Origin of the sequence: Allonocardiopsis opalescens, from assembly GCF_003002095.1 — a bacterium.
Taxonomy (GTDB): domain Bacteria; phylum Actinomycetota; class Actinomycetes; order Streptosporangiales; family Streptosporangiaceae; genus Allonocardiopsis; species Allonocardiopsis opalescens.
Genome location: NZ_PVZC01000009.1, coordinates 278910 through 388305 on the forward strand (window position 1 = coordinate 278910; position 109396 = coordinate 388305).

A 109396-nucleotide genomic window follows, 5' to 3' on the forward strand; every position below is an offset into this window, starting at 1 on the left:
ACCGGCGCACGTGACCTGCGTCCCGTCACCCTCCGGTTACCGGACGGTGACCCGCGGCGCGGGTGGCGCCGCGGGCGCCCGGCCCCGCGCCGGGTGCGGCCCGCGCCGCGCGGCCTGACCCGCGGGCGCGGGCTTCGCCCCGCTGCCCCGCCTCAGTCCGCCAGCCGGTACTGCACCGCCGACCGGCTCGCCATGATCGGGTGGATCACCTCGTCGATGATCCGCCGGTGCTCGGCGTTGTCGCGGTAGGCCAGGTAGTCGGATTCGTCGGCGAAGTCCGCCACCACCGCGAAGTCGCCGCCGCCCGCGTTGATCCCGAGATCGGGGCCGAAGGCGTAGGCCCGGATCTCGGGCACCGCCGCGGGCAGCGTGGACAGCGCCTCGACCACCCGCGCCCGCTGCTCCTCCGTCGCCTCCGCGGTCCAGTTGAAGACCACCACGTGCCGCACGCCAGCCATCGAAAATCCCCTCTTCGCTCGGTAGCCGAACCATCGTTCGGCAGCCGAACCATTGTGGCGCACCCGCGGTCCGGCGGTCCGCACCCCCCGGAACTGCGCGCCGGGCCCGCCGATCCGCCGAACGGCGCGGCCGGGACGGCGCCCGTGAGCGCGGCCCGCTAGCGTGGGAGGCGTCCGCGCGGCGGCCGCGGGCCTCGGAAGGGCGGACGCGCATGCGCACCTCGGAGCGGTTCCCGTGGAACTGGGGAGCGACCGCGTCCGAACTGGCCGCGGAGTACGCCTGCGACCGCTACCTGCCGGGCGGCGGTACGGCGGCGATGCGGGCGGTCGATGTCGACGCTCCGGCGGACATCGCCTTCCGGTGGCTGTGCCAGCTCAAGGTGGCGCCCTACTCCTACGACCTGCTCGACAACTGGGGGCGGCGCAGCCCTCGGACGCTCACCCCCGGCGCGGAGCGGCTCGCCGCCGGCGACACGGTGATGACGATCTTCCGGCTGGCCGAGTTCGAGCCGGACCGCGAGCTGGCCTTGGTACCGCTGCCGACCGGCGAGCGGCTGTTCGGGCCGATGGCCGTCGGCTACCGGGCCGTGCCGGCGGGCGAGGGAGGCAGCCGGCTGATCGGGCGGCTCTGCCTTCCGCCCGGCCCGCGCACCTACCTGCTGGCCTGCGGCGATCTGCTGATGATGCGCAAGCAGCTGCTGACGTTGGCCGCCTGCGCCGCCCGCACGTACCGCGAAGCGCGGCCGGCCTGACCGGGGCCCGCCCCCTCAGGGCCGCTCGGACCCGTCCGGCCGCGGCGGGCCGGTGGGGTCGGGCGCGCCGGGCTCGGGGGTGTTGAGGGCGGCGTGGACGCGGGTGGCGATGCGCTCGATGGTCTCGACGCCGTGGGCCATGCCGTCGTTGCCGTCGGTGAGGACGACGATGTGGTAGGTGCCGACCGGGGTGCCGGTGAAGGTGGCGATGCTGTTGACGCGCCAGATCTGGGTGTCCGGGTAGGGCAGCCAGCCGTTCTTCAGGTGGGCGGCGGCGCCCTCGGGGGCGCCGGCGGTGACGCCCCAGCGCTGGTCGGGTACGACGGAGCCCATCAGGTCGAGGGCGTAGCCGCGCTGGGCGTCGCCGAGGACGGCGTTCGGGCTGACGAGGAGGTCGAGCAGCCGCAGTTCGTCGCGGGCGTTGATCTTGGTGAGGCCGATGTGGCGGTCCTCGTTGAGGCGGGTGCGGGTCATGCCGGCGGCGTCCAGGAACTCCTGGAGCCGGGCCGGGCCGAGCAGGTCGCGCAGCCGCCGCGTGGCCTCGTTGTCGGAGACGGTGATCATCTCGGTGGCGAGCGTCTGCTCCTCGGCGGTCAGCCCCCGCCCGGCGAGCTGCGCGGTGCGCAGCAGGGTGGTGAGCACCAGCACCTTGCCGACGCTGGCCGCGTCGTAGCCGCGTTCGGCCTGGTAGCCGCAGGTCAGCTCGCCGCCGAAGGCGGACACGCCCACGGCGATGTCGCCGGAGCGCTCCGTGACGACCTCCTGGATGCCGGCCCAGACGCCGGCGGCGGCGACGGGATGCCGGGCGGAGGCGCACTCCGGCACCGGCCGCGCGGGGTCGGCGGCGTGCGCGGCCCCGGTCAGCGCGAGCACGACCGCGACGCCGGTGCCCAGCGCGGCCGCGCGCAGCGGCGGCACGGCGCGTGCGGTGTCCGGCGCACAGGGCCGGTGGTCTTCGGACATCGGCATGTCGTCCCCCTCCGAGCGGCGTACCGATGCCCGGGCCACTACCCCGGAACGCGGCTCAGCGGCCGTGCGAGGCGCCGGTGGCGTTCAGCATGGCGTGCTGGACCAGCTCCATCAGCACCCCGGCCACGGACTTACGGTCGCGTGCGTCGCAGGTGACGATCGGGATGTCGGCGCCGATGGCGAGCGCGGTGCGGATGTCGTCGACGGAGTGCTCCAGGTGGCCGTCGAAGGTGTTGAAGGCGATGATGTAGGGGACCGTGTGGTACTTCTCGAAGTAGTCGATGGCCGGGAAGCAGTCGTCGAGCCGGCGGATGTCGGCCAGCACGATCGCGCCCAGGGCGCCCTTGACGAGGTCGTCCCACATGAACCAGAAGCGGGACTGCCCCGGGGTGCCGAACAGGTACAGCACCAGGTTGTCGTCGAGGGTGATGCGGCCGAAGTCCATGGCCACGGTGGTCGACGCCTTGTCGGGGATCTGCGAGACGTCGTCACCGCCGAGCGCCAGGGGGGTCATGGCCGCCTCGGTGGTGACCGGCGGGATCTCGGAGACGGCCCCGACGAGGGTGGTCTTGCCGACGCCGAATCCACCGGCGATGACGATCTTCGTAGAAATCATTGCGGGCTTTCCAGCAGGTGGGGGACTCCGGCCGGCGGGCAGGGCACCGAAGGGTGGACAGGGCAGGGGCGGTCACGGGCGCGCGGTCGGGCCGGCGCCAGGCCAGCATCGCACACCGTAACCGCCGGTCACCCTATTCTGCCGAAATGCTAGCCGAATCGCCCCCATAGCGGCCCGCACGAGACGGAACCGGAATAGTCGCGCGTCCGGAGTGCGGCTGGGTGCGGTGCCGGTTCAGGACCCGGGAGCGGGCGGCGCCTCCATCGCGTTGACGGCCTCCACGTACCTCATGGTGGCGATCCTGGCCAGGGTGGGGTGGCCGCCCAGCGGCTCGGCCGCGGTGGCGCCGATGCCGCGGGCCAGCTCGGGCAGCCCGGCGAGGTGGGTCTCGGGGCCGACGGCGTAGGGGGCGAGCGCGAGCCGGGTGGCGCCGGAGCCGCGCAGTTGCTCGGCGGCGGACCGCACCGCGCCGGGGTCGTCCATGGCGGCCGGGACGACGTGCACGCCGAGGCGGGCGGCGAGCAGCACCGCGACCACGCCGGCCGGCGGCACCGCCTCCGCGCCGCCGGGCACCGCGAGCACGACGCCGTCGGCGGCGGTGATGACGCTGAGCATCCGCATCCGGTCCGGGCGGGCCTGGCCCGCCTCGGCGAGCCGCTGGTGCAGCGCCTCGGCCAGGGAGGGGTGCGGGCCGAGCGGGGCGGTGACGGTGCCGGGCAGGCCGGACCGCTCCAGCGCGGCGCGGATGTCGCGCTCGACGGCGGGGACGGGCGCGAGGGTGAGCGGGACGACCACGGCGCCGCGCCGCGGGCCGGCGTCGGCCGAGGCGACGCGGGCGAGCGCATCGGCCAGGGCGGTGGCGGCGCCGGCGGAGTAGCCGAGGTCGACGGAGATGTCGGGGTTGTCGGCCCGGACGAGGTGGGCGATGGCGTCGGCGGGGTGGCCCTCGGCGGCGGGCCCGGGCCCGGCCAGCACCAGCACGGGGGCGTCGGAGGATCGCTCGGTGGACAGCGGGTTGCGGTGCCTGCCGCCCGGCAGCAGCGGGCGGTTGCGCATCGGCAGGGGATGAGGGACGTTGCCTTGGGAGCTCACGCGCACAAATGGTAAACCTTCGGGGCATCGGCGAAGTCCGGTAACGCTGAGTTGTTACGGGCCGGACCTGTCGGAAGGGGCGGCGCGCCGGAACGTGTGCGGGCGGCCGCGCCCCGCTCAGCCCCGTGCCCGCGGCGCGGGGACCTCCGCGCCCGAGGCCGCCTCGATGACGCCGTCCAGGACCTCGCGGGAGCGCACCAGTTCGGCGACCATGCGGTCGAGGCGGTCGCGCTGGGCAGTCAGCTCGGCGACCAGCAGCGGGGTGGCGCTCTCGGAGGGTCCGCCGTCGGCGTCGCGCATGCACGGGAGCAGTTCGGCGATCTTCTCGCTGCACAGGCCGGCCGCGAACAGCTCCTGGATGCGGATGACGCGGTCGACGGCGGTCTCGGGGTAGTCGCGGTGGCCGCCGGGGGTGCGCTCGGCGGCCAGCAGGCCGCGCTGCTCGTAGTAGCGCAGCGAGCGCTCGCTCACCGCCGTGCGCCGTGCCAGTTCACCGATGCGCATGGCCGCCTCCGCACAGTGACTTGAATCTGACATGGGTGTCAGGTTCTACCGTACCGGCATGAACGCGACACCGCTGCTCGAACCGTACCGCCTGGGGCCGCTCGCACTGCGGAACCGGATGGTGATGGCACCGATGACCAGGTACCGCGCCGAGGAGGACGGTACCCCGGGACCGCTCGTGGCCGAGTACTACGCCCAGCGCGCGGGCGCGGGGCTGATCGTCACCGAGGGGATCTGGCCGAGCCGGGCCGGGCAGTCCGGCTGGAGGATCCCCGGCCTGGAGACCGACGGCCACGTCCGCGGCTGGCGGGCGGTGACGGCGGCCGTGCACGCGTCGGGCGGCCGCGTCTTCGCCCAGCTGATGCACGGCGGGCGCAACGGGCACCCGCTGGCGCGGCTGGCGGGCGACCTCCCCGCGGGCCCCTCCGCCGTGCCCGGCGTCGAGCCGGTGCACGTGCCGGGCGGCAAGGTGCCGCCGCCGCTGCCGCGAGCGATGAGCCGGGCGGAGGTGCGCGCCGCGGTGCGCGACCACGCGGCCGCGGCCCGCAGGGCGGTCGCGGCGGGCTTCGACGGCGTGGAGCTGCACGGCGCCAACAGCTACCTGATCCACCAGTTCCTCGCCGACAACACCAACCTGCGCACCGACGAGTACGGGCCGGCCACCCTCGGCGGGCGGCTGCGCTTCGCCGTGGAGACGGTGGCGGCGGTGGCCGAGGCGATCGGTCCCGAGCGGACCGCGCTGCGGCTGTCCCCCGGCAATCCGCAGTTCGGCATGGTGGAGGCCGACCCCGCCCCGGTGTACCGGGCGCTGCTGGCCGAGCTGGAAGGCCTGGGCCTGGCCTACCTGCACCTGACCGACGACGACCGCTACCCGGCCCTCGCGGACCTGCGGCCGCGCTGGAGCGGGCCGCTGATCGCCAATGTCGGCGAGAACCGCGCCCCGACGACGCGGGAGGCCGGCGAGGCCGTGCTCGCGGACGGCCTCGCCGACCTGGTGTCCTACGGGCGGGCCTTCATCTCCAACCCCGACCTGCCCGAGCGCTTCGCCCGCCGCGCGCCGCTCGCGCCCGTGGACCAGGCCCACCTGTACACGCCGGGCGCTCGCGGGTACACCGACTATCCGGCGCTGGAACCGGCGCGCGGTCCGGCGTCCGTGAGCGCCTGACCCGGGGCGTCAGGGGCGGGCCGGGCCACCGCCGACCCCGAGGCGGTCGATGGCGGCGGCGATCTCGTCCAGGTCGGCGCCGGTGAGGTCCAGCGACGCGGCCGGGAGCCAGCCGTCGACCTGCTCGGGGCGGCGGGCGCCGACGATCGCGCCGGTCACCCCCGGCCAGCACAGCGTCCACGCCACGGCGACGGACGCCACCGGGACGGCGTGGCGCTCGGCGACCGGGCGCAGCGCGTCGGCCAAACCGAGGTTGGCGGCCAGGCCCTCGCCGTGGAAGTCCGGGTCGCCCGAGCGCCAGTCGTTGGCGGGCAGCGCCGCGGCCCGCTCGGCGGTGAAGCCGCCGCTGAGCAGGCCGTTGGCCATCGGGCTGTAGACGATGACCCCGGTGCCGTGCTCGGCGCACCACGGGATCACGTCGGCCGCCGCGTCCCGCCTGATCGCCGACAGCGGCGGCTGGAGGCTGCCGACGGGTCCGGCCTTCTCGCTGGCCTCCAACTGCGCGACACCGTAGTTGGAGACGCCGGCGGCGCGGATCTTGCCCTCGGCGACCAGGTCGAGCATGGCCGCCCAGGTCTCTTCGAAGGGCGTGCCGTCGGTGGTCGGCCAGTGCACCTGGTAGAGGTCGATGCGCTCCACGCCGAGCCGCCGCAGCGAGTCCTCCACCTCCCGGCGCAGGCTGCCCGGGTTGGACACCTGCGCGGTGGCGGTGCTGCCGGGGCCGCCGGTGTAGAGCACGCCGCCCTTGGTGAACACGTAGGGCCGGTCGGCGTCGGGGATGTCCCGCAGGGCCGCGCCGACCACCTCCTCAGAGTGGCCCCGCCCGTAGACGGCGGCGGTGTCGACCCAGTTCACGCCCTGGTCGACGGCGTAGCGGATGGTGGCGACGGAGTCGCGGTCGTCCTGGTCGCCCCAGCCGAAGGCGGCGTCGCCGCCGCCGATGGCCCAGGCGCCGAGTCCGACGCGGGTGATGTCCATACCGGTCGCGCCGAGCGTACGTGTGGGCAGCATGAGCGATTTCCTTCTGGTCGGGTTCGGTGACAGCCGTACGGTGCGCGGACGCGACGCCCGCTCAGCCGAGCCGGGCCAGTTCCTCCTCGGGCAGGCTCAGGTCGGCGGCCCTGGCGCTGTCGCGCGCCGTCTCGGGGCGCGAGGAGCCGGGAATCGGGATGACGACCGGCGACTTGGCCAGCATCCAGGCGAGGCAGACCTGCTGCGGGCTGACGCCGCGCTCGCGGGCGATCGCGGCGAACTCGGCGTGCTGGTCGCCGAGGCCGCCGGCCCGGGTGATGCCGCCGAGCGGGCTCCACGGCAGGAAGGCGATGCCCAGCTGGTCGCAGAGTTCGAGTTCGGGCTCGCTGGAGCGGAAGCGCGGCGAGTACTGGTTCTGCACCGAGGCCAGCCGCCCGCCCAGCACCTCGTTGGCGGTGCGGATCTGCTCCGGGTCGGCGTTGGAGATGCCGGCCATCAGGATCTTGCCCTCGTCCAGCAGCTCGCGCAGCGCGCCGACGGAGTCGGCGTAGGGCACGCCGGGGTCGGGGCGGTGGAACTGGTAGAGGCCGATCGCCTCCACGCCGAGCCGGCGCAGCGACGCCTCGCACGCCCTCTTGAGGTAAGCGGGGTCGCCGTTGAGGGTCCAGGAGCCGTCGCCGGGGCGCAGGTGGCCGCCCTTGGTGGCGACCAGCACGTCGGAGGTGCCGCCGGAGTGGCCGCGCAGCGCCTCCGCGATCAGGCTCTCGTTGTGGCCGACCTCGTTGGCTTCGAGGTGGTAGGCGTCGGCGGTGTCGATCAGGGTGACGCCCTCGTCCAGGGCGGCGTGGATGGCCGCCACGCTGCGGGCGCGGTCCGGCCGCCCCTCGATCGACATGGGCATGCCGCCCAGTCCGATCGCGCCGACCTTGCGCTCGCCGATGTGACGCGTCTGCATGCGGGATTCCCCCGGAATCGTCGGTGGTGATGTGTTCGGGCGGAGGCTCCGCCACCGGACCCATTTCCCGGGCGGCCGCCTCCGACGCACGGAGTCCAGCTTGGTCCCCGCCCGGCTAAGCTGTCCAACAGCAGAAACCGATCCCATTCATCGGCCAGGGTGATGATTCGTGGAGATCCGCCAGCTGGAGTACTTCGTCGCCGTCGCCGAGGAGCGCCACTTCACCCGCGCCGCCCAGCGGATGCTGGTCGCCCAGTCGGGGCTGTCGGCCTCGATCCGCTCGCTGGAGCGCGAACTCGGCGCGGCGCTGTTCATCCGCAGCACCCGCCGGGTGGAGCTGACCGACGCCGGGCGGGCGCTGCTGACCGAGGCCCGCCACGCCCTGGCCAAGGTGGCCGCGGCGCGCGACGCCGTCGCCGCGGTGCAGGGGCTGCTGCGCGGCAGCCTGGCCGTCGGCAGCCTCCAGTGCCTGGGCGCGATCGACGTGCCGGGCCTGCTGGCGGAGTTCCACGGCCGGCACCCGCAGGTCGAACTGCGGCTGTGGCAGGACGGATCGGCCGAACTGGCCGAGGCGGTGCGCACGGGCGCGCTCGACGTCGCCTTCGTCTGCGCCCGCCCCGACCTGCCGCCCGACCTGGACGCGGCGCCGCTGGCGGTCGAGCCGCTGGTGCTGGCGTGCGCTCCCTCCCACCCGCTGGCCGGCCGCGCGGCGGTGGGCCTGGCCGAGCTGCGCGGCGAGTCCTTCGTGGACTTCAACGCCACCTGGGGCACCCGCGAGACCGTGGACCGGGCGCTGGCCGAGGCGGGCGTGCCGCGCAGGGTGACCCTCGCCGTCAACGACGTGCACTCCCTGCTCGACCTGGTCGCCCACGGCCTGGGCATCGCGATCGTGCCCCGGCACTTCTCGGCCAAGACGACCCGGGCGCGCTTCGTACCGCTGCGCGACGCGCCGTCGTGGGAGACGGTCGCCGTCACGGCGGCCGGGGGCGCGGGCGGCGCCGCCGCCCGCACCCTGCTGGAGATGGCCACCAAGCAGGCGGCCGGCTGAGCTCAGCCCTCGTGCAGCTCCAGGCTGTGGAAGCGCACCGGGAAGCCCTGCCCGGTGGGCGCGCAGCACATCACGCCGCTGAGCGCGGCTGGCTCGGGCGGGAAGTACGCCTGGCGCAGCATGGTGGCCGGCTCCGCGCCGTCGACGCCGTAGCGGACCTCGACCGCGTCGCCGGAGCGGCGCAGCTCGACCGTGACGCGCTCGGGCGCCTCGGCCAGCGGCACGACCGACCAGTCGGAGTAGCCCCGGGTGACGACGGCGCTGATGTAGTGCCGGCCGTCGACGTACTCGATGCCGGCCTTGACCCAGTTCGCGGCGTCGATGCGCAGGGCCGGGCCGGCCTGGTCGTACTGCTCGGCGTAGTCGGCGCTGAAGGTGGTGGCCAGCCGCAGCGGCCCGCGCGTCCAGCGGCCGAGGACATGGCCGTCGTCGCGGGCGTAGCCGTGCTCGGTGATCTGCCAGAAGTCGGTGCGCGGGTCGGGGGTGACGGCCAGGCCCTCCCCGGTCGCCTCCCAGCGCGCGGGCGGATTGAACCACTCCCAGCCGTCGGCTCCGAACGCCTGCACCGTCGTGGACGCGGCCATGCCCCTCCTCGGATCGTGGGGGTCCGGCGGACCCCGCGGCTCCGGCCGCGGCGGACGCCGCCCGGACGGCGGGACCGCGCCGTGCCGCGCCGGCTCTAGGCATTTGTAGCGCTTTTCAGCGCGCCTGTATCGCTTTTGGCCGTCCGACGCGGCCGCCCGACGGCGCTTGCGAAATCAGTACGGGCGTACTACTTTTTCTGTACGACCGTACCAGTTTTCTCGCTCTCCCCTAGGAGGACACATGTCGTGGGTGGTCCTGATCGCGTCCGGGCTGCTGGAAGCGGTGTGGGCGGTGGCCCTGAAGCTGTCGAACGGCTTCACCCGCATGGGCTGGACCGCGGTCTTCGCCGTGACGATCGTGATCAGCTTCGCCGGGCTGGCCTACGCGCTGAAGCACCTGGAGGTGGGCACCGCCTACGCGGTGTGGACCGGGATCGGGGCCGCGACCACGGCCGTCATCGGCATGCTGTGGCTGGGCGACTCGGTGTCCACCGTCAAGATCGTCTCGCTGGTGCTGATCGTGGCCGGGATCGTCGGCCTGAACCTCGCCGGCACCGCCCACTAGCGGCCCGGCCGCACGGCGCCGCGCCGCCCCGGCAGGCGGTAGCGTCGCGTACCCGGGAGGCACGAAACAGGGCGGAAGGGGGTGGCATGAGCCGTCGACCGCGCTCGGCCGGGCAGCCGGAGCCCCGCCAGGAGCGCAGCCAGCAGCGCAGGGCCGCCATCGTGGCGGCGGCCGAGGAACTGCTGCGCCGCGACGGGTTCGAGGCGGTCAGCCACCGCACGGTGGCGCAGCTGGTGGGCGTCTCCCCCGGCTCGGTCACCTACTACTTCACCAGCCTCGACGCCCTGCTCGGCGAGGCGGCCGCGCTGCTGACCCGGCGCTGGATCCGGCACGCCCGCGAGGTCACCGCGGGCCTCGGCCCCGGTCCGCTGGCCCTGCCGGCCACCGCCCGCGCGCTGGCCGCCGCGATCCTGCCCGACGAGCGCGACATGGCGGTGCTGTGCCACTACGAGACGCTGCTCGGCGCGGCCCGGCACCCCGGAGTGGCCAAGGCGTACGGCGATGTGCGGCCCGAACTGGAAGGGTGCGTCGCCGAACTGCTCGCGGCCGCCGGGCACCCCGGCCTGGTGACGCCGTCGGCCGCGATCGCCGCCGTCGACGGCGCCGCCCTGGGCGCGCTGGCCGAGGGCGACCCCCGGGTGAGCGAGCGCGCCGAGCAGGTGCTGGCGGAGCTGCTCGCGGCGCCGGAGCGCCGACGCGGCGGCTAGCACGGCGGAGAGCGGCGGAGCGCGGCAGAGCGCGGACGTGGGAACGACCGGTCGCTGCCCCACGCGGCGACCGGCCGTCCCCAAGACACGCGGACCCGTTACGTTGCCCCACGACCAGGGCCCGCGCTACCCCTTACCGCCAGTCGTTTCCCGTCCCCATCGGCGTAAGGGAGTTGTCGCCGCCCCCGGGTCGGTCCGCCTGGCCGGCGGCTCTGTCCTGAGCGGCTGGGCTCCAGCCTGCCGCCCGCCGCTTGCGTTTCACTTGCGGTGGGCTTTCGGTGGCGCGGTGCGTAGAGTGCGGGCATGTCAGCGCGCGAGCCCGGCCGGGCGCCGGGCCCCGGCGGGGACCCTACGGGCCCCGTCGTGGTGGGTGTGGACGCGGGCGGTACCACCACCCGCTGCGTGGCCGTCGGCCTCGACGGCGTGGTCGTCGGCGCGGCCCGCGCGGCCGGCGCCAACCAGAACTCCAGCGCCGACCCCTCGACCGCGATCTCCCAGGCGCTGCTGGGCGCACTCGGCGGGATCACCGCGCGGCGGGTGGTCGGGGGCGTGGTCGGCATGGCCGGGGCCGGGGCGGGCGGGCGGGCCCGCGCCGAGGAGATCGTCGGCCGGGCCTGGTCCGGCGCCGGGCTGCGCGGCGCGCCGCGCGTCGGCGACGACATCGTGGTGGCCTTCGCGGCCGGCACCACCGCGCCGCACGGCACCGTCATGATCGCCGGCACCGGCGCGGTGACCGCCGCCCTGCGCGACGGCGAGGTGGTGCGCCGCTGCGACGGCTACGGCTGGCTGCTGGGCGACGAGGGCTCGGCGGTCTGGCTGGGCCGCGAGGCGGTGCGCGCCGCGCTGGCCAGCTGGGACGGCCGGGGCCCCGCCACCACGCTGAGCACCCAGGTGCCCGTGGTGCTCGGCACCCCGGTCGGCGACCCCCAGCCGCTGATCCGCGCCGTCTACGACGCCGCCCCGGCGGACCTCGGCGCGGTCGCCCCGGTGGTGTCGGCCGCCGCCGCGGCCGGCGACCCCGTGGCCTGCGAGATCGTCGACTACGCCGCGCACCGCCTGGTCGCCGCCTACGCCGCCGTGCGCGCCGACCCCGGCGCCCCCACCGTGCTGGCCGGCTCGGTGCTGCGGGCCGGGCCGGTCGCCACCGTCGTGCGCCGCCGGCTGCGGGAGGAGTTCGGCGCGCAGACCCACGACGCCGCCGACGGCGCCCTCGGCGCGGCCGCCCTCGCCCTGCGCGCCGCGGGCGCCGACCCCCGGGCGCACGCCCGCCTGCTGGACGAGGGCTGACGCCCGCCGCCCTGTTGACTCGGCGATCACAAAGAAGGAAACTTTCCTTCGTGACGAAAACGTCGAAGCTGACGCGCGGCGGCCCGCTTGATCCACCGGTCGGACCCACCGTGGTGCGGATCCGCTCGCTGCTGCCGTCGCTCGCCCCCGCCGAGCAGCGTGTGGCGCAGCGCATCATCGACGACCCGGAGAGAGTGGCCGCGTCGTCCATCACCGAACTGGCGAAGGACTGCGAGACCTCCGAGGCGACGGTCATCCGCTTCTGCCACACCATCGACTTCTCCGGCTACCGGGAGCTGCGCCTCACCCTGGCCAGCGAGGCCGGGCGGGCCAGGGGCGCGGGCGAGAACAACCGGGCGGTCGCCGCCGACATCTCCCCCGACGACACCCTGGCCCGGGTGGTCGAGAAGATCGCCTTCGCCGACGCCCGCGCCGTCGAGGAGACCGCCGCCCAGCTCGACGTCGCCGTCCTGGAGCGGGTGGTCGAGCTGATCACCGCGGCCGGGCGGGTCGACCTCTACGGGGTGGGCGCCAGCGCCTTCGTGGCCGCCGACTTCCAGCAGAAGCTGCACCGCATCGGCTGCACCTCCTTCGCCTGGTCCGACGCGCACATCATGCTGACCAGCGCGGCCGTGCTCTCCCCCGCCGACGTCGCGGTCGGCATCTCCCACACCGGCGCCACGGTGGAGACCATCGACGCCCTCGCCGAGGCGCGCCGCCAGGGCGCCACCACCGTCGCGATCACCAACTTCCCCCGCTCCCCCATCGCCGAGGCGGCGGACCTGGTGCTGACCACCGCCGCCCGCGAGACCACCTTCCGCTCGGGCGCCACCTCCAGCAGGCTCGCCCAGCTCACCGTCATCGACTGCGTGTTCGTCGGGGTGGCGCAGCGCCGCTACACCGACGCGCGGCTGGCCCTGGAGACCACCCGCGAGGCGGTCCGGGGCCGCCGCGTCGGCCAGGAGCCCAGGAGGCGCAAGTGACGCCGTTCCAGGCCGGCGGGGCCGGTTCGGACGCACGCGAGGGCGGGACCCGCCATGCGGCCTCGGGGGGCCGCATGGCGTTCGTCGAGTCGCCGACCGAGGCGCGCAACCCGCGCACCCTGGACATCGACACCCTGTCCACCGCCGAGGTGCTGCGCCGGATCGCCGACGAGGACGCCCTCGTCCCGGCCGCCGTCGCCGCCGCCGTGCCGGAGCTGGCCAGGGCCGTCGACCTCGCGGTCGGGGCGCTGCGCGGCGGCGGGCGGCTGCACTACTTCGGCTCGGGCACCTCCGGCCGGATCGCCGCCCAGGACGCCGCCGAGCTGCCGCCCACCTTCGGCGTCGAGCCCGAACTGGTGGTGGCGCACCACGCGGGCGGGGTCGGCGCGCTGCTGCGCGCCACCGAGGGCGTCGAGGACGACGAGGCGCAGGGCGCCCGCGACGCCGCCGAGGTCACCGGCGCCGACCTGGCGGTGGGGCTGGCCGCCAGCGGCCGCACCCCGTACGTGGCCGGGGCGCTGCGCACCGCCGCGCGGGCCGGCGCGCCGACCGTGCTGCTCACCGCCAACCCCGCGGCCGAGTTGGGCCGCAGCGTGGACGTGCTGGTGGCGCTGGACACCGGCCCCGAGGTTCTGGCCGGGTCCACCCGGATGAAGGCGGGCTCGGCGCAGAAGATGGCGCTGAACGCCTTCTCCACCGCGGTGATGATCCGCCTGGGCCGCACCTACTCCAATCTGATGGTCGCGATGAACGCGACCAACGCCAAGCTGCGCGGCCGTGCCGTGACGATGCTCGCCCAGGCCAGCGGCGCGGGGCTGGACGCCTGCGCCGACGTACTGGAGCGTTCGGGGGGAGACACCCGGGTGGCGCTGGTGTCGCTGCTCGCCGAGGTGCCGGTGGAGGCGGCCGCCGAAGCGGTCGGCGCGGCCGGCGGCTCGGTGCGCGCGGCGCTGCGCCGGCTGGTGGAGCCGTAGTGACGGATCCGGCGGCCCGCCTCCACGGGCCGGCCGGGGCACAACCCAGTTGGGAAATCGGAAAGGGGTCTCACATGCGAACCCGTGGACCTGCGCGCGCACGCTCCCGCGGCGCCCGGACGGCGCTGCGACTCGCCGCCGCGGCGGCCGCCCTCCCCCTGCTCGCCGCCACCGCCTGCGCCCCCGGAACCGGGGGCGGCGAGGAGGGCGGTGACGGCGACGTCACTCTCACCGTGTGGTCGTGGCGGCCCGAGGACGCCGCCGGCTACGAGCGGATCTTCGACGTGTACGAGGAGCAGCACCCCGGTGTCACGGTGGAGTTCGAGGGCCACCAGAACACCGAGTACCCCGCGATCCTGCAGACCGGGCTGACCCGGTCCAGCGGCGGGCCCGACGTGGTGCAGCTCAAGCCCTACGGCCCCATCCAGGCCTTCATCGGCGCCGGCCAGCTGGTCCCGCTGGACGACCACGTCGACCTGTCCGACTGGGCGCCCGAGGTGGTGGACTCCGCACGCGGGCGCGAGGACGGCGGCCTGTACGGCGTCCCGTTCGCGGTGCAGACCCTGCACGTGCTGTACAACCCGGCGATCTTCGCCGAGCACGACCTGGCGCCGCCCGAGACCTGGGAGGACATGGTCGCCGCCGCCGAGACGCTGCAGGAGGCGGGGGTCATCCCCTTCGCCACCAGCGCGCAGGAGCCGTGGGTGCTGGCTATCCTGCGCGAGGTCTTCGGCGCCACCCGCACCGGCGGCGAGGAGTTCGCTCAGCGGGTGCTGACCGGCGAGACCGACTTCACCGACCCCGACTACGTCGGGGCGCTGGAGGTCACCGCCGGCCTTGAGCCCTTCTTCCCCGAGGACTCCACCGCCGTCAGCTACACCGACGCGCAGACCCTGTTCACCAGCGGTGAGGCGGCGATGTACCCGGGCGGCGCCTATGAGCTGGCGCCGTTCCAGCAGGCCAACCCGGAGCTGGAGATCGCCTTCTTCGACGCGCCGCCCGCCCCGGACGCCGCGGTGGACCACGCGCTGACGCCCGGCTTCTCCGACGGCTCCTACGGGGTGAACGCCGCCTCGGCCAACCAGGAGGCCGCCATCGAGCTGGTGCAGTGGATGGCCACCGAGGAGTTCGGCCAGCTCTTCTCCGACGAGCTGCGGCAGATCTCGACCGTGCCCGGGGTGACGCCCGCGGACCCGCTGCTGGCGGATATGTCGGCCGCCTACGCCGACCACGGCACCCCGTACATGATGTCGGTGCACTTCGGCTACGGCGACCCGCTGGGCCGCGACGCCGAGGGCCAGGCGCTGGCGGACATGATCCTCGGCAACGCCACCGGCGAGGAGGCCGGCGAGCGCGTCCAGGAGGAGATCTCGGCGTGGTTCGAGCCGAGCAGGTAGTCGCCGAGGAGCGGGCGGCCGCCGGACCCAGGTCCGGCGGCCGGGCCCGCGCGTCCGGGGGCGGGCGTGCGAAGGGCCGCCCGCCGGGCCGGCGGCCGCCGGTGGCGCTGCTGGCCGCGTTCATCCTGCCCGCGCTGGCGCTCTACACCGTCTTCATCATCTACCCGCTGTTCAGCGCGCTCCAGTACAGCCTGTTCACCTGGGAGGGCACCCGCCAGGCCGGCTTCGCCGGGCTGGACAACTTCACCCGGCTGTTCAGCGGCGTCTACGCGGAGCGGTTCTGGCGGGCCTTCGGCCACAACGGCCTGTTCTTCCTCGGCACGATGGCGGTGCAGACCACCCTGGGGCTGGCCTTCGCGGTGCTGCTGCACCGCTCCCGCTTCGGCAAGCGCTTCCTGCAGACCGCCTACACCCTGCCCTACCTGGTCAGCCCGATCGTGGTCGGCTACCTGTGGAGCCTGATGCTCAGCCCGCAGTTCGGCGCGGTGAACGAGGCGCTGCGCGCGGTGGGCCTCGACGCGCTGGCGCAGCCGTGGACAGGCGATCCGCAGCTGGCGCTGCCGACGCTGATCCTGGTGAACACCTGGCAGTGGATCGGCTTCCCGATGCTGCTGTTCTCGGCCGCGCTGGCCGGCATCCCCGAGGAGTACGCCGAGGCGGCCCGAACCGACGGCGCCTCGGGCGCGCGGGTGTTCTGGCACGTCACCCTGCCGCTGCTGCTCCCGGCGATCGGGATCGTCAGCGTGCTCACCTTCATCGGGAACATGAACGTGCTGGACCTGGTGTACGCGATGCAGGGCTCGCAGGGCGCCCCGGCCGGGGCCACCGACGTGCTCGGGCTGCTGTTCTACCGGACCGCGTTCCAGAACCCCGACCTCAACGCGATCGGCCAGTCCTCGGCGCTGGCCGTGGTGATGTTCGTCTTCATCTTCGGGGTGTCCATCGTGGCCACCCGGGTGCTGCGCAGGGCGGAGGAGCGGCTGCGATGACGACCACGCTGGAGTCCCCTGCGCCCCCTCCGGCCGCGGCGTCCGCGCCGCCCCGCCCGCGCCGGGCCCGGCGCGGCGCCCGCGAGCTGCTGGGCGGCGCGGCCGTCCAGCTGCTGCTGTGGGGCTACGCGGCGGTGGCGCTCGCGCCGCTGCTGCTGATGCTGATCAGCTCGCTGCGCCCCGAGGCGGAGCTGCGGCAGGACCCGCTGGGCCTGCCGGTCCGCCCGGCGCTGGAGAACTACACGACGGCCTGGACGCAGGCCAATTTCAGCGGCTACTTCATGAACTCGGTCGTCGTCACCGTGTCGTCGATCCTGCTCGGCACCTCGGTGTCGGTGCTGGCCGCCTACGCGCTGGCCCGCTTCCGCTTCTTCGGCGACGCCCTGCTGACCGCCTTCTTCATGGCCGGGCTGATGATCCCGATCCGGCTGGGCGTGGTGCCGGTCTTCTACCTGCTGGACAACCTCGGCCTGCTCGACTCCCAGCTCGGCCTGATCTGCGTGTACGCGGCCAGCGGGGTGCCCTTCTCGGTCTTCGTGCTCACCGCCTTCTTCCGGCAGCTGCCGGTGGAGCTGGAGGAGGCGGCCCGCATCGACGGCGCCGGGGAGTTCCGGGTCTTCGGCCGGATCATGCTCCCGCTGGTGCGCCCGGCGCTGGCCACCGTGATGCTGTTCCAGTTCATCGACCTGTGGAACGACTTCTTCTTCCCGCTGGTCCTGGTGGACCGCGAGCACTACACCCTGCCGGTGGGCCTGACCACTTTCTTCACCGAGTACGGGCTCAACCAGTCCCTGCTGTACGCGGGCCTGGTGATCACCACGGCGCCGCTGGTCGTGCTCTTCCTGATCGCGACCCGGCAGATCATGACGGGACTGACGGCGGGGATCGGGCGCTGAGGCCCCGGGGGCGAGGGCGTTCCGCGGCGCCCGCCAAACCAGAATGGCCTGATTACGCCAAAAAAGAAGACTGGAAGGAAAAGTAAACGAACGCGGTTTACGGTCGAGGCATTCCGAGGTGAGGAGTGCTTCATGCCGTTGAACGCCGTGGACATCACCAACCTGGGCAACGCCCACGCCGCCACGCTCGGCCCTCTGGTGGCGGCCGCGCCGAACGCTCCCGTCGCCTACAACTCCGGGGCGGCCACCACCGCCACGGGCTTCGCCGCCGACCTCGCGAACGCCTTCGCCGCGGCGGCCCCGGCGCAGAGCACCGTGGCGGTGGACACCCTGATCCGCGACATCACCAAGCCGAGCTTCCCGTTCAGGCCGTGGCTGCTCACCCTGATCGACGCGCTGGACGCGCTGAACGCCACCCAGGTGCCGGTGAACAACGGCCTGCCCATCCCGGCGAACATCTTCAAGCCCGCGGAACTGGCCTCCTTCGCCGACATCGCCCTGTTCGCGTGCGGGGACGCGGCGAGCTTCCCGGGCAATATCGCCGACGACCAGGACTACTACTACGAGTCGCAGGTCATCAACCGCGCCTACCGGGCGCACACCGACAGCCGCCGGAACGAGCAGGACCTGGCGGCGCAGCGCAGCGGCCCCTCGGAGCTGTCGCCGCCGCACGCGCCCGAGGCCTTCGCCGATATCGGGCGGTCGATCCGCACCTCGCTGCTGGCGGCGCGGATGGGCGTCTGCTTCACCTTCGCCTGGGGCGGCGTCGCCCCGCTGCTGGACCGGATGCACCGGGGCCAGAGCGGCACGGCCGCCGCCGCTCCGACCTTGAACCGCCTGGAGATCGTCGCCGTCCGCAACCACGTGTTCGTGCTGATCAACCGGGCCGGTCCCGCCGTCGCCCCGGGCCAGGTCCTGCCTGCCCCCGCCGGCTGGGGCGGCGCGGCGGTGATCACCCTCGACCTCTGGCTCGGTTCGCTCGGCCACGGCTACGTGTTCACCGGCATCAACGGCCCGAACATGAACTTCCTGCACCGCACGCTGAAGTCGCACTTCGACAGCGCCCACCACAACTGGCGCGGGGTCTGACGGCCGGCGCCCGTCCGGCACCTCGGGGGCGCCGGACGGGCGGACCGCTGCCCGCCTCAGCTCGCGCCGTACTCCGCGCGGATGCGGTCGGCGAAGCCGGCGAAGGAGGCGGCGTGGGTGAAGGCCGAGCGCATGGTGCCGGCGTCGGCGACGCCCTTGCCGGCGATGTCGAAGGCGGTGCCGTGGTCGACGGAAGTGCGCAGGATGGGCAGGCCCACCGTCACCGAGATGGTGCCGTCGAAGTCCAGGGTCTTGGCCGGGATGTGGCCCTGGTCGTGGTACTGCGAGAGGACACCGTCGTAGCGGCCCTGGACCAGCTGGTGGAAGACGGAGTCGGCCGGGACGGGGCCGCGCACGTCGGCGCCGGCCTCGCGGGCGCGGCGCACCGCCGGGCCGATGTGCACGATCTCCTCGTCGCCGAAGGCGCCGTTCTCGCCGCCGTGCGGGTTGATCGCGGCCACGGCCAGCACCGGCTCGTCGTGGCCGAAGACGCGCAGCGCGGTCAGCGCCTCCTGGATGCCGGCGTGCACCCGCTCCTCGGTGATCTGCTCGATCGCCTTGCGCAGCGAGACGTGCCGGGTGGTGAAGAAGATCTTCTTGCCGCGCACCACGAACATGGTGTTGTGGCGGGTGCTGCCGGTCAGCGCGCCCAGCATCTCGGTGTGGCCCAGGTGCTCGGAGCCGGCCGCCCAGATCGCCTCCTTGTTGATCGGCGCGGTCACGATCCCGGCGGCGCGGCCCTCCATAGCGGCGGCCGTCGCCACCTCGATGGCGCGCACGGCGGCGCGGCCGGCGGTCGCCGAGACCTCCCCCCAAGGCAGCTCGGCCTCACCGACCACGTCGATGTCGAAGCAGTCGACGACGCCGGCCTCGGCCGGGGGCAGCTCCCAGGAGGTGACGGCGCGCACCTCGGCGTCCAGGCCGCACACGCGCATCGCGCGGCGGAGCACGCCGGGGTCGCCCACCGCCACGCCCCGCGCCGGGTCGCCGGGCGCGGCCTCGGCCAGGGTGCGCACGGTGATCTCCGGGCCGATGCCGACCGGGTCGCCGACGGTGACGGCAAGGATCGGACGCTCGCTCATGTTCTCTCTCGCCCCTCGTGTCGGGTTCGTATGGTCCAGTGTCGGCTACGCCGCCGCCGGGCTACTCCGCGAGGTCGGCGCGGAGCCCCCGCGCCCGCTCGCGGGCGGCGCGGCGCAGCGCGGACACGCACTCCGCGGCGGCGTCCGCCCCGCCCACCAGGCCGCCCTTGGTGACGGCCGGGGTGCCGTCCAGGCCGCCGCCGACCAGCGCGCCGGACACGGCCAGCGGCAGCACCTCGCCGCGCACCTCGAAGGCGCGGGCGCCGACCGCGTCGAGCAGGGCGGCGGTCATCTCGCCGCCCACGACGAACAGCCCGCTGGGCGGGCGCGCGCCGGGCGCGGCGAGCGCGTCGGCCACCACCCGCGCCAGCCGGCGCGGCACCTCGCGGCGCCGCTCCGGCGGCAGTTCGACCACGTCGGCGCCGCGGGCGGCGGTGCGCACCGCGACGGTGCCGGCGCCGGCCAGCAGCGCGGCGAGTTCGCGGGCGCGTTCGGCGGCGTAGCCGGGCTCGGCCAGCCGCCGCACGTCGGCGTCGAGGAAGCGCAGGTCCTCCTCGCGCTCGGCCAGCACCTCGAACTGGCGGCGGACCAGGTCGGTGGCGCTGCCGGAGACGGCGAGCAGCGGGCCGGGCGGGTGCGCGCCGCTGATGCCCAGCTCGGCGGCGAGCAGCGCCCCGAAGGGGCCGGGGTCCACCGCCAGCCAGACGGTGCCGTCGGCGCGGTGGTTGTCGGCGGCGGCGCCCGCCAGTTCGGCCAGGTGCTCGTCGGTGAGGGCGTCGCACAGCACCAGCGGCTCGTCGCCGGCCGCCAGCGCCGCCGCGATCGCGGCGCGGCCCTGGCTGACGCAGCGGATCGGCAGGTGCCGCAGCGGCAGCGGCGTCTGCTCGGCCACGATGTCGGCGACCACGCTGGTGCGCAGCGGGCTGAGCGGGTCCAGCGCCAGCTCGGTGCGCTCCAGCGGCACCCCGTCGAGCAGCTGCACGCCGTCGACGGTGACCCGGCCCGAGGCCGGGAAGGCCGGGGCGAGCAGCGCCCGCACCCGGGTCCCGGCCGGGGCCGCGCCGGCCAGCGCGCGGTAGGCCGCCTCGATCTCGGCGCCGACATTGCCGCGCAGGGTGGTGTCGGTGCGCTTGACGGCCAGCCGCACCGGCCCGACCGCGCGCAGCGCGCCCGCCACCAGCCCGGCCGCCCGCTCCGACGGCAGGTGCCTGCTGTCGGTGTTGACCACCACCACGTCGTAGTCCGGCGCCACCTCGGCGGCGCGCTCGGGCGCGACGGTGACCGCGCGCAGCCCGGCGCGGGCGAAGCGCGCTCCGGTGGCATTGGCCCCGGTGAGATCGTCGGCGAGGACGAGGACCTCGGCCACGGTCAGCCCAGCACCAGCGCGGTGACGGCGAGCAGCGGCAGGCTGCACGCCCACAGCACGGTGGTCATCCCGCTCCACATCTTCATGGCCGCCGCTCCGGACAGCCCGGTGAAGCGGGTGACCACCCAGAAGTAGGAGTCGTTGAAGTAGGAGAAGACGAAGGAGCCCGCGCAGGCCGACAGGGCGGCGACCAGCGGGTTCAGCGCGGACACCTCCACGATCGGCGCGGCCAGGGTGGCGGCGGTGATGATCGCGACGGTGCCCGAGCCCTGGGCGAGGCGGACGAAGGTGGCGATCAGGAAGGGCAACAGGAACAGCGGCAGCGGCCAGGCCGAGACCGCACCCGCCAGCGCGTCGCCGACGCCGGAGTCGCGCAGCACCTGGCCGAAGGCGCCGCCCGCGCCGGTGATGAAGACGATCATGCCGGCGGAGGCCGCGGCGGCGGTGAGCCAGCCGGTGACGGTGGACCGCTTGGTGCCGGCCGGGGGCAGCAGGTAGACCGCGACGAGCAGGCCGATCAGCAGCGCCACCGTCGGCGAGCCGATGAACGCGGCGAACTGCGCGAAGGTGCTCTCGGGGGCGACGGCCTCGCCGATGGTGTTGAGGATGATCAGCACCAGCGGGAGCAGCAGCGGCAGGCCGGCCCGGCCCGCGCCCATGGTGGGGGCGGCCTCGGCCGCCGCCTCGGTGCGCAGCGCGGGGCCGCCCGGCTCGGTGCGGGCCGCGCCCTCGGCGCCGCCGTCCGCCGCGCCGCCGGCGCCCGGCCCGTCCTCGGCGCCGCCGGGGACCAGGCTCGGATCGACCTGGGATTCCAGTCTCGGCCCCATGTAGCGGGCGTAGAGGACCACCACGGGCAGCAGCGGCAGCGAGAAGAGCAGGCCGGCGATGATCATCTGGCCGAGGTCCACGCCGAGCAGGCCGGCCGCGGCCAGCGGGCCCGGGGTGGGCGGCACCAGGTGGTGGGTGACCGACAGGCCGCCGGCCAGCGCCAGCGAGACGAGCACCAGCGGCCGCCCGTACCTGCGGGCCAGCGAGCGGGCCAGCGGGTGCAGGATCACGAAGCCGGAGTCGCAGAAGACCGGCACCGAGACGGCGGCGCCGGTGGCGGTGAGCGCGACGTCCTCGCGCCCCTTGCCGGCCAGCCGGATGAAGAAGCGGGCGAGCGCGTCGGCGGCGCCGGTCTGCTCCATGATCTTGCCGATCATGACGCCGAGGCCGATCACGATGCCGATGCCGCCGAGGGTGTTGCCGAAGCCGGTGCCGATCTGCTCGATCAGCTCGGCGACGGGCACGCCGGCCACCAGGCCGGTCACCACGGCGCCGATCAGCAGCGCGGCGAAGGCGTCCAGCCGCGACCACATGATCAGCACGATCACGGCGGCGACGCCGAGCAGCAGCGCCGCGAGGAGTTGGATATCCATCGTCATCCTTCTGTGCCGCCGCTGCCGGCCCGCACCGTGCCGCCGTCCGCGGGGACGGTGACCAGGGTGCATCGGGGGTCGGAGCGGACCGCCGCGCGGCGGTCCTCGGGCAGCGCGTCGTCGGTGATGAGGGTGTAGGGGACGGGGATGGGCGCCCAGTGGTCGAACGGCGCCGAGGCGCCGCCGGGGGAGCCGCCGACCTTGCTGGAGTCGGCGACGACGACCACGTGCCGGGCGCAGCGGAACTTGGCCTCCTTCAGCGCGGCCAGGTCCGCGCCGGCTGCGTTGACGCCGCGGTCGGGCTCGAAGCCGTCGGCGCCGACGAAGGCGATGTCGACGGTCATCCGGCGCAGCGCCTCGCGGGCGGCCTCGCCCACCACCGCGCCGGTGCGCGGCCGCACCAGCCCGCCGAGCAGCACCAGTTCGACCTCGGGGTCCTCGCGCAGCGCGTCCAGCGCCCCCAGGCCGTTGGTGACGACGGTGAGGCCGGTGCGGCCGCGCAGCCGCTCGGCGATGAGGGTGCTGGTGGAGCCGGCGCCGAGCAGCACCGAGCGGTGCGGAGCGGCGAGTTCGGCCGCCCGGGCCGCGATGGCGCGCTTGGCGGGGGCGTGCCGGCTCCGCTTGTCCTCCCAGGAGCGCTCCGCCGCACTGGCCGGGACCGCGCCGCCGTGGGTGCGCAGCACCCTGCCGTCGCGCTCCAGGTCGGTGAGGTCGCGCCGGACCGTGGACGGGCTGACGTCGAGGGCGGCGGCGAGCTCGGGGACCCGCTGGATCCCCGCCTCGATCGCCTCGATGAGCCGGGCACGGCGCTCTGACATACAGTATCCACCTGGTAGCCGCTCGAAATGAGCATGAAATATGCCGAAGTGCGCTCATTTTGCGCACAGGAGACCGGACATTTCAAGATCGCCGCTTGTTTCGATCAGATCGCGACGGCCGGGCGGGGCAGTGCGGGTCCGGGAGCAGGCGCTAGACCCGCTGCTGCGCAGCCGCCGGACGGCCGCGCAGCGCGAGGCTGGCCACCGCGGCGGCCGCGACCAGCGCGAGCACGTAGCCGACCGTCCCCGGCCAGCCGGCGTGCTGGTAGACGATGCCGCCGATCCAGCCGAACAGGCTCGACCCCAGGTAGTAGCCGAGGGTGTACAGGGCGGCGGCCTGCGCCCGCCAGCGGGCGCGGTGGCCGACCCAGCCCGAGGCGGTGGCGTGCGCGGTGAAGAAGGCGAAGGTGAGCAGCACCAGTCCTGCCACGATCCCGGCGAGCCACGGGAGCAGCAGCAGCGCGGCGCCCGCCGCGACGCCCAGCGCGGCCAGCAGCAGGGCCCGGTGCCGCCCGGTCCATCCGTTGAGCCGCGCGGCCAGCGCGGAGCCCGCGGTGCCGGCCAGGTAGGCGGCGAACAGGAAGGAGACCGCCGTCTGCGAGAGGCCGAAGGGCGGGCCGAGCAGTTCGAAGGAGAGGTAGTTGTAGACGGTCACGAAGCCGCCCATCAGGAACAGGCCCTGCGCGTAGAGGGCCAGCAGGCCCCGGTCGGCCAGGCTCGCGGCCAGCCGCCGGCCCAGCCCCGGGCCCCCGCCGCCCCGCCGCCGGGGCACGAAGCCGCGCGGGCGCGGCAGCAGCACCGCGAAGAGGACCAGCGCCACCAGTCCGAGCAGGCCGTCGGCGGCCACCCCCCACCGCCAGCCGCCCAGGTCGGCGGCTGTCCCGGCCACCAGGCGGCCGAGCATGCCGCCCACCGTGGTGCCGGCGATGTACAGGCCGGCCGCGCGGGGGAAATCGGCCGGGCGCAGCTCCTCGGCCAGGTAGGCGACGGCGACCGCGGGCAGCCCGCCCAGCGCCATGCCCTGCACGGCGCGCAGCGCCAGCAGCTGCCACAGCTCCCCCGCGAAGGGCACCGCCAGCCCCAGCAGGGTGGAGGCGGCGAGCGCGGCGGTCATCACCCGGGCCCGCCCGATCCAGTCGGCCGCCCCGCTCCACGGCACCAGCAGCGCCGACAGGCCGGCGGTGGCGAGGGAGAGCGCGAGCGCGGCGCGGTCGGGCGAGACGGTGTACTCCGCCGCGAGCTGCGGCATCAGCGGCTGCACCGCGTACAGCTGGGCGAAGGTCGCGATCCCGCCGGTCACCAGGGCGGCCACCACGCGCCGGTAGCCCGCACTGCCCCTGGGATGCCCCGACCAGGTCGCCGAGGGTGAGGTCGCCGTCACGATGCGAGCGTAGGAAGCCGGCACCCATACGTCCAATACATGGCAGGGCGTTGACCCATACTGTTCGGTATGGACGAGCTGTCGACCGCTGACGGACTGGACGCGCTGGCGCCGCTGCTGCGGCTGTTCGCGTCGGCCGCCGCGCACGAGCACGTCACCCGGGCCGCCGCCGAACTGGGCCTGCCGCAGCCCACCGTCAGCCGCCGGCTGGAGCGGATGCAGCGCGAACTGGGCGCCACGCTGCTGGAGCGGACCGGCCGGGGCGTGCGGTTGACCCGGGCGGGCGCGCTGCTGCTGCCCCGAGTGCGCCGCGCGCTGGACGAGCTTGAGCTGGGGCTGGCCGAGATCGCGGCGGCCGGCTCGCCCGAGCACGGCCGGGTGGCGCTCGCCTTCCTGCCGACCCTGGGCGCCCAGGTGGTCCCGGCGCTGATCCGCGGCTTCCGGGCCGACCACCCGCGGGTGCGCTTCACCCTGATGCAGGACCCCTCAGCGGTGGTGCTGAGCCGGCTGCGCGAGGGCGCCGTCGACCTGGCGCTCACCTCGCCGCTGCCGTCGGGGCCCGGGCTGCGCTCCCAGGTGCTGCACGTCCAGCCGCTGGTGCTGCTGGTGCCCGAGGACCACCCGCTGGCCGGGCGGCGCTCGGTGGCGCTGGCCGAGGCGGCGGGCGAGTCCTTCGTCGGCTTCAAGCACGGCATCGGCCTGCGCCAGATCACCGACGAGCTGTGCCGCGCGGCCGGCTTCGAACCCGAGCTGGCCTTCGAGGGCGAGGACGCCGACACCGTGCGCGGCCTGGTGGCCGTCGGGCTGGGGGTGGCGGTGCTGCCCCGGCAGCGCCGCCGCCGGCCCGGCACCGCGGCGCTGGCCATCACCGACCCGCCGGCCGCGCGCACGCTCGGCCTGGTGTGGCGGTCCTCGGCGCTCGAACCGGCGGTGGTGGCCGCCTTCCGCGATTTCGTGCTGGCCGAGGGCGCCCGGCTCACCGCCGGGCTGACCTGAGCGGACTCAGCCCGCGCGGCCGGCCGCCTCGGCGGCGCCCGGCGCCACCGCACGGCCCAGCTCGGCGCTGCGCCGGGCCGCCTCGATGACCTCCAGGCCCTGCACCACGTCCCACAGGTCGACCGGGGCGGGCTCGCCCTCGGCGACCGCGTCGCGCACGGCCGCGTAGAAGTGCGGGTAGTCGCCGCGCTCGCTGGGTACCGGGCGCAGCGCTCCGTCGGCGCCGATCCGGCCCCACCTCTCCTCGGGCTCCACCCCCCAGTCGGGCCCGCCGGGCCGCTCCCCCGCCGTCAGCCGGGCCTCCTGGCCGTCCAGGCCGTCGACGGTGTAGGCGGCTCGGTCGCCCAGCACCCGGAAGCGGGGGCCGCCCTGCGCGGCCAGCATGCTCATGGACAGGTGCGAGCGGACGCCGCCGCGGTGGCGCAGCGCCACGAAGGCGTCGTCCTCCACGGCCATGCCCGGGCGGCGGCGGTCCAGCTCGGCGTAGACCGACTCCACCGGGCCGAAGAGGTTCAGCGCCTGGTCGATCAGGTGCGAGCCGAGGTCGAACAGGATGCCGGCGCCGTCGTCCTCGCCGCCGCGCTCGCGCCAGCTGGGGCCCGGCTCGGGGCGCCAGCGCTCGAAGCGCGACTCGAAGCGGACCACCCGCCCCAGTTCGCCCTCGTCGACCAGCCGCCACACGGTGAGGTAGTCGCTGTCCCAGCGGCGGTTCTGGTACGCGGTCAGCATCAGGCCGAGCCGCTGCGCGGTGTCGCGCAGCTCGCGGGCGGCCGCGGCGCTGGTGGCGAAGGGCTTGTCCACCACGGCGGGCAGCCCGGCCGCCAGCGCGGCCGCCGCCAGCGGCGCGTGGGTGCGGTTCGGGGTGGTGATCACCACCAGGTCCACCTCGGCGGCGCGCCGCCACAGCTCCTCCGCGCTCGGCACCACCTCGACGCCCGGGTGGTCGGCGCGGGCGCGGGCCGCGCGGCCCGGATCGCCGGTGACCACGGCGGCCAGCCGCAGCCCCGGGGTGGTGGCGATCAGCGGGGCGTGGAAGACCGAGCCGCCCTTGCCGTACCCGACCAGGGCGACCCGCAGGGCGGCAGCGTCGTCAGAGGAGGTCATGCGCCCATTGTCTCGCGCGGGCCCTCTGCTGCGCCCGGGGGCGCGCGGCGCGGCCCGGTTCCGCTCGGCCGGTCACCGGATGCGACGGTTGGGACACGTTCGGGGAGAGTCGGATGGATCGCGCCCCCCGCACGGTGTTGAATGCCGCCATGGCCACCACCTCACCCTCCCGCCCCGCCAGAGCCGCGGGCCGGCGCCGCTCCACCGCCGCGGCCGCCGCGCTGCTGGTCCTCGCCGGCACGGTCGGCCTGGCCGGCTCCGCCACCGCGACCGCCGACCCGGCCGAGGCCGGCACCGCCGACCTGCGCGCCGACCTCGCCGCCATCCTCGCCGACCCCGCCCTGGCCGCCGCCCGCGCCGGGGTGCTGGTGCGCAGCGCCGAGACCGGCGAGGTGCTGTACGACAACGACGCGTCCAGCGGCTACGTGCCCGCCTCCAACGAGAAGCTGCTGATCGCGGCCGCCGCGCTCGACGTGCTCGGCCCCGACCACACCTTCACCACCTCCGCGCTGGCCGAGTCGGCGCCCCGGCGGGGCCGGGTCGAGGACCTCTACCTGGTCGGCACCGGCGACCCCAGCACCGACGCCGCTGCCTACGGCGAACTGGCCGCGCAGGTGGCCGAGGCCGGGGTGCGGCGGGTGACCGGCGACGTGGTCGCCGACGACAGCTGGTTCGACTCCGTGCGGCTGGGCACCGACTGGGCCTGGGACGACGAGCCGTACTACTACAGCGCGCAGATCTCGGCGCTGACCGTCGCCGCCAACGACGACCTCGACACCGGCGCGATCACCGTGGTGGCCGAGCCGGGCGCGGCCGCCGGCGAACCCGCCCGGGTCGGTACCGACCCGGCGACCGACTACGTCACCGTCACCGGCGAGGTCGCCACCGGCGCGCCCGGCTCCGCGCCCTCCCTGTCCGTCACCCGCGAGCACGGCACCAACACGGTGTCGGTCAGCGGCTCCGTCCCGGCCGGCGGCTCGGCCGCCACCGGCCTGGCCAGCGTCTGGGAGCCCACCGGCTACGCCGCCGAGCTGTTCGCGGACGCGCTGGCCGAGCACGGCGTGCGGGTGGACGGCGAGGTGCGCCGCGGCACCGCCCCCGAGGGCACCGCCGAGCTGGCCGTGCGCGAGTCGGCGCCGCTGTCGGAGCTGCTGCCGTACTTCATGAAGCTGAGCAACAACGGCCACGCCGAGATCCTGGTCAAGGCCATGGGCCGCGAGGTCTCCGGCGAGGGCAGCTGGCCCGCCGGGCTGGCCGCCACCCGCGCCGCCCTGGAGCGCATCGGCATGCCGGTCACCCCGCTCCAGCTCCGCGACGGCTCCGGCCTGTCCCGCGCCAACCTGGTCAGCCCCGAGCAGATCACCGAACTGCTCATCGCCATCGACGCCCAGCCCTGGGCCGAGCACCTGCACGCCTCCCTGCCGGTGGCCGGCGAGGCCGACCGGATGGTCGGCGGCACCCTGCGCAACCGGATGCGCGGCACCGCCGCCGCCGGCAACGTCACCGCCAAGACCGGCACCCTCACCTCGGTCAGCGCCCTGTCCGGCTACGTCACCAGCGCCGACGGCGAGCGCCTGGTCTTCTCCGTGCTGAACAACAACCACATCGGGTTCACCCCCACCGCGATCCAGGACGCCATCGCGGTCCGCCTGGCCGAGTTCTCCCGCACCGAGCCCACCGCCGGCCGCCCGTCCGTCGCCGAACCGTCCCCGCTCCGCGCCACCCGCCCGCTGCCCGGCGTGGACGCCGACTCCGTGGAGTGCAGCTGGATCGGGGCCTGCTGAGCCCGCCCGCACACCGAACGGGCCCGGCGCATCGCGCGCCGGGCCCGTCGTGCTTATGCCAGGCCGCCGCCAATCGCCGAATCCGATTCTGTACGTACTAATTTTGCCGACTGCCGTACAGGTATCACTCCAGTCGCTAAGCTCATCACGTTCCGTTACAGCGATGAGGAGAAACGAGGCTGATGGCTGTAGTTCTGGAGCCGCCGACTTCCGGCTACCGTGAGGACATGGACAAGCGCATCGGGTTCGGCGGCCCTGCCTCTGGCTACGCACTTACAGTGCCGCAGGAGGCGCGTGGGAGGCACTGGGACTCGACAATCCGGACACGGTGGTCGAGTACGTGAACCGGGATGGCGAGATCGTCCTGCGCCCCCGTGTCGCCGTCCATCCCGATGACGCGTGGTTCTGGAGTCCGGAGAGCCAAGCCGCCGAGCAGGCCGCTGAAGAGGACCTTGCCGCCGGTCGATACACGATGTTCGACAACGAGCAGGCCTTCTTCGCCCACCTCAGCAAGCTGGCCAGCGAGAAGCCTGGTGACACCGGGTGAAGTTCGGAACGACGACCATCTTCGACCGGCAGTTCTTTTGACTCACGGACGAACACCGAACCCTGTTCCTGCGTGCCGTTCACGAACACTTTCTCCCCGCACTGAACGCAGGAGCGCTGACGGGTTATCCGCCATGGCCGACGCGGCTTCGCATCCACCGGCTCCACCAACGCGATATCTACACGTTGACGTGGAGCTTCAGCCGCCCTGACGGCAGGGGCCACCTTCCACTTCGAGAAGAGCGAGGAAGGCGAAACCGCCCTGGTCTGGCGTCGGATCGGCGATCACTCGATCTACAGAGACCCCTGACAAGCGCCGGCGGGGACGCCCACCGCCTGGTGACGGCGGGCGTCCCCGTTCCGCGTCCCTATCTCAGGCCGCCGCGGCCGCCGGGGCGGTGGCGCTCTCCAGGGCCACTTCCAGCACCTCTCGGACGTCGCTGACCGGGCGGACGTCGAGTTCGCGCAGGACCTCGGCGGGGACGTCGTCCAGGTCCGGCTCGTTGCGGGCCGGGATGAGGACGGTGGTGATGCCCGCGCGGTGGGCGGCCAGCAGCTTCTGCTTGACGCCGCCGATGGGGAGCACCCGGCCGGTGAGGGAGACCTCGCCGGTCATGGCCACGTCGCCGCGGACCGGGCGGCCCGACAGCAGCGAGGCCAGCGCGGTGGTCATGGTGACGCCGGCGCTCGGGCCGTCCTTGGGCACGGCCCCGGCGGGGACGTGCACGTGGACGCCGCGGTCCTTGAGGTCGGCGACCGGCAGCTCCAGTTCCGCGCCGCGCGAGCGCAGGTAGGAGAGGGCGATGTGCGCCGACTCCTTCATCACGTCGCCCAGCTGGCCGGTGAGGGCGACCCCGGTGGAGCCGGTCTCGGCGTCGGCCAGCGACGCCTCGACGTAGAGGACGTCGCCGCCCGCGCCGGTGACCGCCAGGCCGGTGGCCACGCCCGGGACGGCGGTGCGCTGGCGCGCCTCGGGAAGCGCGGACTCCGGGGTGAACCGGGGGCGGCCGATGTAGTCGCGCAGGTTGCCCGCGTCGACGGTGAGCGGCAGGGTCCGCTCGCCGAGGCCCACGCCCGCCGCGACCTTGCGCAGCACCCGGGCGATCGAGCGCTCCAGCGAGCGCACGCCCGCCTCGCGGGTGTACTCGGCCGCGATCAGCCGCAGCGCGGCGTCGGTGAAGGCGACCTCGTCGGCGCCCAGCCCCGCGGCGTCCAGCTGCCGGGGCAGCAGGTGGTCGCGGGCGATGACGACCTTCTCGTCCTCGGTGTAGCCGTCCAGCTCCACCAGCTCCATCCGGTCCAGCAGCGGTCCCGGGATGGTCTCCAGGGCGTTGGCGGTGGCGAGGAAGACCACGTCGGAGAGGTCGAGTTCGACCTCCAGGTAGTGGTCGCGGAAGGTGTGGTTCTGCGCCGGGTCCAGCACCTCCAGGAGTGCGGCGGTGGGGTCGCCGCGGAAGTCGGCGCCGACCTTGTCGATCTCGTCCAGCAGCACCACCGGGTTCATGGTGCCCGCCTCGCGGATGGCCCGGACGATCCGGCCGGGCTGCGCGCCGACGTAGGTGCGGCGGTGGCCCCGGATCTCGGCCTCGTCGCGGACGCCGCCCAGCGCCACCCGGACGAAGCTGCGGCCCATGGCCCGCGCCACCGACTCGCCCAGCGAGGTCTTGCCCACGCCGGGCGGGCCGACCAGGGCGAGTACGGCGCCGCTGCGGCGGCCGCCGATCACGCCCAGGCCGCGCTCGTTGCGGCGGCGGCGCACCGCCAGGTACTCGACGATGCGCTCCTTGACGTCGTCGAGCCCGGCGTGGTCGGCGTCCAGGACGGCGCGGGCGTCGGCGATGGTGCCGGTGCCGGTGCCGTCGTCGTCGCTGCGCTCGTTCCACGGCATGTCCAGGACGGTGTCCAGCCAGGTGCGGATCCAGCCGGCCTCGGGGCCGTCGGCGTTGCGCTCCAGCTTCTCCGCCTCCTTGACGGCGGCGGCGCGCACCTTCTCGGGCAGATCGGCGGCCTCGATGCGGGCCGCGTAGTCGTCCTCCTCGGCCTCGGGCGTGCCGTCGAGGTCGGCCAGCTCCTTGCGGATCGCGGCCAGCTGGCGGCGGAGCAGGAACTCGCGCTGCTGCCGCTCCACGCCGTCCTGGACGTCCTTGTCGATGGACTCGCTCACGTCCAGCTCGGCGAGGTGCTCCTTGATCCAGCCGACCACCAGCTCCAGCCGCTCGGCGGGGTCCAGCGTCTCCAGCACCCGGATCTTCTGCTCGAAGCTCAGGTAGGGGGCGTAACCGGCATTGTCGGCCAGCAGCGAGGGGTCGTTCTGCTGCGCGACGACGTCGACGATCTGCCAGGCACCGCGCTTGTGCAGGTAGGTGGTGAGCAGGCCCTTGTACTCCCTGGCCAGCTCCTGGGCGTGCTCGCCGGGCGCGGCGGCCGGCGGGACGGTCTCGGCCTCGACCCACAGCGCGGAGCCGGGGCCGGTGGTGCCGCGGCCGATGCGGGCGCGCGCAGTGCCGCGCACCACGACGGCGGGCTCACCGCTCGGGGTGCGGCCGACCTGCTCGATGGTGGCGATCACGCCGGTGCCGATGTAGCTGCCGTCCTTCCGGGGGACCAGCAGCACCTGCGGCTTGCCGGTCGAGCGGATTCCGGGAGCCTTGCTCTGGGGTGCGGCGGCGCGGGCACCGTCGACGGCGGCGCGCACTTCGCCCTCGGAAAGGTCGAGCGGCACGACCATCCCGGGCAGCACCACCGCGTCGTCCAGCGGCAGCACCGGCAGGGTCTGTGTAGACGGGCTCTGGCTCATGGACCCTCCTTGTTGAGTCACTACCACTCAATAAAGGGGAGCCCGGTTTTCTTCCCGGCCAGGTGTTCGCCGGGAGCGTACGCGTGCGGCGCCGCCTCAGGCGTCCTCGCGCGGGCGCAGGGTGCCGATGATGTCCTCGATGACGCCCGGGTCGAGCGCGTCGTCGACGCCGGTGTCGGCGTAGAGGACGAAGTTGTAGACGTCGTCCTCGTTGTCGGGGGCGATGAAGGACACGACGTGCACGACCCCGGTCGGCGGGTCGCAGTCGGTGCCCTCCTGCACCGTGGCCTCGGCGGTGACGTAGTGGCCGGTCAGGCCGTGCTGCTCGAAGGGCTGCGGCTCGCCGACGGTGACCTGCGCCTCGGCGGTGTCGGAGTCGTAGCGGGAGTGCGCCCACAGTTCGGCCACCTGCGGGGCGAACTCGGCGGTGTCGACGGGCTCGCCCGCGCCCTGGGTGCCGGTGGCGGCGCGCTCGCTGCCCTGGCCGCAGAACTCGTAGGCGTAGGCCGCCGTGCCGCTGAAGGCCACCAGCGGCTGGCCGTTCTCGTCCTCGAAGCCGCTGATCAGCGTCGGGGAGTGCACGGTCCAGTGGTGCGACTCCTGGGCCGGCACCTCGTAGACGACCCCGCGCTCCTGGTGGCCCACCACCTGCCAGCCGTTGATCAGCGGGTCGACGCCGGTCTGCGGGGCGGACGACGAGGGCTCGGCCGTCGGCTCGGAGGGCCCGGCGCTCGGCTGCGTGGGCTGCGGGACGGGCGATTCCGAGCCGGCCGGGGGCGCGGCGGAGGAGCCGCCGGCCCGGAAGGCGAAGAAGGCCATGATGAGCGCGATGACCAGCACGCCGATCATGATCGTGAGCAGCAGGGTGGCGCCCGAGACGGTCCGGCGCGGGGGCGGCGGGCCGGGCGGTCCCACCGGGCCCCAGCCGCCTGGTCCGGCCGGCTGCACGCCCCAGCCGCCGCCCTGCGGGGGCGGTGCGTTGTTCCAGGGTTGCTGGGGCCCTGCCCCCTCCGGCCATGTCACGGCCCCGAGCCTAGATGATCTGCGCCGCCACCCCCGGCCGTGCGGCGGGTGCTGGCCCGAAACGGCCATACCCGCCCAAGTCCGGCCGTGTCCGTACCGCCCTGCGCACGGGCGGCGCGACCCGCTACCGCACCAAGCCTGACTGGTAGGCGAAGACCACCAGCTGCGCGCGGTCGCGGGCGTGCAGCTTGACCATGGCGCGGCTCACGTGGGTGCGCGCGGTGGCCGGGCTGAGCACCAGCCGCTCGGCGATCTCGTCATTGGACAGCCCTTCGCCGACCAGGGCCAGCACCTCGCGCTCGCGCTCGGTGAGCCGTCCCAGCTCGGGGTGGGGACGGCTGCGGCGGGCGCGGTCGGCGGTGAAGGAGGCGACCACCCGGCGGGTCACGCTCGGCGACAGCAGCGACTGCCCCTCGGCCACCACCCGGACGGCCTGCAGCACCTCGGCCGGCTCGCTGTCCTTGACCAGGAAGCCCGCCGCGCCGAAGCGCAGCGCGTCGAAGACGTACTCGTCCAGCTCGAAGGTGGTCACCACGATGACGCGGGTGCCGGCCGCCTCGGGGTCGGCGGCGATCTCGCGCAGCGCGGTCAGGCCGTCCTTGCCCGGCATGCGGACGTCCATCAGCACCACGTCGGGCCGCTCGGCGCGCACCAGCGCCACCGCCTCGTCGCCGTCGGCCGCCTCGCCGACCAGCTCGATGTCGTCCTCGCTGTCCAGCAGCACCCGCAGGCCCATCCGGACCAGGCTCTGGTCGTCGGCGATCGCCACCCGGATCATGCGCCGTCCTCAGTGTCGTAGGGGTCGCCCCCGAAGGGCAGCCGGACCGAGACGGCGAAGCCGCCGCCGGGCCGCGGACCGGCCTCGAACCTACCCCCGAGGGACTCGGCCCGCTCGCGCATCCCCAGCAGTCCGTGGCCGCCGGGTGCCGGCGCCTCCCCGGGGCCGGCGTCGCCGGCGGCCGCGCCGGTGTCGGCCACCTCGATCTCGACGGCGCCCGCGTGGTAGGCGACGCGCACCCGCGCGGTGGCCGGGCCGGCGTGCCGCAGCGCGTTGGTCAGCGACTCCTGGACGATGCGGTAGCCGGCGTGGTCGACCATCGCGGGCACCGCGCCGCGCTCGCCCTCGACCTCCAGCCGCACCGCGAGCCCGGCGGCGACGGTGGCGGTGACCAGTTCGGGCAGCCGGTCCAGGCCCGGCAGCGGCCGCCGGTCGTCGTCGGAGGGGTCGGCCGGGCCGCCCCCTCCGGCGCCCTCGACCGGCCGCTCGGGGTCGCGGAAGACGGCGAGGGTGCCGCGCAGCTCCTCCAGCGCCGACTTGCTGGTCGCCTTGATCGCCTCCAGCGCGGGCGCGGCCTGCTCCGGGCGCTTGCCGAGCACGTGCAGGGCGACGCCCGCCTGCATGTTGATGACCGACAGGCTGTGCCCGACCACGTCGTGCACCTCGCGGGCGATCCGCAGCCGCTCCTCGAAGGCGTGCCGCCGCAGCTCGTCGTCGCGCTCCCGGCGGACGGAGTCGCGCCGCATCCGCAGCAGCCGCCCCAGCGACCAGGGCACCAGCAGCCAGGCCACACCCATGGGCAGCGCGAACGGGGCGGCCTCCAGCGCCGCGTCCACGCTCGGGGCGCCCAGCGCGAGCGCGGTCAGCACGGCGGTGACGGCGAGCGCGCACCAGCCGAAGGACTCGCGGGCGGGCAGCCACAGCGCCGTGCTGAACAGGGAGAACAGCAGGAAGAACATGACCGGCCCGAAGGGCAGCACGCCCAGGACGTACACGCCGAGGACCGAGGCGACCGCGATCAGCGAGGCCGTCGGCCAGATCCGGCGCACAGCGAGCGCGGCCGCGGCCAGCACGACCAGGGTGACGGCGAAGCCGACCGGGGCGCCCGCCGGGTGCCACGACAGCATCCCGGCGGTGGCCGCCGAGCCGACCAGGCCGAGCACGGCGGCCAGGCCGAGATCGGCGGGGAGGGCCTGGGACCAGGGCGGGCGTCGCATGGCACCGACCTTAGGCGGCACCGCCGGGCCGCGGCGTCCGACGGGCGGCGTATCCGCCGCTACGCGGCGGCGCGTAGCCGCTGCGACGGAGTGCGGCGAGGCGAAGCCGCCGCTCGGCGGATGTGCGGCCGGGCCGCGCCGAGCAGCATGGACGGCATGGACATCACGACGCTGGCCCAGCCCGCACTCGACACCGCCGACCACTTCGGACCGCCCTGGGGCGGCCCCGGACCCGGGTTCCTGCTCTTCCCGCTGACGCTCGCGCTGATCGCGCTGGCCGTGTGGCTCTTCCGCCGCCGCGGCGGCGGCTTCCGCCCGGCCGGGGCGGCCGCCGAGAACCGGCCCGCCGACCCGGTGTTCAGCGCCCGGCAGATCCTCGCCGAGCGCTACGCCAGGGGCGAGATCGACGACGAGGAGTACCTGACCCGACTCAGCCACCTCGGCGGCTGAGTCCGCCGCGCCGGGGCGCGGCCGAACCGCCACGACCGCACGAGATCCAGGAGCGCAACGACCATGGCCGTGAAGACCCTCCCGACCACCGCCGCGCCGGCGGCGTCCCGCGCGCCGCGGTTCCGGCTGCCGCGCCCGGCGCGGCGCCTGCTCCTCACCCTGCACGTCGGCATCGGCGTCGGCTGGATCGGCCTGGAGGCCGGAGTGCTGACGCTGCTGCTGACCGCGCTGAACACCGGCGACACCGAACTGGCGCGAGCCGCGATGCTCGCGGTCGGCGCGGTCGCCGACCCACTGCTGGTCCCGACGGCGGTGCTCACCTTCGCCACCGGGGTCGTGCTCAGCCTCGGCACCCAGTGGGGGCTGGTCCGCTACTACTGGGTCGCCGTCAAGCTGGTGCTGTCGACCGCCCTGCTGTTCGGCAGCTCGCTGGCGATCAACCCGCGCATCCAGCGGGTCGCGGCCGAGGTGGCGGCGGCCGGGCCGGAGGTGATGCCGGTGTCCGACGCCGTCCTGGTGTCGATGGCGGGCGCCACCGTGGTGCCGGGCCTGCTGGTGATCGCGGCGACGGCGCTGTCGGTGTACAAGCCGTGGGGGCGCACGCCCCTGGGGCGGCGCTGACGCCGGCCGCTCCGGGCCCCCGCCGCCCTCGGGCGGCGGGGCGCTCCCGGTCCAGGACGCGGACGCGTCCGCACCCACCGGTCCCCCGACGCGGGTGGGGTCGTGCGAATCCCGTCAACGTGTTGGCAACAGCGCGCGGCGCGCCCGGATTCCGGCCGGCGGCTGTGCGGTGCGGCACACGGCAGGGCCCGCACGGCGGGCGGTGCGGTGCGCGCGGGTCAGGCGTGGCCGGTGCGCGGCAGCTTCACCACGGTCACGAAGAAGTCGTCGATCTGGCGGACCACCCGGATGAACTGGTCGAAGTCGACCGGCTTGGTGATGTAGGCGCTGGCGTGCAGCCGGTAGCTGCGCAGCACGTCCTCCTCGGCCTCCGAGGTGGTCAGCACCACCACCGGGATGTGCGCCAGGGACTCGTCCGCCTTCACCTCGGCCAGCACCTCCCTGCCGTCCTTCCTGGGCAGGTTGAGGTCGAGCAGGATGAGGTGCGGCCGCGGGGCCTCGGCGTACTCGCCCTGCCTGCGCAGGAAGCGGAGCGCCTCGACGCCGTCGGAGACGGTGTGCAGCCGGTTCCTGACCTTGTGCTCCTCGAAGGCCTCCTTGGTCATCAGGACGTCGCCGGGATCGTCCTCGACGAGCAGTACCTCGATCGGGGTCGCCATGGTCAGCTCACTCACGTGGGATGTCCGCCTCGTCGTCCGGGCCCCGGGCCTTCCCGGCCGGGCCGGCCGGGTCCGCCTGCTCGGCGGCGTCGGCCGACCCTAGCGCGCGGCCTCGGGCGGCGGTGACGGCGGGGTCCCCCGGCCCGGTGGCGGCCGGCAGCGTCCAGCTGATCCGGGTGCCGCCGCCCTCGGGCGGCTCGGCCAGCCAGATGCGGCCGCCGTGGAACTCCACGATCTTCTTGCACAGCGCCAGGCCGATGCCGGTGCCCTCGTAGCGCTCGCGGGTGTGCAGCCGCTGGAAGACGACGAAGATCCGCTCGGCGTACTCGGGCTCGATACCGATTCCGTTGTCCTCGCAGGTCAGCAGCCATTCGTCCCCGCTGCGCCGCGCGGTGACCCGAACCCGCAGCGGTTCCTCGCCGCGGAACTTGACCGCGTTGCCGATGAGGTTGAACAGCAGCTGGGTGAGCAGCCCCGGGTCGCCGTGCACCCGGGGCAGCCCGGTGGCGGTGATCTCGGCGCCCGCCTCCTCGATGGCGGTCTCCAGGCTGCGCACCGCGCCCCGCACGACCGCGTCCAGCTCGACGTCCACGAAGTTCTTGGTGCGTCCGACGCGGGAGAAGGCGAGCAGGTCGTTGATCAGCTTCTGCATCCGCTTGGCGCCCTCGACGGCGAAGGCGATGTAGGAGTCGGCCCGCTCGTCCAGCCGCCCCTCGTAGCGGCGCTGCAGCAGCTGGCAGAAGCTGGCGATCTTGCGCAGCGGCTCCTGCAGGTCGTGCGAGGCGACGTAGGCGAACTGCTCCAGCTCCTCGTTGGAGCGGCGCAGCTCCTCGGCCTGCTCGGCCAGCTTCTTGGACTGCTCCTGGAGCTGGCGGCGGGCGGTGGCGACCGCTTCCAGCTCCGAGACGATCCGCTCGCGCATCGCGTCGACGTCCCGGCCGAGCTGGATGGTCTCGACCGGACCGGTGACGATGATGGTGTGCCCGAAGTCCCCGCCGGCGACCTGCCGGGTCTGCCGGCTCAGCAGCTCGACGGGGTGCAGGATCCAGCGCTGCGCCTGCACCCAGATCAGCAGGGAGAGCACCACGATGCCGATGCCCACGCCGACCAGCAGCGTGATCAGGGTCTGGATCGTGTTCCCGACGGTGGTGGTGGCGTGCCGCTCGGCGTCGTTGAGCGCGAGGCGCAGTTCGGCGATCGCGCCGCGCAGGTCGTCGAAGAGGAAGCGGCCGCGGGCGTCGATGGCCGGGCTGACGGTGCCGGCGCCGAAGCGGTCGACGTGCTCGATGACGACCTGGGCGTAGTCGGCGTGCCAGCGGGCGCTGGAGCGCCGCACCTCGGCGACCAGTTCGGACAGGTGGGGCTCGTCGGCGACGTTGGTCTCCAGGTCGGCGAGGGCGGCCGTCGCCCAGGAGCGGCCCTCGTAGTAGGAGTCGAGGTAGTCGTCGTCCCCGGTGCGGGCGTAGCCCTCGATCCCGGTCGTCTCGGTGAGGAACTGGATCTGCAGCGACTCGGTGCGCACCTGGGCCGGCCCCAGGTCCTCGACCTGGTACAGCACGGCGTCCCTGGCCATCAGGGTGTTGATCGTGATCGCCACGACCGCGCCGACCAGCAGCAGGGCGACGACGATCAGCAGGGCGAGCACCCGGATCCGCAGCGGCCACGGGCGGCGGGCCTTGACGCCGCGCACCACCTGGCGGGCCCGCACGGTGTGCATTACACGGTCCCGCCGAAGGCGATGAGCAGCATCGCGACGTCGTCCTGGAGCGGGCCGCCGTTGTAACGCTCGGCGTCCTCGATGAGCAGGCCGGGCAGTTCGTCCCAGCTGCCGCGCCGCTCGATGGCGCGCTCCAGCAGGCGGTGCAGCCCCGCCACGCCCAGGCGCTCGTTGGCGGCGCCGTCGCGGGCGTCGATCAGGCCGTCGGTGTACAGGAGCAGCAGCGAGCCGGGCGCGAGTTCGGTCTCCAGCACGGCGGTCTCCTCGCCGGGCGCCACGCCCAGCGGCGGTCTGGCCTCGCAGGCCAGTTCGCGGGTGCGGTCGGTGATCACGATCGGCGGCGGATGGCCGAGCAGGCGCAGCCGCAGCCGCCCGGTGGCGATCTCCAGGCTGAGCGCGCACAGGGTGGCGTAGGCCTCGTCCTGGCTGCGCTCGCTGACCAGCACCTTCTCCAGGGTGGTCAGGATCTCCTCCTCGGGCACCCCGGTCATCACCAGTGCCCGCCAGGCGATGCGCAGGCAGACGCCGAGCGCCGCCTCGTCGGGGCCGTGGCCGGAGACGTCGCCGATGATCATGTGGGCGGTGCCGTCGATCTCGACCGCGTCGAAGAAGTCGCCGCCGACCAGGGCGCGCTTGCGGCCGGGCCGGTAGAAGGACTTGTGCCACAGCGCGGAGTTGGCCAGCAGCGGCTGCGGCAGCAGGCCGCGTTCCAGGCGCAGGTTCTCCTGTGCGCGCAGGTCGGCCTCGCGCAGCCGCCGCATGTTCTCGTCGGCGCGCTTGCGCTCCAGGGAGTAGCGCAGGCTGCGCGCGAGGAGGCCGCCGTCGACCTGGCCCTTGACCAGGTAGTCCTGCGCGCCCGCCGCCACCGCCGCCGCGCCCTGGTGCTCGTCGGCGATACCGGTGAAGACGAGGACGGCGGCGTCCCTGCCCTGGTCGAGCACCTGGTCGAGCACTGCCGAGCCGCTGGCGTCGGGCAGGTTGAGGTCGAGCAGCACGCAGCCGCGGAAGCCGCTGAGGTACTCCCGGGCGGCGTGCAGGGTGCGCACCCAGTTGATGCGGACCGGCAGGCCGGTCTCCTTCAGCAGCTCCTCGACGATGACGGCGTCGCCCTCGTCATCCTCGATCAGCAGCAGGTCGATGGTGTCGGAAGCACCCTGGGGCCGCGCGGCGTCCGACGGCCGGGCCGGGTGCGGCCCGCCGTCCGATCGGGAAACTCCGGGAAGGTCGCCGGGCGTCTCTTCGAATTCCACAGATCGCCTTCGTGATGGCCGCCTAATATTTGACTTCGCGCAAATATAGGGGGATTGATCAACATTCCGCCAGTCGGTACGGCTTGTTACCGGCGGGTCGGGTCGTCGGGCCCTCGCGGCGATCGCCGATCGCGCCGCGAGGCGGAGAGGGCGCCGCTCAGGCACCGGTGGCTGGGCTCCTGACCACAGGGTACGCAATACACCGCCGCAAACGGCGCAGGCGCCGGGCGGGCCGCCGGAATCCGGCGCGCCGCCCGGACGCGGGCGCGCGGTGGCCCGGAGCCGCCGGGCGTCCCGGCCCGGCGCGGCCGGAGCGCCGCCCGCGGTGCCCGCGAAGCGCACCCGGCGGCCGTACGGCCCGACGCGCAACGGGGGTCCGGCGTTGTCGCGGTCAGCGGATCCGTTGATCGTCTTCCGGAGTTTTCGGCCGTATTCACCATTGCCTCCCGTCCCGACCGGCGGGGAAATCGGGACGCCGGGGACGCAATCAACAAAGGCGTGCGCGGTAGGAGCGTATTTCCCCTTCTTTACCACGGCCCGGCCGCCCCGCCCGGCCGCGCCGGTGTCCCGTTCCGGCCGTCCGGCGCGGACTTTCACGACGAATCGTCACCAAAGCCTTGACGTGCCGCCGCCCTGATCACGACACTATGTCAGCAAGAGCCGTCCGTACGGAGGGGACCCATGGACACCTCGCGTGAGCAGCACCGCCCCGACGGCGCCGGCGGCAGCGCGGCCGAGCCCTTCTCGGCGCGGCTGCGCGCCGCCACCTGGGACCGCCACGCCGAGGCCGAGCGCGACGGCTACCTCACCGCGCTGATGGCCGGCCGGGTGTCGCGCGGCGGCTACGCCGAGATGGTCGCCCAGCACTACTTCGCCTACGCCGAACTGGAGCGGGTCGGCCGCTTGCTGGCCGCCCACCCGGTGGCCGCCCCGTTCGTCCGGCCCGAGCTGGAACGGGTGCCCGCCCTCGAACGCGACCTGGAGTTCCTGTACGGCCCCGGCTGGCGGGCGCGCGTCGCCCCCTCGGCGGCGACCGGGCGCTACGTGCGGCGGCTGGGCGAGATGGCCGACTGGCCGGCCGGCTTCGTCGCCCACCACTACACCCGCTACATCGGCGACCTCTCCGGCGGCCAGTTCATCCGCCGCTTCGTCTCCCGCCACTACGGCTTCCCCGGCGACGACGGCACCGCCTTCTACGTCTTCGACGCGCTGGGCAGCCTGCCCCGCTTCAAGGACCGCTACCGCGCCGCCCTGGACGGCCTCGCCGTCGGCGAGGAGGAGCGCGCCCGTGTCGTCGCCGAGACGGTTACCGCCTACCGGCTCAACATCGAGGTGCTGGCCGAACTGGGCCGCAGCCGCGAGATCGACCGGGTGGCGTGACCCCCGTCCGGCCGTGGGCGCCGCCGCCGGCCGCCGCGCGAAGCGCCCCGGCGGGCCGCCCCTCCGTGCGACCATAGGGCCATGCCCAAGATCTCGGCCGCCACCATCGCCGAACACCGCGCCCAGACCCGCGACCGCATCCTCGACGCGGTCGCGGAGCTGACGCGGCGGCAGGGCATCGACGAGATCTCCATGACCGATGTCGCGGCCACCGCCGGCATCACCCGCACCGCGCTGTACAACTACTTCCCGGACAAGGCGGCGCTGCTGCTCGCCTTCACCGAGCAGGTCACCCGAATCTTCCTCAGCCGCTACCGCGAGGAGCTGCCCGAGGGGGCGTCGGCCGCCCGGCGGCTGGCGGTCTTCGTCCGGCTCCAGCTGGAAGGGCTGCTGGCCCATCCGCACCCCGGGGCGGCCGAACTCGGCGCCTCGCTGGGTCCCGACGCCTACCAGCGGCTGGCCGAGCACGTCGCGCCGATGCAGCGGCTGCTCGGCGGCATCCTGGCCGACGGCATCGCGGCCGGCGAGTTCCAGCCCGCGGACGGCGCCGGCACCGCCGACACGGCCGCCACCGCCCGGCTGGTGCTGGCCGCCATCGGCGCGCAGCGCTCGCCGCTGCTGCGCGGCGAACTCGACCTCGACGCGGCCGCCCGCCCGGTCACCTCCTTCGTGCTCCGCGGCCTCGGCGTGCCCGCCGAGGAACTGGCGCGGCTGGACGCCTGAGCCGCCGACCGCACGCCGCAATGGCCTGATCCGGCCAGCCGCGCGCCGCCGTGCGTGCCGCCCCGGTGGCGAGGAACAATCGGCGCTGGCGCCCTCCCCCGTGCGCCCCGAGCCCGCCCCCGAAGGGACCGCGAACATGTGGTCGCTGCTCTTGCTGCTGTCCGGGACCGCCTGCGTCTGGTACGGCTGGAGCCGTCCGCGCCCAAGCGGCGCCAGACCGCGCCCCCGCCCGGCCGGCCCCGGCCGGGTCGCGACACCCCCGGTCCGACTGACCGAGGCCGGACGCGCCACCCTGGTCACCGTCGGCGGCAGCTTCCTGATCATCGCGGTGTTCACCGCCCTGTCGGGCGTGTGAGCCGGCCGCCGCGCGGGTGCGGCGGCCGGGCGGTGGCTGGTGCTGCGTGGCGGCGGGCCACCACGGACGTCCGGGCGTGCCCGGTGGACGCGCCGGGGCGGTGGCGGTGGGACCACCGCGGCGCTGCGGCGGCGCGGGTACGTGCGGATCCGGCGGACCGGGTGGCCGCTAGGTCGCCGCGCCGCCCGTGGCCGGGGCGCGCAGCGCGCGCACCGCGGCCCAGCCCACCGCGCCGCCGCCCAGGGCGAGCACCGCGGCGGCGGCGAGGCCGGTGAGCCGGCGGCGGCGGTGCCGCAGTTCGGCCATCTCGACGGCCACGGCCCGCTCGGCCGGGGTGAACGGCCCGCCGCAGTAGCTCGGGTCGAGTTCGAGCGCCCGCCAGCGCGGCGTCCAGTGCCGCAGCGCCGGCCGGCCGTCGAGCACGCGCGGATGGGAGCCGTCCAGCTCCTGCTCGGCACCGCGGCCCCGCCAGGCGGCCGACAGCGGCCCGCGCTCCTTGACGCGCCCGCTCGGCGGCGGGCCGGTCAGCTGCCGGGGCGTCGGCCCGGCGTAGTGCAGGCTGCGCGGGGCGTTGCCGATCAGCTCGGCGAGCAGCTGCGCGCAGGCGCGCGCGTCGCCGAGGGCGGTGTGCTGGCCGGTGGGCCAGTGCGCGGTGAGCGCGTGGGTGGCCTGCGCCAGGGAGTAACGCGGCAGGTCCAGCTGGGAGCGGACCGCGCGCAGTGTGCACAGCCCCGGCAGCTCGCCCGGCAGGCCCTCGGGGGCGAACTGCGCCGCCAGGAAGCTCTCCTCGAACTCCAGCTTGTGCCCCACCAGCACGGCGCCCGACAGCAGCTCGGTGAGGTCGCCGGCGATGTCTCGCACGCTCGGCGCGGCGGCGACGTCGCCGTCGGTGATGCCGTGGAACGCGGTGCCCAGCACCGGGACGCCCGGGTCGACCAGAGTGGCGTACTCGCGCTGGACGGTGCCGTCGCCGTGCATCCGGACCACCGCGATCTCGCAGACCCGCGCGCCTTCGGCCGGATCGAGGCCGGTCGTCTCGACGTCGATCACGGCGTAGTCCAGCCGGCGAGGGTCGGCACCGCCGCGCGCCCGGGTGAGGCGCCCGTAGTTGATCAAGTTCGTCCTCGGTCTCAAGTTCGCTGGCCCGTGGCGGAGCGCCGCCGCACGGCGGCCGTTCCAGCCTACGGGCCGCGGCACGCGCGAGCGGACCCGACGCCACTGACCGAGGCGGTGGGCCTTCGACCGGATCGCCTTCTGCGCCTCAGCCGCGCCCCGCGGTCCACCGCCCGGCTCCGTCACTCCATGCGGCCCGGCGCGCTACACCAGCTCACAAGGCGGCTCGGCGGCTACACTTTCCCCGCCCATCGATGGAACCCGGGGAGTCCACTTGCCCAGCACCCTCGTCTCGCAGCTTCCGCACGCCCCCCTGGCGGAGGTCGTCCGCGACGGCTTCGTGGAGAGCATCCACTACGGTTCGCTGATCGCGCTCGCCCCTGACGGTTCGGTCGCCCGCAGCAGAGGGCCGGTGGACGCCCCGATGCTGCCGCGCTCCTCCGTCAAGCCGGTGCAGGCGCTCGCGTCGCTGCGCGCAGGGGCGCGGCTGGACGGGCCGGCGCTGGCGATCGCCACCGGCAGCCACCGCGGCGAGGACTTCCATGTGCAGATGGCCGAGGAGGTGCTGGCCTCGGCCAAGCTGGACGCGGGCGCGCTGCAGTGCCCGCCGAGCTGGCCCGGCGACCCCGACACCCGCACCGCCCTGCTGCGGTCGGGCGCGGGACCGGCCCGGATCCGGATGAACTGCTCGGGCAAGCACGCCGGGATGCTGGCGGCGTGCGTGGCGGCCGGCTGGCCCACCGAGAGCTACCGCGAGCCCGGCCACCCGCTGCAGCGGCTGGTCCGCGCCACCCTGGAGGAGTTCGCCGGTGAGCGGGTCGCGCACACCACCGTCGACGGCTGCGGCGCGCCGCTGTTCGGCATCAGCCTGGCCGGGCTGGCGCGCTCGGTGCAGGCGCTGGTGCTGGCCGCGCCGGGCAGCCTGGAGAACCGCGTGGTGAGCGCGATGCGCGCGCACCCGGAGTACGTCGGCGGCAGCCGCGACCCCAACACCGCGCTGATGCGGGCGCTGCCCGGTGTGGTGGCCAAGGGCGGCGCCGAGGGCGTGCTGGTGGTGGCCACCGCGCAGGGCCACACCGTGGCGGTCAAGGCCATCGACGGCCAGCACCGCGGCAATGCGGTGGCGGCACTGGCCGCGCTGGCGCGGCTCGGCGTCGACGTGGCGCCCGCGGCCGAGGTGGCGCGGGTGCCGGTGCTGGGCGGCGGGGAGCCGGTGGGCGCGGTCCGCCCGGTGCTCGACTGACCGGGGCGGCCGCCCCGGCGGAGGCGGTGCGGACCGCCCGGCCGGTCCGCACCGTGGGAATCAGTCCTCGACCGTGATGGCGGTCCGGGGGCACGACCTGGCCGCCTCCTCGACGAGCGTCCGCATCTCCTCCGGCGGCTCCTCGTCGAGTACGTACAGGAAGTCGTCGTCCCGGACCTCGAACACCTTGGGCGCGATGCCCATGCACACCGCGTTGCTCTCACACAGGTCGAAGTCCACGCTCACGCGCATGCCATGCCTCCTGGCCTCCAGTCCGCTCGGCGCCGGACCACCGTCGGCCCGGCACACCGCCGTCGCAGAACGTGTTCAGCCTAGTAAGCCGGGTGCGGGCGCGTGGGAGGACGACGGGTTCCGGCCACGGCGTCGCTACCGGCGCCCGGCACACTGTTTGGTTACAGTAAGGAATCATGCAATCACTTAACGTGACTGAACAGGTGTAGCCCCGCCCCGAGCGGGAACCCACAGGGAGGACGGCCGTACGGACCGCACATCCGTACGGCCGCCACCACCGCCGGCCGGCCGCGCACCGGCCGTATGTCAACCGCACACGTCACCCCCAGTCGCGACGACCGGGACCTTGCACATCGGGGGGTCCTGCGTCCGCCGCGCCCCCGTGGCCGTCCAGGCCGCCCGTGTGGTCACGCCCCACGCAGCAGCGGAGCCGCCTGGACGCGCGCTCGGGGCGCGCGGCCGGTCCGGTCCGATCGCGGCGCGTGCCGGCCGCGGCGCCCCGGCCAACCCCGGAGCGCCGCGGCCCGGCCGCAGTCGGCGCCGCCTCAGCGCGCGAAGGTATCGGTGGCGGTGACCAGCCGGTCCAGAATGCCCGGCTCGCTGAAGGCGTGGCCGGCGTCGTCCACCAGGTGGAACTCGGCCTGCGGCCAGGCGCGGTGCAGGTCCCAGGCCGTCTGCGGCGGGGTGCACACGTCGTAGCGGCCCTGCACGATGACGCCGGGGATGTCCTGGAGCTTGGCGGCGTCGCGGATCAACTGCTCCTCGGTGAAGAAGCCGCCATTGGCGAAGTAGTGGTTCTCGATCCGGGCGAAGGCCAGCGCGTAGCCCGGCTCGGCGTGCTGGGCCCGGATGTCGGCGTCGGGCAGCAGGGTGATCGTCGAACCCTCCCACACGCTCCAGGCCGTCGCCGCCTCCAGCCGCACGGCCGGGTCGGCGGAGTTCAGCCGCCGGTAGTAGGCGCCGATCAGGTCGTCGCGCTCGCTCTCGGGGATCGGGGCCAGGTAGTGCTCCCACAGGTCGGGGAACAGGTAGGACGCGCCCGACTGGTAGAACCAGCGCAGCTCCTGCTGGCGCAGGGTGAAGATGCCGCGCAGCACCAGCTCGCTCACCCGCTCCGGGTGCGTCTCGGCGTAGGCGAGCGCCAGCGCGCTCCCCCACGAGCCGCCGAAGACCAGCCACCGGTCGACCCCGGCCATCCGGCGCAGCCGCTCGATGTCGGCCACCAGGTGCCAGGTCGTGTTGGTAGTCAGGTCGGCGTCCGGACGGCTGGCGTGCGGAGTGCTGCGCCCGCAGCCGCGCTGGTCGAACAGCAGCACCCGGTAGCGCTCGGGGTCGAAGAGCCTGCGGTGCGCCGGGGAGCATCCGGCGCCCGGACCGCCGTGCAGGAAGACCGCGGGCTTGCCCGCGGGGTTGCCGCACAGCTCCCAATGGATCCGGTGGCCGTCACCCACGTCGAGGACACCCTGGTCGTAGGGCTGGATCGGCGGATAGAGAGAGCGCATTGACGGAACTTTCCAACATGGGGGCATCAGGGGACGACGATCGGCGGGGGCGTGTGATCGACTCCGCCAGCTTAGATAGTCCGAGGCCGAGGGTCAGCGCGGCACACGGTCCGCACCGGACGTGCCCCAATCGATGCGAAGTTCACCTCCGATGCGGAAGCCTTGCTGAGGCGTTACCGAACGGCGCCCGGGCGGGGCCGCGAGGCGCCGTCGGACGGCGTCTGGGCGGGCGCGGCGACGGCGATCGGGCGGCGCGGGGCGGACGGACGGGCGCCGGGTAACGTGGCGGTGTCCGGTCGGTGCCCCGACCCGGGTCCGGACCGCCATCGGGAGGTCGCGCGTGAGCCGTAGCTATGTGGTGACCGGCGGAGGCCGCGGGGTGGGCCGCGCGGTGGTGGAGCGGTTGCTCGCCGACGGCGGCGCCGTAGTCGCCATCGAGGCCGACCCGGCCGCGCTCACCTGGACCGCGGGCCACCCGGCCGGCGAGCGCGTCCTGCCCGTGGTCGGCGACGCCGCCGACGAGGCGACCGCCGCACGCGCCGCCGACCTGGCCGAGCGCGCCGCCCCGCTGGCGGGCTGGGTGAACAACGCGGCGGTGTTCCGCGACGCCTCCGTCCACACCGACCCCTCCGGCCTGGTGCTCGACCTGATCGGCCGCAACCTCGCCCCCGCCGTGGTGGGCTGCACCGTCGCCGTCCGGCGCTTCCTGGCCTCGGGCGCGGGCGGCGCGATCGTGAACGTCTCCTCCCACCAGGCCGCCCGCGCGGTGCCCGGCTGCCTGCCCTACGTCACCGCCAAGGCCGCCATCGAGGGCCTGACCCGCGCCCTCGCCGTCGAGTACGGCGCCAGGGGTGTCCGGGTGAACACGGTCGCCCTCGGCTCGATCCGCACCGAGCGCTACGAAGCCTTCCTGGTGGAGCAGGGCCCGGCCACGGCGGCCCGCATCGAGCGCCAGATGCGCGACCTCCACCCCGTCGGCCGGGTCGGCCGCACCGGCGAGGTCGCCGACGCCATCGCCTACCTGCTCTCCGACCGCGCCTCCTTCATCAGCGGCGCCACCGTCCCCGTCGACGGCGGCCGCTCCATCCTCGCCCGCGACCCCGAGGCCCACGAACCGGCGTAGCGGCCACCCGGCCGCTTCAGGCCGAGGGCCACTCGATGCCGGAGTCGTCGGCCTGTGCGGCATCCCCGGCCTGCTCGGCCTCACGGGCGGCGCGCTCGCGTTCGCAGATCCGCCGGTAATGGGCGGCCGACTCTCTGACCTCGGGATGGAGCGAAGTGTCGTCAGCCAGGGCGGTGAAGTACTCAAGTTCGCGGTCGTGACCGAAGGCCCAGATAGCGATGAGAGCTTGCTCCGTCTCACGCCATGGCAACCAAGGGATGAACGACCTGAGCAGCGCTACGAAACGCTTCTGATCCGGCACCAGCGCGGAGTCCATTGACGGGCCGCCCTCATCACGAAAGGCGGCCTTAAGCCAGCGTATGGCATCTCTGTTCATGCCGACCACCGTGCCGTAGACCCAGAACCGACTCAGGTCGTCCACGACGGCGTCAGGAGGTTCGGTCCACCGCTCACCGAACAGGAATTCCAAGTCGACTTCGCTCGACAGCCACTCCAGCACCGTCGCCCTATCCGCATCACGGAATGTCGGCATTCGCAGATCCAGGGCTTTGCGGAAAAAGAACCACGCCTCATAGAAATGATCGTTGAGCGCCGGATAGGGGCTGCCCTCATCATCGTCATCCCGGTCCTTCAGAGCGACCACATAAGCCAGGCCGTTCTCCAAGGCCACAAGGGCCATAGCACGCTGACTCGGCACGGCGGGAAGCCGCTGCAACTCCTCGCGCCGCCGATCTCCGTCCGACAGACACCATGGCGCGGGAAGTCGTCGCAGCACCTCTGAGAGAAGAAATCGGTTCACAGAAAATCCAGTCCATAGGGCCGCAGGAAATCGCGGGCGGCGTCCAAGGTCGGGAGATGCCTCGCGAACCATTCCCGAGGCGATTTCGCCTTGTGGTCAGATTCAAAGGCGCGAAGCGTCGCATCACGCAGGGCAGACAACCGGTCTGGCGAAAGCTCAATCTCATTGATTCTCATCGGAATGCTCTCAGCTATCAATCCGTTGACCGCAAAACTTTCCCAATCACTTCTATTCAACAGGCTGAACATTCCTGTCCACCCCGCATCAGTGGAGATGTGCATCTCTACCCGCCGCGCCGCAGGTTCGGCATCCCGCCACTCGACCATCCGCTCCAGTTGCTTCGGATCCTTCCGCAACTTGTCCGCAAGCGTCTGCGCCGTCGCCTTGACCTCGGCCAGGTTGATCACGCCGTCGGTGGTCACGTAGACCAGGTCGGCCTGGGGAACCGGCGCGATATCACCGAGGACCACGCCTCCGCCGAGGTCGATGCGCTCGCCTTCCCGGGCGTCCAGCGCGATTCTGCTGTCCTCGGCCAAGGTCTCACCTCCCAGTACGCGTGCCGCGGCGCGGAGTTCGGCTGCGGCGCCGATGGCGTGTGCGGGGTCGGTGCCGGCGAGTTGGCGCAGTATGCCGGTGAGGACGTCGTCGCGGCGGCGGGGCGATCCGGCCAGGCGGTCCGAGCGTTCCAGGTCGGCGAGGTCGCGGGCGGCCTGGTGGACGGGGATGTCGGTCCGGCGGCAGAGGGCGGCCGCGTCCGGGAGGGCGTTGAGGCGGTGCGCGGTGCGCGCGAGTACGGCCAGGTCCTCGCGGGTGCGGTGGTCCGGGGTGTCCGCTGGGCCGATGGTCGCGGCCCAGGTGTCCACCACGGTGTCGAGGTCGGTGCGGTCCGGGGCCAGGGGGTCGAGGGCGCTCGGGTCGTGTGCGGCGGCGTCGGCCTGGTCGGCGAGCCGGCGGAGCACGGTGCGGGCGTCGTCGGGCAGCCGGTCCCCGGGCGCTTCGCGCCGGGCGTCCCGGGTCTCGGCGGGGCGGTCGCCGCTCCCGGCCGTCCAGCGGTCCATCGCGCCCACGCGGCCCTCCAGACGCGCTCGCCGACGGCTCAGCGTACGTCGACGGACACGGGACGTGCACGCGCTTTCCGGCCGCGGTGCCGGGCGGTCGTTCGCCGGCCGCCGACCCTCACAAGCGGTCCAGCAGCTCCTTCTTCTTGCCCTCGAACTCCGTCTCGGTGATCAGGCCCTCGTCGCGGAGGCGGCCCAGTTCGCGGATGCGGGCGAAGGTGCGCTGGTCGTCGTCGGCGGTGGGCGGGTCGGCGACGCCGGCCGGGGCCGGCGTGGCGGCCGGCAGGGCCGCCGGGGCGGGCTCCGACTCGGCGGCGGGCAGGGCGCGCGGCTCCAAGTCGAGGCGGGCGGCGATGGCGGCGGCGACCAGCAGCAGGGACGCCTCCTGCTTCTTGCCCCAGCACAGCAGGGTGGTGAAGTCCTTGGCCTGCTTGACCGGGCCGCTCGGCGCCCCCTTGGGCACCAGGCGCAGGTAGCCGTAGTCGCCGCTGACGCCCGGCGCCCACACCACCCGGCTGAGGCCGGCGAGCGGGTACTCCTTGGAGCGCTGCCGCGCCTTGGCGCCGCTGGCGTGGGATCCGTTCCATTCCAGGGTGACGGCCGCGCCGTCGAAGGCCGCCACGCCCTCGGCCACCTGGACGTGCACCGGCACGGCCGGGGCGAGCAGTTCGCGCAGCCGCGCGGGCGACTCGGCGTCGGGGGTGAGTTCGGCGGCCGTTCTGACCTGGTCGGCGAAGTACTCGGCCGTCAGCTGCGAACCTGCGGTGCCCGACAGCAGGTAGGGGTCGGTGTCGGGGCGCAGCGCGCCGCCGGCCAGGGCGTAGGGGTCGAGGCCGGGCCGCAGCCGGAGCCGCAGCCGCCAGGCCCGGCGGCCGGAGGTGCGGAACTCCACCGCGCCGATGGCCTCGGCCGGTACCCGGGTCTGGCCGAGCGCGCGGTGCAGCGGGTTGGCCCGCCAGCCGGTGTCGTAGGTGATGTCCACCGACGCCCCGTCAAAGCGCCACGTGGCGTGGTTTCCGCGCAACTCGTCCATAGTGCCGACCAGTGTAGGCAGCGGCGCGCCGTGGACGGAGGTTCGGTTCCGCGCTGCCGGGGGAGGTCATCTAGGGCCGACCGCGGCGACGGCGTGCGCGGGCCGACGACCGTGCGCGCCTTGGGCGCACATCTTCGGAGGTAGGCCATGTCGAGCAGCACCGCATCCGCCGGCCGCGAGGCCACCGAGGCGTTCCGGACCGCCCGGGACCTGCTGCTGACGCACCGGGAGGATCCCGAGGGGGCGCGCCGCGCCTTCCACTGGCCGGTGCTGGACCGCTTCAACTGGGCGCTGGACTGGTTCGACGTGATCGCCGCCGAGCACCCCGACCGCCCGGCGCTGCGGGTGGTCGCGCTCGACGGCGCCGAGACCTCGCTGACGTACGGGGAGCTGTCGCGGCGGTCCTCGCAGGTGGCGAACTGGCTGCGCGCCCAGGGGGTGGACCGGGGCGAGCACATCCTGCTGCTGCTCGGCAACCAGGTGGAGCTGTGGGAGACCCTGCTGGCCGCCATCAAGCTGGGCGCCGTCGTCATCCCCGCCACCCCGCTGCTCACCGCCGACGACATCGCCGACCGGATCGAGCGCGGCAAGGTCGCCCACGTGGTGGCGGACGCCGCCGACACCGGCCGCTTCGACGGGATCGGCGGGCACTGGACCCGCGTCTCGGTCGGCCCCGCCGAGGGCTGGCTGTCCTACACCGACGCCTACCAGGTCGAGGAGCACTTCGAGCCGAGCGGGCCGACCCGCGCCACCGACCCGCTGCTGCTCTACTTCACCTCCGGCACCACCGCCGCGCCCAAGCTGGTCGAGCACACCCACGCCTCCTACCCCGTCGGGCACCTGTCCACGATGTACTGGATCGGGCTGCGCCCCGGCGACGTGCACCTCAACGTCTCCTCGCCCGGCTGGGCCAAGCATGCCTGGAGCAGCGTGTTCGCCCCCTGGAACGCGCAGGCGACGGTGCTGGTGGTCGACTACGGGCGCTTCTCTGCCGACGCCCTGCTCGACCGGGTCGTCTCGTGCGGCGCCGACACGCTGTGCGCGCCGCCGACCGTGTGGCGGATGCTGATCCAGGCCGACCTGTCGCGGTGGCGGGTGCCGCTGCGCGAGGCCGTGGCCGCGGGCGAGCCGCTGAACCCCGAGGTGATCGAGCAGGTCCGGCGCGCCTGGGGGCTGACCGTGCGCGACGGCTTCGGCCAGACCGAGACGACCGCCCAGATCGGCAACCCGCCGGGGCAGCCGGTGCGGCCCGGTTCGATGGGGCGCCCGCTGCCCGGCTACGAGGTCGCGCTGATCGACCCGGTCACCGGCGCGCAGGCGGACGAGGGCGAGATCTGCCTGCCGCTGGACCCGCGCCCGCTCGGCCTGACCACCGGCTACCGCGACAGCGCCGAGCGCACCGCCGCCGCGATGCGCGACGGCTTCTACCACACCGGCGACGTGGCGGTCCGCGACGCCGACGGCTACATCACCTACGTGGGCCGCACCGACGACGTGTTCAAGGCGTCGGACTACCGCATCTCGCCCTTCGAACTGGAGAGCGTGCTCATCCAGCACGAGGCGGTGGCCGAGGCGGCGGTGGTGCCCTCGCCCGACCCGCTGCGGCTGGCCGTGCCCAAGGCCTACGTCACGCTGGCGGCCGGGGTGGAGCCGGGCCACCGGGTGGCGCTGTCGATCCTGCGGCACGCCCGAGAGCGGCTGGCGCCCTACAAGCGGGTCCGGCGGGTCGAGTTCGCCGAGCTGCCCAAGACGGTCTCCGGCAAGATCCGCCGCGTGGAACTGCGCGGCCGCGAGCAGCACCGGCCGCCGGAGGCGACCGGCGAGGGCGCTCGCCTGCCGGGCGAGTTCTGGGAGGAGGACTTCCCCGACCTCAAGGGCTGAGCGCCGGGCACGGGGCGCCTCCCCGCCCTGGACCGGGCGCGGGGGCGCCGTCCGCGATGCGGCGTCGGAGCGGGCCGTGTCCGTTCTCCCCCGGTCGAACGCCGTTCCGGCCGTTCCCCGGCGAGCAGCGCCCCCGGGTCAGGTGAAGGATCCGACGGACGGATCCGGGCGGATCCGCGCCGATCGGTCGAGACGGATACCGATTCGAACGGACGGCGCCGGATCCGGTGCGGGCGAGGCGGTCCAGCCGCTGTGACCAGGGCTTAAGCGCCGCATGCCGTGCTCGTTCACCCCGCCGCCCTCGTTACGATGATTCCGGTGCCCCCTCCTGGGAACGTCGGGACGGGGACATCACGGACGGGTACGCCGCGCGGACCCGTCCGGCGATCGCAGAGGGGGAAGGCGCACCATGACGTCCGTGCGTCCGGTCATCGGCATCTCCAGCTACCTGGAGCGCGCACGCTGGTCGGACTGGGAGTACTCCGCCGCGCTGCTGCCGAGCGGCTACGTCGACGGAGTCGCCGCGGCGGGCGGTGTGCCGGTGCTGCTGCCCCCGGTGCCCGGCATGGGCGCGGCCGTGGAGCGACTGGACGGCCTGCTGCTGGCCGGCGGCGGTGACGTCGACCCCGCCCGCTACGGCGCCGAGCCCCATCCCGAGACCGACCGGGTGCAGCCCGAGCGCGACGACGCCGAACTGGCGCTGCTCGGCTCGGCACTGCGCGCCGGCCTGCCCGTACTCGGCGTCTGCCGGGGGATGCAGCTGCTCAACGTCGCCTTCGGCGGCACCCTGCACCAGCACCTGCCCGACCTCCTGTCCGCCGCGGCGGCCGCCGCCGACGGCCCCGGCGACGGCGCGGGCGCCGGCCTCGCCGAACTCGCCGACTCCCCCGGCGCGCCGCCCGCCGCCGTGTGCCACCGCGGCGAGCGGGGCGAGTTCAGCGAGCACCCCGTGCTGGTCGAGCCGGCCAGCCGGCTCGCCGCGGCGCTCGGCCGCACCGAGCTGGACGTACCCACCTACCACCACCAGGCCGTCGACCGCCTCGGCTCCGGGCTCGCCGCCGTCGCCTGGACGGCCGACGGGGTGGTCGAGGCGCTGGAGGCGGCCGCGTACCCGCGGCTGCTGGCCGTGCAGTGGCACCCGGAGCAGGGCGAGGACCCCAGCCTGTTCGCCTGGCTGGTGCAGGCCGCCGCCGATGCCCGGCTGGCCGGCGCGGCCCGCTCGGTGACCGCCGTCGCCTGAGGCGGCGCCGCGCTCACCCGGCCGCGCCCCGGCCCCCGCCGTCGCGGTCGGCCGGGCGGTCGTCGAGGTTCCAGCCGTAGCGGGCCAGCACGTGCGCCCGGATGGCGGGATCGTCGCGCGGCACCGGTTCCAGGAAGACCTCGTCCACCTCGGGGTGCTCGCGGCCCAGTTCCTCGGCGATGCGCACGCAGGCGCGCTCCAGCTCGGCCGAGCTCAGCGTGTCGCGGAAGTCCAGCCGGGCGCAGACCAGCACCTTGTCATGGCCGGTGGTCATGGTCACCAGGTCCACCAGCGCCTCCACCTCGGGCGCGTCCCGCAGCCGCCCGCCGATCGCCCGCACCAGCCGCGGATCGGCCTGGCTGCCGATCAGCAGGTTCCGGTTGATCCGCCCCAGCGCGAGCGCGACTAGGGTGAGCACCACCCCGATCAGCAGCGACGCGATCCCGTCCCAGACGGCCGAGCCGGTGAGCTGGTGCAGGCCGATCCCGCCGAGCGCCAGCAGCAGGCCCACCAGCGCCGCGGAGTCCTCCAGCAGCACCACCACGGACGGCGGGTCGTCGGTGTGCCGCACGTAGTCCAGCAGCCGCTGCCGGTGCTCGCGGGCGGCGCGGCCCGCGTCGCGCAGCGCCCGCACCCACGACACCGTCTCCAGCGCCATCGCCACCAGCAGCACCACATAGGCGACCAGCGGGTCCTCCTGCTCGCCCCGGCCGCCGGTCAGCGCCTCGAAACCCTGCAGGAACGCGAACAGCGCGCCCATGCCGAAGATCGTCACCGCCACCAGCAGCGACCAGAAGTACCGCTCCTTGCCGTAGCCGAAGGGGTGCCGCCGGTCGGCCGGGCGCGCGCTCAGCCGCAGCCCTTGCAGCAGCAGCACCTCGTTGCAGCTGTCGGCCACCGAGTGCGCCGCCTCGGCCGCCATCGCGGCCGAGCCGGTGATCACGGCCGCGACCGCCTTGGCCACCGCGATCCCCAGATTGGCCAGCAGCGCGACGATGACCGTCAGCCTGCTCTCGCCATCACCGCCGGACGCCTCTTCCCCTCGCGGCGGGACCGGCGCCGTCCCGCCCTCGGAACGCGTGTCCATGCCGCGCCCGCTGCCCCGCCGATCTGCGGGCACGCGCCCTCGGGGCCCGGTTGCGGGCCCCACTGACCGACCCGGCTACCGTTGGCGCGCATGAGCCCGCAGCCCTTTGACGTCGACGCCTTCCTCGCACGGCCGCTGACCGCCCGGGTCGCCACCGACGGACCCACCGTGCGCCCGGACTCCCTGCGCGCCAAGGACCTCGGTTACCGGTGTGACGGGAACCGACGCGGTCGGCGATGCCGTCCGACTCGACTCGATTCTCTGTACAGAAATCACGCCAGTATCGCCGTGCCTCCGCTAGCACTAGGGCATGACGACGATGCCGCTGACCGACGTGCGTAACCATCTGTCCGAACTGATCGACGAGGTCGCCCGCACGCACGAGAGAGTCACGATCACTCGGCATGGAGAACCGGCGGCCATCCTGGTCTCCCCAGACGACTTGGCCGCGCTGGAAGAGACCCTCGACGTACTGGCCGAGCCTGACCTGCTGCGGCAACTCGCCGAGTCGCGTTCCGCCATCGCCGCGGGAGACGTACTCGACGCTGGCGACCTGGCCGCCCTCATGGCCAAACGGAAGCGGTCGGGGTGAACTCAGCCGACAGGTACCGGCTCATCGTCACCGGCCCGGCCGCTCGCATGCTCGCAGCACGCCTTCCCGAGAAAGTGGCGTCCGCCGTCTACGAGTTCATTACGACCACGCTGCTGGACAGTCCGCACCGTGTGGGCAAGCGGCTGATGCTCTGCCTCCGTACGCGGGCACCCGGTCGGCACGCCGAGGCGCCTACCGCGTCTTGTATGAAATCGATGACGAGCAGATGACCGTCACCGCGATCGAGCACCGCGCCGACGTGTACCGCTCACGCTGACCGACGAGCGCCCTCGTGACCCGGGTCGGGGACCGCGCCCGCTCTCAGCACTCGATCACGTTCACCGCCAGGCCGCCCCGGCTGGTCTCCTTGTACTTGTCGAGCATGTCGCGGCCGGTCTCGCGCATGGTGGCGATGGCCTGGTCGAGGGAGACGAGGTGGCTGCCGTCGCCGCGCAGGGCGATGCGGGCGGCGCTGATGGCCTTGATCGAGGCGACGGCGTTGCGCTCGATGCACGGGACCTGGACGAGGCCGCCGACCGGGTCGCAGGTGAGGCCGAGGTTGTGCTCCATGGCGATCTCGGCGGCGTTCTCGACCCTGGCGGGGTCGCCGCCCAGTACCTCGGCCAGGCCGGCGGCGGCCATGGCCGAGGCGGAGCCCACCTCGCCCTGGCAGCCGACCTCCGCGCCGGAGATGGAGGCGTTGGTCTTGCACAGGATGCCGACGGCGGTCGCGGTGAGCAGGAAGCGCACCACGCCGTCGTCGCCGGCGCCCGGCACGAAGCGGGTGTAGTAGTGCAGGACGGCCGGGATGATGCCGGCCGCGCCGTTGGTGGGCGCGGTCACCACCCGGCCGCCCGCCGCGTTCTCCTCGTTGACGGCGAGCGCGTACAGGGTGACCCAGTCCATCACCCGAAGCGGGTCGTCGTGCCCGGCCATCAGGCCCGGGTCGGCGGTGGACAGCTGGCGGTGCAGGCCGGGCGCCCGGCGCGGTACGGCCAGGCCGCCGGGAAGGGTGCCCTCGGTCGCGCAGCCGCGCCGCACGCAGCCGCGCATCACCGCCCAGATCCGCAGCAGCCCGGCGCGGACCTCCGCCGCGCTCCGCCCGAGCGCCCGCTCGTTCGCCAGGACCACCCCGCTGATCGGCAGGCCCGACTGCCGGCACCGCTCCAGCAGCTCCGCGCCGCTGGCGAACGGGTACGGGAGCACCGGCGCGGACCGGCCGCCGGGGACGGGCGCGCCCGACGACCGCCCGGACGCCTCCTCCGGCCCGGCGCCGGCCGCCGCGTCCCCGGCCGCCCCGGGCTCCACATCCGCCGGGACGACGAAGCCGCCGCCCACGGAGTGGTAGGCGCGCACGGCGAGTTCGGTGCCGTCGGCGGCGGTGGCGGTGAAGCGGAGGCCGTTGGGGTGGCCGGGCAGCGGGCGGCCGCGGCGGAAGACGATGTGCTCGCGGGCGTCGAAGGCGACCGGTTGCCGGCCGAGCAGCGGCAGTACGCCTTCGGCGTGCACCCGCTCGACCAGGGCGGGCACCGCGTCGGGGTCGACATCCTCGGGTGTCTCACCGAGCAGGCCGAGCAGGACGGCGCGGTCGGTGCCGTGGCCGCGGCCGGTGTGCGCGAGGGAGCCGAACAGCTCGGCCCGCACGCCCGCGGTGCGCTCCAGCAGGTCGGAGTCGAGCAGCAGCCGCGCGAAGGTGCGCGCGGCCCGCATCGGGCCGACCGTGTGCGAGCTGGAGGGTCCGATGCCGACGGTGAACAGGTCGAAGGCGCTCAGCGGGGCCGCGGCGGGTACCGCCGCGGTCTGCGGGACGGGTGCGGGCGTCGGCACGGTGGGCCTCCGGTGGGCGTTCGCGGTGCCGCTCGGCGGCGGCCGGGGGTCTCCCGGCGCCGCCGGGGGCCGCGCACCCGCCCGGTGGTGCGGGCGGGTGCGCGCGGGCTCAGGGGCCGGTCACAGCCCCGGGTACAGCGGGTGCTTGGCGGTCAGCGCCGCCACCCGGCCGCGCAGCGCGGCGGCGTCGAACTCGGGCAGCAGCGCGGCGGCGACGATGTCGGACACCTCGGCGAAGTCGGCCTCGGTGAAGCCGCGGGTGGCCAGCGCCGGGGTGCCGATCCGCAGCCCCGAGGTGACCATCGGCGGACGCGGGTCGTTGGGGACCGCGTTGCGGTTCACCGTGATGCCGACCTCGTGCAGCCGGTCCTCGGCCTGGCGGCCGTCGAGCTGCGAGCCGACCAGGTCGACCAGGACGAGGTGCACGTCCGTGCCGCCGGTGAGGACCTTGACGCCCGCCTCGGCCATGTCGGCGCGGCCCAGCCGCTCGGCCAGGATGCGGGCGCCCGCCACGGTGCGCTGCTGGCGCTCGCGGAAGGCCGGCTCGCCGGCCTGCTTGAGCGCGACGGCCTTGGCCGCGATGACGTGCTCCAGCGGACCGCCCTGGAGACCGGGGAAGACCGCGGAGTTGATCTTTTTGCCGTACTCCTCGCGGGCCAGGATCAGCCCGCCGCGCGGCCCGCACAGCGTCTTGTGGGTGGTGGTGGTGACCACGTCGGCGAAGGGCACCGGGTTGGGGTGCAGCCCGGCCGCGACCAGGCCGGCGAAGTGCGCCATGTCCACCAGCAGCAGCGCGCCGACCTCGTCGGCGACGGCGCGGAAGGCGGCGAAGTCCAGCTGCCTGGGGTAGGCCGACCAGCCCGCCACGATCATCTTCGGCCGGTGCTCCTTGGCGAGTGCCGCCACCTCGTCCATGTCGACCAGGCCGTCGCTGTCGCGGACGTGGTAGGCGACCGCGTTGAGGACCTTGCCGGAGTAGTTCAGCCGCATGCCGTGGGTGAGGTGGCCGCCGTGCGCGAGGTCCAGGCCGAGGATGGTGTCGCCCGGCGACAGCAGCGCGAAGTACACGGCCGTGTTGGCCTGCGCGCCCGCGTGCGGCTGCACATTGGCGTGCTCGGCGCCGAACAGCGCCTTGGCGCGGTCGATGGCCAGCTGCTCGACCACGTCGACGTACTCGCAGCCGCCGTAGTAGCGGCGGCCCGGGTAGCCCTCGGCGTACTTGTTCGTCAGGACCGAGCCCTGCGCCTCCAGCACCGCCCGCGAGGTGAAGTTCTCGGAGGCGATCATCTCCAGCGTGTCGCGCTGCCGGCCCAGCTCGGCCGCGACGGCCGCCGCCACGTCCGGGTCCACCTCCGACAGTGTCGCGTCGTGGCCGCCGCCCAGCGGGTCGGTCATGGTGTCGCTCCCTCTCACTCGGAGTCCCCGCCGGTGATCTCGGCGTACTGCTCGGCCGTGAGCAGGTCGTCGGGGGCGGCGCTGAGGGAGACCTTGAACAGCCAGCCCTGGCCGTAGGGGTCGGAGCCGACCAGCTCGGGGTCGTCGACCGCGTTCTGGTTGATCTCGGCGACCTCGCCGCTGACCGGCGCGTAGACGTCGCTCACCGATTTGGTGGACTCCACCTCACCGCAGGTCTCGCCCGCCGTCACGGTGCTGCCCACCGCCGGCGGTTCGACGTAGACGATGTCGCCCAGCTGCTCGGCGGCGTAGGCGGTGATGCCCACGGTCGCCGTGTCGCCGGAGACCGCCACCCACTCGTGCTCGCTGGTGTAGCCCAGCTCGGCGGGGATCTTGGTATCCATGATGTGCTCCCGGTAAGTCTGGCACGGCGCCCGGCTGCCCGGGGCCGCTCCGCGGACGGTTCTGTTCGGGTCGGGGTCAGCGCTCGCGCCGGTAGAAGGGCAGCGGCACCAGGTCGACGGGCTCGGCGCGGCCGCGCACGTCGACGGCGAGGCCGTCGGCGCCCGGCTCCACGGGCAGGTCGGCCGCGATGTAGGCCATCGCGATCGGCCGGCCCAGGCTCGGCGAGGGGGCGCCGCTGGTGACCTCGCCGACCCGCCGGCCTTCGTACAGCACCGGGTGGCCGTGCCGGGGCGTGCGGCGGCCGCGCCCCGCCAGCCCGACCAGCCGGGCGGCCGGGCCGGACTCGGCGCGCAGCGCCAGGGCGTCGCGGCCGACGAAGTCGCCGGGCTTGTCCAGCCGGACGACCCGGCCCAGGCCCGCCTCGTACGGGGTGACCTCGCGGGTCAGCTCGTTGCCGTACAGCGGCATCCCGGCCTCCAGCCGCAGGGTGTCGCGGGCGGACAGCCCCGCGGGCACCAGCCCCTCGCCCGCGCCGGCCCGCGTCAGCGCCTCCCACAGCGGTTCGGCGTCGGCGGGGGCGCAGAACAGCTCGAAGCCGTCCTCGCCGGTGTAGCCGGTGCGGGCCAGCAGCACCGGGCGGCCGTCGACCTCGGCGCGGTGGCCCGCGTAGTAGCCGACGCCGTCCAGGTCGGTGGCGGTGAGCCCGGCCAGGATCGCCGCGGCCCTCGGGCCCTGCACGGCGAGCAGCGCGTGCTCGTCGGAGCGGTCGGCGACCTCGGCGGCGAAGCCGGCGGCGCGGTGCGCCAGCTCCTCGCGGACGGTCGCGGCATTGGCGGCGTTGGCCACCACCAGGTAGTCGTCCTCGGCGAGCCGGTAGACGATCAGGTCGTCGATGACGCCGCCGTCGGCGGCGGTGATCATCGTGTAGCGGGCCTTGCCCGGCTTCAGCGCGGACAGGTGGCCGACCAGCGCGTAGTCGAGCAGCTCGGCGGCCTGGGCGCCGGTGACGGCGATCTCGCCCATGTGGGAGAGGTCGAAGAGCCCGGCCGCCTCTCGGACGGCGCGGTGCTCGGCGGTCTCGCTGCCGTAGCGCAGCGGCATCGACCAGCCGGCGAAGTCGACCAGCTGGGCGCCCAGCCGCCGGTGCACGGCGTGCAGCGGAGTGGCCCGGGGGGACGGAGCGTCCGATGGCGTCGGGGTCATGGGAAGCGGCTCCTGGAGGACTCGGCGCGCGGTGCTGACGCCGCCATCCTCCCCCTCTGTCATCGGAGCCTGAGAGCTTCACGCGCGTCCCGGCGTGGCGGGACGGCGCTTGCACCTTCGGCGAGGGGCGTCGGACCCCTGCTTTCCAGAGCTGCCTCGTCCGCGCGGTCCAGCGGCCTGAGAGGTTCCGGGGAGGATTTGCTCCTTCGGCGGTCCGGGCTGGCGGCCCGGACACTCTCCCGCACGGGGTCGTCGGCTGCCCGCCAGCGTAGCAGCGCCGCCCGCCCGCTCCCAGGGGGTGCGCCCGTCCGGGTCCGGGGCGGCGCGCCCTACAGCATCACGCCGAGCAGCAGGGCGCCGATGGCGCTCAGGCCGCTGAGCGCGCCCCAGATCGCCTTGCCGCGGCGCGAGGAGACGTACATGTGCAGGAGTGCGGCGACACCTGAGAGCAGCACCACGGCGATCTTGATCTCCAGGATGCGGCGGTAGCCCTCGGCCACGTCGAAGCCGCCGACGGCCAGCAGGTTCCACACCCCGGTGACCAGCAGCACGGCGAAGGCCGTCCACGCCACGACGTTGAAGCGGCGGGCCGCCTCGCGCGGCGCGCCCTCGTGGCGGCGCAGCACCGGGAGCAGGAAGACGAGGGTCAGCTGGCCGCCGACCCAGACCGTGGCGGCCAGGACGTGCAGGAAGACGCGGATGATGTCCAGAGCGTGCATGCGCCCATTGTCCCGGCCCGCTCGCGCCGCCCGTCCCGGGGTGGGCGGCGGCGGGCGGCCGGGCTCAGCTCCGGTTCATCGGGAAGGTGACGGTGCCGTCGGAGTCCGGGCCGTGCCAGATGATGACCAGGCGGCCGCCGGTGAGGACGAGGTCGGCGCCGGTGTGGGTGGCGCAGGGCGGGTCGGTGTGGCCGGCTGTGGTGCTGTAGCCGTCGCCGGAGTCCCCGGAGAGGGTCAGCGTGATGGTGCACGAGCCGTCGGTGGCGGCCAGGGTGGCGGAGGTGGCGCCCTCGGCCAGCTCCATCGTGAAGTCGCGGGCCCCGGCCGCGGTCTGGCCGGCGCCCACCCAGGTGCCGACGTAGTCGCCGTCGAAGCCCCGGGAGGCCGTGCCGCTGCCCGCGCCCCTGGAGTCCTCTTCCTCTTCTTCCTCGACCTCGACGACGCTGGAGCCGGACACACTGGTCCCGCCGCCCAGGTCGGGGGCGGGGCTCCGCGAGGCCCCGCCGGTCGGCTCGCCGCCCGAGGCGGCGGCGGGCGAGGCGGGCGGCAGCTCCTGCCCGGCCTGCACCACCGGGCTGCCGCCCTCGGCGCCGCCCCCGGCGCCGAGGTAGTAGGCGCCGCCTCCGACGGCGGCGGCCAGCAGCAGCGTGCCGAGCACACCGGCCGCCACCGCCGCCGGCCGGCGCCGCCGGCGTCCGCCCGGCCCGTCGCTGGGCAGCGTGTCGGCCTCGCGGCCGGCGGGCTCGGGCTGCGCGGACGGGCCGGTGGGCGCGGCCGCCCCGGTGCCGCGGCCGGGCGGCAGCGGCGCGGGGCCGCCCGCGTCGGCGCGGGCCGGGGCGGCGGGCGGGAAGGCGGGGGGCGGAGCGGTCGGCGCCTCGGCGGCGACCGGCGCCGCGAGCACGGGCGTGGCGCCGCGGCGGCCGCGCAGCAGGGACATCAGCACGTCGTGCGAACTGGGCCGGGCGGCGGGGTCCTTGCTCAGGCAGGACGCCACCAGGGCGCGCAGCGGGCCGTCCAGTTCACCGAGGTCGGGCGCGGAGTGCATCACGTGGTGCATGACCGCGGGCAGGGAGTCGCCGGCGAAGGGGGCGCGGCCGGTGGCGGCGAAGACCATCACCGCGCCCCAGGAGTAGACGTCGGCGGCCGCTCCGACTGCGGCGTGCGGGGCCATCTGCTCGGGCGCCATGAAGGCCGGGGTGCCCACGATCGAGCCGGTGAAGGTGCCGCTGTCGGCGATCCTGGCGATTCCGAAGTCGATCACGCGCGGGCCGTCGGCGGCGATCAGCACATTGGCCGGCTTGAGGTCGCGGTGCACGATCCCGGCCTCGTGGATGGCGACCAGTGCGGTCGCCGTCGCCACCGCGAGCCGGTTCAGCGCCGCGCCCCGGCGCGGCCCGTCGGTCCGCACGGACTCGCTCAGCGAGGGGCCCGAGACGTACTCGCTGGCGATGTAGGGCGGGTCGTGGTCGAAGTCCGCCCGCACCACCTGCGCGGTGCAGAAGGACGCCACCCGCTGCGCCGCGGCCGCCTCGCGCACGAAGCGCTCGCGGTGACCGGGGTCGCGCATGCCCAGCGCGGACAGCACCTTGACCGCGACCTGCTCTCCGTCCGGGGCCTCGCCGAGGTAGGCCACGCCCTGGCCGCCCTGCCCGAGCCGGGCCAGGATGCGGAAGCCGCCCACCTCGCGCGGGTCTCCAACGAGCAGCGGCTGGCCGACAGACATGCGGAGGCTCCCGGGGGGATGGTGGGTGGTCAACGCGCATCGAGCCCTCCGGCCGGCGCGCCTACCAAACGAACCTACCGAAACCGGACGGTGGCCCGGTGGCCGGTCCGGAGAGTTCCCGGTGTCCGGAACAGGCCGAACAGCAGGTCGGCCGCCCGGCTCCCCGCCGCGGCGGCACCGCGGTCCTGCCACACTGACCGCATGAGCGCTGATGCCCGGGCGCGCCTCGACGCCCTCGACGAGAAGATCATCGCGCTGCTGGTGCGCGACGGCCGGGCCGGCTACGCCGCGATCGGCGCCCGGGTCGGCCTGTCGGCGCCCGCCGCCAAGCGGCGGGTCGACCGCCTGGTCGGCACCGGCGCCATCACCGGCTTCACCGCCGTGATCGACCAGGCCGTGCTCGGCTGGAGCACCGAGGCCTACGTGGAGCTGTACTGCTCGGGGCAGCCGGCGCCCTCCCTGCTGGCCCGCAGCCTGGCCGCCATCCCCGAGGTCGTGTCGGCCAGCACCGTCACCGGCGACGCCGACACCCTGCTGCGGGTACGCGCCGCCGACGTGCGCCACTTCGAACGGGTCCTGGAACGGCTGACCGCGCTGCCGTACGTCGAGCGCACCCGCACCACCCTGGTGCTCTCCCCCCTGTTCGAGCGCCCCGCCCCGGCCGCCGAGCCGCCGACGGGGTAGCCGCGGTCAGCCGGACGGCGGCTCGGCGCCGTTTTCTTCGGCTTCACGGGTGGCGCGCTCGTCTTGGCAGATCCGCCGATAGTGCTCAACCGACTCACGTACCTTGGAGTGGAGTGCCGGATCAGCCGCCAAGGCGGCGTGATGACAGCCACGCCACCACCGACACACGATCAGCATCCCGGAACGTCGGCATCCGCGTGGTCAGGTCCTTGCCGAAAAAGATCCACGCCTCGTCGAAAGGGTCATTGAGCGCAGGATAGGGATTCGGCTCGTCGTCGTCCTCATCAGGGCCGAGCGCCGCCATGAACGCCAGGGAGTGCTCCAAGGCGGCAAGCGCCACGCTCCGCTGGTCCGCCGTGGCCGACAAAGCCGTCAGCGCATCCCGCCGCTGGATCGAGTCCGACAGACTCCATGGCACCGGAAGCCCACGAAACACCTCAGGCAAGAGCGATCGGTTCACTCGATACCGCCCTCCTGGGCTTCACGGGCGGCGCGCTCGTCCTCGCAGATTTCGCGGTAGTGGGCGGCCTCCGCGCGGGTCTTGGGATGGAGAGCCGGGTCGTCGGCCAGCGCGGCGAAGTACTCCAGTTCGCGATCGTGACCGAGAGACCAGATGACGCCGATGGGTTGCATCGCCTCACGCCAGGGCAATCTAGGAATCGCCGACTTCAGCAGCGCCACGAAGCGCTCCCGGTCCCGCACCAGCGCTGGATCCTCCGATGGATCACCATCGCGGAAGGCGGCTTGGAGCCAGCGCACGGCGCTTGCACTCAACCCGATGGCTTTGCCATTGGCCCAGAGGCGGCTCAGGTCGTCCACGACGGCGTCAGGAGGCTCGGCCCACCGCTCACCGAACAGCAGCTCGGTGTCGATCGACGACAGCCACGCCACCACCGTCGCACGATCAGCATCACGAAACGTCGGCATCCGCGCCGTCAAGTCCCTGCCGAAGAAGACCCATGCCTCATCGAAATGATCATTGAGCGCGGGATACGAATTCATATCGTCATCCTCCGCATACGGGCCGAGCTGCACCGTATACGCCAAACCGCGTTCCAGAGCAGAAAGAGCCACAGCACGCTGATCCGGAGTGGCAGGCAGCCGTTCCAGTGCATCGCGCCGCTGAACCGGATCGGACAGACACCATGGCACTGGAAGCTCGCGCAGCACCTCAGGCAGAAGCATTCCATTCACAAGAAATCAACTCCATAAGGTCGCAGGAACTCACGCGCAGCACTCAATGTTGGCAAATTCTGCGCGAACCAGCCACCAGGTCCACCAGGAAATTCTCGTCCGTTGTCAACGTATGCACGGAAGGTGGCGTCGAAGATCACCTGCAACTCATCCGGCATGAGAACGCGCTCTTCGATGCACACCGGAATACCGTTGACGATCAACCTTTCGATCGCATATCTTTCCTCGCTCTCCGGACGCATCCGACTGAATACCCCGGTCCAACCATTTTCAGTGGCAATGTGAACCTCCACCCGTCTCATGTCCGGATCGGCCCCCCGCCACTCCAGCATCCGGTCCAACTGATCGGGATCCTTCCGCATCTTGTCCGCGAGCGTCTGAGCCGTCGCCTTGACCTCGGCCAGGTTGACGACGCGGTCAGCGGTGACGTACACGAGGTCGGCCTGGGGGACCGGGGCGATGTCGCCCAGGACCACTCCGTTGCCGAGGTCGATGCGCTCGCCCCTGCGGGCGTCCAGGGCGATCCTGCCGCCCTCGGCGAGTCTCGCGTCGCCCAGCAGGCGCCCGGCGGCGCGCAGTTCCGCCGCGGCGCCCACCGCGTGGGCGGTCTCGCCGCCGGCGAACTGCCGCAGCAGGCCGGTGAAGATGTCGTCGCGGCGGCGGGGGGAGCCGGCCAGGCGGTCCGAGCGCTCCAGGTTCGCGAGGTCGCGGGCCACCTGGTGGGCCGGGACATCGGACCTGCCGAACAGCGCGGCCGCATCGGGAAGGGCGCCCAGGCGGTGCGCGGTCCGCGCGACGACCGTCCAGTCCCCGCGGCTCTCGCAGTCAGGCGCTTCCGCTCCGTCGAGGCGCGCCGACCAGACGTCCACCACTGCGGCGAGGTCCGGGCCCTCCCCCACCGGACCACCGAAACTGCTCTGGTCGTCGGCCGACTCGACCTCGGCCGCGAGCCGACGGAACACCGCGCGGTCGTCGTCGGTCAACCGGGGTCCGGCCCCAATGCCGCTCCGGGGTTCCCCGGACTCAGCCGGATGATCACCGACAGGGAGGGTGTCCGCCGGATCTCCCGGACGGGCGCCGCCGCGCCGCGCGTCCGGAGCCGCCGCCGGACCGCCGCCGGCAGGCCCCCGGTCCGGCGCGTCGTCCGGACGGTCGCCGCCCTCACCCGTCCAGCGGTCCATCCCGCCCACGCGACCCTCCACCCACGCACACCGGCGAAGCTGAGCGTACAACCACGGCCACCCGGCGTATACGCGTTTTCGCCGTCCCGCGAGGCAGCCCGGGCGCCCGGCACGCACCCGCCGGAGGCCATGGGCACCGGCGGCCGTGGCACCCCCGCGGACGGGCGCAGGAGCCGCCGACTCGCGGCACGCATGCCGCCCGGCCGACGCGGTGGCGGCGCACTCCCCCACGGCCGCGGGTGCTGTCATGAGCCGACGCAAGGATCAGCCGCGAGATCAGTCAAAGACACAAGAAAAGAACGTGATCACGCAGGTATACGTGCTTGGTCAGCTGGACCTCGCGCTCATATCTTTCAGTTGTGACCACTCCTTCCGCGCCGGCCACCGCGCCGCCGGCCACCGCCCCGGCGCCCGCCGCTCCGGCGAGCGTCCGCCGTGCCCGCACGCGGCACTTCCTGATGTGCCCGCCGACCCACTTCCGGGTCGACTACGCCATCAACCCGTGGATGTCCACCGGCAGCCCCGTGGACGCTGCGCTGGCGCTGCGGCAGTGGGAGGGACTGCGCGCCGTCTACCAGGAGCTGGGTCACCGGGTCAGCGAACTGGTCCCCGACCCGGCGCTGCCCGACATGGTGTTCACCGCCAACGGCGCCGTCGTCCTGGACGGCGTCGCCTACCGGGCCCGGTTCCGGCACGCCGAGCGGGCCGCCGAGGCCGACGCGCACGCCGCCTGGCTGACCGCGTCGGGCTTCGAGGTGCGCGGCGGCGAGCGGATCAGCGAGGGCGAGGGCGACTTCGCGGTCACCGAGGGCGCCATCCTGGCGGGCACCGGTTTCCGCACCGAGCCCGGCGCGGCGCTGGAGGCCCAGGAGGTCTTCGGCCGCCCGGTGATCGGGCTGCGCCTGGTCGACCCGCGCTACTACCACCTCGACACGGCGCTGTTCGTGCTGGACGACGGCGCGGACGGCGGCCCGGCCGACATCGCCTACTACCCCGGTGCCTTCTCCGACGCCAGCCTGCGGGTGCTGCGCCGCCTCTTCCCCGACGCCCTGCTGGCCACCGAGGACGACGCGGCCGTGTTCGGCCTGAACGCCGTCAGCGACGGCCGCAACGTGGTGCTGCCCGCGCCGGCCGTGCGGCTCGCGGCGCGGCTGGCCGAGCGCGGCTACCACCCGGTCCCGGTCGACATGGGCGAGTTCGTGAAGGCGGGCGGCAGCGTCAAGTGCTGCACGCTGGAGGTGCGCGGCTGACGGGCCGCGCTCAGACCACCCTGCGGCGCGCCTCGGCGCGGGGCTCGGCCAGCCGGATGCGCACCTGTGCGGGCAGCCTGCGCAGCTCCATCGCGCCGCGCAGCCGCGCCAGGCCGTCATCGCGCAGCCGCTGCCAGACCTCGGCCACGTCGGCGTCCTCGTCCACCACCAGGTCCATCCGCACCCGGGGCGCCCGCTCGGCACCGATGAGCCGGGCGCGGGCCCGTTGGACCCCCGGGTAGCCGTCCGCCTCGCGCTCGACGGCATCGGTCGCCGCCGAGGACGGCAGCACGGTGCGGCCGCCGCCGGCGTCCGGCTCGACCTCGATCCGGCGCACCGACTCGGTGCGCGCCTGCACCAGCAGCCAGCGCAGCCCGAGCAGCGCCAGCACGACGCAGACCGCCGCAACCGCGTACCAGAACCAGGGCTGCGCGGCCAGCGCCCGCGCCTGCGGGCCGAGCACCGGGCGCGCGGCCCGCTCCGGGCCGAAGACGCCCAGGCCCAGCGCCAGGCCGGCGCCGCCCGCCGCGAGCAGCACCGCCCCGCCGAGTGCGAGACCCCACCTGTTCCCCCGTGCCGACCTGCGCAGCCTGCTCATCGAACGCTCTCCCTCGCCCGGCCCCGGCGGCTCAGCCCGACAGGGTCACTCTGCGTCACCAGGCTCCCACCTGGCGGTGCGCCGGGTACGCACTTTGACCGAGACGTGCAGCGGCCGGGCCGGCGCGAGCGCGGTCACCCGGCCGCGCACCGCCTCGCGGACCTGGCTGCGCAGCCGGTCGGGGGTGCGCAGGTCCGTCGAGACGACGACCAGGGCGCGCGTGCCGGCCAGCCGGACCTTGGCGGAGCGCACGCCCCACACGCTCTCGGCCGCGGCGGCGAGCGCGCGGCGCACCGCGCCCGGCGACAGGCCCACGACCAGGTCGGGATCGGCCGTCTCGACCGCCACCCAGCGCGGGCGCCCCGGGACGAGGGCCAGCAGGATCAGACCCAGGCCCACCAGCATCAGCACCACGCAGGCCGCCAGCACGGGCGGATCGCGCCAGGTCGCGGTGCGCAGGTAGCCGTCGGCCGCCTGGTAGGGCAGCGCGTGCAGCGGCCGGCCCACCAGCGCGGAGATGACCTCGGCGGCGGCCAGTACCGCGATGGCCGTCAGCACGATCGCCGCCACCGTGGCCGGAACGGTGCGGTGCGGCCGGAAGGCGTGCCGGGCCGCGCGCCGCGCGGAGCGCACCCGGGCCGGGGAGACCACGCCCGAGCCGCCGGGGCGCGGCGACGGCAGCGGCCAGCGCGCGGTGTCGCGTTCGGTCGCGGTCATCGCGCCCCACCCCCTCTGCGCTCGGGCGGGCCCGGCAGGTACCGGTCCACCCGGATGTCGACGTGGCGCACCTTCATCCCGGTCAGCGTGGACAGCCGGTCGGCGACGCGCTCGCGCACCCGCCGGCTGACCTCGCGCACCGGCTGCGGATAGACCAGCGAGACGCCGAGCCGGACCGACACCGCGCGCCCCCGCACGGTCGCCGTCGCCTTGGCTCGGCCGCCGCGGCGCGGCGCGCGGGCGGTGCCGTCGACCTCCGTCACGGCCTGCGCCGCGATCTTCTCCACCACCCGCGGGGCGATCACCGTCACCCCCCGGTCGGCGGCGCGCCGCACGGCGGTCCGCGGAGCGGTGCCGGGGCGGCGGGCCGGCGCGGTGGCGGTACCGATCGAGCTCACCGCCGCCTCACCCCCGCCGCCCGAACAGCTGGGCCACGTCCAGTTCCCCCTGGACGATCCGGCCGGCCAGGAAGCCGACCACGCCGAGCGCCAGCACGACCAGGAAGCCGGTGAAGCCGCCCAGGATCCCGGCGAAGCCCAGGGCCGTGCCGTAGGCCAGTCCGATGACCGGCCAGGACAGTGTGCCGTTCAAGGTTCACTCCTCACTGCTCGTCGGTCGGGGGCGGCGGGTGGAGCGCCGCCGCGGGCTGCGTGCCCGTGCCTGTCGGTACCGCGTTGTTCTCCTGGTGCGCGCGTCCGCACGGCGGCGCCTGTCGGACGCGGCCCCGCGCACCTCGGCGCGGCCCGCGCTGCTCGTGCGCCCACCCCGACGGCGCTCCACCGCCGGTGCGCACGTACCCGCACGGCGGCACCCGTCGGACGCGGCCCCGCACTCCAGCGCAGCCGCGCGCCGAGGCGTCCGGACCGCCGCCGCGGCCGGGCTGCCCGTGCGGCGCGGGTGCGCGGCTCACTGCGGGCTCCGCGGCGCCGGGGTCGCCGGGGCGGCGACGATGTCGCCGATGCCGACGTCCACCCGGCGTCCGGGGACCTCGGCGGCCACCGCGGCCCGGACCTGCTCGGCGATCTCCGGCAGCGGGCGGCCGTAGCGGGCCACCACCCACACCTCGACCGCGTCCGCGCGCACGGCGACCCCGGTCAGCCGCTCCCCCGGCAGGTAGGTGGCGACGGCGCCGTACGGCCCGCCCGAGAGCCGGGCCACGTCGGGGCACGAGCGCGCCCGCGCGCCGATCCGGGCCGCCAGGCCCTCGTCCTGCTCCGCCATACGCCCGGCCCGCTACTGGACCCGCGAGGAGCGCGCGTCGTCGTCGGACTCGGAGTCGTCGCCGGGCAGGTGGATGTCGTCAACCGTGACGTTGACCTCGGCGACCTCCAGTCCGGTCATCCGCTCCACGGCGGCGATGACATTGCGCCGCACTCCGGCCGCCAGGTCGGGGATGGCCACGCCGTACTCGACCACCAGGTCGATGTCGACGGCCGCCTGCCGCTCCCCCACCTCTACCGAGACGCCCTGGTTGACGCCGGTGCCGCCGGTGCCTGGCAACCGGTCGCGGACGGCGCCGAGCGCCCGGGCGGCGCCGCCGCCCATCTTGTACACGCCGCCGACCTCGCGCGCCGCCATCCCGGCGATCTTGGCGACGACGTTGTCGGCGATGGAGGTGCGGCCCTGTGTGGCGGCCGACGACTGATCGCCGCGGGCGGTGCCCGCACGCTGCGTGCCGCTCTCCGTCTTGGTGTCGGTCATCGCTGTCCCCCGGTCGCTGCTCGGCCTTGAAGTTTTCGGCGGTCTCGCCCGTCGACCGTCCGCGCGCGGGCGCCGCCGCGATCCGGACCGGACGTGGCGAGAGCACTCATCCCACCGATGCACACTCTAAGCACCGAATCGGTCACAGAACGTAGGACTCGCTGCTCATGGTGGAGATTCGGCCCGGCATTGAGCGCGCCGGGGCGTGCCCGTGGCGCGTCGCGCCCTCCCGGGGAACGAGGGGCGGCCGATGCCTAGGGCGTTCGGGCGCGCGGACGGCCGGGCCCGGCGGCCGGGCCCGTGGCGGCGGCCCGGCCGGCGCGTCGGCGTCGGCTCAGCGGAAGACCACCGTCTTCGCGCCGTTCAGCAGCACCCGGCGCTCGACGTGCCAGTTCACCGCGCGGGCCAGTGCCAGGCACTCCAGGTCGCGGCCGAGCGCGGCGAGCTGGTCGGGGGTGTGGGTGTGGTCGACCCGCGCCACCTCCTGCTCGATGATCGGCCCCTCGTCGAGGTCGGCGGTGACGTAGTGCGCGGTGGCGCCGATCAGCTTCACGCCGCGAGCGTGCGCCTGGTGGTAGGGGCGCGCCCCCTTGAAGCTCGGCAGGAAGGAGTGGTGGATGTTGATGATCCGTCCCGAGAGCTTGGCGCAGAGGTCGGAGGAGAGCACCTGCATGTAGCGGGCCAGCACCACCAGGTCGACGCCGTAGCTGTCGGCCAGTTCGAGCAGCCGCGCCTCGGCGTCGGGCTTGGTCTCGGGGGTGACCGGGACGTGGTGGAAGTTCACCTGGTACGAGGCGGCCAGCGGCTGGAGATCGCGGTGGTTGCTGACCACGGCGGCGATCTCGATGTCCAGCATCCCGCTCGACTGCCGGTACAGCAGGTCGTTCAGGCAGTGCCCGAGCTTGGAGACCATCACCAGCACCCGGGGCCGCGAGGTGCGCGCCCGCAGCTCGCCGTCCATGCCGAACTCGGCCGCCAGCGCCGCGAAGTCGGCCCGCAAGGCGTCCTCGCTCACGGCGGGGTCCTCGGCGATCAGCTGCACCCGCAGGAAGAACCGCCCGGCGATGCGGTCGCCGTACTGCTGGCTCTCGGTGATGTTGCATCCGTGGTCGGCGAGGAATCCGGAGACGGCGGCCACGATGCCCCGGCGGTCCGGGCAGGACAGGGTCAGCACGTACTCACGGTCACTCATCACGGCTCCTGGGGGGATTGACCAGCGATTTCGCATTCTAGTTCGCCGACGCGCCCGGAGTGGCCGGATCGCGCGGCCAGCGACGGGACCCCAGGTGACGGCAGGCCGACGGCCCCCGCGCCGAAGGGCGCGGGGGCTGGTGGGCGGGGGTGGTCAGTTCGGGGTGTCGTCGGTGAGGCGTGGGAGGGCGAGGGTGAATCCGTGGAGTTGGTGGGTGTCGGGCTGGTGGGTGGGGGTGAGGTGGCGCAGGGTGATCCAGGCGGGTTCGGTGGGGTGGGCGGTGCTGTGGGCCAGCAGCCAGGTGCGGAATTCGTTGCCGAGGGCCTGGACCATCAGATCGGTGATCGTGGCCAGATAGTGGGGGTCGGCGGTGGGCTCCACAGGGATGGCGTCGGAGCCGGGCGGTGTGGTGGTCACCCACAACACGAAGCACTGCTCGGGTGGTGCGGGCAGCACGGGCGACAGCATCGGGTCGGGATAGGTGGCCGGGCCGATGTGGGGCGGGGTGGGTGGGGTCATGATTGGTCGTCCTTGTGTGTGTCGGGGTCGGATCGGTCGGGGTCGGCTTGCTGGTCGAGCAGGGCCCGGACGTCCTCAGCGGTGTAGCGGCGGTGCCCGCCCAGCGTGCGGATGTAGGTCAGGCGCCCCTGACGGGCCCAACTGGACACCGTCTTGGGATGCACGCGGAACAGATGTGCCACCTCTTGGGCGGTCATGAGTTCGGGCAGCTCGCCCTGAAGCTCTTCGGGCAGCGGCGGACGTTCGGGAAGCCGTGCGGGATCGAAGTAGTAATGGCCGCTGACGAACACCGCGTAGACCTGCTCGGCCTCGGCCATCTCCTTCAAGGTCTCCGGATGCCGCCCTGACAGGCGGGCGGCCTCTCCCAGCGGCACCAGAGCGGGAACGGGCATACAGCGGTCCTCGGGAACGGGGCATGCGGGAGCATGGCCACGGTGAGCGGGGTGGATGGTGGTCCCGGCCGCGGGGGGAGCCTCCCCATCGGGCCGCCGCCCCATCGGGGCAGGTCGGGGTCTGACGGCCGCTCGACCCTCGCGGCCGGGACGATCAGGGGGCGCCGCGCCGGGTGGGCGGCGACGGCGAACGGTGCAGTTCGAAGAAGACGGTGCGCCCGGTGGCATCGGCCCGGTCCCCGAAGGCGTCGGCCAGCTCCGCGACCAGGGCCAGGCCCCGGCCTCTGGTGTCCTCGGGGCCGCTCATCGCGTAGCGAGGGCGCGCCCCGGTGCGGTTGCCCGCGTCCTCGCACTCGACCCGCACCCGCTGCGGACCGCACCGGACCCGCAGCCGGAACCAGCCACCGGCCTCGCCCGAGGCGGTGTGCGCGAGTGAGTTCGTGGCCAGCTCCGACACCAGCAGCACCGCCGTATCGGCCGGCTCGCCGGTGAGGTCCGCAAGCGCCAGCACTCCCCGGACCCAACGCCGCGCGGCGCCAACCGACGCGGGCACCCCCGGGAACGCGTGCACGGCCGCGCCCAAGGCCGGGGACATCACACCGCCGATGGTGATCACCGCACGGCCGTCCCGGCCAAGGCGTCGACGCGCTCGCGCGGCGCCTGCGCGGACGCGCGCTCGTGGGCGAGCAGGTAGGGGCGGACCATCGCCGGACGTCCCTGCGGAACGTGCTGGTCGAGCGGGAGCCATTCGGTCGTCTCGCCGATGGAGGCGCAGCGCGCGACCGGCGGCCAGGCGGGCGCCCGGTCCGGCATCGGGTGCCGGGCGGAGCGCACCGCTCGCGCAGTTCGCCGAATATGCCGCATACCGGACAACAGTCCGCTGCACACGCGGATGAATCGGTCAATCGAATTCATCTGGCGCCACTCCTTTTGGCCGATTTGATGATCACACCCCCGATCCTCGGCCATCACGGGGGATTCGCGTGTCCGAAGCATTGCACGGTGTCCGGCACCACTCCTAGCGTCCGTGATCATCTGGCGGACTATTGAGGATGCCATGAGTCTAATTGTGAATTCCACTTGTGATCTTCGCACCCTCATGGTGCCATGAGGCATGGCTACAGACCGGAACCCCAACGCGGTCAAGTGGGGACGTGAATTGAAGCGCGTGCGTCGTCGCGCCGGGCAGTCTCAACACCAGGTGGCACGGGCTGTCGGATGTACAACGAGCCATATTTCGAACCTTGAGATCGGCCACCGGAGCCCGCCCCCGGAACTGCTGCAAGCTCTGGACGAAACACTAGGATCAAACGGACAACTCATCGAATACTGGGAGCAGTTGACTCGCGACGCGCGGCCCGCTTGGCTCGAGGAGTTGGGAGTCGAGATCGAGCAGTCCGACGCGGTGTACGACTACTGCGTTATCACATGGCCGGGATACATGCAGACGCCCGATTATGCCCGCGTACTGGTCGAACAGGCGGTTCCGTGGCTGGCCCCGGAGGAGGCTGAGCGGAGGATCGCGGAGCGAGTCTCTCAGACCCAGCGCATGACGGAGGCCAACCGTCCTATGCTCTGGGTCGTTGCGGATGAGAGCATCCTGTGGAGGCGCTTTGGCGGTGCCTCCGTAACGCGTGATCAACTCGACCACGTCATGCGTCTGGTCGAAGCAGGGCGGGTGCACCTACAGTTCATGCAGGCGGACGCGGAGCACCATCCGGGCAACTCAGGACCGTTCAAACTGCTGAGCAGCACGCGGCGGCCGGACGTGCTGTACACCGAGAGCACTCGTGAAGGGCAACTGGTGACGGATACGGATGACGTTGTGCACTACCGGATGTTGTTCGCCCAGCTGCAAGGCGCGGCGATGCCCGTAGCGGATACCCTTGATCGTCTACGGAACACAGTAGAGAGGCTGAAATGATCACCGAGTGGCACAAGAGCAGCTACAGCAGCGGCGGGTCCAACTGCGTGGAGTTCCGGGAGTCCGAGAACTGCGCCGACGTGCGCGACTCGAAGCACCCCGAGCAGCCCCACCTCTCCTTCTCCCCCGACGCCTGGACCACCTTCACCCAGGCCGTCAAGGACGACCGACTGTAGAACGAACCTCCAACGAAAGAAAGCCTCCGGCCCTCGGCCGGAGGCTTTTTGTACTGTCGTAGCCCTGTGACTCTTTGTCGGCCGCGAATACACTTAACCAACGACGAGCCCAGTAGCGAGGTCGGAATGATCACGGAGTGGCACAAGAGCAGCTACAGCGGCGGCTCAGGAAGCTGTGTCGAAGTCCGCGAGCACACCGACCGCGCCGACATCCGCGACACCAAGAACCCGCAGGCCGGACACATCACCGTCGGCGCCCGGGAATGGAACGCCTTCGTCCGCGCCATCCGCGACGACGCACTCTAGCCCACCCCAGCGGCAGCCGGAATCTGATCAGATGCTCCGCGACGCCGAAGTCGTCTTCCGGTCGGCCCGGGCCTGCCGAATCAACCGTCCCGCTACTATCGGTCACACTGGGGGCGAGGGTGGCTGACGACTTCGGAACGCGGTTGGCTGCGCACATGGATATGCGCGGAATGTCGCTGCTAGTGCTGGCCAAACTGATCCATTTCAATCACGGCTACCTGTCGCGCGCGCAGCGGGAAGTCGAGACCTTCGCGCGAGCTGGCGGAAGCCCTGGATAGCGAACTCGGCGCAGACGGTGCGCTGTTCGAACTGGCCGACACCTGGTCGCAGCTGAACGCCGACGACCGCGACCGGCTGGCGCACGCGATCGACAACCCCACCCGGGTCGATCAGGCGACGGCCGACGCCCTGGCCGGGGTGCTGGCGCACCAGCGGCGGCTGGACGATACCCTCGACCCGGCCGCAATGCTGGCCTCCATCGAATCCCATCTGGCCGTGGCTGACCGCCTAGCTCGCCCGCCAGCAGGGCCGCCACCTGGCCGTCGCCCGCTACTTCCTCGCCGCTTTCCACACTCCCGGAGCGCACCCCGCCCAGCAGGTCGGCGACGGAATCCAAGCCGCCCAAGGGCTGGCCAAACTGGGAGAACGCGCACAAGCCCTGAAACTGCTCGACCTGGTCGACCGCAAAATGCCCAAAGCCGCCCGGCACCCACCCCCCGAAACCGCCTACTGGCTGCTGCCGAACTTCCACGGCCTCAACATCGGCCTCGCCCTCATCGCCCTGGACGAACACACCGACGGCGCCGCCCGGATCAGGCATTCGCTTGCCAATCTCCCCGAAGACCAACAAGGCGCCAACTGGACCATCGAGTACCGCCGAGCGGCCGAACAAGCCGAAGCCGCATGAGGCTATGTGAGGGAGTCGGCATGACACAGGGGGTGGAATCATCGTCCGGCACGGCATGATGCGGCTGCGGCGGCCGCGCGGGAATCTGGTGAAGCGCAATCTCGCCGCTGACGGGCCCGGCTACTCCTTCCCCTCGGCGTCCAGCCAAGAGGTGTGGACGCACCACGTCACCCCCGAGGCGTCGCACCAACCGCTGACGGACCCGCGCATCGCCAAACTTTTGGGCGTTCCGGTCGGCACGTCGGTGCTGCGACGGTTCCGGGTGACCGGGCCCGTGTCCGAGCCGCCGTTCCAGATCAACGTGTCGTGGATCCATCCGCGCGGTGTGGCCGACGCACCCGAGGTCGCCTCGCAGGGCCGGGGCCCAGGTGACTGGCTGTACCGCTTGGAGCGGGCCGGGCACTGGCCGATCAGCTGGGTGGAGTTCCACAGAGCCCGCATGCCTACCAAGGACGAGGCCGGGCTCCTGGAGATCCCGACCAGCCTGCCCGTGCTGGAGATCGTGCGCGTGGGAACCTCAGGCCGCGACGAACAACCCATCGAGGTCACCGAGTACGTCGTGGCCGGCGACCGCGTCGAGACCGTGCACGTCCTGCACCGCGACGAGTCCGCGCAAGCACCATGGCCCGACGTCCCTCGGGAAAGCCGAGACGACAGGAGCCGGTGAGCGTGGCCTTGACCGTTGCAGCCGCCGCCCGCACCCACACCGGCCTGGTCCGCGCCCGCAACGAGGACAGCTGCTACCCGGGCCGCCACCTCTTCGCCGTCGCGGACGGCCTCGGCGGCCACGTCGCCGGAGACGCCGCCAGCGCCGCCGTGATCGCGGCACTGCAACCGTACGACCGTGCGGCGGACCCGTCCGAACTGCCCCTCATCCTCGGAACGGCCGTGCACGCGGCCAACGACGCCCTGCGCGACCGGATCGACGCGGAGCCGGACCTGGCCGGGATGGGCACCACCCTGGTCGCGCTGCTGTGGGCGGAGACGACCTGCGTTCTCGCCAACGTCGGCGACTGCCGCGCCTACCGGCTGCGGCCTGCCGACGACGGCCCCGCGCAGCTGACCCGCCTCACCGAGGACCACACCTACGGCACGCTGCTGGCCGACGCCGCCACCGTGCCAAGACTCCCCGAACGCATCTCCCGCTTCCTCGACGGCCGCCCCGATGGCCGCTCCCCCGACATCACCACCCGCGAGCTGCGCCCCGGCGACCGCTATCTGCTCTGCTCAGACGGCCTCAGCGCAGTCGTGCCCCACACGCTCATCAGCGAAGCGCTCACCGCACCCACCGGCCCCGTCGAAACAACCGACCGCCTCATCGAACTGGCCCTCGACCACGGCGGCCCGGACAACATCACCGCACTCGTCTTCGACGCACACCAAGCGCTTCCTGACTGAACGCGCAACGCCGCTGACCCGACGATCGATGAAAGCCTCTCGCGGCCGGGTGAGGCCGGACCGCATCGTGGCGGTTGACCGCGGTCCGGTCTCGTCCGCTCCCCCATCGGCGTGCCCCGGCCGCAGGCGGGCGAGGGCCGGATGGGCGGCCAGAGAACATGAATGCCATTCACAGCCCGCTGTGGCAAGCTGCCGGGATGGAGCCGCTGCGGGACCGCTATGACCGGGCGACGGCCGGGATCGAGCCGCCGTTCGCCGCCGTCGATCTGGCCGCCTTCCGGGCCAACGCCGCCGACCTGGTGCGGCGCGCGGCCGGGAAACCCGTGCGGGTGGCGAGCAAGTCGGTGCGCTGCCGCGCGCTGCTGACCGACGTGCTGGCCATGGACGGCTTCGCCGGAGTGCTCGCGTTCACGCTGCCCGAGGCGCTGTGGCTGGTGGCCGAGGGCGTCACCGACGACGTGCTGCTCGCCTACCCGACCGCCGACGCCACCGCGCTGCGCACGCTGGCCGACGACCCCCGCGCCGCCGCCGCGATCACCGTCACGGTCGACTGCACCGACCACCTCGACCTGCTGGAGCGCGCCGCCGCGGGCTCGGCGCACACCGCGCCGCTGCGGGTCTGCCTGGACGTCGACACCGGCTGGCTGCCGCTGGGCGGCCGGGTACGCGTGGGCGCGCTACGCTCGCCGGTGCGCACCCCCGCGCAGGCGGTGCGGCTGGCCCAAGAGGTGGTGCGGCGGCCCCGGCTGCGCCTGGTCGGCCTGCTCGCCTACGAGGCGCAGATCGCGGGCGTGCCCGACCGGCCGCCCGGCCGTCCGCTGTACGGCGGCCTGGTCCGCTTCGCCCAGCACCGCTCCCGCGTCGAACTCGCCAGACGCCGCGCCGAGATCGTCCGCGCGGTGGGCAAGGTCGCCGAGTTGGAGTACGTCAACGGCGGCGGCACCGGCAACCTCGGCACCGCCGCCCGCGAACGCGCCCTCACCGAAGTCGCCGCGGGCTCCGGCCTGTACGCCCCCACCCTCTTCGACGGCTACCGCGCCTTCACCCCGGTCCCCGCCGCCGCCTTCGCCCTCCCCGTCGTACGCCGCCCCGGCCCCGGTACCGCCACCGTCCTCGGCGGCGGCTACCTCGCCTCCGGCACCGCCGCCCCCGACCGCCTTCCCCGCCCCTGGCTCCCGAGCGGCCTCCACCTGACGGCCGCCGAAGGCGCCGGCGAGGTGCAGACCCCGGTCGTCGGCCCCACCGCCGACACCCTGCGCATCGGCGACCGCGTGTGGTTCCGGCACGCCAAGGCGGGCGAACTGTGCGAGCGCTTCGACCGGCTGCACCTCATCGACGGCGAGCGGGTGGTCCGGACGGTGCCGACGTATCGGGGCGAGGGGCGGACCTTTCTCTGAGGGCGGGCTTGCCGCGATCGAGGGAAGCGGCGGCTATCCCCGCGTCTGCGGGGAGCATCCGGCGATAGAGGCCAAGCCCAGGCCCCGGGCGCTGTGCCATCCCTGCGCGGGGGAGAACTGGATGGGCTGGCCGGTCCCGGCGCACTGCCGGGGACCATCCCCGCGCGCGGGAAGCACGGCCGATGACCTTCTCAACCAGGTCCAGAGCCGGGACCATCCCCCCGCGCGCGGGGAGCACCAGCCGCAGCCACGCGCGAGACCGTTGGTCGAGGGACCATCCCGCGCGCGCGGGGAGCACCAGGTCCGATCCGGCGTGCTCCTGCCAGAGCCGGGACCATCCCCCCGCGCGCGGGGAGCACTCGGGCTACCAGCCAACGGATCGTGACCCCTCGGGACCATCCCCGCGCGCGCGGGGAGCACGCGAGCAGCCCCAGCCGCACCCTGGCCTCCACGGGACCATCCCCGCGCGCGCGGGGAGCACATCAGCACGCTGCCGTCGCGGCCGTAGGCCACGGGACCATCCCCGCGCGCCCCGCGCGCGCGGGGAGCACGCCAGATGATCGCGTAGGCGATGCGTTCCCACGGGACCATCCCCGCGCGCGCGGGGAGCACAGCGACCCGACCGGCACGGCGTAGCGCCACCTGGGACCATCCCCGCGCGCGGGGAGCACCGGTCGGCGCTCGCCGACCTGCCCGCCGCTCTGGGACCATCCCCGCGCGCGCGGGGAGCACATCTGCACGGCGTTCGCGCCCAGCACGAGGTTGGGACCATCCCCGCGCGCGCGGGGAGCACGCCGATCACATGACGGTCGAGCTGCGCGCACAGGGACCATCCCCGCGCGCGCGGGGAGCACCGGCCGGCGGGGTGCCGGGCGAGGACATGGTCGGGACCATCCCCGCGCGCGCGGGGAGCACCGGCCGGCGGGGTGCCGGGCGAGGACATGGTCGGGACCATCCCCGCGCGCGCGGGGAGCACTCGCGGTCGATCACCGACAGGTCGTAGCTGATGGGACCATCCCCGCGCGCGCGGGGAGCACACGTTCAGGTTCGGGCGCCTGGTCGAGGTCGTGGGACCATCCCCGCGCGCGCGGGGAGCACGGCGGCCGGCCTTCCTCGCGGACGCGGCCGCGGGGACCATCCCCGCGCGCGCGGGGAGCACCCGACAATCCCGCCGACAATCCAGGTCAGGATGGGACCATCCCCGCGCGCGCGGGGAGCACCGGTGCTCGGAATGGGGGGCGGGGTCAGACACGGGACCATCCCCGCGCGCGCGGGGAGCACAGCGAATAGGAGTGGTAGAAAATACGGCATCAGGGACCATCCCCGCGCGCGCGGGGAGCACGCCGGGCGCCCTGGTGTCATTGACTGTTGATGGGGACCATCCCCGCGCGCGCGGGGAGCACGAAATAGCCTCCGTACCGATTAGCAAGGTACAGGGACCATCCCCGCGCGCGCGGGGAGCACGCTGCAATATCCTTCTTAGCCCTACTCTGATATGGACCATCCCCGCGCGCGCGGGGAGCACCGGGCCTGAGTCGCGGCCGCGCCGTCGGCGTCGGGACCATCCCCGCGCGCGCGGGGAGCACCCTCGGCGACCTGGGGCGTTATCAGCGGATCACCTCGGTTTTGGCAACTTCTCGAAAATCAGACAAATCACGCACCTGTCTCCGGTCGCCGGTCGGTCCTCGGGAAGGATCGTACGGGCAGGTTCCCGGGGTGGCAGCGTTCGATGTGGCGACGTCCTCTGTCGGCCATCGTTGGCGCTGGCTGCATGGGGTCTTGGTGTGGTGGTCGACAGGTGCTCGTGTGGCGGCGGGACAGAGACTAGCGGCCGCTGCCGAAAGGGCGATCGGGTCGTGCCGTCGCCGTCTCGTGGGGTGCGCTGCTCGGTGTCGCAAGTGACGATGCCGCCCGCCGGTCGGCGGGCGCCGCGGCGGGCGGGCGGCACACCCGCCCGAACGGCCGCCGCCCGCTGCCGGACCCGTCACGGGTCCGGCAGCGGGCGGCGAAAACCCCAGTTCAGCGCCTACGACGCGAGCGCCAGAGGATGTAGACGCCCACGGCGGCGACGGCGGCGCCCGCTCCGATGAGGAGCAGGGTGGGCGGGCCGACGGGGCGGACCTCGTAGTCGGTGCTCACGACCTGGTCGGTGGTGACGCTGCCCGGGGCGGGTTCGATCTCGGTGGTGCGGCCGCGCACCAGCTGCTGGGCGTCGCCGGTGACGAGGCTGGCGACGCTGTCGACGGCGTCCTCGGCGGCGGCGCGGATGCGGTCGACGCCGCGGCGGGCGACCCGCCGGGGGCTGACGCGGTCGGCGATCTCGTCGATCGTCACGGCGAGCTGGGCACGCGTCCGTTCGATGCGCTGCTGAACTTCGTCGGGGTCCTGTGCCGGCATGGAGTGAGTCCCTTCGTCTGCGTGCCCGTCCCAGTCTGGCAGGTTCGGGGCCGGGGTGGGGCGGCGTGACGCGCGGCGGCGGTCAGGCCGCCGCGAGCCGCTGCCGGGCGGCCTTCTCGTCGCGGTCGAAGGCGCGGGTGGCCCGCCACAGGCCGTAGATGATCACGGCCTCGAAGAGCAGCAGCGCCGCGGCCGCTCCGACCGTGAGCACCGGGATGGCCGCCGCCCACAGGCCCGTCAAGAGCGGAGCTACCACGAAGACCACCATCTCAAGCTCGATCCCGCTGACGAGGTGGGTGCGGATGCGATGCCGCAGCATGGCGGCGCGCATCCGCGCGTAGAGCGGGAACCGGGCCGACAGGGTGCCGGGCGCGGGGGTCGGGGGCGCGTCGGCCAGGCCGACCGCCTCGGGGTCGTCGTCGGCCGCGGGGGGCGCCGCGGGCGCGGGCTCGGGGCCGCCGAAGCGCTCGCGCAGCCGCTCGGACCACTCGGCCCGGCGGTCGGCCATGGCGCGGCGCACCTTGGCGGCGTTGAAGGCGCTGAGGTAGCGGATCAGCTCGGCGCCGATGACGACGGATACCAGCCACACGTACAGCACCTCGCCGGTGGCGAGGTACTGGCCGCCCATCAGGCTCGCCGAGCACAGCACCACCCGGACCCGGTCGAGGATGAAGTCGAGCCAGGTGCCGAACATCGAGCCGGTGCCCTTGAGCCGGGCGATCTTGCCGTCCATGCAGTCCAGCACGAAGCTGAAGTGGAACAGCAGCGCGCCCGCGACCAGCCACGGCCAGTCGGCCAGCCAGAAGCAGGCCGCCGAGCCGAGCCCGAGCACCAGCGCGACCAGGGTGAGCTGATCGGGAGTGATCGAGGTGCGGTTGGCCGCCACCTTCACCAGCGGCCCGGCCAGCGGGTCGACCAGCAGCACCGTCCACCAGGAGTCGCGCTTCTTGTAGGTGCGCTCGCGCACCTCGGCGAGGGTGAAGGCGGGGCGCGCGGCGGACGGTTGCGACGGCGGTGGGGCACTGGGCACGGCTGGGTTCTCCCGCGACTCGGCTGGGACGGACTGGGCCGTCCGCGCGGGGGTTCGCGGCGGCCCGGTGACGCATGAGTCTACGGAAGCCGGAACACCGCCCCGTACGGGCTTCGCGGCCGGGTCAGCCCGCGGCGCCGGGCCCGGGCGCCCCCACCAGGTACCGTTCGCGCCGCTCCGTCAGCTCGGCCAGGGCGGCGTCGATCTGCTCGCAGGCGCGCTGGAAGTCGCGGGTGGACAGCCACAGCTTGTAGATGATGACGAGTTCGAAGGCGAGCAGCAGCGCGCCCACGACGGCGACGGTGACCGGGATGGCGGCGGCGGAGAACATGCCGAGCAGCGGCGCGACGATGAAGACGCCCATCTGGAACTCGATGCCGGAGACCAGGTGCGGCCGGATGCGGCGGCGGCGCAGCGCGTCGCGGACGCGGGCGTACCACGGGAAACGGGAGTGGAAGCGCTGCTGGAGGGCGGTCGCCTGCATGCCGCGGACGGTGATCGGCGAGCGCACCGCCGGGGCGCCCGCGGCCGCGTCGGCCGTCGCCTCGAATTCTTCGGCCGCCTCCGCCGCCTCGGCCTCTTCCTCCTGGGCGGTGTCGGCGTCGTCCATCAGCTCGGCCGGGACGGGCTCGTGCGCGCCCAGCCTCCTGGCCAGTTCCTCGATGCGGGCCCGGACCTCGCTGCCGCCCTGGGCCGCGTCGGCGTCGGCGGAGCGCTCGGCGGCCTCGGCCTGGAGCAGCCGCCTGAGCTCGCGCACCGAGCGCTTGAGCCGGCCGCGCATCGCGCCGCGCACCTTGGCGACCTGGAGGGCGTTGAGGTAGCGGAACATGTCGAGGAAGACCACCGCGAGCGCGACCCACAGGAAGACGGCGTCTCCGGTGGCGGCGAACTGGCCGGCCGCCAGCGCGACGGCGCAGATCAGCACGCGCAGCCGGTCGAAGACGTAGTCGAGCCAGGTGCCGAAGAGCGAGCCGGTGCCCTTGAGCCGGGCGATCTTGCCGTCCATGCAGTCCAGCACGAAGCTGAAGTGGAAGAGCACCGCCCCGGCCAGCAGCCAGGGCCAGTCGGCCATCGCGAAGCACACGGCGGCCGCGAGGCCGAGCACCAGGGCGCCCAGGGTGAGCTGGTTGGGCGTGACCGAGGTGCGGTTGGCGGTGATCCGCACCAGGCGCGAGGCCAGCGGATCCACCAGCAGCACCGTCCACCAGGAGTCCCGGCCCTTGTAGGTGCGCTCTCGGACGTCGGACAGGGTGAAGCGCTGCATATCTCGTGGCTCCCACAACGATGACGGATGAAAAGCCGATACGTCACACATGCACAGAGGCGAACGCGGGGTGACGAGCAGATGTACGGAAGCCTACGCCCGCTGGTGACGTGCTTGATCACCATGCGATCGGCGTGTCGGCGCTACGGTGGACACGCGACCGGCCGCCGAATCGGGGCCGGTCCGGTCAGACCACCACGATCCGCCCGCAGGAGGCACCCGGCATGAGCACGGCCGACACCCGGCTGGAGCCCGGCGACACCGCACCCGACTTCACCCTGCCCGACGCCGACGGCACCCCCGTGTCACTGAGCGGGCTGCGCGGGCGGCGGGTGATCGTGTACTTCTACCCGGCGGCCAGCACGCCCGGCTGCACCAAGGAGGCCTGCGACTTCCGCGACAACCTCGCCGAACTCGACCGCATCGGCATCAGCGTGCTCGGCATCTCCCCCGACGCCCCCGCCAAACTGGCCGCCTTCCGCGAGGCCGAGGGCCTGAACTTCCCGCTGCTGTCCGACCCCGAGCGCAAGGCCCTGCACGCCTACGGCGCCTTCGGCGAGAAGAAGAACTACGGCCGCCTCATCCAGGGCGTGATCAGGTCCACCTTCGTCATCGACGCCGAGGGCCGGGTCGAGAAGGCGTACTACAACGTCCGCGCCACCGGCCACGTCGACCGGCTCCGCCGCGACCTGGGACTGTAGCGGCCTGCGCGGGCGGCGCCGTCCGGGTGCCGCCCGCGCCCCCGGTCCGCGGTGGCGCCGGAGCCGGGCGCTTGGCAGGATCGCCGGGTGGCCCATCTCGGACTGGTGACGGTGGTCGTGCGCGACTACGACGAAGCCATCGCCTTCTACGTACGCGCCCTCGGCTTCGAACTCGTCGAGGACACCCGCCTCGGCGGCGGCAAGCGCTGGGTGGTCGTCGCCCCGCCCGGAGCTCGCGGCAGCGCTGTACTGCTGGCCCGCGCCGCAGGCCCCGAGCAGGAGACCAGGATCGGCGACCAGACCGGGGGCCGGGTGGGCTGGTTCCTGAGCACCGACGCCTTCGACCGCGACCACGCGCGCATGCGGGCCGCCGGGGTCGAGTTCGAGGAGGCGCCGCGGCAGGAGCCCTACGGCACGGTCGCGGTCTTCCGCGACCTCTACGGCAACCGCTGGGACCTGATCCAGCCGCGACCGGCACCGGACGGCACCTAGACCGCGCGGCGCCCGCGCGCCCTACCCCACATAACCGCGCGGGTTCTTCGTCTGCCAGCGCCACGCGTCCGCGCACGCGTCGTCGACCGTGCGGCGGGCCGACCAGCCCAGCTCGCGGTTGGCCCGTCCCGGGTCGGCGAAGCAGACCGCGATATCGCCCGGACGGCGCGGCGCCACCTCGTACGGCACCCGGCGGCCCGACGCCCGCTCGAAGGCGGCCACCGCCTCCAGCACCGACGTGCCCGTCCCCGTGCCCAGGTTGAACACCGACAGGCCCTCGGCCGCGTCCAGATGCTCCAGCGCCGCCACATGGCCCAGCGCCAGATCCACCACGTGCAGGTAGTCGCGCACACCCGTGCCGTCAGGAGTGTCGTAGTCGTCGCCGAACACCAGCAGCCGATCCCGCGCACCCGCCGCCACCTGCGCGATGAACGGGAACAGATTGCTCGGCACCCCCTCCGGATCCTCGCCGATCAGCCCGCTCTCGTGCGCGCCGATCGGATTGAAGTAGCGCAGCACCCCGATCCGCCACCCCGGATCCGCCGCCGCCAGATCGCGCAGCACCCGCTCACCCACCAGCTTGGTGCCCCCGTACGGATTCGTCGCCCGCAGCGGCGCCGACTCGTCCACCGGCACCCGGTCCGGATCCCCGTACACCGTCGCCGACGAACTGAACACCAGCCGGCGCACCCCGTGCGCCGCCATCGCCTCGCACACCGACAGCAGGCCGTCCACGTTGTTGCGGTAATAGCGCAGCGGCTCACGCACCGACTCGCCCACCGACTTCAGACCCGCGAAATGCATCACCGCGTCGAAGCGCCACCGCCCGAACACACCCTCAAGCACTCCGCGGTCCGCGCAGTCGCCCACCTCCAGCGGCACCGACGCCCCCGCGATCGCCGCGACCCGCTCCGCCGCCTCACGCCGGCTGTTCCCCAAGTCGTCCAGCAGCACCACATCATGGCCCGCCGCCACCAGCTCCACCGCCGCATGGGTGCCGATATAGCCGCAACCACCCGTGATCAGCACGCGCATAGCCCGCAGTGTAGCCACGGCACCACCCGCCCCCACCCGTACTACGATGAACACCCACCAGGGGCCGTAGCCCAACGGCAGGAGGCGAACGGTTTAGGTCCGTTACAGTGCGGGTTCGAATCCCGCCGGCCCTACGCTCGGGTGTGCTCTTGCTTGCTCGCTTCGCTCGCTGCGCCGGCTCGCTTCGGCGTGCCAGCCCCGGGGGTACGACCCCCGGACCCCCGCGCCAGGGGCTCCGCCCCTGGACCCCGGTGGACTGAGGTGACGCTAGAACCGTTTTGAGCGCGGTTATAGGGGACTTGGGTCACCGCGTTACCCCCACTCCCGCCGGACCGAGATGACGTGCTCACCGTCGTGACCGCGGTTGTGGGGGAACAGGGTCACCGCGTTAACCCCACCTCCACCGGACCGAGACGACGCGCTCACCGTCGTGACCGCGGTTGTGGGGGAACAGGGTCACCGCGTTAACCCCACCTCCACCGGACCGAGACGACGCGCTCACCGTCGTGGCCGCGGTTGTTCTGGGGGCCGAGGTCACTACCACCCCACTTGCTTCGGTTCTGGTGCTCTGCGGTGTGGGCTTTGCTCGCTACGCTCGCTCGCCTGGTTCCGCGTGTATGGACGGCGGGGTTCTCGGACGCGGTGTGCGCCCTTGCTCCCTTCGCTCGCTTGGCTGCCGGTGTTGGTCTGCGGGTCTGTCTGGTCGTGGGTTCGGGGACCGGGGTGGAGACTCCTGGCCGGCGCTGTCGCGGTGACGGCGTGGGTGGTCTTTCGCAGCCTGCGCGACATGCTGAAGTAGACCCGGCCCGTCGGTACCGCCTGCGGCGCCGCCGCCGGGTGCTGAGGTCCACACGGCTCCACACACCTAGTTTATTCCACATGAAGGAAATGATGCGGATATCTATTGCAACCTGCGGAATGGAGCCGTAACTTGCCAGAAACCTGGTTGCCGCGTGCGGAATGCCCGCGCGGCACCCGGGAACCACGGGGGCCGATAGCGCCCGAGTCGGCGGCCTGGGGCCGGTGTGCTCCGGGCGCGGTGAGAAGGGCGGTGGTTCGATGGGTGCCGACACGGCTCCGGCGGTGCCCGCGGGGGCGGCCCTGGTGAGCGGGCGGGCGGGTGCGCCCGCGCGGGGCGGACGCGCCGGGCCGGTCCGAGCGCGGGCGCGGCGGTGGCGCGAACTGGGCGTGCGGGTGGGCGGTGTGCTCGCGGTGCTGGCCGCCTTCGAGCTGTGCTCGCGCCTCGGGGTGCTGCCCAGGCAGTGGTTCCCGCCGGTCAGCGAGATCTACGTCGAGCTGTTCCGGCTCGCCTTCGGGCGGCCGCTGTGGGTGGAGATCGGCCGCACGCTGAGCGGGTGGGCGATCGGGTTGGGGCTCGCCACGCTGCTGGCCGTCCCCGCCGGGGTGCTGCTGGGGTCCAGCAGGATCGCCTACCACCTGTCCAGGACGGTGATCGAGTTCTTCCGGCCGGTGCCCTCGGTGGCGCTGATCCCGCTGGCCGTGCTGGTCTACGGCACCGGCCTGGACATGAAGGTCTTCCTGATCGTCTTCGTCACCTTCTGGCCCGTCCTGATGCAGACGATCTACGGCGTGCAGGACGTCGACCCCGTCGCCAAGGACACCGCCCGCTGCTACGGGCTGCCGCCCACGGCGGTGTTCCGGCTGATCACCCTGCCCAGCGCCGCCCCCTACATCGCCACCGGGCTGCGGCTGTCGTCCTCGGTCGCACTCGTGCTCGCGGTCACGGCCGAGCTGGTGGCCGGCTCCCCCGGGCTCGGCCAGGCCATCGTGGTGGCCCAGTCCAACGCGCTCATCACCCGGATGTACGCGCTGATCATCGTCACCGGGCTGGTCGGCTGGGGGCTCAACTCCGCCTTCCAGGCCGTCGAGGGGCGGCTGCTGCGCTGGCATCCCTCGCAGCGCCAGGAGGTGGCCCGATGAGCACCGAGCGCTCACCCGCACTGCGCCGCGCGGGCCTGGTCGCCCTGGAACTGTGCGTGCCGGTGCTGCTGCTGGTCGGCTACGGCCTGTGGTCCCACCGGGCGCTGGACTTCTACTTCCCGCCGCTGGGCGAGATCGCCGAGGTCTTCGGCCGGCTCTGGCTCTTCGACCGGGTGCCCGGCGACCTGCTGCCCAGCCTGGTGCGGATGCTGGCCGGCTACGCGCTGTCCGTCGTGCTCGGGGTGGGCGCCGGGCTGCTGCTGGGGCTGTCGCGGCTGCTGCGCACCGCCGCCGAGCCGGTGGTGGAGTTCCTGCGCGCGCTGCCCGCGCCCGCGCTGATCCCCTTCGCGCTGCTGCTGTTCGGCGCAGGCGACGGCGCCAAGGTGTTCGTCATCGTGCTCGGCGCGGTCTGGCCCATCCTGCTCAACACCATCGACGGCGTGCGCGGCGTCGACGCCCAGCAGCTGGACATGGCCCGCGCCTACCGGGTGCCCTTCGCCGCCCGGGTGCTGCACATCGTGCTGCCGGCCGCCTCGCCGCGCATCTTCGCCGGGATGCGCACCAGCCTGGCCATCGCCATCATCCTGATGGTCGTGTCGGAGATGGTGGCCAGCAGCAACGGCCTGGGCTACTTCGTGCTGGAGTCGCAGCGCTCCTTCGCCATCCCCGAGATGTGGACCGGCATCATCCTGCTCGGCGTGCTCGGCTACGCGCTGAACTGGGTCTTCCTCCGGGTCGAGCGGCGCGCCCTGTTCTGGCACCGCGGCGCGCGCGGCCGGCTCGGCACCGCAGGCCCGCCGGGCCGCCGCGGCCGCGCCGCCCGCCCTCGATCCGCCCCGTCCCCGGAGGTCACCGATGCTTGACGTACTGGGCCTGCGCAAGGTCCACGGCCCCGACCCCGACGGCCCGCCGGCCGTCGCGGACCTGGACTTCTCCGTCGCGGCGGGCGAGTTCGTCGCGATCCTCGGCTCCTCGGGCTGCGGCAAGACCACCATGCTGCGCTGCCTGTCGGGCCTGGTGCCGCCGACGGCGGGCGAGGTGCTGCTGCACGGCGCCCCCGTCACCGGCCCGCCCAAGGACATGGCCTTCGTCTTCCAGGACTACAGCCGCTCGCTGCTGCCGTGGATGACGGTGCGGCGCAATGTCGCCTTCCCGCTGCGCTACCAGGGCGTCACCGGGCCGGCGGCGCGGACCGCCACCGAGGAGGCGCTGGCCGCCGTCGGGCTGGCCGGGCGCGGCGACCGCTTCCCCTGGCAGCTGTCGGGCGGTATGCAGCAGCGGGTGGCCATCGCCCGCGCCCTGGCCTACCGGCCCAAGCTGCTGCTGATGGACGAGCCCTTCGCCTCCGTCGACGCCCAGACCCGGGCCGGCCTGGAGGACCTGCTATTGGAGGTGCGGGAGCGCTACGACATCACCGTCGTGTTCGTCACGCACGACATCGACGAGGCCGTCTACCTGGCCGACCGGGTGCTGGTGCTGCGCCCGCCCGCCCACGTCAGCCTGGCCGTCGACGTGGACCTGCCCCGGCCGCGGCACCAGGTCGACACCAAGCGGCTGCCCGAGTTCGGCCGGCTGCGCGCCGAGCTGTTCGCGGCCCTGGACGGCGGCGGGCGCGACGCGGCCGCACCGGCCCCGAGCCCGGCCGACGCCGGATGAGGCCCCCGACGACCCGGCCGCGCGCCCGCCGCGGCCTGCGCGGACTGGCCGCGCTGGCGGCCGTGGCACTGCTGGGCGCGGGCTGCACCGACTACGGCGGCGACCTGTCCGGCGCTGCCGGCGCCCGGGCGGGCGGCGAGGACACCGTCGTGGTCTCCGACACCGCCGGCACCCCGCTGGCCTTCCTCGCCTACGGCGTGCGGCAGGGCTACTTCGCGGCCGAGGGCATCGAGGTGGAGGTGCGCCCCTCCAGCGGCGGCGCCACGGTCATCCCCTCGCTGATGAGCGGCGACGTGGACATCGTCGGCTCCAATGTGGTCTCGGCGATGATCGCGATGGGCCGCCGGATGCCGGTGCGGATGGTGGCGGCCGGCACCAGCACGGCCGAGGAGCCCGAAGACGACTTCTCCTCCCTGATGGTGCCGCCCGACAGCCCGATCCGGGACGCCGCCGACCTGGCCGGCGCCCGCATCGCGGTGAACACGCTGCAGAACATCAACGACGTGGTGCTCTACTCGGCGCTGCGGGAGCGCGGCGTGGACCTGGCGAGCGTGGAGCTGGTCGAGATGCCGCTGCCAGACATGGCGGCGGCGGTACAGCGCGGCGATGTGGACGCGGCCGCGCTGATCGAGCCCTTCGCCACCATCGGCCGCTCCCAGGGGCTGCGCGACGTGCTGCGTCCCTACAGCGACCTGCGCCCCAGTCTGCAGATCGGCACCTTCCTGATGACCGAGCGCACCATCGAGGAGCGGCCGGAGCTGGCCGCGGCCTTCCAGGCCGGGGTGCGGGCCACCGCCGAGGCGGTCCGCGCCGATCCGGAGTCCTTCCGCGCGGCGCTGCCCGAGATCAGCGAGGTGGATCCGGAGCTGGCCGCCGAGATGGACCTACCGGTGTGGAACGGCACCACCGACCGGGAGTCGATCGAGCTGATCCACGCCGAGATGGTCGAGTTCGGGCTGACCGAGGCCGAACTGGACTACGAGGGCAGCGTGCTGGGCTAGCCGGGCGGCCGGTCCCGGCCGTCCGGCCCCCCGGACATGGGATGTGCGCCGCGGATCTGCGATGCTAGCCGCCCGAACGCCCGCCGTCCGCCACGGGGGCGTCCGCACTCCGGACACACGACAGGACTCCCCCATGATGAACGCACGCGCCCGCCGGGTCCCCATGGTCATCGGCACCGTCTCCGCCGGTGTCGCCGCCGCCATCCTGCTGGTCATGGGCGTGATCTTCACCGCGGTCGGCGGCATCGACTACACCTCGTACACCGGGCGGGCCGAGGCCGTGGTGGTAGAGGTGATCACCGAGAGGAACACCGTCGGCTCCGGCTCGGACCGCAGGAGCCGGGTGGACACCGACACCTACGTCGGCTACACCGCCGAAGGCCAGGAGTTCGGCCGCGTCCTGCTGAACGGGCTCAACCCCGACAGCTACGCCGAGGGCCAGAGCCTCACCGTCGCCTACGACCCCGCGAACCCCGGCTCCCCGGTCACCGTGGCGAGCACCGAGCCGGGCGCCATGGACACCTTCCGCTGGGTCGGCATCGCGCTGCTGGTGGCGGGCGGGGTGGTCGCCGTGGTCGCGGTGGTACTGATCGTCAAGCTCGTCTCCGGCCGCCGCGCCCGCCCGTCCGGCCCCGCCCCGGGCCCCTACGGGTACCAGCCGCAGGGCTATCCGCCGCCGCCGCACAACTGAGCGCGGCCGGGCTTGCTCACACCTGCGCGCGCAGCAACTCCAGCACGGCGTCGCGGGCGCGCAGCACGGCGGGGGCGAGTTCGGCGCCGTCGGCGCGGGTGGGCATCCGGCTGGCCGGGATGACCACGGCGATGGAGGCGAGCGGGGCGTCGGTGAGGTCGCGCAGCACCGCCGAGACCGCGCTGATGCCGTTCTCGCCCTCCTCGACGTTGACGGCGTAGCCGTCGCGGCGGATCTGCACCAGCTCCGCCTCCAGGTCGTCCCAGACCGCGATGGACGCCTCCGTGCGGGCGGTCAGCTCGCGGTCGGCGTAGCGGCGGGCCAGCTCGGGCTCTGGCAGCGCGGCCAGGATGGCCTTGCCCGCCGCGGTGCAGTGGGCGGGCAGCACCACGCCGGTGCGGTTGCCGACCCGCACGGCGCGCGGCCCCTCGACGCAGTCGACGAAGCGGACGTTGCGCCCTTCGAGCACCGACAGGCTGACGGTCTCCTGGGTCTGCTCGCGCAGCTCCTCCAGGATGGGGTGGGCGACCCGGCGGATGTCGATGCGGCCGATGGCGGCCAGGCCGATCTCGTTGAGGACCGGGCCGGGGCGGTAGGCGCCGTTGGGCTTGTCCTGGATGACGAAGCCGCGGCTGCGCAGCGCGTTGAGCAGCCGGTGGGCGGTGGACGGCGCCACGCTCAGCAGTGACGCCGCCTCCGAGACCCGCAGGGCGTGGCGCTCTCCGATCAGTTCGAGCAGCCGCAGCGCGTTGTCCACCGAGCTCGACGTGCCTCGGGGTGCAGGTGAGCCGGGTCTCGGGTTCGACATGAAAGAACTTTATCGCAGAGTTTTTTCACTTAGAGCAATATGGCCGCCACTGTCAGCGCACGCCCAAGCGCATCTCGCCGATTCCGCTGATCGACGCCGCCAACCGGTCGCCGGGCCGGATCGGGCCGACCCCGGGCGGCGCCCCGGTGAAGATCAGGTCGCCGGGCACCAGGGTCATCATCCGCGAGGCGTAGCTGACGATCGCCGGCACCTTGGTGATCATGTCGCGGGTGCGCACGTCCTGGCGCGGCTCGCCGTTGACGTCCAAGCGGATCTCCAGGCCGGAGGGGTCGCCGATCTCGTCGGCGGTGGTGATCCAGGGGCCGAGCGGGCTGAAGGTGTCGTAGCTCTTGCGCCGGGAGCGGTCGGCGTCGGCGCGCACGGTGATGTCCAGGCCCATGGTGTAGCCCATCACGTGGTCGAGCGCGTCGGACTCGGGGATGTCCCTGCCGCCGGTGCCGACCACCACGACCAGCTCGGACTCGTGGTGCACCTCGTGGCCGGCCTCGACCACGTCGGCCGGGAGCCTGATGTCCTCGGCCGGCCCGGACAGCGAACTGGGGGCCTTGAGGAAGACGTCGAAGCGCATCATCCACGCCTCCACCCGGCCCAGGGTGCGCTCCTGCACGCCGTGCATCTCGGCGACGTGGTCGGCGTAGTTGGACGCCGTCGCGACGATCTTGCTCGGGTTCAGCGCCGGAGCGCGCAGCCGCACCCGCTCCAGCGGGACGCGGGTGCCCTCGGCGGCGGCCCGGGCCAGCGCGTCGCAGACCCCGGCGCGGTCGCGGCAGAGCCGCCGCCACCACCCGGCGGTGACGGGGTCGGGATCGTGCGGCCACGGCAGCGCCGAGGTGACGTCGACGAGCGCGGTGCCGTCCACGACGACGCCGAGCCGGTGGTCGTCGAACAGGGCCAGCTTCATCGGGTGAGCCTTTCCGGGGGCGGATCGGGCCTGGTCGGCCGGTCGGGTGGGGGGAGGGTCAGGCCGGTTCGAAGACGCCGGTGACCTCCTGGGGCACCGCCAGCGTCTCCTCTCGGTAGATGCCCAGCGCGCGCAGCACCGGGGTGTCGCTGAGGCTGAAGAGGTCGGCCTGGCCGCCCTCGGCGCGGTGCTCGGCGGCGGCCCAGGACGGCACCACGAACATGTCGCCGCTGGTCCAGTCGAAGCGCCGGCCCGCGATCACGCTGCTGCCGGAGCCGCGGAAGACCACGTACACGGTGTTGCCGCTGCGCCGCACCGGCGGCGAGGCGGCGCCGGGGACCAGCCGGTGCGCGGTGCAGGCCAGGGTGGGCAGCACGCTGGCGCCCGAGCGCGGATTGGTGAACTCCGCGCTCACCATGCCGCCGCCGGCCGCCTCGGCCTCGGCCAGCCGGGTCAGCCGGGCGTCGGTGTCGGCCCAGCGGTACACCAGCAGCGGGGACGGCTCGGGGTCGAGCGCGGAGCGCACCGCGCCGTCGGCCATCCGGCGCTCGGCCGGGACCCCGGCGTGCGCCGCCTCCGAGCGGTTGTGCTCGCCGCGCACCGGCTGGTTCAGCTCGGGGTGCTGCTCGAAGAAGATGCCGTCCAGCGCCTCGATCATCGGCAGGTCCAGGCCGTCGAACCAGAACATGTCGGAGTCGCCGCCGTTGCTGTGGTCGTGCCAGGCCTTGGCTGGGGTGAGCACGAGGTCGCCGGGCCCCATGTCGCAGGCGTCGCCGTCCACGGTGGTCCACACCCCCCGGCCCGCCAGCACGAAGCGGATCGCGCCGGGGGTGTGGCGGTGGGCGGGCGCGGACTCGCGCGGGCCCAGGCACTGCAGGGCGCCCCACAGGGTGCCGGCCGCGTAGGGGCGGCCGCCCAGGCCGGGATTGGCCAGGGACAGCACGCGGCGCTCGCCGCCGCGCTCCACCGGCACCAGCCGGATCGCCCGCTCGGCGAGCGGGCGCATGGTGGCGCCGCGCCACAGCCACGGCACCGCGCGGGGCCGGGGCTCGGGGGTGAGCAGCTGCTCGGTGATCGTCCACAGCGGGCGCAGCCCGGCGGCGTCCAGGTCGCGGTAGAGCGCGTCCAGTTCGGGCTCGGCGGCGGTGTCGGCGGGCGGGTGCACGGACATGTCGGCCTCCTGGTGGCGGTGCGGCGGTCAGACGGCGGCGGCGCGCGGCACTTCGCCGGGCGGCAGGCCCACCCCGAAGCGGCGGACGCTCTCCAGCAGCGAGGCGCGGCGCATGTAGCGGCGGGCCCGGTCGGGATCGGCGGCGATGGCGCGCATCTCGTCGTGCGACGCCTTGCGGCGGGCGTCGTCGGCCTCCATCAGCCGCTCGGTGTTGCGCTGGGTGTCGGCCTGGACGTACTCCACCGCGATCTGGTGGCGGATCCGGGCGAAGGCGTCGAGTTCGGCCTCCTCGTCGGCCTCGCCGGCGCGGATCCTGGCCAGCCGGCGGGTGAGGTCGACGGCGTCGTGGATGCCGCTGTTGAGACCGACCCCGCCCATCGGGCTGTTGATGTGGGCGGCGTCGCCGACCAGGGCGACCGGCCCGGCGCGGAAGCGCTCGGCCACCCGCTGGTGCACCTTGTAGATCTGGTGGTCCACGATCGGGTAGCCGCCGGGCAGCGGCGCCAGGCCCTGCATCTGCGCCTGGAGGGTGTCGGGGGCGGTCGCCTGCTCGCGGCTCGTTTCGGGCCGCACCGGCCACACCGCCCGCCACGACTCCGGCGTGCGCAGCAGGAAGAGCCACTCGTCGGGGTCGGCGATGTAGTTGACGTCGGCGATGCCGGGCAGCAGCGAGCGCAGGTCGACGCTGGTGCTGGCGATCAGGAAGCGCTGCGGGTAGGTGTAGCCGGTGAAGTCCACCCCCAGGCAGCGGCGCACGGTGCTGCCCGGGCCGTCGGCCCCCACCAGGTGGCTGCCGCGCAGCTCGTGCTCGCCGCCGGCGTCGCGGACGGTGACCGCGACGCCGCCGGCGTCCGCGCGCACCCCGGTGACGGTGGTGCCGAAGCGCAGTTCGACCAGGGGGTCGGCGGCCAGCCGCTCGTGCAGCATCCGGACCAGGTGCTGCTGGTTGAGCTGGAGCCGGTACGGATAGGGCGTCTCGTCGGCCAGCAGGCCGAAGTCGAAGGCGGCGACCAGCCCGGCCCGGCGGTCCCTGAAGTGGTACACGGGCACGACCAGGCCCTCGGCGTGCATCCGCCCGGCCACGCCGAGCTCGTCGAGCAGTTCGAGGGTGGCGGCGTGGAAGGTGGAGGCCCGCCAGTCGGTCCTGGGCACCGGGTCGGTCTCGACCACCGCGACGGGGATCCCGGCCTGGGCCAGGCTCGCCGCCGCGACCATCCCCACCGGCCCGGCGCCCGCGACGACGACCGGCTGCTCCGCGCGGGCGTGCGCGTGTGCTGTCATGCCCCTTAACGTCCCATACGTTCCGCAAAACGAAAAGGACGTTGAAGATACTTCTGCTATGTCGAAGAAATACCGGTCAGGTGTTGGGCGGCAGCTCCGTTCCGGCGCCGCGGCGGCGCACCGCGACCAGGTCGTGCCGGGCCTGCGGCAGGGTGCGCTCGGCCGCGCCCTCCACCGTGAACCCGGCATCGGCGATCATCTGCCGGTCGTCGGCGCCCGGCTGCCCCTCGCTGGTGAGGTAGTCGCCGAGGAAGACGGAGTTGGCCAGGTGCAGCGCCAGCGGCTGGAGGGAGCGCAGGTGGATCTCCCGGCCGCCCGACAGCCGCACCTCCACATCGGGGAAGCAGAAGCGGAACAGCGCCAGCACGCGCAGGCAGCGCTCCGGGGTGAGCTCCCAGGTGCCGGCCAGCGGGGTGCCCTCCATCGGGATCAGGAAGTTCACCGGCACGGAGTCCGGGTCCAGCTCGCGCAGCGCGAAGGCCATGTCGACGATGTCGTCGTCGGACTCGCCCATGCCCACGATCGCGCCCGAGCACGGCGACAGCCCGCCCGCCGCCGCCCGCCGCACCGTGTCCACCCGGTCGGCGAAGGTGTGGGTGGAGCAGATGTCGGCGTAGCGCTCCGCACTGGTGTTGAGGTTGTGGTTGTAGGCGTGCGCCCCGGCCTCGCGCAGCCGCTCGGCCTGCCCCTCGGTCAGCAGCCCCAGGCAGACGCAGACCTCCACCTCGGGATGCTCGCCCTTGATCGCCCCGATCGTCTCGCCGACCCGGCGGATGTCGCGCTCGCCGGGCCCGCGCCCGCTGGCCACCAGGCAGACCCGCTTGGCGCCCGCCCGCACCGCCTGGCCGGCCGTCGCCGCCGCCTCGGCCGGGCTGATCCAGGAGTACTTCAGGATGTCGGAGCCCGAGCCCAGCCGCTGCGAGCAGTACGAGCAGTCCTCGGGGCACAGCCCGCTCTTGAGGTTGATGAGGGTGTTCAGCTTCACCCGGCGGCCGAAGAAGTGCCGCCGGACCCGGAAGGCCGCCGCGACCACGTCGAACACGTCGAAGTCGTCGGGGCGCAGCAGCGCCAGCGCCTCCTCCCGGGTGGGGGCTTCACGGCGCAGGGACTTGTCCACCAGCTGATCCAGCCGGTCCAGGGTGTCGACCATGCCGCCAGTCTCCCCCGGCGGCGTCGAACGGGGATAGGCGCGCCGCCGACAACACCGGCCCGCCCGCCCTTGTCGCCGCCGTGCACGGCTCAGCCCGGCGGCGCCGCCACGGGCTCGCCCTCGACCACCGCGCAGGCCGCCGCGACGAAGGCGGCCAGCTCCCGCGAGCGCGACGCCTCCGGCCACGCCAGCCCCACCACACTCGGGCTGGCGTCCGCCACCGGGCGGCTGACCACGTCCGGACGCGCGTACCCGGCCACGTCGGACTCCGGCAGCAGCGCGACCGCCTGGCCCAGCGCCACCACCTCCAGCAGCTGCGCGGAGTCGTCCACCGGCGGGCCCGGCGGCGCGGGCGGCAGCGGGCCGCCCGGGCCCGCCGGGCGGTCGCGCCCCGACCAGTAGGCCGCCGACGCGGCGTCGGACCCGCTCCAGTACGGGAACGGCTCCCCGGACAGGTCGGCCAGCCGCAGCACCTCGCACCCCGCCAGCCGGTGCCCCGACGGCAGCACCGCGACCCTCGGCTCCTCCACCAGCGGCTGGAAGTCCAGGCCCCGGCGCGGGAACGGCAGGTGCACCAGCGCGGCGTCGGCGGTGCCGCCGAGCAGCATCCGGGTCTGCTCGCCCCAGCCGCTCACCACCACCTCCACCGAACCGCCCCGGGCCCGGTAGGCGTCCGTGATCGCGGTCAGCAGCGCGGCGTCGCCCTTGGAGGTGACCACCAGGCCGCCCGGACGCGCCCCGGCCCTGACGGTGCGGGCCACCGCCGCGTCGGCCGCCTCCAGCGCCACCCGCGCCTGGTCCAGCAGCACGCCGCCCGCGCGGGTCAGCGCCACCCGCCGGGTGCTGCGCTCCAGCAGCCGCACACCCAGCCGCGCCTCCAGCCGCCGCACCGCCTGCGACAGCGGCGGCTGCGCGATCCCCAGCCGCTCGGCCGCCCGGCCGAAGTGCAGCTCCTCGGCGACCGCGACGAAATAGCGGAGTTCCCGCAGCTCCACACCGCTCATATCCACCGAGTCTAAATCCGGGCCCAAACGGTATTTCCGTGCCGGCGGGCCCCGCTGGTGGAGTGGCGGCATGACCGAACCGACAGTGCGGGCCACGCCCGCCACCGACTCCCACCGCGGCCAGATCGCGCTCGTCACCGGCGCCAACAAGGGGATCGGCCGCCAGATCGCGGGCCGGCTGGCCGACCTGGGCATGACCGTCTACCTGGGGGCGCGCGACACCGAGCGCGGCACCAAGGCGGCGGCCGAGCTCAGCGCCGAGGCGCCGGCCCGCGACGTGCGCTTCGTCCGGCTGGACGTCACCGACCCGCAGACCGCCGCCGCCGCGGCCGAGCTGATCGGCCGCGCGCACGGGCGCCTGGACGCGCTCGTCAACAACGCGGGCATCAACCCCGAGGGCGGCACGCCCCCCACCGAGGTCGGCCTGGACCTGCTGCGCCGCGGCTTCGAGACGAACGTCTTCGGCGCCGTCACCGTCACCAACGCCATGCTGCCGCTGCTGCGGGCCGCCCAGGCGGCGCGGGTGGTCAACATGAGCAGCGAACTGGGCTCCCTCACCCTGGCCGCCGACCCCGGCCACCTGGTCGCCGGCCGGCGGCTGCTGGTGTACAACTCCGCCAAGGCGGCGCTCAACTCCATCACCCTCATCTACGCCAACGAGCTGCGCGGCGACGGGATCATGGTCAACGCGGCCAACCCGGGCTACTGCGCCACCGACCTCAACGGCCACCGCGGCGTGCTCAGCGCCGAGCAGGGCGCCGCGGTGCCGGCGGAGCTGGCCGCGCTGCCCCCCGGCGGCCCCACCGGCCGTTTCGTCGGTGACCGCAGCCCCGAGGGCACCTCGGTGGCGTCGTCGTCCTTCGGGGAGCGCATCGGCTCGGGGGCGGAGGTGCCGTGGTGACCGGCACGGCGTGAGCGGGCTCGCGGCCCGGCCGGGGACGGTTCCCGGCCGGGCCGCGGCATCACCGGGCGGCCCGCGGCCCGGCCGGGGCCGTGTGCAGCGACAGCCGCAGCTCGCCGCCGTCGACCAGGCAGTCCACCGGGTTCTGGTAGCCGCCGGACTCGCAGACGATGTCGTGCAGGCCGAGCGAGGCGACCACGCCGGCCGCCACCGTGATGCGGCGCAGCCGCCCGGTGTACTCGCGGTAGTCGCACGACAGCGGCTCGGGACGGGGGCCGGGCTCGTCGAACAGGCTCCAGCTCAGCCGGACGCTCACCCGCGCGTGGTGCTGGTCGAAGCGGAGCAGCTCGCGGTAGCCGGCCAGGGCCCGCTGCGCCTCGGCCAGCAGGTCGGCGGTGCCCAGGATCCGGTACACCTCGGCGGCGGGCAGGGTGGGGGCCGCGGTGCGGGCGATCACGGCGCCGTCGTAGCCGCTGGCGTCGGCGGTGATGATCGCGGTGCGCAGCCGCGAACGCAATCGGCGGAGGTTGGACTCGGTCTGCTGGATCTGCTCGGTAAGCCGCTCGACATCGGTCAACGCTGTCATCGGTACCCCACCTCCAGGCGCACAGGCACATGGCCGCCGGCGGGTCCCTCCACCCGTCGCGGGCGCCATCAACAATGGAAACTCCGTGAAGTCGGGGTGTCCAGACGGTTGCGGGAGAGGCTTGCGTCACCGCCGCTCCGCGCCGCCGCCGCGCCACCAGGACTGCGGCGCACGAACACCGCGGGATAAGGGAACACGGCGGCGAAGGAAGCGGCTCGGTGCTTTCTTGGGGGTGCCCGGTTGCCTAGTTTTGAAGCATTGCACTCCCCCACGGTCGAACCACCGGCCGAGCGACCGACGAGGAGCCTCATGCGGCCCTGGCCCGGATCCTTCTACCCCCTGGGCGCCAGCTACGACGGCACCGGCACCAACTTCGCCCTCTACTCGGAGATGGCCGACCGGGTCGAGCTGTGCCTGTTCGACGACGCCGGCCGGCAGACCGACAGCTGCGTGCTGGCGGAGGTCGACGGCGGCGTGCACCACGGCTACCTTCCCGGCGTCGCCCCCGGCCAGCGCTACGGCTACCGGGTCCACGGGCCCTACAACCCCGCCAGAGGGCAGCGCTGCGATCCCAGCAAGCTGCTGATCGACCCCTACGCCAAGGCCATCGACGGCGGCGTCGACTGGGACCCGTCCGTCTACAGCTACCGCTTCGGCGCCGAGGACCAGCGCAACCAGGACGACTCCGCCGCGCACGTCCCCAAGTCCGTGGTGATCAACCCCTTCTTCGACTGGGCCAACGACCGCTCGCCCAACACCCCCTACAACGAGACGGTCATCTACGAGGCGCACGTGCGCGGCCTCACCCTGCGCCACCCCGACGTGCCCGCCGAACTGCGCGGCACCTACGCCGGGCTGGCGCACCCGGCCGTCGTGGAGCACCTCAAGCGGCTGGGGGTGACGGCGGTCGAGCTGATGCCGGTGCACCACTTCCTCACCGACCACACCCTCGCCAAGAAGGGCCTGCGCAACTACTGGGGCTACAACACCATCGGCTTCTTCGCCCCGCACGACCGCTACGCCGCGATGGGCGCCCCCGGCAACCAGGTGCCGGAGTTCAAGGCCATGGTCAAGGAGCTGCACGCCGCCGGCATCGAGGTCATCCTGGACGTGGTCTACAACCACACCGCCGAGGGCAACCACCTCGGCCCCACCCTCAGCCTGCGCGGCATCGACAACCAGCAGTACTACCGGCTGGTCGACGACGACCCGCGCTACTACATGGACTACACCGGCACCGGCAACTCGCTGAACGCGCGCAGCCCGCACACCCTCCAGCTCATCATGGACTCGCTGCGCTACTGGGTCACCGAGATGCACGTCGACGGCTTCCGCTTCGACCTCGCCGCCACCCTCGCCCGCGAGTTCTACGACGTCGACCGGCTGAGCGCCTTCTTCGACCTGGTCCAGCAGGACCCCGTCATCTGCCAGGTCAAGCTGATCGCCGAGCCCTGGGACGTCGGCCCCGGCGGCTACCAGGTCGGCAACTTCCCCGCCCTGTGGACGGAGTGGAACGGCAAGTACCGCGACACCGTCCGCGACTTCTGGCGCGGCGAGCCCTCCACCCTCGGCGAGTTCGCCTCCCGCATCACCGGCTCCTCCGACCTCTACCAGGACGACGGCCGCCGCCCCTTCGCCTCAATCAACTTCGTCACCGCCCACGACGGCTTCACCCTCAACGACCTCGTCTCCTACAACGACAAGCACAACGAGGCCAACGGCGAGGGCAACCGCGACGGCGCCGACGACAACCGCTCCTGGAACTGCGGTGTCGAGGGCCCGACCGACGACGAGGAGGTGAACCGGCTGCGCGCCCGCCAGCGCAGGAACCTGCTGGCCACCCTGCTGCTCTCCCAGGGCGTGCCGATGCTGCTGCACGGCGACGAGATCGGCCGCACCCAGCAGGGCAACAACAACGCCTACTGCCAGGACACCGAGCTGTCGTGGATGGACTGGTCGCTGCTGGAGCGCAATGCCGACCTGATGGCCTTCACCGGCGCCGTCACCGAGCTGCGCCGCAGCCACCCCGTCTTCCGGCGGCGCCGCTTCTTCGTCGGCCGCCCGGTCCGCAAGGGCACCGAGCTGCGCGACATCGCCTGGTTCACGCCCGCCGCCGAGGAGATGACCGAGCGCGACTGGGACTCCGGCTTCGGCCGCTGCGTGGTGGTCTTCCTCAACGGCGACGAGATCAACGACCTGGACGCCCGCGGCGAGCGGGTGCGCGACGACTCCTTCCTGCTGTGTTTCAACGCGCACTACCAGGACATCGAGGCCACCATGCCAGAACCCGGCTACGGCACCGAGTGGGCGGTGGTCCTCGACACCGCCACCGGCGAGGTCTCCGCCGGCACCGGCGCGGCCGCCGCGGCGGCCGCCGCCGCCCCGGCCCGCACCGTCAAGGCCAAGGGCACCCTCACCCTGCCGGCCCGCTCCCTCATCGTGCTCCAGCGCACCGGGGAGCCCCAGTGAACGGCGGCGTGAGCGGCGGCGTGAGCGGCGGCGTCCCCGCCTCCACCTACCGCTTGCAGCTGCGCTCGGGCTTCGGCCTCGACGACGCCGCCGAGGTGGTCGACTACCTGGAGCGGCTGGGCGTGGACGCCGTCTACACCTCGCCGCTGCTGGCCGCCGCGCCCGGCTCCACCCACGGCTACGACGTGGTCGACACCGGCCGCACCTGCGACGGTCTCGGCGGCGACGCCGCGCGCCGCGCCCTGGTCAAGCGGCTGCGCGGCGCCGGGATGCGGCTGGTGGTCGACATCGTCCCCAACCACATGTCCGTCGCCGTCCCCGCCGCCAACCCCTGGTGGTGGGACGTGCTGCGGCTGGGCGCCGGATCGCCCTTCGCCCACTACTTCGACATCGACTGGGACCGCGGCCCGCTGCTGGTGCCGGTGCTCGGCGACGACGGCGACGGCGGCGCGGCCGCCCTCGCCGAACTGCGGCTGGACGGCGACCGCCTCGCCTACTACGACCACCGCTTCCCGCTCGCCCCGGGCACCGCTCCGGCCGACGGCTCCACCTCGCCCGACGCCGTGCGCGCGGCGCACGAGCGCCAGCACTACCGGCTGGTGTCCTGGCGGCGCGGCAACACCGAGCTGAACTACCGCCGCTTCTTCGACATCACCACCCTGGCCGCCGTGCGGGTGGAGGACCCCGAGGTCTTCGCCGCCGCCCACACCGAGATCCTGCGCTGGGTGGAGGCCGGCGAGGTCGACGGGCTGCGGGTGGACCACCCCGACGGCCTCACCGACCCCGGCGGCTACACCCGCATGCTGCGCGCCGCCGCCCCCGGCCAGTGGATCGTGGTGGAGAAGATCCTCGGCCCCGGCGAGGAGCTGCCCGCCACCTGGCCCGTGCACGGCACCACCGGCTACGACGCGCTGCGCGACATCGGCGCCGTCTTCGTCGACCCCGCCGGGCGCGACCCCCTCACCGCGCTCGCCCGCCGGCACGGCGTCCCCACCGACCCCGAGCGGGAGGAGTACGAGGCGCGGCTGCTGGCCGCCACCACCGTGCTCTGCGCCGAGGTGCGCCGCATCGCCCGGCTGGTGCCGCCCGCCGTGCAGTCCGACCGCGCCGAGCGGGCGGTCGCCGTGCTGCTGGCCTGCTTCCCCGTCTACCGCTCCTACCTGGCCGACGGCCGCGCCGCGCCGCTCACCGAGGCGCTGCGCACCGCCCGCATCCGCCACCCCGACCTCGCCGACGCCTTCGACCAGCTCGCCGCCCTGCTGCGCGCCGACCCCCTGGGCGAGCTCGCCGAGCGCATCCAGCAGACCTCGGGCATGGTGATGGCCAAGGGCGTCGAGGACACCGCCTTCTACCGGCTGAACGCCTTCGTCGCCCTCAACGAGGTCGGCGGCGACCCCGCCCGCTTCGGCCTCGACGACCCCGCCGAGTTCCACCGCACCAGCGCCGCCCGCGAAGCCGCCGCCCCCGCCACCATGACCGCGCTGTCCACCCACGACACCAAGCGCTCCGAGGACGTGCGCGCCCGGCTCGCGGTGCTCACCGAACTCGCCGACGAGGCCGCCGGCGCCATCGGCCGCTGGTCGCGGCGGACCGGACTGCCCGAACCCTCCCTGGACCTGCTCGCCTGGCAGACCCTGCTGGGCGCCTGGCCCATCGACGCCGACCGGCTGCGCGGCTACCTGCTCAAGGCCGCCAAGGAGGCCAAGCTCGCCACCTCCTGGATCGAGCCCGACACCGCCTTCGAGGAAGAGGTCGCCGCCTGGCCCGAGCGGGTGCTCGGCGACGCCGAACTCGTCGGCGAGATCGAGGTGCTGGTCGAGCGGATCACCCCGCCCGGCTGGTCCAACGCGCTCGGCCAGAAGCTGCTCCAGCTCGCCGGGCCCGGGGTGCCCGACGTCTACCAGGGCACCGAGCTGTGGGACCACTCCCTGGTCGACCCCGACAACCGGCGCCCCGTCGACTACGCGCTGCGCCGCGAACTGCTCGACCGGCTCGACGCCGGCCTGGTGCCCGAACTGGACGCCACCGGCGCCGCGAAGCTGCACCTGGTCCGGCACGTCCTGCGGCTGCGGCGCGAGCGGCCCGGCCTGTTCACCGGCTACCTGCCGCTGCCCGCCGACGGCCCCGCCGCCCGGCACGCCGTCGCCTTCGCCCGCGGCCGCGAGCCGGGGGTGGTGGCGGTGGCCACCCGGCTGCCCGTCGGACTGGCCGCCTCCGGCGGCTGGCGCGGCACCGTGCTCCCGCTGCCGCCGGGCGGCTGGACCGACGTCCTCACCGGCCGGCCCGCCGCTCCCCCCGGCCCCGGCGTCCCGCGGCCGCCCGTCGCGCTCCTCGCCGAACTGCTCGACCGCTACCCCGTCGCCCTCCTGGTCCGGGACGGCGCGTGACGAAGGCGATCGGTGGCGGCCCGGGACGCGCCCCCCTGCGTCCGTGCGGTGGCCCGGTGATCCGTGAGGGGCGCGCTCGCGCCTGGACGGACGAGGAGGAAGCGCAGCGACCGGCGGGGAGGGCGGCTCTTCCCCGGGGACACCCCGGACCCCTGGCGACGAGCGCGAGGCGCGCCGAACAGCCGCGCTCGGCGCGGCGGAAACTACACCGCGAGACCGCCGTCCACCGCGATCGCGGCCCCGGTGATGTACCGGCCGCCGGGGCCCGCCAGGTGCACCACGGTGGCGGCGACGTCGTCGGGGGTCCCGTAGCGCCCCATCACGGTCAGGCCGCGCTGGAACTCGGCGCCGGGCCCGTCGGCCGGGTTCATATCGGTGTCGATCGGCCCCGGGTGGACCACGTTGGCGGTGACGCCGAGCGGCCCCAGCTCCCTGGCCAGCCCCTTCGTCATCCCCACCATGGCGGTCTTGCTCAGCGCGTACAGGGTCGCGCCGGGGAAGGCGACCCGGTCGGCCAGGCAGCTGCCGATGGTCACGATCCGGCCGCCCACGCCCAGGTGGCGGGCTGCCGCCCGCGAGGCGGCGAAGGGCGCGTGCACGTTGACCGCCAGCATCCGCTCAACGTCGGCCGTCAGCACCTGGTCCAGGGGAGCGATCAGCCCCATCCCCGCATTGTTGACCAGCACGTCCAGCCGACCGAAGGCGGCCGCCACGTGGTCCACCGCCGCCGCGACCGCCTGCGGGTCCGCCGCGTCAGCCCGCACCGCCAGCGCCCGCCGGCCGTAGGACTCCACCTCCTTGGCCACCCGCCCGGCCGCCTCGGCGCCCTCGCGGTAGGTGACCGCCACGTCCGCGCCGGCCTCGGCCAGCCGGACCGCCACCGCCGCCCCGATGCCCCGGCTGCCGCCCGTCACCAGGGCGGCCCTGCCGTACAGGGGCGGAACCTTCGTCGCGGAGTCCGGCCGCCCGGCCGACTCCGCCGTCGTCGTCTCTGTCATGCCTCCATGCTGGCCGCGCCCGCGGCGCGGCGCTGGCGGCGGTCGGACACGGCGGTGGCCCATACCCGACGCCGAAGTGAAGGATCGACCACGTTCGGCGCGCGCCGGTGTCTGGACTGACGGAGGCGCATCGCGACGAAGTCGTGATGCGCCGGAGGAGGGAAGACAGCGGGTCTGAGCGCGCCGAACCGCCGCGCCGAAGGCGCGGCCGGAAAGAACGGATGGTGATGCGGTGAGCAGCGAACCCGAGCCCTCCGCGAGCACTTTCGCGGTGTGGGCGCCCGACGCCTCCCGGGTGCGGCTGCGCGTCGGCGCTCCGGGCACCGACACCACCGACCACCCGATGGAGCCCGGCACCGGCGGCTGGTGGCACGCCGAGGTGCCCGGCAGCGGAACCGGCACCGACTACGCCTTCCTGCTGGACGACGACCCGGTCCCGCTGCCCGACCCCCGCTCCCGCCACCAGCCCCACGGCGTGCACGGCCCCTCCCGCCGCGTCGACCCGGCCGCGTGGACCTGGCACGACGCCGGCTGGCGCGGCCGTGCGCTCCCCGGCTCCGTCGTCTACGAGCTGCACATCGGCACCTTCACCCCCGAGGGGACCTTCGACGCCGCCGTGGACCGGCTCGACCACCTGGTGGACCTCGGCGTCGACCTGGTCGAGGTGATGCCGGTCAACGCCTTCGACGGCACCGCCGGCTGGGGCTACGACGGCGTGCTGTGGGGCGCGGTGCACGAGCCCTACGGCGGACCCGAGGGCTTCCACCGCTTCGTGGACGCCTGCCACACGCGCGGCCTGGGCGTGCTGCTCGACGTGGTCTACAACCACCTCGGCCCCTCCGGCGCCTACCTCAACCGCTTCGGCCCCTACTTCGCCGGCGAGACCGCCTGGGGCCCCTCCCTCAACCTGGACGGCCCCGGCTCCGACGAGGTGCGCCGCTACGTCATCGACAACGCGCTCGGCTGGCTGCGCGACCTCCACCTCGACGGGCTGCGGCTGGACGCCGTGCACGCCCTGCACGACCAGCGCGCCACCCACCTGCTGGCCGAGCTGTCCGCCGAGGTCGCCGCGCTGTCCGCCGGGCTCGGCCGTCCGCTCACCCTGATCGCCGAGTCCGACCGCAACGACCCGCGCACCGTCGCCCCGCTGGAAGCCGGCGGCCTGGGGATGGCCGCCCAGTGGTCCGACGACCTCCACCACAGCCTGCACGCCCGGCTCACCGGCGAGAGCCAGGGCTACTACGCCGACTTCGCCGTGCCGCGGGCCCTGCCCGCCACGCTGCGGCGCGCCTTCTTCCACGCCGGCACCTGGTCGTCCTTCCGCGGCCGGACCCACGGCGCGCCTGTGGACACCCGCACGGTGCCCGGCCACCGCTTCCTCGGCTACCTGCAGAACCACGACCAGATCGGCAACCGGGCCCGCGGCGACCGCATCACCGGCACGGTCTCCCCCCGGCTCGCCTGCTGCGGCGCCGCGATCGTGCTCTGCTCGCCCTACACGCCGATGCTGTTCATGGGCGAAGAGTGGGCGGCGAGCACCCCCTGGCAGTTCTTCGCCTCCTTCCCCGACCCGGAGCTGGCCAGGTCCGTCCGCGAGGGGCGCCGCCGCGAGTTCGGCCGGCACGGCTGGGGCGACGCCGAGGTGCCCGAACCGATGGACCCCGAGACCGTCCGCCGCAGCACCCTGCGCTGGGCCGAGCGGGACGAGCCCCCGCACCGCGAGGTGCTCGACACCTACCGGGCGCTGATCGCGCTGCGCCGGGCCCGCCCCGAGCTGGCCGATCCCCGCCTGGACCGGTTCGCCGTCGACGCCGACCCCGGCTGCCGGTGGCTGGTCCTGCACCGGGGGCCGCTCCGGCTGGCCTGCAACCTCTCCGCCGAGCCGCTGCTCGTGCCGCTGGACCGCCCCGTCGCCGCCGTACCGCTCGCCCCGTGGGGCGTCGAGGCCGCCGAAGGCGGGCTGCGGCTCCCGCCCGAGTCCTTCGCGGTCGTCGACCTGACCCGCTGAGCCCCCTCCGCCCCGGCCGGGGCGGCCCCTACGACACCTGGAGCCCTCCATGCTGCCCTGGTCCGCCGAGCTGGCCGGCCGCCTCGACCAGCACGTGATCGTCAGCGAGCGGCTGCGCGGCAACCCGCTCGGCGACCCGCACGAGCGCCCGGTCTGGGTCTACACCCCGCCCGGCTACGAGCGCGAGGCCGATCGGCGCTACCCGGCCGTCTACGTCATCCAGGGCTTCACCGGCCACGTCGCCATGTGGGCCAACCGCACCCCGTTCCGCCAGCCCTTCCCCGAACTGGCCGACGGCGTCTTCGCCCGCGGCGAGGCGCCGCCCGCCGTCCTGGTCTACGTCGACGCCTGGACCTCCGTCGGCGGCAGCCAGTACCTGGACTCCCCGGGCACCGGCGACTACCACTCCTACCTGTGCGACGAGATCGTCGCCTGGGTCGACGCCCGCTACCGCACCCTGCCCGACCGCGACCACCGCGCCATCGCCGGCAAGTCCAGCGGCGGCTACGGCGCCATGGTCACCGCCATGCTCCGCCCCGACCTGTTCGGCGCGCTGGCCACCCACGCGGGCGACGCCCTGTTCGAGGCGTGCTACGCCCCCGACTTCCCCTCCGTCGCCCGGATGCTGCGCGACCACTACGGCGGCGACTACGACGCCTTCCGCGCCGACCTGAGCGGCCGCCTGTTCGGCACCAAGGAGACCGACGCCAAGCTGGTCGAGATGTACGGCTACGCCGCCGCCTACTCAGCCGAGCCCGACGGCCGGGTCCGGCTGCCCTTCGACGGCAACGGCCGCATCGTGCCCGAGGTGTGGGAGCGCTGGCTGGCCCTGGACCCGGTGCGGATGGCCGAGCGCGAGCCCTACGCGCAGGCGCTGCGCACCATGCGCGCCATCTGGATCGACGCCGGCACCCGCGACCAGTGGTACCTGGACCTGGGCGCCACCGCCTTCCGCGAGGCCGTCGCCGCCGCGGGCGTGCCCGACGAACGCGTCCGCTTCGAACTCTTCGACGCCACCCACACCGCCATCGAGTACCGCTACGCCCCGGCCATCAGCTGGCTCTGCTCCTTTGCCGCACCTCCGGCGCGGCGGGTTCGGCGCGCTTAGACCCGCTGTCTTCCCTCCTCCGGCGCATCGCGACTCCGTCGCGATGCGCCTCCGTCAGTCCAGACACCGGCGCGCGCCGAACATGGCCGATCACTCACCACGGCGCTCTGCATGATTGCGGCTTCTCTCATACCTGACAGAAGATGGCAGCCTCTCCCGACACCATGGCGGTGCCGGTCGGCGAAATCCGCGCTGACCGGCCGGTACACCAGAAGGAGAGAGGCACCACCACGATGACCGCCACCCCGACCGCCACACTCGCCATGGTCAGCCTCGACTGCGCCGACCCGGCCCGCCAGGCCGCGTTCTACCACGAGGTGCTGGGCTGGGAGATCACCCACAGCCAGGACGAGTACGCCATGGTCAGCGACGGCACCACCTCGATCGGCTTCGGCCGCGTCGAGGGCTACCGGCCGCCGGCCTGGCCCGACACCGGCGCGGCCAAGCGCTACCACCTCGACCTCTACGTCGACGACCTCGACGAGGCCGAACGCCGCTGCGTCGCGGCCGGCGCCGGCCGCCCGGACTTCCAGCCCGGCGAGACCTGGCGTGTCCTCACCGATCCGGCCGGGCAGCCCTTCTGCATCTGCGTGAAGAGCTGAGCCTCCTGCCGCTATTGCAGGTCATCCGGAACTGAGCAGCGCGATGACGGCGCCGATCACCATGGACACGATCACGGTGACCGAGCCGAGGGCCAGCGCCGCGCGCAGCGAGATGGTGCGGGTCTCGCCCACGCCGTCGAACACGCTCACCGTGGCCGAGCCGTTGATCAGCTCGTCCAGCCGCAGCAGCCGCGCCGAACCGTTCGACCCGGCCCGCCGCTGACCCGGGCGCGGCGCGGAGGTGCGCGCGTGCGCGCCCGAGGGCAGCACCCCGGCGCGCTGCGCCAGTGTGGGCCGGGGCGCGGCGCGGCGGCGGCCGCCCCGCTGCCCGCGGGCGCCCCGGCCCGGGTCGGGCTGCGGGATGCCGAGCACCACGGTGGACAGCAGCTGGGTGGTCATCTCGGCGGTGAGCCGCTGCTCGGGCTCCTGGCGGAGCAGCCCGTCCAGCACCGGCTGCAGCGGGCCCGCCTCCTCCAGCGGCTCCGGTGCCTTCATCACCGCCGCCTGCAGGATCGCGATATAGCCCTTGCGGTCGTAGGGCGGGCGGCCCGACACCGCCGTGTACAGGGTCGCCCCCAGCGACCAGAGGTCGGACTGCTTGTCGACCTGGTCGGACTTGACCCGCTCCGGCGCGATGTAGGCGGGCGAGCCCAGGATCATCCCCGACTGGGTGATCGACGGATCGCCCTCCAGGGTGGCCAGCCCGAAATCGGTCAGCACCGCGCGGCCGTCCTCGCCGATCAGCACATTGCCCGGCTTGACGTCGCGGTGCACGATCCCGGAGGTGTGCGCGGCGCGCAGCGCGCTGACCAGCTGGAGGCCGATCTCCGCCACCCGCGCGTACGGCAGCGGGCCGTCCTGCTTGACGATCTCGGCCAGCGAGCGGGCCGGCAGCAGCTCCATCACGATCCACGGCCGCCCGTCGGCGTTCACCACGTCCAGCACGGTGACGACATTGGGGTGGGTCAGCCGACCGGCGGCCCGCGCCTCGCGGGTGGCCCGCGCGCACATCAGCGCCCGATCGGACTCCGACAGCTCCGGCGGCAGCTTCAGCTCCTTGACCGCGACATCGCGGCGGAGCAGTTCGTCGGTGGCACGCCACACGGTGCCGGCGCCGCCACCGCCGAGCCGGCTGCGCAGCCGGTAGCGCGATGCGAGCAGGCGGCCCTGGTCGCCGGTGGCCTCCGCGGCGCGCTCGTCGGCGCCTGCCGCGGACGGCGGAGCGGGCTCGGGCTCGTCGAAAACAGGCACGGAGTTCAACGTCATATGTTTCGGCGAACGACAGGCGGCGGGGGCTGGATCCGGAGTCTGGGCTGGTGCGGAGCCGCTGCTTCTCTGCAGCCGCTCTGCGCGTTTGGTCAGGTCACGATGGTTATAGCAGCTTATGGCCTTGGATCCGCAACCCGCCGCCGCCTCACCGCGGCGGCACGTCCGGAAACGGTCACCCATACTACTTGCCACACCGCGCCATCACCCGAGTAAGTGACCATGAACGCACGAAATGATCACGGATCGGTACCGGGCCGCAGGTAGCGGGCCCATCGGCCCCTACCCGCGGACACACCGCGGGCCGGGACGGCCCTGCCGCCGCCCCGGCCCGCCGGAACCGGAGGGGCCGGCCCGGCCCCCTCCGTCCGCTACTCGCCCACCGACTCGGTGCCCCGCTCGACAACGGACTCCGAGCCGCCGGCACCAGTGCCCGACTCACCGGGCGCCACCGGCGCCGGCAACTCGCCCTCCTCCGCCTCGCCCTCCCGCGGATCGCACGGCGCCACCTCGCCCTGGGCGATCGCCATGCTCAGCCCCCAGCCGCCGCCGTCGAAGACCCGGCTGGTCAGCACCAGGGTCTCCCCGGGCCGCAGCATCCCCTCGGTGATGGTGAAGCGGCTCCCGTCCGAGCCGGTCTCCATGCCCAGGGCGACGGGCCCGGCGCCGTCGCCGGGCGGCGGCGCCGGCTCGAACCGGCCCTCCTGGCAGACCATCCCGGCCGGCAGGTGGTCCACCTCGGCGCGCACACCGTGCTCGGCCAGCGCCCGCTCCAGCCCTTCGGCATCGGTGGGCTCGGCCACCTCCACCGTGATCGACCCGTCCGGCTGCGGCTCCACGGCGTAGGCCGGCGCCGCGCCGAGGCCGCCGAGCGCGAAGGCGCCCGCCGTCAGCCCCACCGTGGCCACCGCCGCACCGCCCACCAGGGCGAGCCGCGGCCGGAAGCCGAACCCGAAGCGGCGGCCGCTCGCCGCCGGCTCCGCCGCCGCCTCGGCGCGGGCCGCGACGACCCCGCGCAGCTCACCGAGCAGCCGCTCCTCGAACCCGCCCAGCGGTTCCCTCGAACCGTTCCCCGTCTGCATGATCAAGCCTCCGCACGTAGTGGGACTGCTGCGACCTCGGAAACGCCGAGCCGGGAGAGCCGGTCCTGGACCACCCTGCGGGCGCGGTGCAGCCGGACCCGGGCCGCGACGGCCCCGATCCCCAGCACCCGCGCCGCCTGGCCGGCGCTCAGCCCGTCCAGAGCCACCAGCTCCAGCACGGCGCGCTCGCCCTCGGACAGCCCGTCCATCGCGCGGTAGGCCCGGCGCGCCTCAGCCTGCGCGT

The 109396-nt window shown here is 74.0% G+C and carries 112 protein-coding genes, 1 tRNA gene, 1 pseudogene, 1 CRISPR repeat array and 1 riboswitch (1 of these 116 running past the window's edge); of the genes and pseudogenes, 50 read left to right on the forward strand and 64 right to left on the reverse strand.

The features are described from left to right. Positions 1 to 152: 152 nt before the first annotated feature. On the reverse strand, positions 153 to 458 hold the full coding sequence (locus tag CLV72_RS27110; RefSeq protein WP_106251989.1) for a Dabb family protein: 306 nt from the start codon (positions 456 to 458) through the stop codon (positions 153 to 155). Between the two features lie 212 nt (positions 459 to 670). Between CLV72_RS27110 and CLV72_RS27115 the strand changes: the two genes are divergently transcribed. Next, positions 671 to 1210, forward strand: a complete 540-nt coding sequence (locus tag CLV72_RS27115) for a hypothetical protein (protein ID WP_106251992.1) — start codon at positions 671 to 673, stop codon at positions 1208 to 1210. Positions 1211 to 1225: 15 nt separating this feature from the next. Here CLV72_RS27115 and CLV72_RS27120 read toward each other — a convergent pair whose 3' ends face one another. From CLV72_RS27120 to CLV72_RS27135, 4 genes are all read right to left on the reverse strand, one after another. Next, a complete protein-coding gene (locus CLV72_RS27120) occupies positions 1226 to 2179 on the reverse strand; it encodes a serine hydrolase (protein WP_106251994.1) in 954 nt (317 codons plus the stop codon). A 55-nt stretch (positions 2180 to 2234) separates the two neighbouring features. Beyond that, positions 2235 to 2795, reverse strand: coding sequence for a GTP-binding protein (locus tag CLV72_RS27125; RefSeq protein ID WP_106251997.1), 561 nt, complete (start codon positions 2793 to 2795; stop codon positions 2235 to 2237). 234 nt (positions 2796 to 3029) lie between these two features. Next, positions 3030 to 3887 (reverse strand): sirohydrochlorin chelatase, encoded by an 858-nt coding sequence (locus CLV72_RS27130; RefSeq protein ID WP_146159580.1) that lies wholly within the window; start codon positions 3885 to 3887, stop codon positions 3030 to 3032. Positions 3888 to 4004: 117 nt separating this feature from the next. Next, positions 4005 to 4391 (reverse strand): MerR family transcriptional regulator, encoded by a 387-nt coding sequence (locus CLV72_RS27135; protein ID WP_106252003.1) that lies wholly within the window; start codon positions 4389 to 4391, stop codon positions 4005 to 4007. A 58-nt stretch (positions 4392 to 4449) separates the two neighbouring features. Here CLV72_RS27135 and CLV72_RS27140 point away from each other — a divergent pair, with 58 nt between their 5' ends. Then, positions 4450 to 5556 carry an alkene reductase gene (locus CLV72_RS27140; protein ID WP_106252281.1) on the forward strand — a complete coding sequence of 369 codons (1107 nt, stop codon included), beginning with the start codon at positions 4450 to 4452 and terminating at the stop codon, positions 5554 to 5556. Positions 5557 to 5565: 9 nt separating this feature from the next. Here the strand turns inward: CLV72_RS27140 and CLV72_RS27145 are convergent, their stop codons facing one another. Together CLV72_RS27145 and CLV72_RS27150 are read right to left on the reverse strand one after the other, a co-directional pair. Beyond that, positions 5566 to 6567: an aldo/keto reductase gene (locus CLV72_RS27145; RefSeq protein ID WP_245930470.1), complete on the reverse strand. Its 1002-nt coding sequence runs from the start codon at positions 6565 to 6567 to the stop codon at positions 5566 to 5568. Positions 6568 to 6628: 61 nt separating this feature from the next. After that, positions 6629 to 7483 carry an aldo/keto reductase gene (locus CLV72_RS27150; RefSeq protein ID WP_106252005.1) on the reverse strand — a complete coding sequence of 285 codons (855 nt, stop codon included), beginning with the start codon at positions 7481 to 7483 and terminating at the stop codon, positions 6629 to 6631. Between the two features lie 169 nt (positions 7484 to 7652). Between CLV72_RS27150 and CLV72_RS27155 the strand changes: the two genes are divergently transcribed. Next, on the forward strand, positions 7653 to 8531 hold the full coding sequence (locus CLV72_RS27155) for a LysR family transcriptional regulator (protein WP_106252007.1): 879 nt from the start codon (positions 7653 to 7655) through the stop codon (positions 8529 to 8531). A 2-nt stretch (positions 8532 to 8533) separates the two neighbouring features. Here the strand turns inward: CLV72_RS27155 and CLV72_RS27160 are convergent, their stop codons facing one another. Then, entirely contained in the window at positions 8534 to 9115 is a 582-nt protein-coding gene (locus CLV72_RS27160) for a DUF1349 domain-containing protein (RefSeq protein WP_106252010.1), read from the reverse strand. 241 nt (positions 9116 to 9356) lie between these two features. On the opposite strand from CLV72_RS27160, the gene CLV72_RS27165 reads away from it, so the two are divergent. The 9 genes from CLV72_RS27165 (at position 9357) to CLV72_RS27205 (ending at position 18002) form a co-directional block, all read left to right on the forward strand. Then, entirely contained in the window at positions 9357 to 9680 is a 324-nt protein-coding gene (locus CLV72_RS27165) for a DMT family transporter (RefSeq protein ID WP_106252013.1), read from the forward strand. Between the two features lie 86 nt (positions 9681 to 9766). Next, positions 9767 to 10387, forward strand: coding sequence for a TetR/AcrR family transcriptional regulator (locus tag CLV72_RS27170; RefSeq protein ID WP_106252015.1), 621 nt, complete (start codon positions 9767 to 9769; stop codon positions 10385 to 10387). Positions 10388 to 10690: 303 nt separating this feature from the next. Beyond that, positions 10691 to 11674 (forward strand): N-acetylglucosamine kinase, encoded by a 984-nt coding sequence (locus CLV72_RS27175; RefSeq protein WP_106252018.1) that lies wholly within the window; start codon positions 10691 to 10693, stop codon positions 11672 to 11674. Between the two features lie 50 nt (positions 11675 to 11724). After that, positions 11725 to 12657, forward strand: coding sequence for a MurR/RpiR family transcriptional regulator (locus tag CLV72_RS27180; protein ID WP_106252020.1), 933 nt, complete (start codon positions 11725 to 11727; stop codon positions 12655 to 12657). A gap of 74 nt (positions 12658 to 12731) precedes the next feature. Next, a complete protein-coding gene (locus tag CLV72_RS27185) occupies positions 12732 to 13631 on the forward strand; it encodes an N-acetylmuramic acid 6-phosphate etherase (protein ID WP_106252285.1) in 900 nt (299 codons plus the stop codon). Positions 13632 to 13705: 74 nt separating this feature from the next. Next, positions 13706 to 15028, forward strand: a complete 1323-nt coding sequence (locus tag CLV72_RS27190; RefSeq protein ID WP_106252022.1) for an ABC transporter substrate-binding protein — start codon at positions 13706 to 13708, stop codon at positions 15026 to 15028. Continuing rightward, positions 15007 to 16017: a carbohydrate ABC transporter permease gene (locus CLV72_RS27195; RefSeq protein WP_245930471.1), complete on the forward strand. Its 1011-nt coding sequence runs from the start codon at positions 15007 to 15009 to the stop codon at positions 16015 to 16017. The genes CLV72_RS27190 and CLV72_RS27195 overlap by 22 nt, the downstream gene beginning before the upstream one ends. Next, positions 16014 to 16913 carry a carbohydrate ABC transporter permease gene (locus CLV72_RS27200; protein ID WP_106252024.1) on the forward strand — a complete coding sequence of 300 codons (900 nt, stop codon included), beginning with the start codon at positions 16014 to 16016 and terminating at the stop codon, positions 16911 to 16913. Before CLV72_RS27195 ends, CLV72_RS27200 begins: the two co-directional genes overlap by 4 nt. A gap of 132 nt (positions 16914 to 17045) precedes the next feature. Beyond that, positions 17046 to 18002, forward strand: coding sequence for a hypothetical protein (locus CLV72_RS27205; RefSeq protein ID WP_146159581.1), 957 nt, complete (start codon positions 17046 to 17048; stop codon positions 18000 to 18002). A gap of 56 nt (positions 18003 to 18058) precedes the next feature. Here CLV72_RS27205 and pdxA read toward each other — a convergent pair whose 3' ends face one another. The 5 genes from pdxA to CLV72_RS27230 all read right to left on the reverse strand — a co-directional run bounded on the left by pdxA (position 18059) and on the right by CLV72_RS27230 (position 24070). Next, positions 18059 to 19084 carry a 4-hydroxythreonine-4-phosphate dehydrogenase PdxA gene (gene pdxA / locus CLV72_RS27210; RefSeq protein WP_106252029.1) on the reverse strand — a complete coding sequence of 342 codons (1026 nt, stop codon included), beginning with the start codon at positions 19082 to 19084 and terminating at the stop codon, positions 18059 to 18061. Between the two features lie 61 nt (positions 19085 to 19145). Next, the gene (locus tag CLV72_RS27215) at positions 19146 to 20450 is read right to left on the reverse strand and encodes a four-carbon acid sugar kinase family protein (protein WP_106252031.1); all 1305 of its coding nucleotides are present in this window, start codon (positions 20448 to 20450) and stop codon (positions 19146 to 19148) included. A 2-nt stretch (positions 20451 to 20452) separates the two neighbouring features. Further along, a complete protein-coding gene (locus CLV72_RS27220) occupies positions 20453 to 21871 on the reverse strand; it encodes a GntP family permease (protein ID WP_106252034.1) in 1419 nt (472 codons plus the stop codon). Between the two features lie 2 nt (positions 21872 to 21873). Further along, positions 21874 to 22689, reverse strand: coding sequence for a DeoR/GlpR family DNA-binding transcription regulator (locus CLV72_RS27225; protein ID WP_106252037.1), 816 nt, complete (start codon positions 22687 to 22689; stop codon positions 21874 to 21876). Positions 22690 to 22840: 151 nt separating this feature from the next. Next, entirely contained in the window at positions 22841 to 24070 is a 1230-nt protein-coding gene (locus CLV72_RS27230; protein WP_106252039.1) for an MFS transporter, read from the reverse strand. A 69-nt stretch (positions 24071 to 24139) separates the two neighbouring features. Between CLV72_RS27230 and CLV72_RS27235 the strand changes: the two genes are divergently transcribed. Further along, positions 24140 to 25066 (forward strand): LysR family transcriptional regulator, encoded by a 927-nt coding sequence (locus CLV72_RS27235; protein WP_106252040.1) that lies wholly within the window; start codon positions 24140 to 24142, stop codon positions 25064 to 25066. A gap of 6 nt (positions 25067 to 25072) precedes the next feature. Here CLV72_RS27235 and CLV72_RS27240 read toward each other — a convergent pair whose 3' ends face one another. Further along, the gene (locus CLV72_RS27240) at positions 25073 to 26170 is read right to left on the reverse strand and encodes a Gfo/Idh/MocA family oxidoreductase (RefSeq protein WP_106252041.1); all 1098 of its coding nucleotides are present in this window, start codon (positions 26168 to 26170) and stop codon (positions 25073 to 25075) included. A gap of 149 nt (positions 26171 to 26319) precedes the next feature. On the opposite strand from CLV72_RS27240, the gene dacB reads away from it, so the two are divergent. Together dacB and CLV72_RS33450 are read left to right on the forward strand one after the other, a co-directional pair. Further along, positions 26320 to 27954 carry a D-alanyl-D-alanine carboxypeptidase/D-alanyl-D-alanine endopeptidase gene (gene dacB, locus CLV72_RS27245; protein WP_106252042.1) on the forward strand — a complete coding sequence of 545 codons (1635 nt, stop codon included), beginning with the start codon at positions 26320 to 26322 and terminating at the stop codon, positions 27952 to 27954. A 328-nt stretch (positions 27955 to 28282) separates the two neighbouring features. Then, positions 28283 to 28501, forward strand: coding sequence for a hypothetical protein (locus CLV72_RS33450; RefSeq protein WP_245930472.1), 219 nt, complete (start codon positions 28283 to 28285; stop codon positions 28499 to 28501). A gap of 372 nt (positions 28502 to 28873) precedes the next feature. On the opposite strand, the gene lon is transcribed toward CLV72_RS33450, so the two are convergent. The 4 genes from lon to CLV72_RS27275 form a co-directional block, all read right to left on the reverse strand. Then, entirely contained in the window at positions 28874 to 31297 is a 2424-nt protein-coding gene (gene lon / locus CLV72_RS27260) for an endopeptidase La (protein WP_106252043.1), read from the reverse strand. A 96-nt stretch (positions 31298 to 31393) separates the two neighbouring features. Beyond that, a complete protein-coding gene (locus CLV72_RS27265; RefSeq protein ID WP_146159582.1) occupies positions 31394 to 32320 on the reverse strand; it encodes a DUF8017 domain-containing protein in 927 nt (308 codons plus the stop codon). Between the two features lie 124 nt (positions 32321 to 32444). Then, entirely contained in the window at positions 32445 to 33098 is a 654-nt protein-coding gene (locus CLV72_RS27270; protein ID WP_106252045.1) for a response regulator transcription factor, read from the reverse strand. Continuing rightward, positions 33095 to 34315 carry a sensor histidine kinase gene (locus tag CLV72_RS27275; RefSeq protein WP_106252046.1) on the reverse strand — a complete coding sequence of 407 codons (1221 nt, stop codon included), beginning with the start codon at positions 34313 to 34315 and terminating at the stop codon, positions 33095 to 33097. Before CLV72_RS27275 ends, CLV72_RS27270 begins: the two co-directional genes overlap by 4 nt. A 156-nt stretch (positions 34316 to 34471) precedes the next feature. Between CLV72_RS27275 and CLV72_RS27280 the strand changes: the two genes are divergently transcribed. Both CLV72_RS27280 and CLV72_RS27285 read left to right on the forward strand, forming a co-directional pair. Further along, on the forward strand, positions 34472 to 34765 hold the full coding sequence (locus tag CLV72_RS27280; RefSeq protein ID WP_146159583.1) for an SHOCT domain-containing protein: 294 nt from the start codon (positions 34472 to 34474) through the stop codon (positions 34763 to 34765). A 63-nt stretch (positions 34766 to 34828) separates the two neighbouring features. Beyond that, on the forward strand, positions 34829 to 35386 hold the full coding sequence (locus tag CLV72_RS27285; protein ID WP_106252047.1) for a DUF2269 domain-containing protein: 558 nt from the start codon (positions 34829 to 34831) through the stop codon (positions 35384 to 35386). Between the two features lie 218 nt (positions 35387 to 35604). Here the strand turns inward: CLV72_RS27285 and CLV72_RS27290 are convergent, their stop codons facing one another. From CLV72_RS27290 to CLV72_RS27300, 3 genes are read right to left on the reverse strand one after another with little or no spacing between them, the layout of a single operon-like run. Next, the gene (locus CLV72_RS27290) at positions 35605 to 36045 is read right to left on the reverse strand and encodes a response regulator (protein ID WP_106252291.1); all 441 of its coding nucleotides are present in this window, start codon (positions 36043 to 36045) and stop codon (positions 35605 to 35607) included. A 7-nt stretch (positions 36046 to 36052) separates the two neighbouring features. Beyond that, entirely contained in the window at positions 36053 to 37753 is a 1701-nt protein-coding gene (locus CLV72_RS27295) for a sensor histidine kinase (protein ID WP_170141133.1), read from the reverse strand. 8 nt (positions 37754 to 37761) lie between these two features. After that, a complete protein-coding gene (locus CLV72_RS27300) occupies positions 37762 to 39012 on the reverse strand; it encodes a PP2C family protein-serine/threonine phosphatase (protein WP_106252049.1) in 1251 nt (416 codons plus the stop codon). Positions 39013 to 39693: 681 nt separating this feature from the next. Here CLV72_RS27300 and CLV72_RS27305 point away from each other — a divergent pair. The 3 genes from CLV72_RS27305 to CLV72_RS27315 all read left to right on the forward strand — a co-directional run bounded on the left by CLV72_RS27305 (position 39694) and on the right by CLV72_RS27315 (position 41470). Beyond that, a complete protein-coding gene (locus CLV72_RS27305) occupies positions 39694 to 40392 on the forward strand; it encodes a biliverdin-producing heme oxygenase (RefSeq protein WP_106252050.1) in 699 nt (232 codons plus the stop codon). 81 nt (positions 40393 to 40473) lie between these two features. Further along, the gene (locus CLV72_RS27310) at positions 40474 to 41115 is read left to right on the forward strand and encodes a TetR/AcrR family transcriptional regulator (protein ID WP_106252051.1); all 642 of its coding nucleotides are present in this window, start codon (positions 40474 to 40476) and stop codon (positions 41113 to 41115) included. A 136-nt stretch (positions 41116 to 41251) separates the two neighbouring features. Further along, entirely contained in the window at positions 41252 to 41470 is a 219-nt protein-coding gene (locus tag CLV72_RS27315; protein WP_146159584.1) for a hypothetical protein, read from the forward strand. 168 nt (positions 41471 to 41638) lie between these two features. On the opposite strand, the gene CLV72_RS27320 is transcribed toward CLV72_RS27315, so the two are convergent. Next, positions 41639 to 42586 carry a 3'-5' exonuclease gene (locus CLV72_RS27320; protein ID WP_245930473.1) on the reverse strand — a complete coding sequence of 316 codons (948 nt, stop codon included), beginning with the start codon at positions 42584 to 42586 and terminating at the stop codon, positions 41639 to 41641. Positions 42587 to 42857: 271 nt separating this feature from the next. Between CLV72_RS27320 and CLV72_RS27325 the strand changes: the two genes are divergently transcribed. After that, positions 42858 to 43826 carry an asparaginase gene (locus CLV72_RS27325; protein ID WP_106252054.1) on the forward strand — a complete coding sequence of 323 codons (969 nt, stop codon included), beginning with the start codon at positions 42858 to 42860 and terminating at the stop codon, positions 43824 to 43826. Positions 43827 to 43886: 60 nt separating this feature from the next. Here CLV72_RS27325 and CLV72_RS27330 read toward each other — a convergent pair whose 3' ends face one another. After that, the gene (locus CLV72_RS27330) at positions 43887 to 44078 is read right to left on the reverse strand and encodes a ferredoxin (RefSeq protein ID WP_106252055.1); all 192 of its coding nucleotides are present in this window, start codon (positions 44076 to 44078) and stop codon (positions 43887 to 43889) included. Between the two features lie 545 nt (positions 44079 to 44623). Beyond that, complete coding sequence (gene pip / locus CLV72_RS27335) at positions 44624 to 45580, reverse strand: prolyl aminopeptidase (RefSeq protein ID WP_106252056.1); 957 nt, start codon at positions 45578 to 45580, stop codon at positions 44624 to 44626. A gap of 340 nt (positions 45581 to 45920) precedes the next feature. Between pip and CLV72_RS27340 the strand changes: the two genes are divergently transcribed. Next, entirely contained in the window at positions 45921 to 46703 is a 783-nt protein-coding gene (locus CLV72_RS27340; protein WP_106252058.1) for an SDR family NAD(P)-dependent oxidoreductase, read from the forward strand. Positions 46704 to 46719: 16 nt separating this feature from the next. Here CLV72_RS27340 and CLV72_RS27345 read toward each other — a convergent pair whose 3' ends face one another. The 3 genes from CLV72_RS27345 to CLV72_RS27355 all read right to left on the reverse strand — a co-directional run bounded on the left by CLV72_RS27345 (position 46720) and on the right by CLV72_RS27355 (position 49593). After that, complete coding sequence (locus CLV72_RS27345) at positions 46720 to 47373, reverse strand: hypothetical protein (RefSeq protein WP_146159585.1); 654 nt, start codon at positions 47371 to 47373, stop codon at positions 46720 to 46722. 125 nt (positions 47374 to 47498) lie between these two features. Next, positions 47499 to 48569 (reverse strand): hypothetical protein, encoded by a 1071-nt coding sequence (locus tag CLV72_RS27350; protein WP_106252063.1) that lies wholly within the window; start codon positions 48567 to 48569, stop codon positions 47499 to 47501. Between the two features lie 109 nt (positions 48570 to 48678). Further along, the gene (locus tag CLV72_RS27355; RefSeq protein ID WP_106252067.1) at positions 48679 to 49593 is read right to left on the reverse strand and encodes a DUF4429 domain-containing protein; all 915 of its coding nucleotides are present in this window, start codon (positions 49591 to 49593) and stop codon (positions 48679 to 48681) included. A gap of 147 nt (positions 49594 to 49740) precedes the next feature. Here CLV72_RS27355 and CLV72_RS27360 point away from each other — a divergent pair, with 147 nt between their 5' ends. After that, positions 49741 to 51474 (forward strand): AMP-binding protein, encoded by a 1734-nt coding sequence (locus tag CLV72_RS27360; protein WP_106252069.1) that lies wholly within the window; start codon positions 49741 to 49743, stop codon positions 51472 to 51474. A gap of 409 nt (positions 51475 to 51883) precedes the next feature. Continuing rightward, a complete protein-coding gene (locus tag CLV72_RS27365) occupies positions 51884 to 52714 on the forward strand; it encodes a gamma-glutamyl-gamma-aminobutyrate hydrolase family protein (protein ID WP_106252072.1) in 831 nt (276 codons plus the stop codon). 13 nt (positions 52715 to 52727) lie between these two features. On the opposite strand, the gene CLV72_RS27370 is transcribed toward CLV72_RS27365, so the two are convergent. Beyond that, positions 52728 to 53801 (reverse strand): cation diffusion facilitator family transporter, encoded by a 1074-nt coding sequence (locus tag CLV72_RS27370; protein ID WP_106252075.1) that lies wholly within the window; start codon positions 53799 to 53801, stop codon positions 52728 to 52730. A gap of 90 nt (positions 53802 to 53891) precedes the next feature. Between CLV72_RS27370 and CLV72_RS34010 the strand changes: the two are divergent. From CLV72_RS34010 to CLV72_RS34015, 3 genes and pseudogenes are all read left to right on the forward strand, one after another. After that, positions 53892 to 53978: pseudogene (locus CLV72_RS34010) on the forward strand (pyridoxamine 5'-phosphate oxidase family protein); the annotation flags it as partial. 133 nt (positions 53979 to 54111) lie between these two features. After that, the gene (locus CLV72_RS27380) at positions 54112 to 54393 is read left to right on the forward strand and encodes a type II toxin-antitoxin system Phd/YefM family antitoxin (RefSeq protein ID WP_106252077.1); all 282 of its coding nucleotides are present in this window, start codon (positions 54112 to 54114) and stop codon (positions 54391 to 54393) included. After that, a complete protein-coding gene (locus CLV72_RS34015) occupies positions 54347 to 54670 on the forward strand; it encodes a type II toxin-antitoxin system RelE family toxin (RefSeq protein ID WP_425428130.1) in 324 nt (107 codons plus the stop codon). Before CLV72_RS27380 ends, CLV72_RS34015 begins: the two co-directional genes overlap by 47 nt. A gap of 44 nt (positions 54671 to 54714) precedes the next feature. On the opposite strand, the gene CLV72_RS27390 is transcribed toward CLV72_RS34015, so the two are convergent. The 6 genes from CLV72_RS27390 to CLV72_RS32960 all read right to left on the reverse strand — a co-directional run bounded on the left by CLV72_RS27390 (position 54715) and on the right by CLV72_RS32960 (position 61665). Then, a complete protein-coding gene (locus CLV72_RS27390; RefSeq protein WP_170141134.1) occupies positions 54715 to 56220 on the reverse strand; it encodes an L-serine ammonia-lyase in 1506 nt (501 codons plus the stop codon). Between the two features lie 120 nt (positions 56221 to 56340). After that, positions 56341 to 57615: a serine hydroxymethyltransferase gene (glyA, locus tag CLV72_RS27395; RefSeq protein WP_106252080.1), complete on the reverse strand. Its 1275-nt coding sequence runs from the start codon at positions 57613 to 57615 to the stop codon at positions 56341 to 56343. 14 nt (positions 57616 to 57629) lie between these two features. Further along, a complete protein-coding gene (gene gcvH, locus CLV72_RS27400; protein WP_106252082.1) occupies positions 57630 to 58019 on the reverse strand; it encodes a glycine cleavage system protein GcvH in 390 nt (129 codons plus the stop codon). Positions 58020 to 58095: 76 nt separating this feature from the next. After that, positions 58096 to 59223 carry a glycine cleavage system aminomethyltransferase GcvT gene (gene gcvT / locus CLV72_RS27405; protein WP_106252085.1) on the reverse strand — a complete coding sequence of 376 codons (1128 nt, stop codon included), beginning with the start codon at positions 59221 to 59223 and terminating at the stop codon, positions 58096 to 58098. A 155-nt stretch (positions 59224 to 59378) separates the two neighbouring features. Further along, positions 59379 to 59475: riboswitch (glycine riboswitch) on the reverse strand. 77 nt (positions 59476 to 59552) lie between these two features. Further along, complete coding sequence (locus tag CLV72_RS27410) at positions 59553 to 59942, reverse strand: hypothetical protein (RefSeq protein WP_106252088.1); 390 nt, start codon at positions 59940 to 59942, stop codon at positions 59553 to 59555. A gap of 64 nt (positions 59943 to 60006) precedes the next feature. Then, positions 60007 to 61665, reverse strand: a complete 1659-nt coding sequence (locus tag CLV72_RS32960; protein WP_211303133.1) for a serine/threonine-protein kinase — start codon at positions 61663 to 61665, stop codon at positions 60007 to 60009. 201 nt (positions 61666 to 61866) lie between these two features. Here CLV72_RS32960 and CLV72_RS27420 point away from each other — a divergent pair, with 201 nt between their 5' ends. Continuing rightward, complete coding sequence (locus CLV72_RS27420; protein ID WP_106252090.1) at positions 61867 to 62349, forward strand: Lrp/AsnC family transcriptional regulator; 483 nt, start codon at positions 61867 to 61869, stop codon at positions 62347 to 62349. 121 nt (positions 62350 to 62470) lie between these two features. On the opposite strand, the gene CLV72_RS27425 is transcribed toward CLV72_RS27420, so the two are convergent. Genes CLV72_RS27425 through CLV72_RS27435 form a run of 3 tightly spaced genes read right to left on the reverse strand, consistent with a single transcriptional unit; the run spans position 62471 to position 64526 of the window. Continuing rightward, a complete protein-coding gene (locus CLV72_RS27425) occupies positions 62471 to 62809 on the reverse strand; it encodes a hypothetical protein (RefSeq protein ID WP_106252092.1) in 339 nt (112 codons plus the stop codon). Next, the gene (locus tag CLV72_RS27430; protein WP_146159587.1) at positions 62806 to 63534 is read right to left on the reverse strand and encodes a hypothetical protein; all 729 of its coding nucleotides are present in this window, start codon (positions 63532 to 63534) and stop codon (positions 62806 to 62808) included. The genes CLV72_RS27425 and CLV72_RS27430 overlap by 4 nt, the downstream gene beginning before the upstream one ends. A gap of 5 nt (positions 63535 to 63539) precedes the next feature. Next, positions 63540 to 64526, reverse strand: a complete 987-nt coding sequence (locus tag CLV72_RS27435) for a hypothetical protein (protein WP_106252097.1) — start codon at positions 64524 to 64526, stop codon at positions 63540 to 63542. 557 nt (positions 64527 to 65083) lie between these two features. Here CLV72_RS27435 and ddaH point away from each other — a divergent pair. After that, complete coding sequence (ddaH, locus tag CLV72_RS27440) at positions 65084 to 65974, forward strand: dimethylargininase (protein ID WP_342755693.1); 891 nt, start codon at positions 65084 to 65086, stop codon at positions 65972 to 65974. Positions 65975 to 65984: 10 nt separating this feature from the next. Here ddaH and amaP read toward each other — a convergent pair whose 3' ends face one another. The 11 genes from amaP to CLV72_RS27495 form a co-directional block, all read right to left on the reverse strand. Next, complete coding sequence (gene amaP, locus CLV72_RS27445; protein WP_106252099.1) at positions 65985 to 66572, reverse strand: alkaline shock response membrane anchor protein AmaP; 588 nt, start codon at positions 66570 to 66572, stop codon at positions 65985 to 65987. A gap of 45 nt (positions 66573 to 66617) precedes the next feature. Further along, positions 66618 to 67289: a DUF6286 domain-containing protein gene (locus tag CLV72_RS27450; protein WP_106252101.1), complete on the reverse strand. Its 672-nt coding sequence runs from the start codon at positions 67287 to 67289 to the stop codon at positions 66618 to 66620. Next, positions 67286 to 67687, reverse strand: a complete 402-nt coding sequence (locus tag CLV72_RS27455; RefSeq protein WP_106252104.1) for an Asp23/Gls24 family envelope stress response protein — start codon at positions 67685 to 67687, stop codon at positions 67286 to 67288. Before CLV72_RS27455 ends, CLV72_RS27450 begins: the two co-directional genes overlap by 4 nt. Positions 67688 to 67694: 7 nt before the next feature. Further along, on the reverse strand, positions 67695 to 67880 hold the full coding sequence (locus CLV72_RS27460) for a hypothetical protein (protein ID WP_106252106.1): 186 nt from the start codon (positions 67878 to 67880) through the stop codon (positions 67695 to 67697). 315 nt (positions 67881 to 68195) lie between these two features. Beyond that, positions 68196 to 68510, reverse strand: a complete 315-nt coding sequence (locus tag CLV72_RS27465) for an Asp23/Gls24 family envelope stress response protein (RefSeq protein ID WP_106252109.1) — start codon at positions 68508 to 68510, stop codon at positions 68196 to 68198. Between the two features lie 12 nt (positions 68511 to 68522). Beyond that, the gene (locus tag CLV72_RS27470) at positions 68523 to 68990 is read right to left on the reverse strand and encodes an Asp23/Gls24 family envelope stress response protein (protein WP_106252111.1); all 468 of its coding nucleotides are present in this window, start codon (positions 68988 to 68990) and stop codon (positions 68523 to 68525) included. Between the two features lie 334 nt (positions 68991 to 69324). Next, complete coding sequence (gene purU / locus CLV72_RS27475) at positions 69325 to 70182, reverse strand: formyltetrahydrofolate deformylase (RefSeq protein ID WP_106252113.1); 858 nt, start codon at positions 70180 to 70182, stop codon at positions 69325 to 69327. 153 nt (positions 70183 to 70335) lie between these two features. Then, positions 70336 to 70701 (reverse strand): hypothetical protein, encoded by a 366-nt coding sequence (locus CLV72_RS27480; protein WP_106252115.1) that lies wholly within the window; start codon positions 70699 to 70701, stop codon positions 70336 to 70338. Beyond that, positions 70698 to 71093 carry a BldC family transcriptional regulator gene (locus CLV72_RS34020; protein ID WP_425428129.1) on the reverse strand — a complete coding sequence of 132 codons (396 nt, stop codon included), beginning with the start codon at positions 71091 to 71093 and terminating at the stop codon, positions 70698 to 70700. Before CLV72_RS34020 ends, CLV72_RS27480 begins: the two co-directional genes overlap by 4 nt. 154 nt (positions 71094 to 71247) lie before the next feature. Next, positions 71248 to 71688 carry an ATP-binding protein gene (locus tag CLV72_RS27490; protein WP_106252304.1) on the reverse strand — a complete coding sequence of 147 codons (441 nt, stop codon included), beginning with the start codon at positions 71686 to 71688 and terminating at the stop codon, positions 71248 to 71250. A 17-nt stretch (positions 71689 to 71705) separates the two neighbouring features. Beyond that, positions 71706 to 72008: a hypothetical protein gene (locus CLV72_RS27495; RefSeq protein ID WP_146159588.1), complete on the reverse strand. Its 303-nt coding sequence runs from the start codon at positions 72006 to 72008 to the stop codon at positions 71706 to 71708. Positions 72009 to 72207: 199 nt separating this feature from the next. Here CLV72_RS27495 and CLV72_RS27500 point away from each other — a divergent pair, with 199 nt between their 5' ends. The 3 genes from CLV72_RS27500 to CLV72_RS27510 all read left to right on the forward strand — a co-directional run bounded on the left by CLV72_RS27500 (position 72208) and on the right by CLV72_RS27510 (position 73499). After that, on the forward strand, positions 72208 to 73017 hold the full coding sequence (locus tag CLV72_RS27500; protein WP_106252120.1) for a helix-turn-helix domain-containing protein: 810 nt from the start codon (positions 72208 to 72210) through the stop codon (positions 73015 to 73017). Continuing rightward, entirely contained in the window at positions 73014 to 73193 is a 180-nt protein-coding gene (locus CLV72_RS27505) for a DUF397 domain-containing protein (protein ID WP_106252122.1), read from the forward strand. Before CLV72_RS27500 ends, CLV72_RS27505 begins: the two co-directional genes overlap by 4 nt. A 126-nt stretch (positions 73194 to 73319) precedes the next feature. Then, entirely contained in the window at positions 73320 to 73499 is a 180-nt protein-coding gene (locus tag CLV72_RS27510) for a DUF397 domain-containing protein (RefSeq protein WP_106252124.1), read from the forward strand. A gap of 204 nt (positions 73500 to 73703) precedes the next feature. Here CLV72_RS27510 and CLV72_RS31905 read toward each other — a convergent pair whose 3' ends face one another. Then, complete coding sequence (locus CLV72_RS31905; RefSeq protein ID WP_146159589.1) at positions 73704 to 73988, reverse strand: hypothetical protein; 285 nt, start codon at positions 73986 to 73988, stop codon at positions 73704 to 73706. A 199-nt stretch (positions 73989 to 74187) separates the two neighbouring features. Between CLV72_RS31905 and CLV72_RS27515 the strand changes: the two genes are divergently transcribed. The 4 genes from CLV72_RS27515 (at position 74188) to CLV72_RS27530 (ending at position 77201) form a co-directional block, all read left to right on the forward strand. Then, entirely contained in the window at positions 74188 to 74406 is a 219-nt protein-coding gene (locus tag CLV72_RS27515; RefSeq protein WP_106252126.1) for a hypothetical protein, read from the forward strand. A gap of 88 nt (positions 74407 to 74494) precedes the next feature. Beyond that, positions 74495 to 75073: a UTRA domain-containing protein gene (locus CLV72_RS27520; protein ID WP_211303134.1), complete on the forward strand. Its 579-nt coding sequence runs from the start codon at positions 74495 to 74497 to the stop codon at positions 75071 to 75073. 2 nt (positions 75074 to 75075) lie between these two features. Continuing rightward, positions 75076 to 75804, forward strand: a complete 729-nt coding sequence (locus CLV72_RS27525) for a PP2C family protein-serine/threonine phosphatase (protein WP_245930475.1) — start codon at positions 75076 to 75078, stop codon at positions 75802 to 75804. A 197-nt stretch (positions 75805 to 76001) separates the two neighbouring features. Then, entirely contained in the window at positions 76002 to 77201 is a 1200-nt protein-coding gene (locus tag CLV72_RS27530; protein WP_106252134.1) for an amino acid deaminase/aldolase, read from the forward strand. A gap of 703 nt (positions 77202 to 77904) precedes the next feature. Continuing rightward, positions 77905 to 78787: direct repeats of the CRISPR family, unit length 29 nt; unit sequence GGGACCATCCCCGCGCGCGCGGGGAGCAC. Positions 78788 to 79220: 433 nt separating this feature from the next. On the opposite strand, the gene CLV72_RS27535 is transcribed toward CLV72_RS27530, so the two are convergent. From CLV72_RS27535 to CLV72_RS27545, 3 genes are all read right to left on the reverse strand, one after another. Further along, positions 79221 to 79598, reverse strand: coding sequence for a DUF3618 domain-containing protein (locus tag CLV72_RS27535; protein ID WP_106252136.1), 378 nt, complete (start codon positions 79596 to 79598; stop codon positions 79221 to 79223). An 82-nt stretch (positions 79599 to 79680) separates the two neighbouring features. Continuing rightward, positions 79681 to 80628: a CDP-alcohol phosphatidyltransferase family protein gene (locus tag CLV72_RS27540; RefSeq protein WP_106252139.1), complete on the reverse strand. Its 948-nt coding sequence runs from the start codon at positions 80626 to 80628 to the stop codon at positions 79681 to 79683. A 124-nt stretch (positions 80629 to 80752) separates the two neighbouring features. Then, positions 80753 to 81892: a CDP-alcohol phosphatidyltransferase family protein gene (locus CLV72_RS27545; protein WP_106252141.1), complete on the reverse strand. Its 1140-nt coding sequence runs from the start codon at positions 81890 to 81892 to the stop codon at positions 80753 to 80755. A gap of 224 nt (positions 81893 to 82116) precedes the next feature. Here CLV72_RS27545 and bcp point away from each other — a divergent pair, with 224 nt between their 5' ends. After that, positions 82117 to 82593 carry a thioredoxin-dependent thiol peroxidase gene (gene bcp, locus CLV72_RS27550; RefSeq protein ID WP_106252144.1) on the forward strand — a complete coding sequence of 159 codons (477 nt, stop codon included), beginning with the start codon at positions 82117 to 82119 and terminating at the stop codon, positions 82591 to 82593. 87 nt (positions 82594 to 82680) lie between these two features. Next, positions 82681 to 83085, forward strand: coding sequence for a VOC family protein (locus tag CLV72_RS27555; RefSeq protein ID WP_106252146.1), 405 nt, complete (start codon positions 82681 to 82683; stop codon positions 83083 to 83085). Positions 83086 to 83106: 21 nt separating this feature from the next. On the opposite strand, the gene galE is transcribed toward CLV72_RS27555, so the two are convergent. After that, on the reverse strand, positions 83107 to 84120 hold the full coding sequence (galE, locus tag CLV72_RS27560; protein WP_106252148.1) for a UDP-glucose 4-epimerase GalE: 1014 nt from the start codon (positions 84118 to 84120) through the stop codon (positions 83107 to 83109). Between the two features lie 60 nt (positions 84121 to 84180). On the opposite strand from galE, the gene CLV72_RS27565 reads away from it, so the two are divergent. The 6 genes from CLV72_RS27565 (at position 84181) to CLV72_RS27590 (ending at position 89409) form a co-directional block, all read left to right on the forward strand. Then, positions 84181 to 84254: transfer RNA gene (locus CLV72_RS27565), tRNA-Leu, on the forward strand. 925 nt (positions 84255 to 85179) lie between these two features. Further along, complete coding sequence (locus CLV72_RS27570) at positions 85180 to 86061, forward strand: ABC transporter permease (protein WP_106252151.1); 882 nt, start codon at positions 85180 to 85182, stop codon at positions 86059 to 86061. Further along, complete coding sequence (locus CLV72_RS27575; protein WP_106252153.1) at positions 86058 to 86924, forward strand: ABC transporter permease; 867 nt, start codon at positions 86058 to 86060, stop codon at positions 86922 to 86924. Before CLV72_RS27570 ends, CLV72_RS27575 begins: the two co-directional genes overlap by 4 nt. Then, on the forward strand, positions 86917 to 87717 hold the full coding sequence (locus CLV72_RS27580) for an ABC transporter ATP-binding protein (RefSeq protein WP_106252156.1): 801 nt from the start codon (positions 86917 to 86919) through the stop codon (positions 87715 to 87717). Before CLV72_RS27575 ends, CLV72_RS27580 begins: the two co-directional genes overlap by 8 nt. After that, on the forward strand, positions 87714 to 88718 hold the full coding sequence (locus CLV72_RS27585; protein WP_106252158.1) for an ABC transporter substrate-binding protein: 1005 nt from the start codon (positions 87714 to 87716) through the stop codon (positions 88716 to 88718). The genes CLV72_RS27580 and CLV72_RS27585 overlap by 4 nt, the downstream gene beginning before the upstream one ends. Positions 88719 to 88851: 133 nt before the next feature. Next, positions 88852 to 89409, forward strand: a complete 558-nt coding sequence (locus CLV72_RS27590; protein WP_170141136.1) for a DUF3592 domain-containing protein — start codon at positions 88852 to 88854, stop codon at positions 89407 to 89409. Positions 89410 to 89425: 16 nt separating this feature from the next. Here CLV72_RS27590 and CLV72_RS27595 read toward each other — a convergent pair whose 3' ends face one another. The 6 genes from CLV72_RS27595 to CLV72_RS27620 form a co-directional block, all read right to left on the reverse strand. Then, positions 89426 to 90217: an IclR family transcriptional regulator gene (locus CLV72_RS27595; protein WP_106252164.1), complete on the reverse strand. Its 792-nt coding sequence runs from the start codon at positions 90215 to 90217 to the stop codon at positions 89426 to 89428. A gap of 52 nt (positions 90218 to 90269) precedes the next feature. Next, positions 90270 to 91139, reverse strand: coding sequence for a fumarylacetoacetate hydrolase family protein (locus CLV72_RS27600; RefSeq protein WP_106252166.1), 870 nt, complete (start codon positions 91137 to 91139; stop codon positions 90270 to 90272). A 58-nt stretch (positions 91140 to 91197) separates the two neighbouring features. Continuing rightward, positions 91198 to 92310, reverse strand: a complete 1113-nt coding sequence (locus CLV72_RS27605; protein WP_106252168.1) for a cupin domain-containing protein — start codon at positions 92308 to 92310, stop codon at positions 91198 to 91200. A 27-nt stretch (positions 92311 to 92337) separates the two neighbouring features. Further along, the gene (locus CLV72_RS27610; RefSeq protein WP_170141137.1) at positions 92338 to 93591 is read right to left on the reverse strand and encodes an FAD-dependent oxidoreductase; all 1254 of its coding nucleotides are present in this window, start codon (positions 93589 to 93591) and stop codon (positions 92338 to 92340) included. A 76-nt stretch (positions 93592 to 93667) separates the two neighbouring features. Then, on the reverse strand, positions 93668 to 94741 hold the full coding sequence (bioB, locus tag CLV72_RS27615) for a biotin synthase BioB (protein ID WP_106252173.1): 1074 nt from the start codon (positions 94739 to 94741) through the stop codon (positions 93668 to 93670). 89 nt (positions 94742 to 94830) lie between these two features. Next, positions 94831 to 95745 carry a LysR family transcriptional regulator gene (locus CLV72_RS27620; protein ID WP_106252175.1) on the reverse strand — a complete coding sequence of 305 codons (915 nt, stop codon included), beginning with the start codon at positions 95743 to 95745 and terminating at the stop codon, positions 94831 to 94833. Between the two features lie 70 nt (positions 95746 to 95815). Between CLV72_RS27620 and CLV72_RS27625 the strand changes: the two genes are divergently transcribed. After that, the gene (locus tag CLV72_RS27625; RefSeq protein WP_106252177.1) at positions 95816 to 96646 is read left to right on the forward strand and encodes an SDR family oxidoreductase; all 831 of its coding nucleotides are present in this window, start codon (positions 95816 to 95818) and stop codon (positions 96644 to 96646) included. 61 nt (positions 96647 to 96707) lie between these two features. Here the strand turns inward: CLV72_RS27625 and CLV72_RS27630 are convergent, their stop codons facing one another. Further along, positions 96708 to 97232, reverse strand: a complete 525-nt coding sequence (locus CLV72_RS27630) for a hypothetical protein (RefSeq protein WP_146159590.1) — start codon at positions 97230 to 97232, stop codon at positions 96708 to 96710. A gap of 309 nt (positions 97233 to 97541) precedes the next feature. On the opposite strand from CLV72_RS27630, the gene glgX reads away from it, so the two are divergent. Next, positions 97542 to 99701, forward strand: coding sequence for a glycogen debranching protein GlgX (gene glgX / locus CLV72_RS27635; RefSeq protein ID WP_106252181.1), 2160 nt, complete (start codon positions 97542 to 97544; stop codon positions 99699 to 99701). A gap of 8 nt (positions 99702 to 99709) precedes the next feature. Next, on the forward strand, positions 99710 to 102088 hold the full coding sequence (gene treY, locus CLV72_RS27640) for a malto-oligosyltrehalose synthase (RefSeq protein WP_425428131.1): 2379 nt from the start codon (positions 99710 to 99712) through the stop codon (positions 102086 to 102088). Positions 102089 to 102291: 203 nt separating this feature from the next. On the opposite strand, the gene CLV72_RS27645 is transcribed toward treY, so the two are convergent. Then, entirely contained in the window at positions 102292 to 103086 is a 795-nt protein-coding gene (locus CLV72_RS27645) for an SDR family NAD(P)-dependent oxidoreductase (RefSeq protein ID WP_106252183.1), read from the reverse strand. Between the two features lie 232 nt (positions 103087 to 103318). Between CLV72_RS27645 and treZ the strand changes: the two genes are divergently transcribed. From treZ to CLV72_RS27660, 3 genes are all read left to right on the forward strand, one after another. Further along, positions 103319 to 105094: a malto-oligosyltrehalose trehalohydrolase gene (gene treZ / locus CLV72_RS27650; protein WP_106252186.1), complete on the forward strand. Its 1776-nt coding sequence runs from the start codon at positions 103319 to 103321 to the stop codon at positions 105092 to 105094. A gap of 49 nt (positions 105095 to 105143) precedes the next feature. Continuing rightward, entirely contained in the window at positions 105144 to 106202 is a 1059-nt protein-coding gene (locus CLV72_RS27655) for an alpha/beta hydrolase (protein ID WP_106252189.1), read from the forward strand. Between the two features lie 233 nt (positions 106203 to 106435). Beyond that, positions 106436 to 106804, forward strand: a complete 369-nt coding sequence (locus CLV72_RS27660) for a VOC family protein (protein ID WP_106252191.1) — start codon at positions 106436 to 106438, stop codon at positions 106802 to 106804. A gap of 21 nt (positions 106805 to 106825) precedes the next feature. Here CLV72_RS27660 and CLV72_RS27665 read toward each other — a convergent pair whose 3' ends face one another. The 3 genes from CLV72_RS27665 to CLV72_RS27675 all read right to left on the reverse strand — a co-directional run. After that, positions 106826 to 108055, reverse strand: coding sequence for a serine/threonine-protein kinase (locus tag CLV72_RS27665; RefSeq protein ID WP_245930477.1), 1230 nt, complete (start codon positions 108053 to 108055; stop codon positions 106826 to 106828). 386 nt (positions 108056 to 108441) lie between these two features. Beyond that, positions 108442 to 109152: a hypothetical protein gene (locus tag CLV72_RS27670; protein WP_106252196.1), complete on the reverse strand. Its 711-nt coding sequence runs from the start codon at positions 109150 to 109152 to the stop codon at positions 108442 to 108444. Between the two features lie 2 nt (positions 109153 to 109154). Next, positions 109155 to 109396, reverse strand: the 3' end of a protein-coding gene (locus CLV72_RS27675) for an RNA polymerase sigma factor (protein WP_106252199.1). It continues 352 nt past the right edge of the window; 242 of the gene's 594 nt are visible here — the last part of the coding sequence; the start codon falls outside the window, past its right edge — the gene reads right to left on this strand; its stop codon occupies positions 109155 to 109157.

Excerpts from the sequence above, each read along its gene's own strand:
- CLV72_RS27275 (WP_106252046.1), bottom strand. The coding sequence starts at position 34,315 with ATGCGACGCCCGCCCTGGTCCCAGGCCCTCCCCGCCGATCTCGGCCTG.
- galE (WP_106252148.1), bottom strand. The coding sequence starts at position 84,120 with ATGCGCGTGCTGATCACGGGTGGTTGCGGCTATATCGGCACCCATGCG.
- CLV72_RS27280 (WP_146159583.1), top strand. The coding sequence starts at position 34,472 with ATGGACATCACGACGCTGGCCCAGCCCGCACTCGACACCGCCGACCAC.
- CLV72_RS27205 (WP_146159581.1), top strand. The coding sequence starts at position 17,046 with ATGCCGTTGAACGCCGTGGACATCACCAACCTGGGCAACGCCCACGCC.
- CLV72_RS27510 (WP_106252124.1), top strand. The coding sequence starts at position 73,320 with ATGATCACGGAGTGGCACAAGAGCAGCTACAGCGGCGGCTCAGGAAGC.
- CLV72_RS27450 (WP_106252101.1), bottom strand. The coding sequence starts at position 67,289 with ATGACCGCGACCGAACGCGACACCGCGCGCTGGCCGCTGCCGTCGCCG.
- CLV72_RS27140 (WP_106252281.1), top strand. The coding sequence starts at position 4,450 with ATGAACGCGACACCGCTGCTCGAACCGTACCGCCTGGGGCCGCTCGCA.
- bioB (WP_106252173.1), bottom strand. The coding sequence starts at position 94,741 with ATGGTCGACACCCTGGACCGGCTGGATCAGCTGGTGGACAAGTCCCTG.
- CLV72_RS27315 (WP_146159584.1), top strand. The coding sequence starts at position 41,252 with ATGTGGTCGCTGCTCTTGCTGCTGTCCGGGACCGCCTGCGTCTGGTAC.
- CLV72_RS27305 (WP_106252050.1), top strand. The coding sequence starts at position 39,694 with ATGGACACCTCGCGTGAGCAGCACCGCCCCGACGGCGCCGGCGGCAGC.
- CLV72_RS27290 (WP_106252291.1), bottom strand. The coding sequence starts at position 36,045 with ATGGCGACCCCGATCGAGGTACTGCTCGTCGAGGACGATCCCGGCGAC.
- CLV72_RS27380 (WP_106252077.1), top strand. The coding sequence starts at position 54,112 with ATGACGACGATGCCGCTGACCGACGTGCGTAACCATCTGTCCGAACTG.
- CLV72_RS27600 (WP_106252166.1), bottom strand. The coding sequence starts at position 91,139 with ATGAAGCTGGCCCTGTTCGACGACCACCGGCTCGGCGTCGTCGTGGAC.
- CLV72_RS27170 (WP_106252015.1), top strand. The coding sequence starts at position 9,767 with ATGAGCCGTCGACCGCGCTCGGCCGGGCAGCCGGAGCCCCGCCAGGAG.
- CLV72_RS27625 (WP_106252177.1), top strand. The coding sequence starts at position 95,816 with ATGACCGAACCGACAGTGCGGGCCACGCCCGCCACCGACTCCCACCGC.
- CLV72_RS27570 (WP_106252151.1), top strand. The coding sequence starts at position 85,180 with ATGGGTGCCGACACGGCTCCGGCGGTGCCCGCGGGGGCGGCCCTGGTG.
- glgX (WP_106252181.1), top strand. The coding sequence starts at position 97,542 with ATGCGGCCCTGGCCCGGATCCTTCTACCCCCTGGGCGCCAGCTACGAC.
- CLV72_RS27430 (WP_146159587.1), bottom strand. The coding sequence starts at position 63,534 with ATGCTTCTGCCTGAGGTGCTGCGCGAGCTTCCAGTGCCATGGTGTCTG.
- CLV72_RS27490 (WP_106252304.1), bottom strand. The coding sequence starts at position 71,688 with ATGTCCCCGGCCTTGGGCGCGGCCGTGCACGCGTTCCCGGGGGTGCCC.
- dacB (WP_106252042.1), top strand. The coding sequence starts at position 26,320 with ATGGCCACCACCTCACCCTCCCGCCCCGCCAGAGCCGCGGGCCGGCGC.
- CLV72_RS27160 (WP_106252010.1), bottom strand. The coding sequence starts at position 9,115 with ATGGCCGCGTCCACGACGGTGCAGGCGTTCGGAGCCGACGGCTGGGAG.
- CLV72_RS27580 (WP_106252156.1), top strand. The coding sequence starts at position 86,917 with ATGCTTGACGTACTGGGCCTGCGCAAGGTCCACGGCCCCGACCCCGAC.
- CLV72_RS27620 (WP_106252175.1), bottom strand. The coding sequence starts at position 95,745 with ATGAGCGGTGTGGAGCTGCGGGAACTCCGCTATTTCGTCGCGGTCGCC.
- CLV72_RS27495 (WP_146159588.1), bottom strand. The coding sequence starts at position 72,008 with ATGAATTCGATTGACCGATTCATCCGCGTGTGCAGCGGACTGTTGTCC.
- CLV72_RS27145 (WP_245930470.1), bottom strand. The coding sequence starts at position 6,567 with ATGCTGCCCACACGTACGCTCGGCGCGACCGGTATGGACATCACCCGC.
- CLV72_RS27310 (WP_106252051.1), top strand. The coding sequence starts at position 40,474 with ATGCCCAAGATCTCGGCCGCCACCATCGCCGAACACCGCGCCCAGACC.
- purU (WP_106252113.1), bottom strand. The coding sequence starts at position 70,182 with ATGAGTGACCGTGAGTACGTGCTGACCCTGTCCTGCCCGGACCGCCGG.
- CLV72_RS27185 (WP_106252285.1), top strand. The coding sequence starts at position 12,732 with ATGGCGTTCGTCGAGTCGCCGACCGAGGCGCGCAACCCGCGCACCCTG.
- CLV72_RS27505 (WP_106252122.1), top strand. The coding sequence starts at position 73,014 with ATGATCACCGAGTGGCACAAGAGCAGCTACAGCAGCGGCGGGTCCAAC.
- CLV72_RS27285 (WP_106252047.1), top strand. The coding sequence starts at position 34,829 with ATGGCCGTGAAGACCCTCCCGACCACCGCCGCGCCGGCGGCGTCCCGC.
- CLV72_RS27240 (WP_106252041.1), bottom strand. The coding sequence starts at position 26,170 with ATGACCTCCTCTGACGACGCTGCCGCCCTGCGGGTCGCCCTGGTCGGG.
- CLV72_RS27225 (WP_106252037.1), bottom strand. The coding sequence starts at position 22,689 with ATGTCAGAGCGCCGTGCCCGGCTCATCGAGGCGATCGAGGCGGGGATC.
- pip (WP_106252056.1), bottom strand. The coding sequence starts at position 45,580 with ATGCGCTCTCTCTATCCGCCGATCCAGCCCTACGACCAGGGTGTCCTC.
- CLV72_RS27610 (WP_170141137.1), bottom strand. The coding sequence starts at position 93,591 with ATGACAGCACACGCGCACGCCCGCGCGGAGCAGCCGGTCGTCGTCGCG.
- CLV72_RS27470 (WP_106252111.1), bottom strand. The coding sequence starts at position 68,990 with ATGACCGACACCAAGACGGAGAGCGGCACGCAGCGTGCGGGCACCGCC.
- CLV72_RS27660 (WP_106252191.1), top strand. The coding sequence starts at position 106,436 with ATGACCGCCACCCCGACCGCCACACTCGCCATGGTCAGCCTCGACTGC.
- CLV72_RS27175 (WP_106252018.1), top strand. The coding sequence starts at position 10,691 with ATGTCAGCGCGCGAGCCCGGCCGGGCGCCGGGCCCCGGCGGGGACCCT.
- CLV72_RS27530 (WP_106252134.1), top strand. The coding sequence starts at position 76,002 with ATGGAGCCGCTGCGGGACCGCTATGACCGGGCGACGGCCGGGATCGAG.
- CLV72_RS27120 (WP_106251994.1), bottom strand. The coding sequence starts at position 2,179 with ATGCCGATGTCCGAAGACCACCGGCCCTGTGCGCCGGACACCGCACGC.
- CLV72_RS27200 (WP_106252024.1), top strand. The coding sequence starts at position 16,014 with ATGACGACCACGCTGGAGTCCCCTGCGCCCCCTCCGGCCGCGGCGTCC.
- CLV72_RS27575 (WP_106252153.1), top strand. The coding sequence starts at position 86,058 with ATGAGCACCGAGCGCTCACCCGCACTGCGCCGCGCGGGCCTGGTCGCC.
- CLV72_RS27115 (WP_106251992.1), top strand. The coding sequence starts at position 671 with ATGCGCACCTCGGAGCGGTTCCCGTGGAACTGGGGAGCGACCGCGTCC.
- CLV72_RS27360 (WP_106252069.1), top strand. The coding sequence starts at position 49,741 with ATGTCGAGCAGCACCGCATCCGCCGGCCGCGAGGCCACCGAGGCGTTC.
- CLV72_RS27480 (WP_106252115.1), bottom strand. The coding sequence starts at position 70,701 with ATGACCCCACCCACCCCGCCCCACATCGGCCCGGCCACCTATCCCGAC.
- CLV72_RS27465 (WP_106252109.1), bottom strand. The coding sequence starts at position 68,510 with ATGGCGGAGCAGGACGAGGGCCTGGCGGCCCGGATCGGCGCGCGGGCG.
- pdxA (WP_106252029.1), bottom strand. The coding sequence starts at position 19,084 with ATGAGCGAGCGTCCGATCCTTGCCGTCACCGTCGGCGACCCGGTCGGC.
- CLV72_RS27500 (WP_106252120.1), top strand. The coding sequence starts at position 72,208 with ATGGCTACAGACCGGAACCCCAACGCGGTCAAGTGGGGACGTGAATTG.
- CLV72_RS27235 (WP_106252040.1), top strand. The coding sequence starts at position 24,140 with ATGGACGAGCTGTCGACCGCTGACGGACTGGACGCGCTGGCGCCGCTG.
- CLV72_RS27410 (WP_106252088.1), bottom strand. The coding sequence starts at position 59,942 with ATGCACGCTCTGGACATCATCCGCGTCTTCCTGCACGTCCTGGCCGCC.
- CLV72_RS27515 (WP_106252126.1), top strand. The coding sequence starts at position 74,188 with ATGCCCAAAGCCGCCCGGCACCCACCCCCCGAAACCGCCTACTGGCTG.
- CLV72_RS27545 (WP_106252141.1), bottom strand. The coding sequence starts at position 81,892 with ATGCAGCGCTTCACCCTGTCCGACGTCCGAGAGCGCACCTACAAGGGC.
- CLV72_RS27630 (WP_146159590.1), bottom strand. The coding sequence starts at position 97,232 with ATGACAGCGTTGACCGATGTCGAGCGGCTTACCGAGCAGATCCAGCAG.
- CLV72_RS31905 (WP_146159589.1), bottom strand. The coding sequence starts at position 73,988 with ATGGGATTCGATGGAGGCCAGCATTGCGGCCGGGTCGAGGGTATCGTC.
- gcvT (WP_106252085.1), bottom strand. The coding sequence starts at position 59,223 with ATGACCCCGACGCCATCGGACGCTCCGTCCCCCCGGGCCACTCCGCTG.
- CLV72_RS27670 (WP_106252196.1), bottom strand. The coding sequence starts at position 109,152 with ATGCAGACGGGGAACGGTTCGAGGGAACCGCTGGGCGGGTTCGAGGAG.
- CLV72_RS27585 (WP_106252158.1), top strand. The coding sequence starts at position 87,714 with ATGAGGCCCCCGACGACCCGGCCGCGCGCCCGCCGCGGCCTGCGCGGA.
- CLV72_RS27220 (WP_106252034.1), bottom strand. The coding sequence starts at position 21,871 with ATGGATATCCAACTCCTCGCGGCGCTGCTGCTCGGCGTCGCCGCCGTG.
- CLV72_RS27110 (WP_106251989.1), bottom strand. The coding sequence starts at position 458 with ATGGCTGGCGTGCGGCACGTGGTGGTCTTCAACTGGACCGCGGAGGCG.
- bcp (WP_106252144.1), top strand. The coding sequence starts at position 82,117 with ATGAGCACGGCCGACACCCGGCTGGAGCCCGGCGACACCGCACCCGAC.
- CLV72_RS27330 (WP_106252055.1), bottom strand. The coding sequence starts at position 44,078 with ATGCGCGTGAGCGTGGACTTCGACCTGTGTGAGAGCAACGCGGTGTGC.
- CLV72_RS27590 (WP_170141136.1), top strand. The coding sequence starts at position 88,852 with ATGATGAACGCACGCGCCCGCCGGGTCCCCATGGTCATCGGCACCGTC.
- CLV72_RS27655 (WP_106252189.1), top strand. The coding sequence starts at position 105,144 with ATGCTGCCCTGGTCCGCCGAGCTGGCCGGCCGCCTCGACCAGCACGTG.
- glyA (WP_106252080.1), bottom strand. The coding sequence starts at position 57,615 with ATGACCGACCCGCTGGGCGGCGGCCACGACGCGACACTGTCGGAGGTG.
- CLV72_RS27270 (WP_106252045.1), bottom strand. The coding sequence starts at position 33,098 with ATGATCCGGGTGGCGATCGCCGACGACCAGAGCCTGGTCCGGATGGGC.
- CLV72_RS27150 (WP_106252005.1), bottom strand. The coding sequence starts at position 7,483 with ATGCAGACGCGTCACATCGGCGAGCGCAAGGTCGGCGCGATCGGACTG.
- CLV72_RS27365 (WP_106252072.1), top strand. The coding sequence starts at position 51,884 with ATGACGTCCGTGCGTCCGGTCATCGGCATCTCCAGCTACCTGGAGCGC.
- CLV72_RS27370 (WP_106252075.1), bottom strand. The coding sequence starts at position 53,801 with ATGGACACGCGTTCCGAGGGCGGGACGGCGCCGGTCCCGCCGCGAGGG.
- amaP (WP_106252099.1), bottom strand. The coding sequence starts at position 66,572 with ATGAGCAGGCTGCGCAGGTCGGCACGGGGGAACAGGTGGGGTCTCGCA.
- CLV72_RS27355 (WP_106252067.1), bottom strand. The coding sequence starts at position 49,593 with ATGGACGAGTTGCGCGGAAACCACGCCACGTGGCGCTTTGACGGGGCG.
- CLV72_RS32960 (WP_211303133.1), bottom strand. The coding sequence starts at position 61,665 with ATGTCTGTCGGCCAGCCGCTGCTCGTTGGAGACCCGCGCGAGGTGGGC.
- CLV72_RS27165 (WP_106252013.1), top strand. The coding sequence starts at position 9,357 with ATGTCGTGGGTGGTCCTGATCGCGTCCGGGCTGCTGGAAGCGGTGTGG.
- CLV72_RS27645 (WP_106252183.1), bottom strand. The coding sequence starts at position 103,086 with ATGACAGAGACGACGACGGCGGAGTCGGCCGGGCGGCCGGACTCCGCG.
- lon (WP_106252043.1), bottom strand. The coding sequence starts at position 31,297 with ATGAGCCAGAGCCCGTCTACACAGACCCTGCCGGTGCTGCCGCTGGAC.
- CLV72_RS27135 (WP_106252003.1), bottom strand. The coding sequence starts at position 4,391 with ATGCGCATCGGTGAACTGGCACGGCGCACGGCGGTGAGCGAGCGCTCG.
- gcvH (WP_106252082.1), bottom strand. The coding sequence starts at position 58,019 with ATGGATACCAAGATCCCCGCCGAGCTGGGCTACACCAGCGAGCACGAG.
- CLV72_RS27605 (WP_106252168.1), bottom strand. The coding sequence starts at position 92,310 with ATGTCCGTGCACCCGCCCGCCGACACCGCCGCCGAGCCCGAACTGGAC.
- CLV72_RS27535 (WP_106252136.1), bottom strand. The coding sequence starts at position 79,598 with ATGCCGGCACAGGACCCCGACGAAGTTCAGCAGCGCATCGAACGGACG.
- CLV72_RS27420 (WP_106252090.1), top strand. The coding sequence starts at position 61,867 with ATGAGCGCTGATGCCCGGGCGCGCCTCGACGCCCTCGACGAGAAGATC.
- CLV72_RS27125 (WP_106251997.1), bottom strand. The coding sequence starts at position 2,795 with ATGATTTCTACGAAGATCGTCATCGCCGGTGGATTCGGCGTCGGCAAG.
- CLV72_RS27190 (WP_106252022.1), top strand. The coding sequence starts at position 13,706 with ATGCGAACCCGTGGACCTGCGCGCGCACGCTCCCGCGGCGCCCGGACG.
- CLV72_RS34020 (WP_425428129.1), bottom strand. The coding sequence starts at position 71,093 with ATGCCCGTTCCCGCTCTGGTGCCGCTGGGAGAGGCCGCCCGCCTGTCA.
- CLV72_RS27595 (WP_106252164.1), bottom strand. The coding sequence starts at position 90,217 with ATGTCGAACCCGAGACCCGGCTCACCTGCACCCCGAGGCACGTCGAGC.